The organism is Streptomyces sp. S063 (genome assembly GCF_002832675.1).
Lineage (GTDB): Bacteria > Actinomycetota > Actinomycetes > Streptomycetales > Streptomycetaceae > Streptomyces > Streptomyces sindenensis.
On the sequence record NZ_CP021707.1, the window covers coordinates 6377629 to 6492971 of the forward strand.

General features: G+C 72.6%; 95 protein-coding genes and 4 pseudogenes (1 of these 99 running past the window's edge). 54 read left to right on the forward strand and 45 right to left on the reverse strand.

What is annotated here, in order from left to right:
* Nucleotides 1–2 precede the first annotated feature (2 nt).
* Entirely contained in the window at nt 3–1448 is a 1446-nt protein-coding gene (locus CCZ36_RS29000; RefSeq protein ID WP_128818907.1) for a DEAD/DEAH box helicase, read from the forward strand.
* A gap of 49 nt (nt 1449–1497) precedes the next feature.
* Nucleotides 1498–1839 (forward strand): SCO5918 family protein, encoded by a 342-nt coding sequence (locus tag CCZ36_RS29005; RefSeq protein WP_069739921.1) that lies wholly within the window; start codon nt 1498–1500, stop codon nt 1837–1839.
* Between the two features lie 98 nt (nt 1840–1937).
* Here the strand turns inward: CCZ36_RS29005 and CCZ36_RS29010 are convergent, their stop codons facing one another.
* Together CCZ36_RS29010 and CCZ36_RS29015 are read right to left on the reverse strand one after the other, a co-directional pair.
* Nucleotides 1938–2297, reverse strand: a complete 360-nt coding sequence (locus tag CCZ36_RS29010; protein ID WP_030083736.1) for a hypothetical protein — start codon at nt 2295–2297, stop codon at nt 1938–1940.
* Nucleotides 2298–2332: 35 nt separating this feature from the next.
* Nucleotides 2333–4849, reverse strand: coding sequence for a GTPase-associated protein 1-related protein (locus CCZ36_RS29015; protein WP_128818908.1), 2517 nt, complete (start codon nt 4847–4849; stop codon nt 2333–2335).
* 330 nt (nt 4850–5179) lie between these two features.
* Here CCZ36_RS29015 and CCZ36_RS29020 point away from each other — a divergent pair, with 330 nt between their 5' ends.
* The 6 genes from CCZ36_RS29020 (at nt 5180) to CCZ36_RS29045 (ending at nt 13833) form a co-directional block, all read left to right on the forward strand.
* Nucleotides 5180–6007, forward strand: coding sequence for a hypothetical protein (locus CCZ36_RS29020; protein ID WP_128818909.1), 828 nt, complete (start codon nt 5180–5182; stop codon nt 6005–6007).
* Nucleotides 6008–6015: 8 nt separating this feature from the next.
* Entirely contained in the window at nt 6016–8199 is a 2184-nt protein-coding gene (locus tag CCZ36_RS29025; protein WP_128818910.1) for a bifunctional serine/threonine-protein kinase/ABC transporter substrate-binding protein, read from the forward strand.
* Between the two features lies 1 nt (nt 8200).
* A complete protein-coding gene (locus CCZ36_RS29030; RefSeq protein WP_128818911.1) occupies nt 8201–10279 on the forward strand; it encodes a bifunctional serine/threonine-protein kinase/ABC transporter substrate-binding protein in 2079 nt (692 codons plus the stop codon).
* A gap of 294 nt (nt 10280–10573) precedes the next feature.
* Nucleotides 10574–11602, forward strand: a complete 1029-nt coding sequence (gene tdh, locus CCZ36_RS29035) for an L-threonine 3-dehydrogenase (RefSeq protein WP_069739916.1) — start codon at nt 10574–10576, stop codon at nt 11600–11602.
* A gap of 49 nt (nt 11603–11651) precedes the next feature.
* The gene (locus tag CCZ36_RS29040; protein ID WP_128818912.1) at nt 11652–12857 is read left to right on the forward strand and encodes a glycine C-acetyltransferase; all 1206 of its coding nucleotides are present in this window, start codon (nt 11652–11654) and stop codon (nt 12855–12857) included.
* Between the two features lie 49 nt (nt 12858–12906).
* Entirely contained in the window at nt 12907–13833 is a 927-nt protein-coding gene (locus tag CCZ36_RS29045) for a LysR family transcriptional regulator (RefSeq protein WP_128818913.1), read from the forward strand.
* Nucleotides 13834–13878: 45 nt separating this feature from the next.
* On the opposite strand, the gene CCZ36_RS29050 is transcribed toward CCZ36_RS29045, so the two are convergent.
* Nucleotides 13879–14271 carry a VOC family protein gene (locus CCZ36_RS29050; RefSeq protein WP_069739913.1) on the reverse strand — a complete coding sequence of 131 codons (393 nt, stop codon included), beginning with the start codon at nt 14269–14271 and terminating at the stop codon, nt 13879–13881.
* 104 nt (nt 14272–14375) lie between these two features.
* Between CCZ36_RS29050 and CCZ36_RS29055 the strand changes: the two genes are divergently transcribed.
* Nucleotides 14376–15047, forward strand: a complete 672-nt coding sequence (locus CCZ36_RS29055) for a nucleoside/nucleotide kinase family protein (protein WP_176734535.1) — start codon at nt 14376–14378, stop codon at nt 15045–15047.
* Between the two features lie 149 nt (nt 15048–15196).
* The gene (locus CCZ36_RS29060) at nt 15197–16339 is read left to right on the forward strand and encodes an aminopeptidase P family protein (protein ID WP_128819786.1); all 1143 of its coding nucleotides are present in this window, start codon (nt 15197–15199) and stop codon (nt 16337–16339) included.
* 37 nt (nt 16340–16376) lie between these two features.
* Here CCZ36_RS29060 and treZ read toward each other — a convergent pair whose 3' ends face one another.
* Nucleotides 16377–18137, reverse strand: a complete 1761-nt coding sequence (gene treZ / locus CCZ36_RS29065; RefSeq protein WP_069739912.1) for a malto-oligosyltrehalose trehalohydrolase — start codon at nt 18135–18137, stop codon at nt 16377–16379.
* A 171-nt stretch (nt 18138–18308) separates the two neighbouring features.
* Here treZ and CCZ36_RS29070 point away from each other — a divergent pair.
* Together CCZ36_RS29070 and CCZ36_RS29075 are read left to right on the forward strand one after the other, a co-directional pair.
* Nucleotides 18309–19694: pseudogene (locus CCZ36_RS29070) on the forward strand (GH1 family beta-glucosidase); the annotation flags it as partial.
* A 22-nt stretch (nt 19695–19716) separates the two neighbouring features.
* On the forward strand, nt 19717–20850 hold the full coding sequence (locus CCZ36_RS29075) for an alpha-L-fucosidase (RefSeq protein WP_128818914.1): 1134 nt from the start codon (nt 19717–19719) through the stop codon (nt 20848–20850).
* On the opposite strand, the gene CCZ36_RS29080 is transcribed toward CCZ36_RS29075, so the two are convergent.
* Together CCZ36_RS29080 and CCZ36_RS29090 are read right to left on the reverse strand one after the other, a co-directional pair.
* A complete protein-coding gene (locus CCZ36_RS29080) occupies nt 20822–21733 on the reverse strand; it encodes a GNAT family N-acetyltransferase (RefSeq protein ID WP_069739909.1) in 912 nt (303 codons plus the stop codon). The genes CCZ36_RS29075 and CCZ36_RS29080 overlap by 29 nt on opposite strands.
* Before the next feature lie 490 nt (nt 21734–22223).
* A pseudogene (locus CCZ36_RS29090) lies at nt 22224–22912 on the reverse strand (hypothetical protein).
* A gap of 141 nt (nt 22913–23053) precedes the next feature.
* On the opposite strand from CCZ36_RS29090, the gene CCZ36_RS29095 reads away from it, so the two are divergent.
* Nucleotides 23054–23794 carry a DUF1707 and FHA domain-containing protein gene (locus CCZ36_RS29095; RefSeq protein ID WP_079134001.1) on the forward strand — a complete coding sequence of 247 codons (741 nt, stop codon included), beginning with the start codon at nt 23054–23056 and terminating at the stop codon, nt 23792–23794.
* A gap of 57 nt (nt 23795–23851) precedes the next feature.
* On the opposite strand, the gene lpdA is transcribed toward CCZ36_RS29095, so the two are convergent.
* The gene (lpdA, locus tag CCZ36_RS29100; RefSeq protein WP_206515776.1) at nt 23852–25312 is read right to left on the reverse strand and encodes a dihydrolipoyl dehydrogenase; all 1461 of its coding nucleotides are present in this window, start codon (nt 25310–25312) and stop codon (nt 23852–23854) included.
* Between the two features lie 124 nt (nt 25313–25436).
* On the opposite strand from lpdA, the gene CCZ36_RS29105 reads away from it, so the two are divergent.
* Both CCZ36_RS29105 and CCZ36_RS29110 read left to right on the forward strand, forming a co-directional pair.
* Nucleotides 25437–26399 carry a LysR family transcriptional regulator gene (locus tag CCZ36_RS29105; protein ID WP_237302759.1) on the forward strand — a complete coding sequence of 321 codons (963 nt, stop codon included), beginning with the start codon at nt 25437–25439 and terminating at the stop codon, nt 26397–26399.
* A 46-nt stretch (nt 26400–26445) separates the two neighbouring features.
* Nucleotides 26446–27492 carry a cytochrome P450 gene (locus CCZ36_RS29110; protein WP_128818915.1) on the forward strand — a complete coding sequence of 349 codons (1047 nt, stop codon included), beginning with the start codon at nt 26446–26448 and terminating at the stop codon, nt 27490–27492.
* A gap of 45 nt (nt 27493–27537) precedes the next feature.
* On the opposite strand, the gene treY is transcribed toward CCZ36_RS29110, so the two are convergent.
* Together treY and glgX are read right to left on the reverse strand one after the other, a co-directional pair.
* Nucleotides 27538–29910, reverse strand: a complete 2373-nt coding sequence (gene treY / locus CCZ36_RS29115) for a malto-oligosyltrehalose synthase (RefSeq protein WP_128818916.1) — start codon at nt 29908–29910, stop codon at nt 27538–27540.
* A gap of 72 nt (nt 29911–29982) precedes the next feature.
* Entirely contained in the window at nt 29983–32112 is a 2130-nt protein-coding gene (gene glgX / locus CCZ36_RS29120) for a glycogen debranching protein GlgX (RefSeq protein WP_069736658.1), read from the reverse strand.
* A gap of 416 nt (nt 32113–32528) precedes the next feature.
* Here glgX and CCZ36_RS29125 point away from each other — a divergent pair, with 416 nt between their 5' ends.
* Both CCZ36_RS29125 and CCZ36_RS29130 read left to right on the forward strand, forming a co-directional pair.
* Nucleotides 32529–33764 carry an SAV2148 family HEPN domain-containing protein gene (locus CCZ36_RS29125; protein WP_069736801.1) on the forward strand — a complete coding sequence of 412 codons (1236 nt, stop codon included), beginning with the start codon at nt 32529–32531 and terminating at the stop codon, nt 33762–33764.
* 97 nt (nt 33765–33861) lie between these two features.
* Entirely contained in the window at nt 33862–34575 is a 714-nt protein-coding gene (locus CCZ36_RS29130) for a 3'-5' exonuclease (protein WP_128818917.1), read from the forward strand.
* A gap of 51 nt (nt 34576–34626) precedes the next feature.
* On the opposite strand, the gene CCZ36_RS29135 is transcribed toward CCZ36_RS29130, so the two are convergent.
* Together CCZ36_RS29135 and CCZ36_RS29140 are read right to left on the reverse strand one after the other, a co-directional pair.
* Nucleotides 34627–35139: a hypothetical protein gene (locus CCZ36_RS29135; RefSeq protein ID WP_128818918.1), complete on the reverse strand. Its 513-nt coding sequence runs from the start codon at nt 35137–35139 to the stop codon at nt 34627–34629.
* Between the two features lie 50 nt (nt 35140–35189).
* A complete protein-coding gene (locus tag CCZ36_RS29140) occupies nt 35190–36056 on the reverse strand; it encodes a phosphotransferase enzyme family protein (protein WP_128818919.1) in 867 nt (288 codons plus the stop codon).
* Between the two features lie 318 nt (nt 36057–36374).
* On the opposite strand from CCZ36_RS29140, the gene CCZ36_RS29145 reads away from it, so the two are divergent.
* The 7 genes and pseudogenes from CCZ36_RS29145 to CCZ36_RS36080 all read left to right on the forward strand — a co-directional run.
* Nucleotides 36375–37217, forward strand: coding sequence for a carbohydrate ABC transporter permease (locus tag CCZ36_RS29145; RefSeq protein ID WP_128819791.1), 843 nt, complete (start codon nt 36375–36377; stop codon nt 37215–37217).
* Nucleotides 37214–38083 (forward strand): carbohydrate ABC transporter permease, encoded by an 870-nt coding sequence (locus tag CCZ36_RS29150; RefSeq protein WP_128818920.1) that lies wholly within the window; start codon nt 37214–37216, stop codon nt 38081–38083. Before CCZ36_RS29145 ends, CCZ36_RS29150 begins: the two co-directional genes overlap by 4 nt.
* Entirely contained in the window at nt 38083–39384 is a 1302-nt protein-coding gene (locus CCZ36_RS29155) for an ABC transporter substrate-binding protein (protein WP_128818921.1), read from the forward strand. The genes CCZ36_RS29150 and CCZ36_RS29155 overlap by 1 nt, the downstream gene beginning before the upstream one ends.
* 23 nt (nt 39385–39407) lie before the next feature.
* Nucleotides 39408–40650: pseudogene (gene mgt, locus CCZ36_RS29160) on the forward strand (macrolide-inactivating glycosyltransferase).
* 566 nt (nt 40651–41216) lie between these two features.
* Nucleotides 41217–42419, forward strand: coding sequence for a S8 family peptidase (locus CCZ36_RS29165; protein WP_069736667.1), 1203 nt, complete (start codon nt 41217–41219; stop codon nt 42417–42419).
* A 165-nt stretch (nt 42420–42584) separates the two neighbouring features.
* Nucleotides 42585–43130: a DUF1697 domain-containing protein gene (locus CCZ36_RS29170; RefSeq protein WP_069736668.1), complete on the forward strand. Its 546-nt coding sequence runs from the start codon at nt 42585–42587 to the stop codon at nt 43128–43130.
* A gap of 8 nt (nt 43131–43138) precedes the next feature.
* A pseudogene (locus CCZ36_RS36080) lies at nt 43139–43253 on the forward strand (ABC transporter ATP-binding protein); the annotation flags it as partial.
* 97 nt (nt 43254–43350) lie between these two features.
* On the opposite strand, the gene CCZ36_RS29175 reads toward CCZ36_RS36080, so the two are convergent.
* Nucleotides 43351–43827, reverse strand: coding sequence for a hypothetical protein (locus CCZ36_RS29175; protein ID WP_069741463.1), 477 nt, complete (start codon nt 43825–43827; stop codon nt 43351–43353).
* 204 nt (nt 43828–44031) lie between these two features.
* Here CCZ36_RS29175 and CCZ36_RS29180 point away from each other — a divergent pair, with 204 nt between their 5' ends.
* Entirely contained in the window at nt 44032–44670 is a 639-nt protein-coding gene (locus CCZ36_RS29180; protein WP_128818923.1) for a mycothiol-dependent nitroreductase Rv2466c family protein, read from the forward strand.
* Between the two features lie 12 nt (nt 44671–44682).
* Here CCZ36_RS29180 and CCZ36_RS29185 read toward each other — a convergent pair whose 3' ends face one another.
* From CCZ36_RS29185 to CCZ36_RS29245, 14 genes are all read right to left on the reverse strand, one after another.
* A complete protein-coding gene (locus CCZ36_RS29185) occupies nt 44683–45435 on the reverse strand; it encodes a sirohydrochlorin chelatase (RefSeq protein WP_069736671.1) in 753 nt (250 codons plus the stop codon).
* Between the two features lie 8 nt (nt 45436–45443).
* Nucleotides 45444–46373: an ABC transporter permease gene (locus tag CCZ36_RS29190; protein WP_069741466.1), complete on the reverse strand. Its 930-nt coding sequence runs from the start codon at nt 46371–46373 to the stop codon at nt 45444–45446.
* Nucleotides 46360–47151 carry an ABC transporter ATP-binding protein gene (locus CCZ36_RS29195; protein WP_069736673.1) on the reverse strand — a complete coding sequence of 264 codons (792 nt, stop codon included), beginning with the start codon at nt 47149–47151 and terminating at the stop codon, nt 46360–46362. The genes CCZ36_RS29190 and CCZ36_RS29195 overlap by 14 nt, the downstream gene beginning before the upstream one ends.
* 48 nt (nt 47152–47199) lie before the next feature.
* Nucleotides 47200–48312, reverse strand: a complete 1113-nt coding sequence (locus CCZ36_RS29200; protein WP_128818924.1) for an aliphatic sulfonate ABC transporter substrate-binding protein — start codon at nt 48310–48312, stop codon at nt 47200–47202.
* A gap of 225 nt (nt 48313–48537) precedes the next feature.
* Nucleotides 48538–49884 (reverse strand): sulfate adenylyltransferase subunit 1, encoded by a 1347-nt coding sequence (locus CCZ36_RS29205; protein WP_128818925.1) that lies wholly within the window; start codon nt 49882–49884, stop codon nt 48538–48540.
* Nucleotide 49885: 1 nt separating this feature from the next.
* Entirely contained in the window at nt 49886–50824 is a 939-nt protein-coding gene (cysD, locus tag CCZ36_RS29210) for a sulfate adenylyltransferase subunit CysD (protein ID WP_069736675.1), read from the reverse strand.
* Nucleotides 50821–51366 carry an adenylyl-sulfate kinase gene (gene cysC / locus CCZ36_RS29215; protein ID WP_010059288.1) on the reverse strand — a complete coding sequence of 182 codons (546 nt, stop codon included), beginning with the start codon at nt 51364–51366 and terminating at the stop codon, nt 50821–50823. Before cysC ends, cysD begins: the two co-directional genes overlap by 4 nt.
* Nucleotides 51367–51389: 23 nt before the next feature.
* Nucleotides 51390–52103: a phosphoadenylyl-sulfate reductase gene (locus tag CCZ36_RS29220; RefSeq protein WP_069741469.1), complete on the reverse strand. Its 714-nt coding sequence runs from the start codon at nt 52101–52103 to the stop codon at nt 51390–51392.
* Nucleotides 52100–52279, reverse strand: coding sequence for a hypothetical protein (locus tag CCZ36_RS29225; protein WP_010059284.1), 180 nt, complete (start codon nt 52277–52279; stop codon nt 52100–52102). The genes CCZ36_RS29220 and CCZ36_RS29225 overlap by 4 nt, the downstream gene beginning before the upstream one ends.
* Nucleotides 52276–53973: a nitrite/sulfite reductase gene (locus tag CCZ36_RS29230; RefSeq protein ID WP_069741471.1), complete on the reverse strand. Its 1698-nt coding sequence runs from the start codon at nt 53971–53973 to the stop codon at nt 52276–52278. The genes CCZ36_RS29225 and CCZ36_RS29230 overlap by 4 nt, the downstream gene beginning before the upstream one ends.
* 114 nt (nt 53974–54087) lie before the next feature.
* Nucleotides 54088–54171, reverse strand: a complete 84-nt coding sequence (locus CCZ36_RS36710; protein ID WP_309474722.1) for a putative leader peptide — start codon at nt 54169–54171, stop codon at nt 54088–54090.
* A gap of 199 nt (nt 54172–54370) precedes the next feature.
* Nucleotides 54371–54967, reverse strand: coding sequence for a GNAT family N-acetyltransferase (locus CCZ36_RS29235; protein ID WP_069736678.1), 597 nt, complete (start codon nt 54965–54967; stop codon nt 54371–54373).
* A gap of 46 nt (nt 54968–55013) precedes the next feature.
* A complete protein-coding gene (locus CCZ36_RS29240; RefSeq protein ID WP_069736679.1) occupies nt 55014–56312 on the reverse strand; it encodes a GAF domain-containing protein in 1299 nt (432 codons plus the stop codon).
* Between the two features lie 243 nt (nt 56313–56555).
* Nucleotides 56556–58193 (reverse strand): acyl-CoA dehydrogenase family protein, encoded by a 1638-nt coding sequence (locus CCZ36_RS29245; protein ID WP_128818926.1) that lies wholly within the window; start codon nt 58191–58193, stop codon nt 56556–56558.
* Between the two features lie 17 nt (nt 58194–58210).
* Between CCZ36_RS29245 and CCZ36_RS29250 the strand changes: the two genes are divergently transcribed.
* Together CCZ36_RS29250 and CCZ36_RS29255 are read left to right on the forward strand one after the other, a co-directional pair.
* Nucleotides 58211–59464, forward strand: coding sequence for a YihY/virulence factor BrkB family protein (locus CCZ36_RS29250; RefSeq protein WP_443069824.1), 1254 nt, complete (start codon nt 58211–58213; stop codon nt 59462–59464).
* An 18-nt stretch (nt 59465–59482) separates the two neighbouring features.
* Nucleotides 59483–60253 carry a DUF6597 domain-containing transcriptional factor gene (locus CCZ36_RS29255; RefSeq protein ID WP_128818927.1) on the forward strand — a complete coding sequence of 257 codons (771 nt, stop codon included), beginning with the start codon at nt 59483–59485 and terminating at the stop codon, nt 60251–60253.
* On the opposite strand, the gene CCZ36_RS29260 is transcribed toward CCZ36_RS29255, so the two are convergent.
* The 4 genes from CCZ36_RS29260 to CCZ36_RS29275 form a co-directional block, all read right to left on the reverse strand.
* Entirely contained in the window at nt 60181–60588 is a 408-nt protein-coding gene (locus CCZ36_RS29260; protein ID WP_069741572.1) for a VOC family protein, read from the reverse strand. The genes CCZ36_RS29255 and CCZ36_RS29260 overlap by 73 nt on opposite strands.
* 65 nt (nt 60589–60653) lie before the next feature.
* Nucleotides 60654–62204 (reverse strand): 3-hydroxyacyl-CoA dehydrogenase NAD-binding domain-containing protein, encoded by a 1551-nt coding sequence (locus tag CCZ36_RS29265; protein WP_128818928.1) that lies wholly within the window; start codon nt 62202–62204, stop codon nt 60654–60656.
* Between the two features lie 16 nt (nt 62205–62220).
* Entirely contained in the window at nt 62221–63006 is a 786-nt protein-coding gene (locus tag CCZ36_RS29270; RefSeq protein ID WP_069736684.1) for a CoA-transferase subunit beta, read from the reverse strand.
* Complete coding sequence (locus CCZ36_RS29275; protein WP_206515818.1) at nt 63003–63920, reverse strand: CoA transferase subunit A; 918 nt, start codon at nt 63918–63920, stop codon at nt 63003–63005. Before CCZ36_RS29275 ends, CCZ36_RS29270 begins: the two co-directional genes overlap by 4 nt.
* Before the next feature lie 144 nt (nt 63921–64064).
* Between CCZ36_RS29275 and CCZ36_RS29280 the strand changes: the two genes are divergently transcribed.
* Nucleotides 64065–64970: a LysR family transcriptional regulator gene (locus tag CCZ36_RS29280; protein WP_128818930.1), complete on the forward strand. Its 906-nt coding sequence runs from the start codon at nt 64065–64067 to the stop codon at nt 64968–64970.
* A gap of 137 nt (nt 64971–65107) precedes the next feature.
* Nucleotides 65108–66328 carry an acetyl-CoA C-acetyltransferase gene (locus CCZ36_RS29285; protein ID WP_069736687.1) on the forward strand — a complete coding sequence of 407 codons (1221 nt, stop codon included), beginning with the start codon at nt 65108–65110 and terminating at the stop codon, nt 66326–66328.
* An 878-nt stretch (nt 66329–67206) separates the two neighbouring features.
* Here CCZ36_RS29285 and CCZ36_RS36560 read toward each other — a convergent pair.
* A complete protein-coding gene (locus tag CCZ36_RS36560; RefSeq protein ID WP_128818931.1) occupies nt 67207–67887 on the reverse strand; it encodes a chaplin in 681 nt (226 codons plus the stop codon).
* Nucleotides 67888–68445: 558 nt separating this feature from the next.
* On the opposite strand from CCZ36_RS36560, the gene CCZ36_RS29300 reads away from it, so the two are divergent.
* The 6 genes from CCZ36_RS29300 (at nt 68446) to CCZ36_RS29325 (ending at nt 71316) form a co-directional block, all read left to right on the forward strand.
* On the forward strand, nt 68446–68847 hold the full coding sequence (locus CCZ36_RS29300; RefSeq protein WP_069736690.1) for a rodlin: 402 nt from the start codon (nt 68446–68448) through the stop codon (nt 68845–68847).
* A gap of 250 nt (nt 68848–69097) precedes the next feature.
* The gene (locus CCZ36_RS29305) at nt 69098–69331 is read left to right on the forward strand and encodes a chaplin (RefSeq protein WP_069736691.1); all 234 of its coding nucleotides are present in this window, start codon (nt 69098–69100) and stop codon (nt 69329–69331) included.
* A 229-nt stretch (nt 69332–69560) separates the two neighbouring features.
* Nucleotides 69561–69851: a hypothetical protein gene (locus CCZ36_RS29310; RefSeq protein ID WP_069736692.1), complete on the forward strand. Its 291-nt coding sequence runs from the start codon at nt 69561–69563 to the stop codon at nt 69849–69851.
* A gap of 68 nt (nt 69852–69919) precedes the next feature.
* The gene (locus CCZ36_RS29315) at nt 69920–70330 is read left to right on the forward strand and encodes a rodlin (RefSeq protein ID WP_069736693.1); all 411 of its coding nucleotides are present in this window, start codon (nt 69920–69922) and stop codon (nt 70328–70330) included.
* Nucleotides 70331–70568: 238 nt separating this feature from the next.
* Nucleotides 70569–70784 carry a hypothetical protein gene (locus tag CCZ36_RS29320; protein WP_069736694.1) on the forward strand — a complete coding sequence of 72 codons (216 nt, stop codon included), beginning with the start codon at nt 70569–70571 and terminating at the stop codon, nt 70782–70784.
* A gap of 124 nt (nt 70785–70908) precedes the next feature.
* Nucleotides 70909–71316, forward strand: coding sequence for a rodlin (locus tag CCZ36_RS29325; protein ID WP_069736695.1), 408 nt, complete (start codon nt 70909–70911; stop codon nt 71314–71316).
* Between the two features lie 149 nt (nt 71317–71465).
* Here CCZ36_RS29325 and CCZ36_RS29330 read toward each other — a convergent pair whose 3' ends face one another.
* Nucleotides 71466–71966, reverse strand: a complete 501-nt coding sequence (locus CCZ36_RS29330) for a DUF5949 family protein (protein ID WP_069736696.1) — start codon at nt 71964–71966, stop codon at nt 71466–71468.
* A gap of 355 nt (nt 71967–72321) precedes the next feature.
* Here CCZ36_RS29330 and rsgA point away from each other — a divergent pair, with 355 nt between their 5' ends.
* Together rsgA and CCZ36_RS29340 are read left to right on the forward strand one after the other, a co-directional pair.
* Complete coding sequence (rsgA, locus tag CCZ36_RS29335; RefSeq protein ID WP_128818932.1) at nt 72322–73494, forward strand: ribosome small subunit-dependent GTPase A; 1173 nt, start codon at nt 72322–72324, stop codon at nt 73492–73494.
* A 71-nt stretch (nt 73495–73565) separates the two neighbouring features.
* The gene (locus tag CCZ36_RS29340) at nt 73566–74939 is read left to right on the forward strand and encodes a DNA-3-methyladenine glycosylase 2 family protein (protein WP_128819795.1); all 1374 of its coding nucleotides are present in this window, start codon (nt 73566–73568) and stop codon (nt 74937–74939) included.
* A gap of 25 nt (nt 74940–74964) precedes the next feature.
* Here CCZ36_RS29340 and CCZ36_RS29345 read toward each other — a convergent pair whose 3' ends face one another.
* A complete protein-coding gene (locus CCZ36_RS29345; RefSeq protein ID WP_069741483.1) occupies nt 74965–75447 on the reverse strand; it encodes a DUF456 domain-containing protein in 483 nt (160 codons plus the stop codon).
* A 90-nt stretch (nt 75448–75537) separates the two neighbouring features.
* Nucleotides 75538–76530: a helix-turn-helix transcriptional regulator gene (locus CCZ36_RS29350; protein WP_069736700.1), complete on the reverse strand. Its 993-nt coding sequence runs from the start codon at nt 76528–76530 to the stop codon at nt 75538–75540.
* Between the two features lie 208 nt (nt 76531–76738).
* Between CCZ36_RS29350 and CCZ36_RS29355 the strand changes: the two genes are divergently transcribed.
* The 4 genes from CCZ36_RS29355 (at nt 76739) to CCZ36_RS29370 (ending at nt 84982) form a co-directional block, all read left to right on the forward strand.
* Entirely contained in the window at nt 76739–80509 is a 3771-nt protein-coding gene (locus tag CCZ36_RS29355; RefSeq protein ID WP_128818933.1) for a S8 family peptidase, read from the forward strand.
* A 205-nt stretch (nt 80510–80714) separates the two neighbouring features.
* On the forward strand, nt 80715–82448 hold the full coding sequence (locus tag CCZ36_RS29360) for a protein phosphatase 2C domain-containing protein (protein WP_128818934.1): 1734 nt from the start codon (nt 80715–80717) through the stop codon (nt 82446–82448).
* A 112-nt stretch (nt 82449–82560) separates the two neighbouring features.
* Nucleotides 82561–84303, forward strand: coding sequence for a pyruvate dehydrogenase (locus CCZ36_RS29365; RefSeq protein WP_128818935.1), 1743 nt, complete (start codon nt 82561–82563; stop codon nt 84301–84303).
* 313 nt (nt 84304–84616) lie between these two features.
* The gene (locus CCZ36_RS29370) at nt 84617–84982 is read left to right on the forward strand and encodes an ATP-binding protein (protein ID WP_069736704.1); all 366 of its coding nucleotides are present in this window, start codon (nt 84617–84619) and stop codon (nt 84980–84982) included.
* Between the two features lie 27 nt (nt 84983–85009).
* On the opposite strand, the gene CCZ36_RS29375 is transcribed toward CCZ36_RS29370, so the two are convergent.
* On the reverse strand, nt 85010–86104 hold the full coding sequence (locus tag CCZ36_RS29375; RefSeq protein ID WP_069736705.1) for a DUF2637 domain-containing protein: 1095 nt from the start codon (nt 86102–86104) through the stop codon (nt 85010–85012).
* Nucleotides 86105–86296: 192 nt separating this feature from the next.
* Complete coding sequence (locus CCZ36_RS29380; protein ID WP_128818936.1) at nt 86297–87145, reverse strand: (2Fe-2S)-binding protein; 849 nt, start codon at nt 87143–87145, stop codon at nt 86297–86299.
* Between the two features lie 146 nt (nt 87146–87291).
* Here CCZ36_RS29380 and CCZ36_RS29385 point away from each other — a divergent pair, with 146 nt between their 5' ends.
* Nucleotides 87292–88080: a GntR family transcriptional regulator gene (locus CCZ36_RS29385; RefSeq protein WP_128818937.1), complete on the forward strand. Its 789-nt coding sequence runs from the start codon at nt 87292–87294 to the stop codon at nt 88078–88080.
* Nucleotides 88081–88123: 43 nt separating this feature from the next.
* Here CCZ36_RS29385 and CCZ36_RS29390 read toward each other — a convergent pair whose 3' ends face one another.
* Both CCZ36_RS29390 and CCZ36_RS29395 read right to left on the reverse strand, forming a co-directional pair.
* Nucleotides 88124–88906, reverse strand: a complete 783-nt coding sequence (locus CCZ36_RS29390) for a hypothetical protein (protein ID WP_069736708.1) — start codon at nt 88904–88906, stop codon at nt 88124–88126.
* Nucleotides 88907–89088: 182 nt separating this feature from the next.
* A complete protein-coding gene (locus CCZ36_RS29395; protein ID WP_128818938.1) occupies nt 89089–90837 on the reverse strand; it encodes a PucR family transcriptional regulator ligand-binding domain-containing protein in 1749 nt (582 codons plus the stop codon).
* A 333-nt stretch (nt 90838–91170) separates the two neighbouring features.
* Between CCZ36_RS29395 and CCZ36_RS29400 the strand changes: the two genes are divergently transcribed.
* From CCZ36_RS29400 to CCZ36_RS29435, 7 genes are all read left to right on the forward strand, one after another.
* On the forward strand, nt 91171–92061 hold the full coding sequence (locus tag CCZ36_RS29400; RefSeq protein WP_069736710.1) for an FAD binding domain-containing protein: 891 nt from the start codon (nt 91171–91173) through the stop codon (nt 92059–92061).
* Between the two features lie 2 nt (nt 92062–92063).
* A complete protein-coding gene (locus CCZ36_RS29405; protein ID WP_006128538.1) occupies nt 92064–92663 on the forward strand; it encodes a (2Fe-2S)-binding protein in 600 nt (199 codons plus the stop codon).
* The gene (locus tag CCZ36_RS29410; protein WP_128818939.1) at nt 92660–95110 is read left to right on the forward strand and encodes a xanthine dehydrogenase family protein molybdopterin-binding subunit; all 2451 of its coding nucleotides are present in this window, start codon (nt 92660–92662) and stop codon (nt 95108–95110) included. The genes CCZ36_RS29405 and CCZ36_RS29410 overlap by 4 nt, the downstream gene beginning before the upstream one ends.
* Before the next feature lie 332 nt (nt 95111–95442).
* Entirely contained in the window at nt 95443–96900 is a 1458-nt protein-coding gene (locus tag CCZ36_RS29415) for an NCS2 family permease (RefSeq protein ID WP_069736712.1), read from the forward strand.
* Nucleotides 96901–96936: 36 nt separating this feature from the next.
* The gene (locus tag CCZ36_RS29420; RefSeq protein ID WP_128818940.1) at nt 96937–98079 is read left to right on the forward strand and encodes an XdhC family protein; all 1143 of its coding nucleotides are present in this window, start codon (nt 96937–96939) and stop codon (nt 98077–98079) included.
* Nucleotides 98080–98283: 204 nt separating this feature from the next.
* Complete coding sequence (locus tag CCZ36_RS29430; protein ID WP_128818942.1) at nt 98284–101949, forward strand: S8 family peptidase; 3666 nt, start codon at nt 98284–98286, stop codon at nt 101947–101949.
* Nucleotides 101950–102033: 84 nt separating this feature from the next.
* The gene (locus tag CCZ36_RS29435; RefSeq protein ID WP_128818943.1) at nt 102034–102705 is read left to right on the forward strand and encodes a hypothetical protein; all 672 of its coding nucleotides are present in this window, start codon (nt 102034–102036) and stop codon (nt 102703–102705) included.
* 42 nt (nt 102706–102747) lie between these two features.
* On the opposite strand, the gene CCZ36_RS29440 is transcribed toward CCZ36_RS29435, so the two are convergent.
* The 4 genes from CCZ36_RS29440 to CCZ36_RS29455 all read right to left on the reverse strand — a co-directional run bounded on the left by CCZ36_RS29440 (nt 102748) and on the right by CCZ36_RS29455 (nt 106339).
* Nucleotides 102748–103122 (reverse strand): hypothetical protein, encoded by a 375-nt coding sequence (locus CCZ36_RS29440; RefSeq protein WP_128818944.1) that lies wholly within the window; start codon nt 103120–103122, stop codon nt 102748–102750.
* Nucleotides 103123–103251: 129 nt separating this feature from the next.
* Nucleotides 103252–104805 carry a peptidoglycan-binding protein gene (locus CCZ36_RS29445; protein ID WP_128818945.1) on the reverse strand — a complete coding sequence of 518 codons (1554 nt, stop codon included), beginning with the start codon at nt 104803–104805 and terminating at the stop codon, nt 103252–103254.
* A gap of 244 nt (nt 104806–105049) precedes the next feature.
* Nucleotides 105050–105781, reverse strand: a complete 732-nt coding sequence (locus CCZ36_RS29450) for a nitroreductase family protein (RefSeq protein WP_069736717.1) — start codon at nt 105779–105781, stop codon at nt 105050–105052.
* Between the two features lie 111 nt (nt 105782–105892).
* A complete protein-coding gene (locus CCZ36_RS29455) occupies nt 105893–106339 on the reverse strand; it encodes a nitroreductase family deazaflavin-dependent oxidoreductase (RefSeq protein ID WP_128818946.1) in 447 nt (148 codons plus the stop codon).
* Between the two features lie 281 nt (nt 106340–106620).
* On the opposite strand from CCZ36_RS29455, the gene CCZ36_RS29460 reads away from it, so the two are divergent.
* From CCZ36_RS29460 to CCZ36_RS29470, 3 genes are read left to right on the forward strand one after another with little or no spacing between them, the layout of a single operon-like run.
* Entirely contained in the window at nt 106621–106854 is a 234-nt protein-coding gene (locus CCZ36_RS29460; RefSeq protein ID WP_006128548.1) for an acyl carrier protein, read from the forward strand.
* Nucleotides 106851–108116 carry a beta-ketoacyl-[acyl-carrier-protein] synthase family protein gene (locus tag CCZ36_RS29465; protein WP_128818947.1) on the forward strand — a complete coding sequence of 422 codons (1266 nt, stop codon included), beginning with the start codon at nt 106851–106853 and terminating at the stop codon, nt 108114–108116. The genes CCZ36_RS29460 and CCZ36_RS29465 overlap by 4 nt, the downstream gene beginning before the upstream one ends.
* A gap of 21 nt (nt 108117–108137) precedes the next feature.
* Nucleotides 108138–109058 (forward strand): alpha/beta fold hydrolase, encoded by a 921-nt coding sequence (locus CCZ36_RS29470; protein WP_128818948.1) that lies wholly within the window; start codon nt 108138–108140, stop codon nt 109056–109058.
* Nucleotides 109059–109102: 44 nt separating this feature from the next.
* Here CCZ36_RS29470 and CCZ36_RS29475 read toward each other — a convergent pair whose 3' ends face one another.
* The 3 genes from CCZ36_RS29475 to CCZ36_RS29485 form a co-directional block, all read right to left on the reverse strand.
* Nucleotides 109103–111514 (reverse strand): endonuclease/exonuclease/phosphatase family protein, encoded by a 2412-nt coding sequence (locus CCZ36_RS29475; protein WP_128818949.1) that lies wholly within the window; start codon nt 111512–111514, stop codon nt 109103–109105.
* A gap of 222 nt (nt 111515–111736) precedes the next feature.
* A complete protein-coding gene (locus CCZ36_RS29480) occupies nt 111737–112816 on the reverse strand; it encodes a glycoside hydrolase family 5 protein (RefSeq protein WP_069741502.1) in 1080 nt (359 codons plus the stop codon).
* A 210-nt stretch (nt 112817–113026) separates the two neighbouring features.
* Nucleotides 113027–113422, reverse strand: coding sequence for a VOC family protein (locus tag CCZ36_RS29485; protein ID WP_069736723.1), 396 nt, complete (start codon nt 113420–113422; stop codon nt 113027–113029).
* Between the two features lie 84 nt (nt 113423–113506).
* Here CCZ36_RS29485 and CCZ36_RS29490 point away from each other — a divergent pair, with 84 nt between their 5' ends.
* Both CCZ36_RS29490 and CCZ36_RS29495 read left to right on the forward strand, forming a co-directional pair.
* On the forward strand, nt 113507–115006 hold the full coding sequence (locus tag CCZ36_RS29490; RefSeq protein ID WP_128818950.1) for an MFS transporter: 1500 nt from the start codon (nt 113507–113509) through the stop codon (nt 115004–115006).
* A protein-coding gene (locus CCZ36_RS29495; protein ID WP_069736725.1) for a glutathione S-transferase family protein crosses the window boundary here: on the forward strand, nt 115003–115343 show its 5' end (the start). 700 nt of this gene lie beyond the right edge of the window; 341 of the gene's 1041 nt are visible here — the first part of the coding sequence; the start codon lies at nt 115003–115005; the stop codon falls past the right edge of the window. Before CCZ36_RS29490 ends, CCZ36_RS29495 begins: the two co-directional genes overlap by 4 nt.

The window sequence follows — 115343 nt, forward strand, 5'->3', positions numbered from 1 at the left end:
CTGTGAACTCCACCCGTACGAACGACCGCACCTCCCGCACCCGCAGCCGTACCGGCGGGCCGAGCCGTCCCCGTCCGGCCGGGCACGGTCGGCGGCCCGTCGCGGTCCAGGGCGAGTTCGCCCCGCCGAGGACGACCACTCCCGCGCTGCCCGCCGTCGAGACGTTCGCCGATCTCTCCCTGGCCGCACCGCTGTTGGCCGAGCTCACCGCGCAGGGCGTGAGCGTCCCGTTCCCGATCCAGGGCGCGACCCTGCCGAACACCCTCGCGGGCCGTGACGTCCTCGGACGGGGGCGCACCGGCTCCGGCAAGACCCTCGCCTTCGGCCTGGCCCTGCTGGCTCGTACCGTCGGCCGGCGCGCCGAGCCCCGTCAACCGCTGGCTCTGGTCCTCGTACCGACGCGTGAACTGGCCCAGCAGGTCACCGACGCGCTCGCCCCGTACGCCCGCTCGGTGAGGCTGCGCATGGCCACGGTGGTGGGCGGCATGTCCATCGGCCGGCAGGCCAACGCGCTGCGTGGCGGCGTGGAAGTCGTCGTCGCCACCCCGGGGCGGCTCAAGGACCTCATCGAGCGCGGCGACTGCGCCCTGGACCAGGTCGCGATCACCGTGCTGGACGAGGCCGACCAGATGGCCGACATGGGCTTCATGCCGCAGGTCACCGCGCTGCTGGACCAGGTCCGCCCCGAGGGCCAGCGCATGCTGTTCTCCGCGACACTCGACCGTAACGTCGACCTCCTGGTCCGCCGCTACCTCACCGACCCGGTCGTCCACTCCGTCGACCCGTCCGCGGGGGCCGTCACGACGATGGAGCACCACGTCCTGCACGTCCACGGCGGCGACAAGCACCGGGCGACGACGGAGATCGCGGCGCGGGAGGGCCGGGTGATCATGTTCCTGGACACCAAGCACGCGGTGGACAAGCTCACCGATCACCTGCTGCACAGCGGGGTCCGGGCCGCCGCCCTGCACGGCGGCAAGTCCCAGCCGCAACGCACGCGCACCCTCGCGCAGTTCAAGACCGGGCATGTCACCGTCCTCGTCGCCACGAACGTCGCGGCACGCGGCATCCACGTCGACCACCTCGACCTCGTCGTCAACGTCGACCCGCCGGCGGACCACAAGGACTACCTCCATCGCGGCGGGCGTACCGCACGCGCCGGGGAGTCCGGCAGCGTCGTCACCCTGGTCACACCCGGCCAGCGTCGCGACATGGCCCGCCTCATGACCACCGCCGGGATCGTGCCCCTGACGACACAGGTCCGCTCCGGCGAGGAGGCGCTCCGTCGGATCACCGGATCCCAGGCCCCGTCCGGCATCCCCGTGACGATCACCGCGCCGGTGGCCGAGCGGCGTCGGCGCACCGCGGCCCCCCGCGGACGGCGAGGCGCCGGCTCCGCCACCCGGCGTGCGACGGAGCGTCAGCCGTCCTTCGGCGCGGCAGCCTAGCCTCCGCGACTGCTTCGTTTCTCCTTCGCCCTTCTCCCTGTGAGGCAACATGCGCTGTGTCATCGCCCGCTTCCCCTTCGACCTCACCAAGAGCGGTGTCCTGGAGTCGATGAAGGGCATCAAGCCCGAGCCGGTCAGCGGTGAGTCCGTGATCATCGGCCGCCGCACCTACCCGGTCAAGCAGGTCGGACAGGTCATCACCCGCCAGGACCGGCGCGACTTCAGCGCGGGGGAGGTCCTCCGGGCGATGAGCCGGCTCGGCTTCACCTGCCCAGGCTTCGCCGAAACCGCAGTGACCGCCATGTCCGGGCGCGCACTCGTCACGCCTCGGCGTGTACCCAGCCCGTTCGAGCAGGCCTCCGCACTGCTCGGCAGCCCCGCGACCGCCTGACGGGCGGGCGCGGGGCCGGTTCGAGCGGCGGCGCCGGGGCTGGTTCCGGCCGGCGAGGGGCCGTGGGCTGTGGGGTGGGGCTGTCGGGACGGGGCGGGTCAGTGGTCCGAGTAGCTGAAGTCGCCCATGGTCCAGGCGCTGACGTCCTCGATGGCCACCCGGTACATCCCACCGGTCTCCGGGATTCCCACCGAACCCTGGAGGATCCGCGCCACATGGAAATGCAGATGCGTGGGCGGCCCCTCCTTGCGCGCGGTGGAGGTGAAGACGGCGGCGAACTCGCTCAGCCGGTCCGAGTCCGCCAGGACCTCGGAGACCCGCTGCCTCCAGACGGACTCGGGGGCCAGGCGGCCGGTGATGACGGCACCCCCGGCGACGACGGTCAGGGACATCTGGTTGCTGTGCCCGGACTCCACCAGGGCTGCGACAGCGGAGAGCAACTCGTCAGGCTTCGACATGAAAGAACATTCTAGTCGGCGGCTCCCGCCCCCTCTCACCCCCGCCGCACCCGCCCCGCGATCCGGCGGCCGAGGCGGCCGAGGGTGCTGACCCGGTTCCAGGCGCGGAAGGCGTCGGCCCGGCCGCTGCTGCCCGTGCGGCCCACCGTCGCCTCGACCTCCGCGACGTCCTCGGCCGCCATCGCGCGGACGGCGGGGCGCAGGACCTCCTCCAGGAGGGCGGCGGCCACCGGGGGCCAGGCGCGGCCCGCGTGCGGGTGGGCGGTCCAGACGGAGAAGCAGTCCGCCGCGTAGGCAGGCTGGGTGCGCAGCCGGGTCCGTACGGCTTCCGTTCGGGCGGTGCGGTCGTACGCGGCGATCAGGTCGGGGTCGTCGCCGTGGACGAAGTCGTACAGCTCGGCACCCGGGCGGTCCGGGGCCAGCAGGCGTTCCACCAGGGCCGTGTACGCCCGCTCCCGGAGCGCCGGTTCGACCGGCTCCGCCTGGGCGCACAGCGTGCGGACCCGCTCCGCCCAGCCGGGGTCCGGTGCGCCCGTGCGCAGTTCGCGGACCAGGTCCAGCAGGAGGAGACCGGCCCGTTCGCGGCCGCCGATCTCGGTCGGGTAGCCGCGCAGCAGGTCATGGGCGAGGCCGGCCGCCTCGTCGGTGCCGGCGGCGGACGCGCTGAGCGCCGCGTCGACCAGGCGGGCCCACGTACCGGCCGCGCGGTGCGAGTCGGAGGTGGCCGCCTCCAGCAGCAGGCGGGCCTCCTCCACCGTCGGGGCGCGGTCCTCCCAGACCAGGCCCACCGCCGTGCGCAGCACCAGCGGCTCGGCGAAGGGGGAGAGACCCGCCGCCCGCAGCACCCGGTGCCACACCGCCGCCCGGTCACCGCCCAGCGTCGCCATCGCGCCCGGCACCTCGGCGCACATCCGCAGATGCGGCAGTGCCTGCGTACCCGTGAACGGCAGCGTGACCCGTCCCAGGAACCGGGCCACCGCCCCGGGGTCCTGCGGCGCGATCCGGTCCAGTGCGCCGAGCAGCGCCGTCCGCACCTCGAACTGCTCGTCCAGCAGTTCCAGCAGGGCCGGTGCGAAGTCCAAAAGACCCTCGGCTCCCGCCCCCGACTCCTCCTCTGCCGCCGCCTCCGCCAGCACCGCCGGTGCCAGTCGGTCCACGATCCCCGGCAGCGAATCCGTGCCGTCCACGCCCAGCAGTCGTGCCACCCGCAGCAGTTGTACGGTTCGCCCGACCGATCGGGGCCCGGCCTTGTCGCCGAGCTCGGTCAGGATCTCCGGGGCGAGCCGCTCCGCGACCGCCGCGCCCTCCGGCCCCGTGAACGCGTCCCGGCGCGGCAGTTCCAGTGAGCCGTTGCCGCCCCGTACCGCCTCGGTGACCAGCATCGCCGCGAGCGGCGCGGTGACCGAGGCCGGGCTGCGGCCCTCCAGTGCGCCGAACAGCCGCCCGGCGGCGTCGAATTCGGGTCCGGTACGGTCGTCGATGCCGGGAGAGGCGAGGGCCTCGATCAACTGACCGGTGCGCTTCGCGTCCAGGGCGTACGGGCGGTCCGCCGCCCAACCGGCCGCCGCCGTACGTCCGTCCGGGCCGAGCGCGATCCCCGCGCAGAGCGCCGTCACCGCCAACGGGCCTGCCGCGAACGGCTCGCCGGGAAGCTCGCGCGCCTCCCCGAACAGCTCCGGGGAGCGGCTCCGCCAGATCCGGGCCGCCGTCGTCGCCCACACATCGTCCGTGCCGCCGCCCGACGGGGGCTGGTCCGCGCACGCGTGCACCCGCAGTCCCGCCGCCCGCGCCGCCGCCGCGTCCTCGGGCAGCACGCCCACCACCCGCGCCGCCGAACTCCCCGGCCGGCGCGTGTACGTGGTGAACGTCAGCCGCTCCGCGCTCTCCCTCGGCAGGGTCACGGACGCGAGCCCCAGCCACCGGGCCACGTCCGCGCACTGCCGCTCCACCAGCACCACGGGCCGCCCGCCGGGCTCCGTCGGCCCGCTCGCCCGGCGCAGATCCGCCAGTACGGCCGCGAGCCAGGGGCCGCGCGAGACGGCGAAGTCGTCCAGGCCCTCCGAGACGGCCGTCGGGCCCGGCGGCAGCGTCAGCGGGTCCGGTATCGCCCCGGCGGGCGTCGTCGACACCCAGAGCGGCGAGCGCCACGCCTCGACCGGCAGCCGGTCGCCCGGCAGCGGCACCCCCGGCGGCAGATGCACCGCGTGCGCATGGAACCGGATGCCCTGCCTCGGCCCCGACCCCGGTCCTGACCCCCACGCGGCGTCGCTGCCGCTGCCGCCACCCGTGTCCCGTACCGGCGCCGACCGGGACACCAGACGGCTGCCGTCGGAGAGGACGGCGTACGTGAACGACTGCGGCAGTGAGCGCAGTTCACCGTCCGACGGGCGGTCCGCGACGCCCTCGGGAAGCTCGTAGCGCACCAAGGGCTCGATCTCCGCCAGCAGAGCACCCGACACCCCGGGCCCGACCGCCGTGAACCGGCCCGCCGCCCCTTCGGACCCCTCGGCCCCCGGCGCGGCGGAGGTGTAGTGCACCTGTGCAAGGCTCATCTGTCGGCCCTCTTCGTCCTGCCGCGCCCGGTCCCCGTGCCTGCCCCCGTACGGCTGGGTCGGGGGAGAAGTCCGCAGCCGCGGGGGCGACGCTATCAAGGACGGGGAGGTATTCCCTACGCTGTGTCAGGCCCCGGCCCGAGGTCGCCCGGACGCCGTCGTCGAGCACATCGCCGCCTTCCTCGCCGAGACTGCCTGACCACCTCGTCCGGGTGGCCCCGGGGCGGCGCCGTCCGGGTCCCAGCGCTGTAACAGTCCCCCAACAGCCCTGCCGGCCGCGCCGGTCGAATTTATGATCGACACGGCGTCGAGGAGGAACGGGGAATCTCTGTGACCTGTCATGTGCCTTTAAGAGGGGGCGAGTTCGCTCTGGCTCTGGCTCTGACGACCGTGCTGCTCGCCGGCTGTTCCGGCACGGCGGACGATCCGGGGAAAGCCGGAGAGCGGGACGCCTCGGCCGGCGCTAGCCCGGACCCCGGCGACGGCGGCACCGCTGCCGGGCCGTCGCCCGAGGACTCGCTCGTGCCCGACCCCGCCCGGCTCCCCCGCACCGGGGCCGAGGCGCGCGACCTCATCGACCGCGTCATCGCCGGGCCCGACAGCTTCGGCGCCGGGGTGGTGAAGCGGAGCCCGTACGAGAGCGACCCGGCCACCTGGCCCGTGCTCGGCGAGGACTGCGTCTGGCAGCAGCAGAAGCCCGCCCGCAGCGTCCTGGCCACTCTCACACGGTCGTTCGAGGCGCCGGCCGAGGCGGGCAAGGGGCCGGTGCGCCTCGCCGCGGTCGTCACCGTGCACCGCACCCGTGAGGACGCCGCCTGGGAGATGGCGGAGTCGATCGAGGAGACCATGCGCTGCCCCACCCAGCGACTGCGCAAAGGCGAGACGATCGGATCCATGGTCGCGGCGGCGCTCCTCGGCGGCGAGAGCGCCCAGGGCAGCTCCGAGGACTTCCTCAGCGAGGTGGGGAAATACCAGAGCTCCGAATTGGGCGGGCCGCACCACTACTCCTGGCAGCAGGCGCAGACCCTCCAGTTCACCGTCGCCGTGACCGGCAAGGGAGCCGAGGGCCGCACCGAGGACGAGATCGACAGGTTCGTCAACGAGGCGCAGGGAGTCATGCTGTCCCGGCTCGAGAGCGCCGTCGAGAAGCAGAGTTGAGGCCGGGCATGGACGATCTGCGACCCACTGATCCCGCCCGCGTCGGCGGTCACCGGCTCCTGGGCCGCCTCGGAGCGGGCGGCATGGGCGTCGTCTACCTCGGGCGGACCGACGCCGGTGCGCTCGCCGTCGTCAAGGTGATCCTGCCCGAACTCGCGGAGGACGAGGATTTCCGGACCCGCTTCCGCCGCGAGGCCGAGGCCGCCCGCCGGGTCGACAGCCCCTGGGCCGTGCGTGTGACCGATGCTGACACCGAGTCCGAACGCCCCTGGCTCGCCACGGAGTTCGTTCCCGGACCGACCCTTTCCGACGTCGTCGCGCGGCGCGGACCGCTGCCCGTGCGCAGTGTCGCGGTCCTGGGCCGGCTGCTCTCCCGCGCCCTGGCCGCCGTGCACGACGCCGGGCTCGTCCACCGCGACGTCAAACCGGGCAATGTGCTGCTGACGGCCGACGGCCCCCGGCTGATCGACTTCGGGATCGCTCGCGCGGCCGACGCCACCGCCCTGACCGCCACCGGACTCGTCGTCGGCACCCCCGGCTTCCTGCCGCCCGAGCAGGCGTCCGGTGACACCGCGGGCTCGGCCGGGGACGTCTTCTCACTCGGCTGCCTCCTCGCGTACGCGGCCACCGGCCGGCCGCCGTTCGGCAGCGGAGCGGTCGACGCCCTGCTCTACCGAACCCTCCACGACGAGCCCGACCTCGACGGCATCGAGGAGCCGTGGCTCCGGGCACTGCTGCAACGTTGCCTGGCCAAGGAACCCTCCGACCGCCCGGAAGCCGCCGCTCTCGACGGGCTGATCACCGAGGACGTGCCGGCCGGGGAGCGAGCGGACTGGCTGCCCGAGGACATCGTCCGGATCATCGCGGACCGGTCCGCCGCCCTGCTGGCCCTGCCCGGCATCGACGCCACCGTCGCCGAGGAGCCCGGCCCGCCGGAACCCGCCCCCGGCCGACGGCGCTTCCTGCTGCTCACGGCGGGCGGCGCGGTGGCCCTCGGCGCGGGTGCGTTCGCCGCCCTGCGGATCGGCGCCGACGGGGCCGACGGCGGCGGCTCCGACGGCGCACCGGGCGGACGCCGCTGGATCATCGGTGTACACGCCGACCTGACGGGGCCGCAGAGTGCCGCCGGGCGAGCCCAGGAACGTGGCGTCCGGCTTGCCGTGGACCGCTTCAACGCCCTCGACGGCCGGCCCTTCCGGCTCGCGGTGAAGGTCCTCGACGACGCGGGGGACCCCACCCGCTCCGCGCAGGTCGCGGAGCAGTTCGCCGGCGACCCGGAGGTCGCCGCGGTCATCGGTCCCACGAGTGACGTCACGGTCGCGGCGGCGCTGTCCACATACGACGAAGCGACCCTGCCGGTGCTGACGGTGTCCGCGCTCCAGATCACCTTTCCGCGCCGGGCCAACGCCTCCTTCTTCCAGGCCGGCCCCTCCTACGCGTCCCTCTCGATCCCCATCGTCAACCGCCTCCTGCTGCGCCCCGAGGTCGAGCGGCTGGGCATCCTGATCGACCGAGCCGGCGGGCAGGCCGCGTACCAGGCGGGCTACGCGACGAACCTGATGACGCCCAACCTCACCACCGGTACCACCCACCCCCGGGTGGTGCCCGCCGGGACGAGCGTCTTCGACCCGGTCGTCGCCGACCTGCTCTCCCACCGCAGCGACGCCGTCTTCTACGCCGGTGACGCGACCGGCGCCTCCCGGGTCGCCCGCATCCTGGCCGACCTCTCCTACACCGGACCGCGCATGGCCCAGCACACCGTCATGGGGCCGGATTTCTTGAAGCAGGCGGGGGCAGCGGCCGACGGCTGGGAGTTCATCGCCCCGTTCACCGACGCGAGCGCCCCGGCCGCCGCGATGTTCGCCACCGCCCACCACAAGCGCTTCGGCGCCGCCCCCGCCGCCTGGTCGGCCGAGGCGTACGACGTGGCGGGGCTCGTCGCCCGCGAGCTGGCCGCCCTGGCCGAGGGCGCGGCGAAGAGCGCGAAGCCGAGCGCCGGTCCCTCCGGGGCGGCCCGCCCCACCCGCCCCCAGCTCACCGCCGCGATAGCCGCCTCCCGGTACGAGGGGGTCTCGCGCACCTACGCGTTCGACGAGGAGCGGCAGCAGCTCGTCGGCCAGGACGCGCACCTGTACCGGGTGAAGGACGGACGCCTGGACTACCTCGGCCCGGCCCCGAAGCCCAAGAGCTGACGTGCGGCCCCTCACCTCCGAGGACCCCCGCACCGTCGGTCCGTACCGCACCCTCGTCCGGCTCGGCGCGGGCGGCATGGGGGTGGTCTACCTGGCGCGCTCGGCGGGCGGGACGCTCGTCGCCGTCAAGGTGATCCGCGCCGAGCACGCCGCCGACCCGGCGTTCCGGGCCCGCTTCCGGCGCGAGGCGGAGGCCGCCACCCGCATCACCGGCCCGTGGGTGGTTCCGGTGCTCGGCGCGGACACCGAGGCCCGCGAGCCGTGGCTGGCGACCGCGTTCGTCCCCGGGCCCTCGCTGGCCGCGGTGGTCGGCGCGAGGGGCGCGCTTCCCACGGCCACCGTCCGGGCGCTCGGCAGCCGGCTGGCCGCGGCTCTCGTCGCGGTCCACCGGGCCGGGCTCATCCACCGCGACGTCAAACCGGACAACGTGCTCCTCGCCCTCGACGGCCCCCGCCTCATCGACTTCGGGATCGCCCGCCACGAGGGCGCCACCGCGCTCACCGCCACCGGCGCGGTGATCGGCACGCCCGGCTACCTCGCCCCCGAACAGGCGTCGGCCGGGTCGGTGGGTCCGGCGTGCGACGTGTTCTCGCTCGGCTGCGTCCTGGTGTACGCGGCGACGGGCCGACGACCGTTCGGCGAGGGCGGAGCTGCCGGAGTGCTGTTCCGCACGGTCCACGAGGAGCCGGACCTGACGGGCGTGCCGCCCGAACTGTTGCCGCTGCTCGTCGGCTGCCTCAGCAAGGACCCGGCTGCCCGGCCGTCGGCGGGGCGGGTCGGCGACGAGCTGGAGGCGGCCGGGGGAGCGGACAGCGATCGGACGAGGAAGAGCCCGCCGGATCCGAGAGTGGCCTGGGCTCCCGGCGGGGCTGCGGGGACGGCCCGGGGCGGGGGCGGTGGAGCCTTCGGGACGGCTCCCGACGGAGCTGCCGAGACCGCCCCGGACAGGGCCCCGCCCGGGGAGCCGGACACCGCACCGCGTGCGGGGGACTGGTTCGCGCCGCCCGGCCTCGCCGCGCTGATCGCGGAACGTTCGGCGCAGGCCCTCGCGCTGCCGGACCCCGAGCCGCCGCCCGCCCCCCTCGCCCCGGGCGAGGACGCAGCGGCACCCGCGGCGGGCCTGACGCGGCGGCGGCTCCTGATCGCCGGCGCCGCCGGGGGTGTCGTGGTCACCGGCGGCTCCACCGCGGCATGGCTCGCCCGGCGACGGTCCGCCGGGGCCGCGTCGGGCTCCGGCACACCGCCCACGTACACGATCGGGCTCCACGCGACCTCAGCGGCCCCGGCCGCGCCGCCGGGCTGGCGCCCAGCGTGGCGTACAGGCTCCACGACCGCGTCCGAAACGGCCGCCCACCTCTGCGTGACCCGCCCGTACGACCGCATGCTCGCTCCGGGACTCATCAGCTACGTCGTCCACACCCGTCCCGCCGAGCGCGTGCTCCTCGTCCAGGACGACACCGGCCTCGGCGGAGAGCTGGCCGCCGGCTTCCGCGAGGCCATGCCCGCGGACGCCACCGTCATCACCCACGCACTGCCAGGGGGCGACACGGGCTCCGGTGCGGCCGCCCGGAAAGCCGTGACCAGCAGGGCGGACGCCGTGGTGCTCGCGAGCGGCGATGCGGCCCGGGCCGCCCGCCTCGCCACCGCACTGGCGGACGAGGGCTACTCCGGTACCCGGATCGCCGCCGGACCCGCCCTCGGGCCCGCCTTCCTCACCGGCGCGGGCGCCGCCGCCGACGGCTGGGTCTTCGCCGAGGCGTACGCCGACCCCGCGGCCCTCCCGTCGGCCAGGACGTTCACCGCCGACCACCGCAGGCGCTTCGGCGCGCCCCCGGCCATGTGGGCCGCCGAGGCGTACGACGCGGTCGGTCTGATCGCCCGCGCCGCCGGGGCCGCCGCGGCCCCGGGGTCGGTGCGCGGGGGCATGGCCCGGCTGATCCGCAGTACCGAGCACCGGGGGATCGTGCGTCCGCTCGCCTTCCGTCCGTCGATCCGCCAGGTGCGGTACGAGAACGGGATCTTCCTCTACCGGATCGAGCAGGGCCGCCCCCGCTTCCTCGGCCCGTTCGGCGAGCTGTAGCCGAGGAATCGAAGACCGGAGAGCGGCAGCGGTCGGTGAAGCCACGGCCAGGTGTGAAGATCTCCTGCGGCGGTGCTTAAGAAATCCTCGATGGACCCGGGGCCCCGCCGTACGGCAGCCTTTCCGGTGACGGCCGGGGACGGCGCGTGGAGCTTTTCGAGATGCTCCGTCCCGTCCCGCCGAACCCCCACCATGGGGAGTGACACCCAAGACCACCCCGGGCCGCAGGGTTCCTCCGACATGCCCCGCGGCCCGGGGTATTCACTCGCGTACCGACGTCAGGGAGCCACAGCCGTGAAGGCACTCGTCAAGCAGAAGGCCGAGCCCGGACTGTGGCTGATGGACGTGCCGGAACCGGAGTACGGCCCCACCGACGTCCTGATCAAGGTTCTGCGCACCGGTATCTGCGGCACCGACCTGCACATCCGCGCCTATGACGGCTGGGCCCAGCAGGCGGTCACCACCCCGCTGATCCTCGGCCACGAGTTCGTCGGCGAGGTCGCCGCGACCGGCTCCGACGTCGCCGACATCGCCACCGGCGACCTGGTCAGCGGTGAGGGCCACCTCGTCTGCGGCAAGTGCCGCAACTGTCTCGCCGGCCGCCGCCACCTCTGCCGCTCCACCGTCGGCCTCGGGGTCGGCCGGGACGGGGCGTTCGCGGAGTACGTGGTCCTGCCCGCCTCGAACGTGTGGGTGCACCGGGTCCCCGTCGACCTCGACATCGCGGCGATCTTCGACCCGTTCGGCAACGCCGTGCACACCGCGCTCTCCTTCCCGCTGGTCGGCGAGGACGTCCTGATCACCGGCGCCGGCCCGATCGGCATCATGGCCGCCGCCGTCGCCCAGCACGCCGGCGCCCGCAACGTCGTCATCACCGACGTCAGCGAGGCCCGCCTCGCCCTCGCCCGCAAGGTCGGCGTCAGCCTCGCGCTGAACGTCGCGGACCGCACCATCGCGGACGGGCAGCGCGAACTCGGCCTGCGCGAGGGCTTCGACATCGGCCTGGAGATGTCCGGCCGCCCCGAGGCGATGCGCGAGATGGTCGCGAACATGACGCACGGCGGCCGGATCGCCATGCTCGGCCTGCCCGCCGAGGAGTTCGCCGTCGACTGGGCGCGCGTCGTCACCTCGATGATCACCATCAAGGGCATCTACGGCCGCGAGATGTACGAGACCTGGTACGCCATGTCCGTCCTGCTGGAGGGCGGCCTCGACCTCAGCCCCGTGATCACCGGCCGGTACGGCTTCCGCGACTTCGAGGCGGCCTTCGACGACGCGGCGAGCGGCCTCGGCGGCAAGGTCATCCTCGACTGGACCGCCTGACCCTCCCCTCCCGTCCCTCGGCTCTTACCTGATCTCCTAAGGAATCCGCATGTTCGACTCCGTACGCGACGATCTGCGCACCACCCTCGACGAGATCCGCGCCGCCGGGCTCCACAAGCCCGAGCGCGTGATCGGCACCCCGCAGTCCGCGACCGTCGAGGTCACCTCCGGCGGCCGCCCGGGCGAGGTCCTCAACTTCTGCGCCAACAACTACCTCGGCCTCGCCGACCACCCCGACGTCGTCGCCGCCGCCCACGAGGCGCTGGACCGCTGGGGTTACGGGATGGCCTCGGTCCGCTTCATCTGCGGCACCCAGGAGGTCCACAAGGAGCTGGAGCAGCGGCTCTCGGCCTTCCTCGGCCAGGAGGACACGATCCTCTACTCCTCCTGCTTCGACGCCAACGGCGGTGTCTTCGAGACGCTGCTCGGCCCCGAGGACGCGGTCATCTCCGACGCCCTCAACCACGCCTCCATCATCGACGGCATCCGGCTCTCCAAGGCCAAGCGCCACCGTTACGCCAACCGCGACATGGCCGAGCTGGAGACGCAGCTCAAGGAGGCGTCCGGGGCCCGCCGCCGCCTCATCGTGACCGACGGCGTCTTCTCCATGGACGGTTACGTCGCCCCGCTCCAGGAGATCTGCGACCTGGCCGACCGCTACGACGCCATGGTCATGGTCGACGACTCGCACGCCGTCGGCTTCGTCGGCGCCGGCGGCCGCGGCACCCCCGAGCTGCACCGCGTGATGGACCGGGTCGACATCATCACCGGCACCCTCGGCAAGGCGCTCGGCGGAGCCTCCGGCGGCTACGTCGCGGCCCGCGCCGAGATCGTCGCCCTGCTGCGCCAGCGCTCGCGCCCCTACCTCTTCTCCAACACCCTCGCCCCGGTCATCGCCGCCGCCTCCCTCAAGGTCATCGACCTGCTGGAGTCCGCCGGGGACCTGCGCGAGCAGCTCGCCGCCAACACCGAGCTGTTCCGCACCCGGATGACCGCGGAGGGCTTCGACATCCTCCCCGGCGACCACGCCATCGCCCCCGTCATGATCGGCGACGCGGGCAAGGCGGGCCGGATGGCGGAACTGCTCCTGGAGCGCGGTGTGTACGTGATCGGCTTCTCGTACCCCGTCGTCCCGCAGGGCGCGGCCCGCATCCGCGTCCAGCTCTCGGCCGCCCACTCCACCGCCGACGTGAACCGCGCCGTGGACGCGTTCGTCGACGCCCGGGCCGCGCTGGAGGCGGAGGCCGCCGCCTGACCCGTCCGACCCGGTCGGTGGTTCCGCCGCCACCTGGGACAATGGGCACATGATCGATGCGCGGCGGCTGCGAATCCTCCGTGCGGTGGCCGACCACCGCACGGTGACCGCGGCCGCCGCCGCGTTGTATCTGACCCCCTCCGCCGTCTCCCAGCAGCTCGCCGCCCTGGAGCAGGAGACCGGCCACCGCCTCGTCGAACGCGGGGCGCGCGGGGCCCGGCTCACCGCCGCCGGGGAGATCCTGCTCAGCCACACCAACCTGGTCCTCGCCCAGCTGGAGCGGGCCGAGGCGGAGCTGGCCGACTACAGCGCGGGCATCGCCGGGACGGTCACGGTCGCCGCGTTCGCCACCGGCATCGGCCTCGTCCTCGCCCCCGCCCTCACCGAGCTGGCCCGCACCGCGCCCGGCATCCGGGTCAAGGTCCAGGACGCGGAGGGCGACGCGAGCGTCCCCATGGTGCTGGACCGGCAGGTGGACGTGGCGGTGGCCGTCGAATACCGGGGCGCGCCCGCCGAGGACGACCGCCGGCTCACCCGCGTCCCGCTCTACTCGGAGCCGTTCGACGCGGTGCTTCCCGTGGGCCACCGCCTCGCCGGCCAGGCCCAGGTGGCGGTCGCCGATCTGGCGAAGGACCCGTGGATCGGGCCGTACCCGGGCAACCCCTGCCATGACGTGGTGGTTCTGGCCTGCGAGTACGCCGGTTTCGCCCCGCGCCTCGATCACTCGTCCGACGACTTCCACGCCGTGGTCGCCCTGGCCGGGGCGGATGCCGGGGTGGCGCTGGTGCCCCGCTCCGCGCTGCGCGGGATGGAGCTGACGGGGGCCGTGGTCCGCCCGGTCGAGGGCAGCGCCCCCACCCGCCGGGTCTTCGCCGCCGTACGCCAGGGGGCCGAGGGCCATCCGCTGATCCGGCCGGTGCTGGAGGCGATGGAGGCGGTGGCCGTACGCGAGGCGGGGCTCGCCGCCCGGTCCTGACCCCGGGGTTCCAGGACGCCGCAGCTACGGGGTCCCGCGCCCTGCTCAGCCGGCGGGTTGGAGCAGGTCCCACCGGTTGCCGTACAGGTCCTCGAAGACCGCGACCGAGCCGTACGTCTCGTGGCGGGGCTCCTCCAGGAAGCGCACCCCGGCCGCGCGCATCCGCTCATGGTCGGCCGCGAAGTCCTCGGTGTGCAGGAAGAAGCCGACCCGGCCGCCCGTCTGCGCCCCGACGGCCCCGGCCTGCGCCCCGTCCTTCGCCCGGGCCAGCAGCAGCCCCGTGCCGTCCGCCGCCCCGCGCGGGCGCACCACCACCCAGCGGGTGCCGTCGCCCCGGTCGGTGTCCTCCACCAGCTCGAAGCCGAGCGCGTCGCGGTAGAAGGCGAGCGCCTCGTCGTAGTCGCGGACGACCAGGGTGACCAGGGCGATGTGGGACATGGGGGTTGCCTTCCGGAGGTTCGGCCGGCGGTGGGGCTCCGCGGCGGTGACGTTATACGTAACACTATCGCTTCGGTACCCGGCCACCGGGCAGAATGCGCCGCATGGACTTCGTGGACGCTACGAGCACCGGCGGCCGGGCCGCGCTGAACGACCGGGCCCGCGCGCTCGCGGACACCGGACAGCGGCGCATCCTCGGGATCGCGGGCCCGCCCGGAGCCGGGAAGTCCACTCTGGCGGACCGACTGGTCGCGGCCCTGGGCGGACGCGCCGCCCTCGTCCCGATGGACGGCTTCCATCTGGCCGCCGCCGAGCTGGACCGCCTCGGCCGCGCCGACCGGAAGGGCGCGCCGGACACCTTCGACGCGGCCGGGTACGCGGCCCTGCTGCGGCGGCTGCGGACGCCGGACCCGGTGCACGCGGTCTACGCCCCGGCCTTCGACCGGTACCTGGAGGAGCCGGTCGCGGGGTCGCTGCCCGTCCCGCCGGACATCCCCCTCATCGTCACCGAGGGCAACTACCTGCTGCTCGACGACGGCCCCTGGGCCCCGGTGCGCGGGCTGCTGGACGAGGTGTGGTTCCTGGACCTCGCCCCGGAAGTGCGGGTACGTCGACTTGTCGACCGCCATGTGCATCACGGCAGGCCCCGGCCCGACGCGGAGGAGTGGGTCGCCCGGTCCGACGAGGCGAACGCCCGGCTGGTGGAGCGGGGCCGCGAACGGGCGGACCTGATCGTACGGCTGCCCGAAGGTCGACGACCGGCGGCCGGCGCCTGAAGGCTGACGGCCCGACAAACACACGGATCCGGTAGCCGGAAGCCGGTCACGAACACGGCGACGCCTGACACGCGCCCGGAAGCCGGTCGCGTACGCCCCGCCGGGCGGGCAGGATGCTGTGTGCCGTGTCGCACCGCCAGGAGGTCCTGATGCCGAGCCCGTTCGCCCAGCAGTCCGCCGCGCCCCCGCCCTTCACCGCCGACGACTACCGGGCCCGGATGGCGCGGGCCGCCGAGTCCGCCGCCGAGGCCGGGCTCGCCGGGGTGATCGTCGCGCCGGGCCCCGACCTCGTCCACCTCACCGGCTACCGCCCCGTGAGCACCGAGCGCCTCACGCTCCTCGTGCTGCGGGCCGGCCACGATCCCGTGCTGGTGGTCCCGACCCTGGAGGCGCCCGACGCGGCCGCCGCCACCGGGGCGCCCGCGCTGACCCTGCGCGACTGGACCGACGGCAAGGACCCGTACGCGGTGACCGCTCCGCTGCTGGCGGCCGAGGGCCGCTTCGGTGTCAGCGACAACGCCTGGGCCATGCATCTGCTCGGCCTCCAGCGGGAGTTGCCCGGCACCTCCTACACCGCGCTCACCGAGGCCCTCCCGATGCTCCGCGCGGTGAAGGACGCCGCCGAGCTGGAACGGCTCGCCGCCGCCGGAGCCGCCGCCGACGCCACGTACGAGGAAATCCTCAAGGTGCGCTTCTCCGGCCGCCGCGAGGTCGACGTGGCCATGGATCTCGCCGCGCTGCTGCGGGAGTTCGGGCACTCCCAGGTGGACTTCACCGTGGTCGGCTCCGGCCCCAACGGAGCCAACCCGCACCACGAGGCGGGCGAACGCGCCATCGAGCGCGGCGACATGGTCGTCCTCGACTTCGGCGGTCTGAAGCACGGTTACGGCTCCGACACCTCCCGTACGGTCCATGTCGGCGAGCCCACAGCCGAGGAGCAGCGGGTCCACGACATCGTCCGCGAGGCCCAGCATGCGGGCTGTGCCGCCGTCCGGCCCGGCGTCGCCTGCCAGGAGATCGATCGTGCCGCCCGCGCGGTGATCACCGAGTTCGGCTACGGCGACCGGTTCATCCACCGCACCGGGCACGGCATCGGCGTCACCACCCACGAGCCGCCGTACATGATCGAGGGTGAGGAGCAGCAGCTGGTCCCCGGTATGTGCTTCTCCGTGGAGCCGGGGATCTATCTCCCCGGCCGCTTCGGCGTCCGGATCGAGGACATCGTGGCCGTGACCGAGGACGGCGGGCGGCGCCTCAACACCACCGCCCGCGAACTCGCCGTCGTGGCGTAGCCCCGCCCGCGGGGGGCTCAGAGGCGTTCCAGGGAGTTCAGTCGTCCGCGAGCACCACGCACGACTCCGGCGGCAGGTGGAGAACCCCGTCCGGCCCCGGCGCCTCGACCGGTTCCCAGGCCGCCAGCACCCGCCCCCCGGAACGGCGGTGGCGGCCGAGGCCGAGCGGGATCGCGGCCGGCTTGTCGGCCAGGTTCACCACGACCCGCAGGTCTCCCCGGCGGTAGGCGAACCAGCGTGCGTCCTCGTCGAACGCGGTCTTCACCGACGCCAGATCGGGGTCGTGCAGATCGGGCAACGTCCGCCGCAGCGCGATCAGTTCGCGATACCAGGCGAGCAGCCGCGCATGCGGTTCGCGGTCCGGTTCGGACCAGTCGAGGCAGGACCGGTCCCGGGTCGCCGGGTCCTGCGGGTCGGGGATCTCCTCCTCCGCCCAGCCGTGCGCCCCGAACTCCCGCCGTCTGCCGTTGCGCACGGCCTCGGCCAGCTCCGGGTCCGTGTGGTCGGTGAAGAACTGCCAGGGGGTGCGCGCCCCCCACTCCTCGCCCATGAACAGCATCGGGGTGAAGGGGCCGGTCAGCACGAGCGCGGCGGCGCACGCCTGGAGACCGGGGGAGAGGGCTGAGGCCAGGCGGTCGCCCAGCGCCCGGTTGCCGATCTGGTCGTGCGTCTGCGCGTAACCGACGAAGCGGTGCGCCGGGGTACGGGACACGTCGACCGGGCGGCCGTGGCTCCGGCCCCGGAAGCTGGACCACGTCCCGTTGTGGAAGAACGCCGATGTCACCGTCTTGGCGAGGGCGGCCAGCGGGGCCCGGGCGAAGTCGGCGTAGTAGCCCTGGGACTCGCCGGTGAGCGCGGTGTGCAGGGCGTGGTGGAAGTCGTCGTTCCACTGGGCGTGCAGCCCGAGTCCGCCCGCCGGGCGCGGGGTCGTGGTGCGAGGGTCGCAGAGGTCGGACTCGGCGATCAGCCCGAGCGGCCGCCCCAGCTCCATCGCCAGCGCGTCCACCGCCGCCGACAGTTCCTCCAGGAAGGTCAGCGCCCGGGTGTCGGCCAGCGCGTGCACCGCGTCGAGCCGCAGCCCGTCCAGCCGGTAGTCGCGCAGCCAGGCCACGGCGCTGCCCAGCAGGAACGCCCGCACCTCGTCCGAGCCCGGCGCGTCCAGGTTGACCGCCGCGCCCCACGGGGTGTGGTGGGTGTCGGTGAAGTACGGGCCGAAGGCGGGGAGGTGGTTGCCGGAGGGGCCCAGATGGTTGTGGACGACGTCCAGGACCACCCCGAGCCCCAGCCCGTGCGCCGCGTCGACAAAGCGTTTCAGCCCCTCGGGCCCGCCGTACGGTTCGTGCACGGCCCACAGGGAGACGCCCTCGTACCCCCAGCCGTTGACCCCCGGGAACGGGCACACGGGCATCAGCGACACATGGGTGACCCCCAGCTCCGCCAGATGGCCCAGCCGGGCCGCCGCCGCGTCGAACGTGCCCTCCGGGGTGTACGTCCCCACATGCAGCTCGTACAGCACGGCCCGGTTCAGCCGCCGCCCCGCCCACCCGTTGCGCCAGGCGTACGCCTCCTGGTCCACGACCGCGCTCGGCCCGTCGGGCCCGTCCGGCTGCCGCCGCGAACGGGGGTCCGGCAGCAGGGGCCCGTCGTCCACCCGGAACCCGTACCGGTCCCCGTCCGACGCCGCCGCCTCGGCCGTCCACCACCCCTCGCGCCCCGCGTCACGCCCCATCGGGGACCGGACGTCCGCCGCCTCCAGCACGACCGAGTCCGCGTCGGGGGCCCACACCTCGAACTGCATCCACCACTCCTCGTCCCTGGGCGGGGCGCGCGGACGCCCGGGGGCGGGCTCCACGATCCTCGCGACAGGCTCTGTTGCCGCCCGCCACCGGCGATTAAGGTCTGGTCCTGATCATTGCCCGGCGAGGCGCCCGCTCATACGGATTCCCACGTACGGCTGCTGGAGGCCGCGATGACCCTGCCGATCTTCCCGCCCGGTTTCCTCTGGGGGGCCTCGTCCTCCGCGTTCCAGACCGAGGGGGCCGTGGACGCGGACGGCAAGGGCCCCTCCGGCTGGGACGCCTTCGCCGCGCTGCCCGGCCGGATCAAGGACGGCACCGACACCACCCGGGGCACCGGCTTCCACGCCCGCTACCGCGAGGACGTCGCCCTGCTGGCCGGGCTCGGCGCCGACGCCTTCCGGTTCTCCGTCAGCTGGCCCCGCGTGGTGCCCGGCGGCAGCGGAGCCGTCAACGCCGACGGGCTCGACTTCTACGACCGGCTCGTCGACGAGCTGTGCGCCCACGGCATCACCCCCGCCCCGACCCTCTACCACTGGGACACCCCGCTCCCGCTGGAGGAGGCCGGCGGCTGGCTCGACCGGGACACCGCCCACCGCTTCGCCGAGTACGCGGGCATCGTCGCCGAACGCCTCGCCGACCGGGTCCCCATGTGGATCACGATCAACGAACCCGCCGAGGTCACCCTCCTCGGCTACGCCCTGGGCGAGCACGCCCCCGGCCGCACCCTCCTCTTCGACGCCCTGCCCGCCGCCCACCACCAGCTCCTCGCCCACGGGCTCGCCGTCCGCGCCCTGCGCGCGGCGGGCGCCGACAACATCGGGGCCGCCTTCTCGCACGCCCCGGTCTGGACGGCCGGGGACAGCGACGAGGACCGCTTCGGCGCGGAGCTGTACGACACGCTCACCAACTGGCTCTTCGCCGACCCCGTGCTCACCGGCCGCTACCCGGACGAGAACCTCGCTGCCCTGATGCCGGGCCCGGTCGCCGACGACCTGAAGGTCATCTCCACCCCGCTCGACTGGTACGGAATCAACTACTACAACCCGACCCTCGTCGGCGCACCCCGCCCGGAAGCCCTCGAGACCTTCTCCGGCTTCACCATGCCCCCCGAACTCCCCTTCGGCATACGGGAGATCGAGGGGTACGAGAAGACCGGCTTCGGCTGGCCCGTCGTCCCCGAGGGCCTCACCGAGATCGTCACCGCCCTGCACGCCCGCTACGGCGACCGCCTCCCGCCGCTCTACGTCACGGAGAACGGCTGCGCCCTGGAGGAACCCCACGCCGACGACCGTCGCATCGCCTATCTGGAGAGCCACCTCACCGCCCTGCGCGCGGCGATGGACGCCGGAGTGGACGTGCGCGGCTACTTCACCTGGTCGCTGACCGACAACGTGGAGTGGACGGAAGGGGCCTCGCAGCGGTTCGGCCTGGTCCACATCGACTACGAGACCCTGACCCGTACGCCCAAGCGGTCCTACACCTGGTACCGCGACCTGATCCGCGCCCAGAAGACACAGAAGCGGAATCCGGCGGTCGAAAAGGCTTACGTGATGCCCCCGAGTGATCAATACTCCCGCCATGGTCGTTGCTTCATGGTGGTCCCGGGCCCAGCTGGGGATCTTCGTTCACTGGACACCCGCATCCGTCCCCGGCTGGGCCCCGCCCCACGTCCCCGCCGCCGAACTCCCGGCGGCGGGGAGGCGCGCGCCGCTGGGCTGGACCCCGTACGCGGAGTGGTACGAGAACGCGCTCCGCTTCCCCGGCTCCCCGGCCGCCGCCCACCACCGCGCCACCTACGGGAACCGCCCCTACACGGACTTCGGCCGCGACTTCGAGGACGGGCTCGCCGGCTGGGACCCGGCCGGCTGGGCCCGCTCCTTCCGCGAGGCGGGGGCCGGATACGCGGTCCTGGTCACGAAGCACCACGACGGGTTCTGCCTCTGGCCCTCGGAGACGGAGAACCCGCACCGCACCGGCTGGCACACCACCCGGGACGTGGTCGGCGAGTTCGCCGAAGCCGTACGGGCCGAGGGCCTGCGCTTCGGTGTCTACTACTCCGGCGGACTCGACTGGACCTTCGACGACCGGCCGATCGGCACGGCGGCCGACATGTTCTCCGCCGTCCCGCGCGGACGCTACCCCGCCTACGCCGATGCCCAGATGCGGGAGCTGATCCGCCGCTACCGGCCCGACGTCCTCTGGAACGACATCGCCTGGCCCGCCTCCGCCGACGAGATCCGTTCGCTGGTCGACTTCTACCGCTTCACCGTCCCGCACGGCGTCGTCAACGACCGGCTGCTGCCCTACTCACCGCACTGGCGGGGCCTGCGCCTGCCGGGCGCGAAGGCGCTGTACAACTGGTGGGACCGCCGGACGGTGGCGCAGGGCGAGGGCTTCGTCCCGCGCACACCGCCCGTCTTCGACTTCCGGACCCCGGAGTACGCCCGCTACGAGGGCTCCGACCCGTACGAGATCACCCGGGGCGTCGACCACAGCTTCGGCTACAACCGCAACTCCGGTCCCAACGCCTTCATCGGCCGTGAGGCGCTCACCTCACTGGTCCGCGACACGGCGGCCGACGGCGGGAACGTGCTGCTCAACGTGGGGCCGCGCGGCGAGGACGCGACGATCCCCGCCGAGCAGCGAATCCGCCTGGAGTGGCTGGCCGAGGAGGCCGGGGCCCTCACGCCAGATGGACCCATTCCTGGGTGATCGGGTAGCCGGCGCGGGCGAACGCGGCGGCCATCGGCGCGTTCCCCTGGTCCGTCGCCCCCGCGACGAACTCGGCGCCCTGTTCGACGAGGAAGTTCGTGCACTCCACGAGCAGGTCGTAGCCGTAGCCGTGCCCGCGCGCCTCGGGGACGACCCCGATGAAGCCGACGCAGGGCCCCGACGGGTTGTGCGCCGGCACGTGAAGGCCCGCCACCTCGCCGTCCGGCGTGTACGCGAGCTGCCACCACTCCCTCGGCGAGGGGCACCAGTGGAAGAACTCCAACTCCTCCCGCGCCGCCGCCTCCAGACCGCCGGGGCCCTCGATGGCCTTGCGGGCATGGGCGTCCAGCGTCGACGCATGCACCCGGCGCAGCACATCGAGGATGACCTCGTCGTCCGGCTCCGGGCGGTAGGTCAGCCGACCCGTCCGCCCGGGCAGCGGGCAGCCGGGGGTCCAGCGGTAGCGGTAGCGCTCGACCAGCGGCTTCATCCCGGCCGCCGTCGCGGCGGCGACCCGCTCCTCGACGGCGGCCCGCGCCGCCGGGTCGTCCCGCCACCCGGCGGGCGCGATCAGCTCGTACTCCTTGTCGAACGGGGCGCGGCGCAGGAGTTCGGCGCCCGCCTCCGCCTCCCCGTCCGCGAAGTCGAACCAGTTGAGCACGACGGGCTCGGTGTCCCCGGGCCCGCCCCACCAGGCGGCCCTGGCGATCACGGTGTCCCCGCGCAGGGCGACCCACGACCAGTCGGGGCGGTACTCGCCGCCGTCGGCGGTCGAGGTGTAGGCCTGGCCGAAGGCGGCCCGGCCCACGAAGGGGCTGTCCTGGAACGTGGTGAAGAGTGCGGCGTCGCTCGACGTGAGCGCGCGGATGACCAGATCGGTCATGAAGAGTGTCCTCCGGGACGGAATGCCGCGCTCCCGGTCAGACGAGGTCCGACACCGCCCGGCGGACGGGACGGGAGCGCGAGAGTGACGTACTGCGGTCGGTGGTGAGGTTGTTCCCTCGCATGTCTCTCGCCTCCTTCCGCGACGGGCACCGGATGTCGAAACAGACCGTAGCCAACGCCGACGCCCGCCGTCCACCGGATATCCGACGAGTTCCCGGGACCCGCTTCCGGGCGTGCCCGAGCCCCTTGCTCCCGGTCACGGCTCCGGCGCTGCAACGCCTCGCGGCGCGTGCGGAGCGCGGCCTGCCGACGGTGGGCGGTCCTGCGCTCGCGGGCCCGCCGCCGGCCCTCCGGCGTACGGTGCCCGCGCGGGCTGACGAAGACGACCCATGCCGGCCCTCCGAAGACCAGAAGCACCAGGAGCGCGACGACCACGCCCAGGACCGTGACGACCACCGGTTCGTCCGCCGCCGACGCCGACCACACGTTCATCCGCGCGCCTTGCTCTTCTCCGCGTCCCGGACCATGGTGAACGCCCGCTCGAAGTTGATGTACCCGAGCCGCTCGAAGGACTTCGCCATCGGTACGTTGCCGAGGTCGGTCGCCGCGCGGATCCGGTCCACGCCCTCGGCGGCCGGCACCCGGGTGCCCTCGGCGAGGAGGTCGTCGATGTACCCGTGGCGGCCGGAGTCCTCGGGAACCGGCGTGCCGGCCCGCCACTCCAGCCGCAGCCGCTCCACCGGCATCCGCGCCCCGGTCTCCTCCATCACCCGGATCCGCGCCTCGACGGCGTCCCGGACGACGGGTCCTCGTGCCAGTCCGGCGGCACGAACCGCCCGTACTCGGGCCGCTCCGCACCGGCGGGCAGCACGGCCGTCGTCGCCGTCTCCAGCAGCCGGACGCCGATCGCGACGCGCTCCGGGACCGGCAGTGTGTCGTCCAGGTCGAAGAAGTCCAGCACCAGCGGCTCACCGCCCGGCGCGTTCGTCCACCAGGCCGCCCTGGCGACGACCCGGTCCCCGTCCAGGGCGACCCACATCCACTCCGTAACGCGGCGCCCGGTGGCGAGGTCGTCGGCCGGCTCATGGTCGAGAACGTACGAAAGGCGGCGGAACAGGTCGAGTTCGCCGGGGCCGGACAGCGAACGGATCGTCAGGCGGGATGGGGCAGGGGGCACACGGTCTCCTCGTGATGGGTGAGCGGCAGACCCTGGCAAGGGGCCCGGCGGCCGTCGCGGGAGAAAGCGGCGCAGGTCAGCGCGGGAGGAAACACGGCCTCGTCTGGACACTCCGGGCCCTTCGGCCCGACAATCGTCGACGTGACATCCTCCTTCGAGTTCCACACGAGTGCCGCGCGGCTGTCGGACGCCCAGCGCGACCGTGTCGTCGGCGTGCTCAGAGAAGGTGCCGCACAGGGCAAGCTGTCGCACGACACCTTCATGCGGCGCATGGAACTCGCCCTGGTCGCCCGTCGCCCGGAGGAGCTGGCCGCCCTCACCGCCGATCTGGAGAGCGACGGCCGCTGGTCCAAGGGACTGGTCCGCGCGGTGGGCGGGATCTCCGCCTTCCCCGGGCGACTGCGCCGCGCCTGGCAGACCGAGCGGCTCCCCAAGCTGCTGCTGCCCGCGCCCGGCCCGTATCCGCTGCTGATCGGCCGCGACCCGGCGAACGGACTGCGCCTCAACCACGAGACGGTCTCGCGGCTGCACGCCGAACTCTCCGCGCAGAACGGCCGCTGGGTGCTGCGCGACCTGGGCTCCACCAACGGCACCTGCGTCAACGGCCAGCGGCTCGTCGGCTCCATCCCGGTACGCGACGGCGACCAGGTGAGCTTCGGCCGGATGAGCTTCCGCCTCACCGCCCCGGACCGCCTCCCGGCGCAGACGCCCCGGCCGCAGGACCGCCTCCCCGAACTGCCGCCGCACGCACCCCGGCCGTCCGACGCCGCGCGGCCCCAGCTTCCGCCGCAGGCTGCTCCTGAGCTTCCGTCGAACGGGCCCGGCCTTCCGCAGCCCGGCTCCGACCGTCCGCCACAGGCGCCCGGCCTGCCGTCTGCCTGATCCCGGATCCCGGCGCCCGGCGTCCGTCTGCCGTCGGGGCCCGTCCGGCTCCGGGCGTCAGTGCTGCTGGTGCAGTCCGCGCCCGGCCAGCGTCAGGAACGCCTCGCCGACCGCCTCTACGAGCGTCGGATGCGGATGGATGTGGTGGGCCACATCGGAGGGCTCCGCGTCCCAGCCGACCACGAGCTGGCTCTCCGCGATCATCTCCGAGACGTGCGGGCCGACCAGATGCACGCCGAGGACCCGGCCCGCCCGCTCCGCCACCACCTTCACCAGACCACCCCTGCCGTGCACCATGCCCTTCGCGACCGCCGTCAGCGGCAGGCTGTTCACCACCACATCGTGCCCCGCGTCCCGGGCCTGCGCCTCGGTCAGCCCCACCGCGGCCGTCTGCGGTGAGGAGTACGTGACACGGGGAACGGTGGCGTAGTCGACCGGGGAGGTACGCAGCCCGGCCAGCGTCTCCGCGACCAACAGCCCCTCGGCGAACGAGGCGTGGGCCAGTCCGAGGGACGGCGGCGGCAGCAGGTCGCCCACCACATGGATGCCCGGCACCGCCGTCTCCAGCCGCGACCAGTCGGCGGGCACCACATGGCCCCGCCCGTCCGTGACCAGCCCCGCCGCCGCCAGCCCCAGCCCGTCCGTCACCGGCTCCCGGCCGACCGCCACCAACAGCCGCTCCGCCGCCACCGCGACCGACTCGCCCCGGGCGGTCCGCACCACGGCCCGCACCCCCTCGCCCACCACCTCCCACTCCAGCAGCCGCGCGCCCGCCTCCACCCGGATGCCCCGCTTCCGCAGCCCCCGGGCGAGATGCCGTGACACCTCCGCGTCCTCCAGCGGCACCAGTCGGTCGGCGGCCTCCACGAGCGTCACATCGGCCCCCATCGACCGGTGGAACGAGGCGTACTCGACGCCGATCGCCCCGCCGCCGACCACCAGCACGGACCCGGGCAGCCCCGGGGCGTACAGCGCGTCGTCACTCGTCACCACCCGCCGCCCGTCCGCCGCCCCGCCCGGCAGCATCCGGGGCCGCGAACCGGTCGCCAGCACCACGCCCCGCCGGGCGGCGACCTCCCCGTACCCGCCGATCCGGGCGGAGCGCGGGCCCGTCAGCTCGGCGCTGCCGCGTACCACCGTCACCCCGGCCCGCGCGAGTTGCCCCTCGACCCCGCGGTGGTTGCGGGCCACGATGTCGTCCCGGGTCGCGACCAGAGAAGACCAGTCCACCGCGTCGAACGTCGCCATCACTCCCCACCGCTCCCGGGCCTCGGCGATGCCGTCGACGAGTTCGGCGGCGTGCAGCATCGCCTTGCTCGGGATGCAGCCGCGGTGCAGGCAGGTGCCCCCCACCGCGTCCCGCTCGGCGAGCACGACGCGCAGCCCCAGGGCCGCCGCACGCAACGCCGTCGAGTAGCCGCCGGTCCCGCCGCCGATGACCAGTACGTCCGTGGTGGTGCCCCCGGGGCTCGCCGCCTGCTCGGTCTGCTCGGTCTGTTCCGTGCTCGTCCGTGTCATGCGTTCCACCCTCGCCCCGGCCCCGGCCATGCGTCCAAGGCAGAATGCGTGTGGAGCCGATGCACAACGTTCATGGGCCGGCGTTGGCGAGCGTGGTGCGGAAGTCGACCGGGGGGTGCCGTACATGAGTCTGCGTCAGATGGAGTACTTCGTCGCGGTCGTCGAGGAGGCCTCCTTCACCCGCGCCGCCGAACGGCTCCATGTCACCCAGCCCGCCCTCTCCCACCAGATCAAGGCGCTGGAGCGGACAGTCGGCGGCGACCTGCTGGAACGGCTGCCGCGCGGCGTCCTGCTCACTCCGATGGGCCGGGCCTTCCTCCCGCACGCCGAACGCTCCGTCCGCAGCGCCGCCCAGGCACGCCGTGCGGCCCGCGCCGCCGCCGGTGCGGAAGGCGGTGAACTGCACATCGCCACTGTGCACTCGGTGGCCGTCGGCGTCCTCCCCGAGGCATTCGCCCACTGGCGGCGCACGCACCCCGGCGTGGGCCTCGTCCTCCACGAGTACGCCAGCGTCGACGCCCTGGAGGACCAGGTGGAGCGCGGCACCGCCGACCTGGCCGTGGGGCCGCTGCCGGTGGGCTGGGCCGGGCCCGTCGTCCCGGTGGGGGAGGAGGAGATCGTCCTCGTCGTCCCGTTCGACGACCCGCTGGCCGGGCGCTCCTCGGTCGGCCTCCACGAGCTGGCCGACCGGCCCTGGGTGCGGTGCGCCATGGAGCCGGTCGTCGGGGGCCGCCCCTTTCTGGACGGCGTCTGCGAGGCGGCGGGCTTCACACCCCGTACGGCGGTGTGGACCGAGCACACCTCGACCGCCGTGCGCATGGCGGCGGCCGGCGTCGGCGTGTCCATGGCCCCCACCCACCTCGCCCGGGGGGCGGTCGGCGAGGACTGCGCGGTGCTCGGCGTCGACCCGCCCTGGCTGCGCTCGCTGGGCGTGTTCTCGCGGGTGCCCCTGACCGGGGCCGCGGCGGCCTTCACGCAGCTGCTCGGCACCCTGCCCACCGCCGGAATCCGCCGCCCGCGCCCCGGCGAGCCCTCACCCGAACGGCCGTACGCCGACTGCGGCGCGCCCCCGTCGGTGGTCCGCTGAGAGGGCGCGCGCCGACCGTCGGCGCACCGACTCCAGGGGGTGCGGGATGCCGGTCGAACGCCCCGACGCCCTGCCTGCCGCCCGTCGCCCGCACCGGCTCTCGGGCGGCCTGCCGGGGCTCCTGGCGCCGGGGGCCACGACGGATCCGTACCGGCTGCGCCTCTACCGTCTGCTGCGCACCGACCACCCCCTCGGCTACGACCCGGCCCTCGGCGCCTGGCTGCTGAGCCGGTACACGGATGTGGCCCTGGCCCTCACGGACCCCCGGTTCACCGGCTACCCGCACGACGGGGCCCCGCGCGGCCGGGCCCCCGTCCCGCTCGGCCTCTGCCGGGGCAGCCTGGTCTGCGGCCCGCTCACCGTGCCGTGGAGCACCGCCGCCCCCGCCGTCGAGCGCACCGCGTACGTCCTGGCCCGCCGGATCGCCGGGCGCGACCGGGCGGACCTGGTCGCCGACTTCTGCCGGTGGCTGCCCGCCGGGGCCGCCGCCGCCGCGGCCGGGCTCGCCCACCCGGACCTCAGCACCCTGCCCCGGGGCGCCCGCCACCGGCGTACCGGCGGGGGAGCCGGGGGCTGCACCGGGACCACCGCGCTCCGCGAGCACGCCCTCGCCTCGTTCCTCGCGAACATGCTCGACGATCCCGACCTGCTGGCCGCCGCGACCGCCGGCGAAGCGGGCGGGGGCGCGGGCGGGGCAGGCTCCGGGGCGCTGCTCGGGCGGGCCTGGGCCGAGACGCTGCGCCGCGATCCGCCCGTCCAGATCGTGCTGCGCCGCACCCGCACCGAGGTCGCCGTCAGCGGTGGCACCCTCCCCGCCGATGCACCCGTCGCCTGCCTCATCGGCGCGGCGGGCCGCGACCCGGCCCGGTTCGCCGCACCCGACCGTTTCGACCCGCTGCGCGCCGACGCCGACCCGCTGCTCATCGGCCCGGCCGGCTGCCCCGCCGCCCTCCTCGGCCGGCTGGAGGCCGAACACGGGCTGCGCGCCCTGCTGGCTGCGATGCCCGGCATCCGCTGGGCCGACGGCTTCCGCCCGGTGGCGGGCGGCTTCCTCACCCGCGGCCCGCGCGCCCTGCTCGTGAGCCCGTCCTGACGTCGGCAGCACGGGCCCCGACGCCACCCGCCCGGTGCGGTCCCGTCAGTCGCCCACCCGCCGCAGCAGCGCCACCGGCCGTTCCGCGAACAGTTCGCCCGCCGCCACCGTGCCCCCCGTGAACTCCCGGCCGGGCGTCGGCGACAGCACGTCCCGCCACAGGCCCCCGTCCGGCAGCTCCAGCACCGTGTCCCGCCAGCCCCCGCCCTCGGCCAGCCGCAGCGAAAGCCGGGTCACTGCAGTGACCACCTCGCCCGAGCGGCAGAAGGCCAGCAGATGCGGGGCGGCGGGGCCGCTCGCCGTGAGGGGTGCGTACGTCCCCGACTCGCCGAAAACGTCCGGGAGTTCGCGGCGCAGCGCGAGCGCGGTCCCCGTCAGCGTCTGCTTCTCGTCCGGCACGTCCGGCCGTCGGAACGGCCGTCGGTTGTCCGGGTCGACCAGGGCCAGGTACTCGCTCTCCGTGCCCTGGTAGAGATCCGGCACTCCCGGCATCGTCAGGTGCACCAGCGCCGCCCCCAGCACCTGCGCCCGGACATGCGGGGCGAGCGCGTCCGCGAACTCGGCGATCAGTCTCCGGGCCACACCCTCCCCGCGTCCCGGCCCGGCCGCGACGAAGTCCGACACAGCGCGTTCGTAGGCCGGGTCCGACTCCGTCCAGCTGGTGAACAGGCCCGCCTCGCGCACCGCTTTCAGCAGCGCCGGCTCCAACCGCTCGCCCAGTTCGTCGGGCGGCAGCTCCGCGCAGCCGTACGCCGACTGCCAGGCGGTCCAGGCAAGTTGGGGGTCAGGGGCGGGCTCCGGGGTCGCCGCCGTCAGCTCCGTCACCAGCGCCGCCCACCGCTCCGGGCACTGCGACAGCACCGCGATCCGGGCCCGGACGTCCGCGCTGCGCTTGGTGTCGTGCGTGGTCAGGACCGTGCCCGTGGCGGGCCAGTCGCGGGCGATCCGGGCGGCGAAAGCGTGGAACTCCTCCGGCGATACGGCGGGTTTCCCCGGATCGCCGCCCACCTCGGTGGCGGAGATCAGCGGAACGTACCGGTAGAACGCCGTGTCCTCCGCCGACTTGGCGTGCAGAGCGGACGCGGTCTGCGCGAACCGGGCGCAGAACGCCGCCTGTTCCTCCCCGCCGCCGATCCGCCCGAGCGCCAGGTCCCGTACGACGTCGACGGCCGCCGCCTCCTCCGGGACGGAGAACACCGTCTTCGCGTCCCGTACCGCCTCGTCGGTCAGCGTCTCCTCGGCGATCCGGGTCGGCGGCTCGCCCGCCGTGACGTACGGCCGGTAGACCGGTACACGGACCAGCAGCTCCCGGATCGCCGTCCGCAGCGCCCACGGGGCATGGTCCCGCAGCGCGGCGTCCCGGCCACAGATCGCGGCCGCCAACCGGGCCAGCCACGCGGTCTCGGCGGCCAGCTCGTGCGTCGCCACCCGGTACGCGGCCCGCCGCACCGTCGCGCTCCAGTCGCCGCCCCGGTCGCCGGGCGGTCCCGCGAACTCGCGGTAGCGGCCGAGCAGCTCCGCCGCGCCGGACGGGTCGGTGAACACCCCGTCGATCCGGCGCAGGGCGTCGTACCCGGTGGTGCCCGCGACCGCCCACTCCGCCGGGAGGTGCTCGTCGCCGGTGAGGATCTTCTCCACCACCGTCCAGCGTCCGCCGGTGGCTTCGTTCAGCCGCTCCAGATAGGCGGCGGGGGCGGCGAGGCCGTCGGGGTGGTCGATGCGCAGCCCGTCCAGCACGCCGTCCCGGAGCAGTTCGAGGACCTTGGCGTGGGTGTCCTCGAAGACCTCCGGGTGTTCCACGCGGACCCCGATCAGCTCCGGGACGGTGAAGAACCGCCGGTAGTTCAGCTCCGTGCGGGCCAGCCGCCACCAGCCGAGCCGGTAGTGCTGCTCCTCCAGCAGCCGGGGCAGCGGCAGGTCCGCCGTACCGGCCCGGAGCGGGAACTCCAGATCGTGGTAGCGCAGCACCTCCCCGTCCACGGTCAGATGCTCCAGCTCCTGGCCGAGCGGCCCCGCGAGCACCGGCAGCAGCACCTGGCCGCCGCCCGCCGCCCAGTCGATGTCGAACCAGCGGGCGTACGGGGAGGCCGCACCCTCGCGCAGCACCTCCCACAGCCGGCGGTTGTGCCGGGGCGAGGCGGCCATGTGATTGGGCACGATGTCCAGGACCAGCCCGAGCCCGTGCTCCCGGGCGGCCGAGGCGAGCGACCGCAGCCCCTCCTCGCCGCCCAGCTCGGCCCGGATCCGGCTGTGGTCGACCACGTCGTAACCGTGGGTGGAGCCGGGGACCGCCTCCAGGACGGGGGAGAGGTGGAGATGCGAGACGCCGAGCGCGGCGAGATACGGCACGGCCTTCTCGGCGGCGGCGAACGGGAAGTCGGGCTGGAGCTGAAGCCGGTACGTGGCGGAGGGCGTCATGGACTTCTACGTACCCCGCCCGGGGCGAACCGTGTCACCCCGGGCGGGAACCTCACCCCTGCCGCCCCGGCCTCAGGCGGGCCTCTTCAGCACCGCCAGGCTGCGGCCGATCAGCGTGACCCGCTCGCCCTCGGCCACCTTCGGACCCGTCCCCGGCTCCACCCCGTCCGGGCGGGCGGTGTCCACGACGACCTGCCACTGTTCCCCGTGGTCGACGGGAACGGCGAATTCCAGGGTCTCGGCGCTCGCGTTGAACATCAGCAGGAACGAGTCGTCGGAGATCCGCTCACCGCGCGGCCCCGGTTCCGAGATCGCGTGCCCGTTGAGGAACACGGTCATCGCCTTGGCGTGCGCCGCCTGCCAGTCCTGCTGCGTCATCTCCTCGCCCTCGGGGGTGAACCAGGCGATGTCGGAGAGTTCGTCGTGGGTGCCCTCCACCGGCCGCCCGTGGAAGAAGCGGCGGCGCCGGAAGACCGGGTGGTCGCGGCGCAGCCACACCATCGCCCGGGTGAACTCCAGCAGCGCGGAGGCGGCGGCGTCGGCCGGTTCGTCCGGGTCGGGCCAGTGCACCCAGGCCAGCTCGTTGTCCTGGCAGTAGGCGTTGTTGTTGCCCTTCTGCGTACGGGCGAACTCGTCGCCGTGGCTCAGCATCGGCACGCCCTGCGACAACATCAGCGTGGCGATGAAGTTCCGCATCTGGCGGGCCCTCAGCTCCAGGACCTCCGGGTCGTCGGTCTCGCCCTCCGCCCCGCAGTTCCAGGACCGGTTGTGGCTCTCGCCGTCCCGGTTGTCCTCCCCGTTGGCGTCGTTGCGCTTCTCGTTGTACGAGACGAGGTCGTGGAGGGTGAAGCCGTCGTGGCAGGTGGTGAAGTTGATCGAGGCGAGGGGGCGGCGGCCGTCGTCCTGGTAGAGGTCGGAGGAGCCGGTGAGCCGTCCGGCGAACTCCGCGAGTGTGCGTGGCTCGCCCCGCCACAGGTCGCGGACCGTGTCGCGGTACTTGCCGTTCCACTCGGTCCACAGCGGTGGGAAGTTGCCCACCTGATAGCCGCCCTCGCCGACGTCCCACGGCTCCGCGATCAGCTTCACCTGGCTGACCACCGGATCCTGCTGCACCAGGTCGAAGAACGAGGACAGCCGGTCCACCTCGTGGAACTGGCGGGCGAGCGTGGCCGCCAGGTCGAAGCGGAATCCGTCCACATGCATCTCGGTCACCCAGTACCGCAACGAGTCCATGATCATCTGGAGGACGTGCGGGGACCGCATGAGCAGGGAGTTCCCCGTGCCCGTGGTGTCCATGTAGTAGCGCTGGTCGTCGGTCAGCCGGTAGTAGGAGGCGTTGTCGAGACCGCGGAAGGAGAGGGTGGGCCCGAGGTGGTTGCCCTCGGCGGTGTGGTTGTAGACCACGTCGAGGATGACCTCGATGCCCGCCTGGTGGAGCGCCTTCACCGCCTGCTTGAACTCCAGCACCTGTTCGCCGCGGTCGCCCCAGGAGGCGTAGGTGTTGTGCGGGGCGAAGAAGCCGATGGTGTTGTAACCCCAGTAGTTGGCCAGCCCCATGTCCGCGAGGCGATGGTCCTGGACGAACTGGTGAACGGGCATCAGTTCGATCGCGGTGACGCCCAGTTCGGTGAGATGGGCGATCACCTCCGGATGCGCGAGTCCCGCGTACGTACCGCGCAGCTCGGGCGGAAGCCCCGGGTGCAGCATGGTCAGGCCCTTCACATGGGCCTCGTAGATCACGGTCCGGTGGTAGTCCGTACGGGGGCGGCGGTCGTCGCCCCAGTCGAAGTACGGATTGACCACCACCGAGCTCATGGTGTGCGGGGCGGAGTCGAGGTCGTTGCGGGCGTCCGGCCTCCCGAAGGGGTAGCCGTACACCGCCTCGCCCCAGTCGATCTTCCCGGCGACCGCACGGGCGTACGGGTCCAGCAGCAGTTTGGCGGAGTTGCACCGCGCCCCGCGCTGCGGTTCGTAGGGCCCGTGCACCCGGAAGCCGTACCGCTGCCCCGGCATCACCCCGGGCAGATAGGCGTGACGCACGAAGGCGTCGGTCTCGCGGAGCTCCACCGCCGTTTCTGAACCGTCGTCGTGCAACAGGCACAACTCGATCCGGTGGGCGGCCTCGGAGAAGACCGCGAAGTTGGTGCCGGCGCCGTCGTACGTGGCGCCGAGGGGGTAAGCGTGTCCCGGCCAGACCTGCATGATGAAGACTCTTCCACTTCTGATCCCGGGTGCGGTGGCTTTCCTCGGCCCGATGCTCCTCGAAGACTTCCCGAATTCGTCCCGAATCTTCCCCGAAAACGGGGCGCTCACCTAGGACGTCGCGCGGTGCGGTCGCATCCCGTCGCCGGGCCCCGTCCGCACCGGTCAACTTCGGACACGCCCGTGCCGCCCCGGACGTGCTTGCGGACCACGCTGTCGTCAGTGCGTCCGATTCCCGCCCCGGGGTGGGGCCCCAATCACTATGAATCCGCTCACTCCACCCGATCTCGCCGCAAGGAACAAGCCTGACGATCAGGGGAGTTGAGAAAGTCGCCTGCGCATCGGGCTGCGTCGGATCACGCTCCCGGAGTACCCTTCCTTGATCGTTGGGTGGGGGAGTGGAAGGCGGTACGCGGGTGAGCTCGGGAGGGTTCGAGCTACCCCCAGGTGACGCAGGTCACGAGGGGGAATCGACCGATGCCCCGCCCGGGGCGGTGTCCCTCGCGCAGCCCATGGAGATAGGCGCCGAGCTGGACTGGGGATCCGAGGCCTGGGGCGAGGTGCGCACGCGCGCCCAGCGGGCCGGGCGGGCCTATATCTGGCTGAATCTGGTCGAACAGCGCCTACGGGCCGTCGTCGCCGCGGTGCTCCGGCCGATCTACGAGCCGGTGCACGGCGAGGAGTGGGTGGTGGCCGCGGCCGGACCGGCCGGGCAGGAGTGGGTGCAGCGCGCCGTCGCCGTACGCGAGGTCTCGCGCCGCAAGGGCTATCTGCTCGACCCGGCCGACGACAACGTCCTCAGCTTCCTGACGCTGCCGCAGCTGCGCGAGCTGATGGTCCAGCACTGGCCGTGCTTCGAGCCCTACTTCGACGACCGGCGCGATGTCGAGCTGGCCCTGGACGAGCTGGAGGTCGCGCGCAACGTGGTCTCCCGCAACCGGGCGCTGAACGAGGCGGTCCTGGCGCAGGCGGAGCGCGCCTCCGCGCGTCTCCTGGACATCCTCGGCAGCGGGGCCGGGGCGCCCTCGGCCGACCGTCTTCCGGTGGACGCGGTGGAGGAGCTGGTCGGCGACCGGTACGCGGACGTGGTCTCCGTCCACCCCGACCGGGTCCGGCTCCAGCGCCAGCTGCCCGCCGAGGACCTCTTCGGCGGGGCGCGCCGGCTCGACGCCATCGGGATAGGCCTCAACCTGCTCGTGCAGAACTTCTCCGGCCGCCGGCTCGTCCGGCTCGCGGAGTCGGGCTGCCGCATCCGGCTGCTGTTCATCAACCCGGCCAGCAGCGCGGTGCGCCGCCGTGAGCGGGAACTCGGCCTCAAGAAGGGCGAACTGAGCCGCTCGGTGGAGATGAACATCCTCCACATGCGCCGCGTCCGCTCCAAGCTCCGCGACCCCGGCGCGTTCCAGATCCAGGTCTTCGACGAGACCCCGCGTTTCACCGCCTACCTGGTGGACGGCGACGGCCCGGACGCGGTGGGCGTCGTCCAGCCCTATCTGCGGCGGGCCCGGGGCATGGAGGCCCCTGTGCTCGTGCTGCGCGGCGGGGGCAGACGCACGGTGGTGCGGGAGGGGCAGGACAACGAACACGGGCTCTTCGAGACCTACCGCGAGGAGTTCGAATCGGTCTGGACGGACTCGAGGCCGGTCTCCTGACCCTCCTGACCCTCCACCGGCGTTGTCAGTGGCCCGTGCGAAGGTGGTCATCACTCGGGGGAGCACCACGGGGGAGCACCACGAAGGAGGTATCGGGATGAGCTGGCACCGGGGCACACTGGTCGGCTTCGACCTGGAGACGACGGGGACCGACGTCGAGAGCGACCGGATCGTCACCGCCGCACTCGTCCGGCTGGACCCGGACGGCACGGTCGCCGAGCAGCGGACCTGGCTGCTCGATCCGGGCGTGGCGATACCGGAGCAGGCGTCCGCGATCCACGGCATCGGCACGGACCACGCCCGCAAGCACGGCACCCGGGCCGCCTCGGCCGTCGAGGAGATCGCCCACGCGGTCGCCGAAGTACTGCGCTCAGAGGTCCCGCTGGTGGTGATGAACGCGCGCTACGACCTCTCGCTGCTGGACCGCGAGTGCCGCAGGTACGGACTGCCGTCGGTCGAGGAGCGGGTCGGCGGCGCGCCGTCACCCGTCATCGACCCCCTGGTCATCGACAAGCACGTCGACAAATACCGCAAGGGCAAGCGAGCCCTCCAGGCGCTGTGCGATCACTACGGGGTAACGCTCGACGGAGCGCACGACGCGACCGCCGACGCGGTGGCGGCGGTGCGCGTGGTACGCCGGATGGGGGAGCGCCACCGGCCCGTCGCCACGCTGCCGCCCGACGAACTGCACGCCCTTCAGATACGGGCGGCGGCCGAACAGTCGGCCTCGCTCCAGGCCTATCTGCGGCGCACGAGCGACCCGGCGGCAGTGGTCGAGTCGGCCTGGCCGCTGATCCCGCGCAGCGGCTGAGCCGGACGACCGCCGAGCCGGCGGCCGTCCACGGTGGCCGACGGGCCCCGCTCAGAGTTTGCCGAAGACCACGCCGCGCCAGGTCCACCCCGCGTCCAGGGTGGTGTTCCGGAGCGGATCCGTCAGGTGTGCGCTGTCGAAGCTGAAGGACTCGGTCGCCTCCAGGCGGCCGCTCTCCCCTCGTCCCAGCGTGTACCGGCGCGAGATGGTCCTGCCCCCGCCGCGCCCGTACGTCGCCGAGGCCTGGAGCCTCGGAGGGTTGCCGACGCGGGTGACTTCCCAGCTCTCCTCGACAGCACGCACCTCGGGGACGTCCTCGGCCAGCCGCATCCGGATCCGGATGGCGTGCGTCAGCCGGGACTGGACGAAGACGTGCTGCCAGGCGGGCTCGGCGATCCGCCACTCGGCCACCAGATCGGCGCCGTGCGCCGAGCCGTCGCTGATGAGGTAGGGAGCATCCGGCCCGTTCAGGGAGAGCAGGGCCCTCCGCAGCTCCTCGGTCGGGCGTGGCGCGACCCCGGCCTCGGGGCGCTTGGTCCCGGTCAGCCTGTCGAAGAATCCCATGGGGGCAACCTAGGCGACCGGGAAGCGTGGAACCGCACCGCCCGGCCCGTTCAGAACGGGTACCAGCGGACCTCGGGGTCGTTCTCGCGCAGTGACGTCACCCGGCGGCGGAATTCGGCGAGGGCCTTCGGGTTGGCCGGGGCGTGCTGGGAGACCCAGGCGCAGCTCGCCGTCTCGCGGGCGCCGCGCAGCACCGCGCATCCCTCCCACTCCCGGACGTCCCAGCCGTACGCGGTGGTGAAGGCGTCATAGGCCGCCGGGTCGAGGCCGTACCGGTCGCGGGAGAGGGCGAGGACGACCAGGTCGTGCTCCCGCAGGTCCGCGGAGAACGTCTCCAGGTCGACCAGGACCGGGCCGTCCGGGCCGACATGGACGTTGCGCGGGAGCGCGTCGCCGTGGATCGGGCCCGGCGGGAGGTGGGGGACCAGGGCGGCGGCCGCGGCCGCGAAGCCGTCGCGGCGCTCGCGGAGGTAGTCGGCGTCCGCCGGGTCGATCGCGTCGCCCGCCAGGGTCAGCCAGCGCTCGACCCCGCCGAGCAGCTCGCGGCGCGGCAGTGTGAAGTCCGTCGGGGCGGGCAGCGCGTGCACCAGGGTCAGCAGCGGGGCGAGGTCGAGCGGTTCGGCGGGGCGTACGGCGTCCGGGAGCCGGTGCCACAGCGTCACCGGGTGGCCTTCGACCAGGCGGGGTTCGCGCTCGGCCGCGCGGACGGCCGGGACACCGGACGCGGTGAGCCAGTCGGCGAGCGCCACCTCCCGCTCCGCCCGGGCACGCAGCTCGGGGTGGCCGGTGGCGTCCCGGCCGACCTTGATCACCAGGTCGCCGGCGGCGAACACCGCGTTCTCGCCCAGCGCGAGCAGCTCCGCCGCACCGGAGAACCCGGCGGCCGTCAGCACCTCGCGCGCACGCATCTCGTCCATGGGTGCGATTTTCGCATCCTTGCAGGCCACCTTGACGAACCGACGGCCCGTCAGCACGATGACGGAGGCCTCCCGGGCAGCCGGAACGGGATGAAGTCCACCTCGGATGCACATCAGGCAGATACGGGACAGAGGGGTCTTCTCGTGACATCGGTGACCGCGACGAAGCGGTCCGGACCGGACGACCCGCACGGCGGGTGCAGCGGACGGGACGGACAGGGCGGACAGGGAGGGCGACCGCCGAGGTTCTGGCGGCCGGAGCCCCCGGGGCCGCCGCCCCGGGGCAAGGCGTTCGGGGACCGGGCCGCCTGGTTCCTGGTGCTGCCCGCGCTCATCCCGATCCTGATCCTCAGCGTCGGACCGCTCCTCTACGGCATCGCGCTCGCCTTCACCGACGCCCAGTCCGGCCGGACCCGCTCAACCCAGTGGATCGGCACGCTGAACTTCCAGGACCTGCTGCACGACACCCTGTTCTGGGACTCGTTCCGGATCGGCCTGGTCTGGGCCGTCGGCGTCACCGTCCCGCAGTTCCTCCTGGCTCTCGGCCTCGCCCTGCTGCTCAACCAGAACCTGCGGCTGCGCTGGCCGGCCCGGGCGCTGGCGATCGTCCCCTGGGCGATGCCCGAGGTCGTCGTCGGCATCATGTGGCGGCTCGTCTACAACCCGGACGCCGGCATCCTCAACGAGACCATCCGCGACCTCGGACTCGGCGACGGGCGGGACTGGCTGACCGGCCTCGCCACCGCGCTGCCCGCCGTGATCCTGGTCGGCATCTGGGCGGGCATGCCGCAGACCACCGTGGCCCTGCTCGCCGGACTCCAGAACACCGCGCGCGAACTCCACGAGGCGGCCGCCCTGGACGGAGCGGGCGCCTGGCGCCGGTTCCGTACGGTCACCTGGCCCGCGATCAAGCCCATCGCGCTCGCGATCTCCGCGCTCAACCTGATCTGGAACTTCAACTCCTTCGCCCTGGTCTACGTCCTGACCAGCGGCGGACCCGGCGGCCGGACCCGGCTGCCGATGCTCTTCGCCTACGAGGAGGCCTTCCGCTACGGCCAGTTCGGCTACGCCGCGGCGATGGGCTGTGTGATGGTCGCGGTGATCTCCGTGCTCCTCGCCCTCTTCCTCGTCGGCCGGCTCAGGGGAGGTGAGGACCGATGAGGCGCGGAGCCGTCGCCCGTGAGTCCACCGGGCTGCGTACCGGCCGGGCCGCGCGCACCGGGCAGTATCTGGCCCTCCTTGCGTATCTGGTCTTCCTCGCGTTCCCGTTCGTGTGGCTGATCTCGACGGCCTTCAAACCCGCCCGCGAACTGGGCTCCCTGCACCCCACCTGGATCCCCGAGAACCCCACTCTGGGCAACTTCCGGCAGGCCTTCGACGAGCAGCCGCTGCTCCAGGCCGCGGGCAACTCGCTGGTCGCCGCCGTCTCCGCCGCCCTGTTCGCCGTCGTGATCGCCACCCCGATGGCCTATGTGATGGCCCGCCACCGCGGCCGCCTCGCCACCGCGGCGACCGGCTGGGTCGTGGTCAGCCAGGCGTTCCCGTTCGTCCTGGTGATCATCCCGCTCTTCCTGATCCTGAAGAACCTGCATCTGATCAACACCCTGTGGGGGCTGATCCTCGTCTACGTCGTCTGGTCGCTGCCCTTCGCGCTGTGGATGCTCGCCGGGTACGTGCGCGCCGTGCCCGCCGAACTGGAGGAGGCCGCCGCCGTGGACGGCGCGGGCCGCGTCCGTACCCTCGTCTCGGTCGTCGCCCCGCTGCTCGCCCCCGGCATCGTCGCCACCGCGCTGTTCGCGTTCATCACCGCATGGAACGAGTTCTTCTTCGCGCTCGTCCTGCTCAAGACCCCGGAGAAGCAGACCTTGCCGGTCGTCCTCACCCACTTCCTCGGCGCGGAGGGCGTGGCCGACCTCGGGCCGCTCGCCGCCGCCGCGTTCCTCGCCACCCTCCCCTCCCTCGTGCTCTTCGCCTTCATCCAGCGGCGGATCACCGGCGGGATGACGGCCGGGGCGGTGAAGCACTGATGCGCGCCGCGGTCCGGCGGGCGGCCGCCGCCGTCGCCGTCCTGGCCCTGCTGCTCACCGGCTGCTCCGGCGGCGGCGGCGACGACGGGCGGGACGCGGACGGCACGATCCGGCTCCGGTTCCAGTCGCTGGCCTGGCAGAAGGAGTCCGTCGACGCCAACAAGCACCTGGTGAGGGAGTGGAACGCCGCCCACCCCGACGTCCAGGTGGAGTACGTCCAGGGCAGCTGGGACAGCGTCCACGACCAGCTCCTCACCTCCTTCGAGGGCGGCGAGGCCCCCGACATCATCCACGACGCCTCCGACGACCTGGCCGACTTCGCCTACGGGGGCTACCTCGCCGACCTGCGCCCCCTCCTGCCCGCCCGGCTCAAGGCCGACATCCCCGAACAGTCGTGGCGCACCACCATGTTTGGGGAGGGCGTCCACGGGGTGCCCTTCCTCCAGGAGCCCCGGGTCCTCATCGCCAACACCAAGCTCCTGAAGGCATCGGGTGCGCGCATGCCGACCCCGGAGCGCCCCTGGAGCTGGGAGGAGTTCCGGCAGGTGACGAAGGAGCTGACGGGCCAGGGGCGGTACGGGATCGCCTGGCCGCTCAGGGAGCCCGTCTCCGTCACCCTCAACCTGGGCCTGTCCGGCGGCGGGCGGCTCTTCCACCGCGACGGGGACGGCAAGGCGGTCCTGCGCTTCGAACCGGGCGACGGCGTGGTCACCGGCACCATCCACGATCAGGTCAACACCGACCGCAGCGCGGCCCGCAGCGCGCTGGGCATGGGTGGCTCGGACGCGCTGCCCGGGTTCTTCGGGGGCAGGTACGCGATGCTCCCGCTCGGGTTCTCCTACCGCCAGCAGATCATCCAGCAGGCCCCCGAAGGGTTCGAGTGGACCGTGCTGCCGATGCCGGCCGGCGCCGGAGGCGCGGTCCAGGGCGTGAGCCCACAGACGCTGTCGGTCGCCGAGGAGAGCCCGCACAAGAAGGAGGCCGTCGCGTTCATCGACTTCCTGCTGCGCCCCGCGAACATGGTGCGCCTCGCCCGGGGCGACTGGATGCTGCCCACCGGGACCGAGGCGCTGGCCGATCCGTCGCTGCGTGGGGCCGAGCACGGGTGGGCCGTCGGCGCCGCGCTCGCCGGAGGGCTTCGGCCGGCGCCCGCCCAGTCGGTGCGCGGCTATCCCGAGTGGAAGGACAAGGTGGCGACCCCCGCGTACCAGGAGTTCTACAGCGGCGCGATCGACACCGGCGAGCTGAGCAACAGGCTGGTGGAGGACGGGAATCGGGTGCTGGCCCGCTATCAACGCTGATCGCGGGAGGGCCTGTACACGGAATGAGGTTGCACGAGACGTCTCGTCTCGTTTATGGTCACCGGCATGACGGAATCCCCGCGTGCCCACATCGCCATGTTCTCCATCGCCGCCCACGGACATGTGAACCCGAGCCTGGACGTCATCCGCGAGCTCGTCGACCGTGGACACCGTGTCAGCTACGCCATCCCCGCCTCCTTCGCGGAGAAGGTCGCCGCCACCGGCGCCGAGCCGGTGATCTGGACCTCGACCCTGCCGACCGACGAGGACCCCGACGCCTGGGGCACGGAGCTGATCGACAACATCGAACCCTTCCTCACCGATGCCATCCAGGCCCTCCCGCAGCTCGCGGACGCCTTCGCCGGCGACGAGCCCGACCTCGTCCTGCACGACATCACCTCCTATCCCGCCCGCGTCCTCGCCCACCGCTGGGGCGTCCCCGCCGTCTCCCTCTGGCCCAACCTGGTCCCCTGGGACGGGTACGAGAAGGAGGTGGCCGAGCCGATGACCGCCGAGCTGAAGCAGACCGAGCGCGGCCGGGCGTACTACGCGCGCTTCGAGGGCTGGCTCGCGGAGAACGGCCTCGGTCACCTCCCCGCCGACGACTTCGTCTCCCGCCCGCGCCGCGGCCTCGTCCTGATCCCCGAGGCGCTCCAGCCGAACGCGGACCGGGTCAACCGCGAGATGTACACCTTCGTCGGCGCCTGCCAGGGCGACCGCGCCGACCAGGGGGAGTGGCAGCGGCCCGCCGACGCGGAGAAGGTGCTGCTGGTCTCGCTCGGCTCCTCGTTCACCAAGCAGCCCGCCTTCTACCGCGAGTGCGTCGCGGCCTTCGGCGATCTGCCCGGCTGGCATGTGGTGCTCCAGATCGGCGCGCACGTCGACCCCGCCGAACTCGGGGACGTACCGGGCCACGTGGACGTTCGCACCTGGGTGCCGCAGCTGGCCGTCCTCAAGCAGGCCGACGCCTTCATCACCCACGCCGGGGCGGGCGGCAGCCAGGAGGGGCTCGCCACGGGCACCCCGATGGTCGCCGTACCGCAGGCCGTCGACCAGTTCGGCAACGCGGACATGCTCCAGTCCCTGGGTGTGGCCCGGCATCTGCCGATGGAGGAGGCGAACGCGGCAAGCATGCGTGAGGCCGTGCTCGCCCTCGTGGACGACCCCGAAGTCGCCGCCCGGTGCGCACGCCTGAAGGAGCAGATGGCGCGAGAGGGCGGCACGCCGAGGGCCGCCGACCTCATCGAGGCGGAGCTGTCGCGCTGAGCGGATCCGCCTGACTGTTATCCGGACGTTCTCCGTCCCGCTCCGACCGCCGCGACCTGCGGTTACCCGGGGCGGGGCGCTTCTGTTACGGCTCCGTGAACCCCGTGTGGCGGCGAAGGCGGTCGGCGCATCTGCACGCACGCCCTCGCGATTTCACACCCGGGACGGGGCGTTCACCCCCCTTGCGCACACCTTCACGGACCTTCACGTGTCTTCACGCATGGTCACTCCTGCCCCAGAGGGCTCGGGGGAGGTGCCGACGCCGGCTCGGCGATCGGCGCCCCGCGCTTCAAGTGCCGCCCTGAGCAGGAGATATGAGGGAGGGGGCGGGGGCCGGGGTGGCTGCGGTGTGGTCGATCCGGGCGAGGTAACCGTTCGGCGGGCCTCCACGGCCCTTGTGACCAGCCATGGCCGATTTCTTATTAAGAAACCTTGTTGAGCAAGTCGCCCTCTCATGAAGGTCTTGATCTGCGCTCGTCAATCGGTCAGGGTTTCGAGCCAGCCCCCGGAGATCTTCCGGCCGAGGGCCAATCCCCCCACAAAGAATGACGAGGAGAACCCTCTTCATGGCCAAGCACCAGCGCACCCGTCGCATCAAGCTCACCGCCGCGATCACCGCCGTGGCGGCCGCCGCCGGAGTCACCCTTCTCGGTACCTCGTTCGCGGGAGCCGCACCGGCCCCCATGGGAACGGTGTACGGCACGGATGCCGCGACCGCGGTCTCCGGCAGCTACATCGTCATGCTGGACGAGAAGAAGGCCGACAAGGCGGAGCTCGCCAAGGAGTACGGCGGCAAGCTCAAGCGCGACTACTCCTCCAGCATCAACGGCTTCTCGGCCAGCGGCCTCTCGGAGACCGAGGCCAAGCGCCTCGCCGCCGACCCGGCCGTCGCGAAGGTGGTGCAGAACAAGAAGTTCAGCATCAACGCCACCCAGGAGAACCCGCCGTCGTGGGGTCTGGACCGGCTCGACCAGACCGAGACCGCGGGCGACAACGCCTACACCTACCCGGACTCCGGCGGTGAGGGCGTCACCGCGTACGTCATCGACACCGGTGTCCGCGTCACCCACGAGGACTTCGAGGGCCGCGCCACCTCCGGCTTCGACGCCGTCGACAACGACGACGACGCCGACGACGGCAACGGGCACGGCACCCACGTGGCGGGCACCATAGCCGGGGCCGCACACGGCGTCGCCAAGAAGGCGAACATCGTGGCCGTCCGCGTCCTCGACGACAACGGTTCGGGCACCACCGAGCAGGTCATTGCCGGGATCGACTGGGTCGCCGCCAACGCCAAGGGCCCGTCCGTCGCCAACATGAGCCTCGGCGGCGGGGCCGACCCCGCCCTCGACGAGGCGGTCCAGAAGGCCATCGCCGCGGGCATCACCTTCGGCGTGGCCGCCGGCAACGAGTCCAGCGACGCCGGCCAGGGCTCGCCCGCCCGTGTCCCCGAGGCGATCACCGTCGCCTCCTCCACGGACGCCGACGAGCAGTCCTCGTTCTCCAACTACGGCTCCATCGTGGACATCTACGCCCCGGGCTCGGACATCACGTCCACCTGGAACGACAGCGACAGCGGCACCAACACCATCTCGGGTACGTCCATGGCCACCCCGCACGTCGTCGGCGCGGCCGCCGTCTACCTGGCGGGCCACCAGGACGCCACCCCGGAGGCCGTCGCCACGGCGCTCACCGAGGGAGCCACCCCGGACGCCATCGGCAACGCCACCGAGGGCACGCCGAACCTGCTCCTCAAGGTCGTCGAGTAGTACCCGGGCAGTAGCTCGGTCAGTACCCCGGCTCCGACCGGACGCCGGGCGGCGGCGGACACGCACCCCGCCGCCCGGCCACCGTCCGCACAGCAGCCGCCGCGCTCGCCCCCACGGGGCGCGGCGGCTGCGGCGTGTACGGGACAGCCCTTAGGGTGGGTGGCCATGACGACGTACGCGGCGCTGCTGCGCGGGATCAACGTGGGCGGCGGCAAGAAGGTTCCGATGGCCGAACTGCGCGATGTGCTCGCCGGACTGGGCCACACCGGCATCGCCACCCACCTGCAGAGCGGCAACGCCGTCTTCCGCAGCGAGAGCGAGGACGCCGACGCCCTCGCCGCGGGCCTGGAGCGGGCCCTGCGGATGCGGTTCGGGTTCGCCGTCGACTGCCTCGTCCGGGACGCCGCGTATCTCGCCGCCGTCGCCGACGCCTGCCCCTTCCCCGCCGCCGAACTGGAGGGCAAGCAGCTCCACGTCACCTACTTCGATCGGCCCGTGGACGCGAGCCGCTTCGCGGACCTGGACGCGGAAGCGTTCCTGCCGGAGGAGTTCCGGCTCGGCGACCGCTGCATGTACCTGTACGCCCCCGACGGCCTCGGCCGCTCCAAGCTGGCCGTCGCGCTGAGCCGTCCCCGCCATGTCAAAGGCCTCGTCGCCACCTCCCGCAACTGGAACACCGTGGCCAGACTGGTGGAGCTCACCCGCGACTGACCGTCGCCCGCCGGCGCGCCTGGATCGCCAGGGCCCATCGCGCAGGGCACCCCGGTCCTCCTGCTCGACGAGCCGACGGCGTACATCGACCTCGTCCACCAGATCGACGTCCTGGACCTCGTCGGCCGCCACCACACCCCGGAGCCGGAGGAGCCCGCCAAGTCGCTCGCCTGACGGGCCGCCGTAGGTACGTCCACACGGCGGCCCGCCCGGCACGGGCTCAGATGCCCGCCGACGCCATCTCGATGGCGGAGCGGTAGTTGGCGGCCGTCACGACCACGCAGGCGCGGTAGGTGCGGTTGTCCTTCACCACGAGGAAGTAGTCGCGCAGATTCTTCCAGTACTGGACGAGATAGCCGAGGCCCGGCACGAAGCCCGGCGGCCGAGGCACCAGCGCGAACGCCTCGGAGCATCGCAGGATCTGGTCGGTGGCCTGCGAGAGTACGTCGGCGACCTCGGCGTTCATGGTCCAGCCGGCGGCCAGCTGAGGCGTCCAGATGGCGCCCGCGATCTCCCTCAGACGCTCCTGCTCCTCGGGCGTCGGATCGGCCTGGAGCCGGAACGCCTCGGCGGCCGGCGGTGTGCCGGCGTGCCCGCTGCCGGCGGCCAGGGCCGGTGCGGCCGCCCCGGCGGTGAGCATCGCCCCGGACAGCGCCAAAGCCAACGCCGGAATCGTCGTGGACCTGCGTCTTCTCATGGTGTCTCCCCTCCCGGTCGCCCGCCCTGCCGACGGGACCGCGCACGGTCGTTCCGCGCGAACCGACGCTGACATGCGGCCCGGTGCCCGTCAACGGCGCGTGTTCGGCCGTTCCCCGGCCCGGAAGGCGTACGGAAATGGCCCACCGCAGCAGTGGCGGATTGGCCCAGGAGCGCGCGCCACTCGCCGCCTAGGGTGAGGCACATGAGCACCCAGCGCCCCGCCACCGGGCCCGCCGCCCGCACCACCGTCGACTTCTTCTTCGACCCCGCCTGCCCGTTCGCCTGGATCGCCTCCCGCTGGATGCTGGAGGTGGAGCGCCACCGGGACATCGAGCTGCGCTTCCGCCCGATGAGCCTCTACCTGCACAACGAGGGCAACGAACTGCCCGCCCGCTACCGCGAGCTCGTCGACAGGTCGATCGGCCCGGTCCGGGTGGCCGTGGCCGCGGCCGCCGCCCACGGTGACGGAGTCCTGCGGGACCTCTACACCGCGCTCGGCACCCGCATCCACCAGCACAAGGAAGAGGACTTCGACGCGGTGGTCGCCGCCTCCCTGGCCGAAGCCGGTCTGCCCGCCGCCCTGGCGGAAGCGGCCCACTCCCCGGCGCACGACGACGAGGTCGCCCGCCACCACGACGCGGGCAAGGACCCGGAACAGGGCGCGTACGTGGGCACGCCGACGATTCACGTCGACGGCACGGTCTGGTTCGGCCCGGTCCTGAACGCGATCCCGCGCGGCCAGGAGGCGGCCGAACTCTTCGACAGCTTCCGGGTCCTCGCCAACCACCCGGGCTTCTTCGAACTCAAGCGGGCACGGTCCGGCGGGCTGTCCTACGACTGAGCCGCCGGGCCCTCACGCCGACAGCGACGCCCCCACCGGCACCCGCGCCTCGTCGAACCGGTTCAGCAGCAGCCGCGCCAGCTCCGGTGCGGGGCCCAGCACATCGGCCAGGACGTCCGCACCGGCCGCCTCGGCGCCCGCCGCGATACGGTCCGGGAGCCGGCCGGGGGCGATGACGTACGGGGCCACCGCCACCCGGTCCACGCCCTCGGCGCGCAGGGCCCGTACCGCGTCCTCGGTACGGGGAAGGAGTGCGGAGGCGAACGCAGGCCGCACGGCGCACCAACCGGTGTGCCGCAGCTCCCGCGCGATTTCAGCGATCACTGCGATCGCCTCCGGGTCTGAGGATCCCGCCGAGGCCAGGACGAGCCCGGTCCGGGGGAGGTCGCCGGGACGGATCCCGGCCTCCCGCAACCGTCGCCCCAGAGTGGCGTTGAGCAGCGGGGACGGGCCGAGCACGTCGGCCTGCCGGACGCGCAGCCCGGGCAGACGGGCGCGGGACTCGCGCAGGACCGAGGGGATGTCGGTCTTGGCGTGGAACGCCCGGGTCAGCAGGAGCGGGAGGGCGACGACCTCGCCCGCCCCCTGCGCCGCGAGGCGCTCCAGCACCCGGGGCACGGACGGGGCGTTGAACTCCAGGAACGCCGTCTCCACCCGCAGTCCCGGCCGCTCGGCGCGGACCCGCTCGGTGAGCGCGTGCACGGTCGCGGCGTGCCGCGGGTCGCGGCTGCCGTGGGCGATGACGAGGAGAGTGGGATGCGTCACGGGGAGGCTCAGTTCTTGACGAGGAGACCGCGGCTGCGCAGCACCCACCGCTCCAGCGGACTGAAGATGAGCAGGTCGATGGCGATGCCGACGAACAGGATGAGCAGGATCGACAGGAAGATCCCGGGCATGTCGAAGTTGCTGCGGCCGTTCTCCAGCAACTGACCCAGGCCAAGACCCAGTTCGGGGGACGAGGCGATGATCTCGGCGGCCATCAGCGAGCGCCAGGAGAACGCCCAGCCCTGCTTGAGGCCCGCCAGATAGCCGGGCAGCGCCGCAGGGAGCACGATGTGCCAGGTGCCGCGCAGTCCGGTCGCGCCCAGCGTGCGGCCGGCCCGGAGGAACAGCGGCGGCACCTGGTCGACGCCGGAGACCAGACCGTTGGCGATCGAGGGCACCGCGCCCAGCAGGATCACGGCGAACATCATCTGGTCGTTCAGGCCGAGCCAGATCACCGCCGGGGCCACCCACGCCACCGAGGGCAGTGACTGGAGCCCGGACAGGATCGGACCGATCGCGGCCCGGACCAGCTTCACCCGGGCGACCAGCAGCCCCAGGGGCGTACCGATGGCGACGGCGAGCAGGAAGCCGAGCAGACCGCGCGAGACGCTGGTCCAGACGACGTCCAGCAGCGTGCCCGCCAGCCACATCTCCCGCGCACTGTCCCACACCGCGGACGGCGGCGGCAGCTTGTAGACCTCGGTGACCTGGGCGCGGACCAGCAGCTCCCAGGCCACCAGGACCAGCGCCACCGCGACGAACGGCGGCAGCACCTTGCGCAGCAGCACCTCGCGCACCGGGGTGCGGCGGATCTGCACGGCGTCGAGCGCGTCGAGGCCGGCCTCCAGGCCCGCCAGATCGTCGGGCTTCCTGTCGACCGGTCCGGCGGGCGTCCCGTCCGGCCGCTTCCGGTCGGACGTGATGTCAGTGCTGGCCATGTCGGCGGATCTCCCCACGCAGTTCTTCGGTGATCTCGACGGACAGCTCCGCCACGGCGGTGTCCTCGATGCGGCGCGGCTGCTCGATGTCGACCGTCCACTCCCGGGCGATCCGGCCAGGCCGGGACGACAGCAGCACCACGCGCTGGGCGAGCCGTACGGCCTCCCGCACGTTGTGGGTGACGAAGAGGACCGAGGCGTTCGTCTCCGCCCAGATCCGGGTCAGCTCGTCGTGCAACACATCGCGGGTGATGGCGTCCAGCGCCGCGAACGGCTCGTCCATCAGCAGCAGTTGGCTGTCCTGCGCGAGCGCCCGGGCCATCGCGACGCGCTGACGCATTCCGCCGGACAGCTCGTGCACCCGCTTGCCGTACGCCCCGCCGAGCCGGACCAGTTCGAGCAGCCGCTCCGCCTCGGTGCGGCGCTCCGACTTCGGCACCCCGCGCAGTCGCAGGGCCAGCTCGATGTTCTTGCCCGCCGTCAGCCACGGAAAGAGGGCGTGCTCCTGGAACATCAGGGCCGGCCGCCCGCCGGGGGTCGCGATGGTCCCCTTCGACGGGCGGTCGAGCCCGGCCACCAGATTGAGCAGCGTCGACTTTCCGCAGCCGGACGCGCCCAGGAGGGTGACGAACTCACCCGGAGCGACATCGAGGGTGATGTCGTCCAGCACGAGCTGCTGCCCCGTGGGTCCGGCGAAGGACTTCGAGACATGCGCGAGACGGGCTGCGTGCTCGACCGTCGTACGGTCCTCGGCCTTGGTGAGGGTAGGGGTCGCCATGGTCGTCACCTCCTGGGAATCCTTAGGTCCTGCTGCGGATGGGGCGGGCTACTTGACGCCGAGACCGGCGTCGGCGACCTCGGGCAGGCCCTCGGCCTTCAGGATCTTGTTCAGCGGGCCCAGGTCGTAGATGCCCTGGAGGTTCGGGTCCTTGAGCAGACCGGACTTGACCGAGTGCCCGGCCTGCGTCTTGAGCGTCCGGGCCAACGGGTCATCGGTGATCTCGATGGACTCCCACGCCGGGTCGAGGATCTCCTGGGGCAGCGGCTTGCCGTTCAGCTTCTCCAGCGCCTTGTTGGCGGACGCCTTGGCCTCGTCCGGGTTGGCGTTGATCCACTTGTTGGTGGCGACCGAACCCTTCAGCACCGCCTCGACCACGTCCGGGTGCTCGTTCAGGAACTTCTGCGACACGATGATGTTCGTGATCACGAACTTCTTGTCCGGCCACAGGTCCGTCTCGTCCAGCAGCACCTTCGCGCCCTCGGAGACCAGTTTGGAGGCGGTCGGCTCGGGCGCCCACGCGCCGTCCAGGTCACCGGCCTTGTAGGCGTCCGGGGTCACCTTGTTGTCCGAGCGGACCACGGAGACATCGCCCTTGCCGCTCTGGGCGTCGACCTTCCAGCCCTTCTCGGAGATCCAGTTGAGGAAGGCCACGTCCTGGGTGTTGCCGAGCTGCGGGGTGGCGATCTTCTTGCCCTTGAGGTCGTCCAGGGTCTTGATCCTGTCCGGGTTGACGACCAGCTTCACCCCGCCCGAGGCCGAACCGGCGATGATCCGCAGCCCCTTGCCCTGGGACTTGCTGTACCCGTTGATGGAGGGGGAGGGGCCGATGAAGCCGATGTCGATGGAACCGGCGTTCAGCGCCTCGATCTCGGACGGGCCCGCGTTGAAGGTCGTCGACTCGACCTTGGTGCCGCCCAGTTCCTTCTGGATGGTGCCTTCCTGGATACCGACCAGGGCGGTGGCGTGGGTGAGGTTCGGGAAGTACCCGATCTTCACCGTGTCGGAGGAGAGCTTCTTCCCTCCGGCGTAGACGTTCACCTGCGCGTCGTCGTTCTTCGCCTGGGAGCCGTAGCCGCAGGCGGTGGCCGCCAGAGCGAGCAGCGGCAGGGCGACGACGGCGGCGAGACCGCGACGAACGGTGGAACGGGGGGCAGGCACGGGAGGGTTTCCTCTCGTTGGCCCGGTCTCACCCCGCTGTCTGGTCAGGGGGGTGAGACCGGAAGGTCGGCAGGTCTTCGGCGGTACGGGGACGAGTACGGGGCGCGCGAGCGGTGCGCGTACGTCACCACGCACATCGGCCGACCCCGCCCTGGCCGCTGCCCCGGGTGCCGCTGCCCACCCGGCCGCCCTCCTTCGCGAAGGAGGAGAAGAAGTCGGTGGCCATCAGAAGTCCCACTCGGCGTCGTCGTCGGCCGCCACGACGGCTTCGGCGGCGGCCCCGGCGAACGCTGCGCCCGCCATGCCGGCGCTCAGCGTCGTCCCGTCCGCCGGGTCGATCAGGAGGAACGAGCCGGTGCGCCGGGAGTCCTCGTACGGGTCGAGCGCGAGCGGCTCGGCGGTGCGCACGACGACCCGCCCGATGTCGTTGGCGACGAGCTGCCCGGGGGCCGGGTGCTGGGAGAGGTCGTCCAGGGTGAGCCGGGACGGGATGTCCTTGACGATCGCCTTGACGGTGCGGGTGGTGTGCTTGAGCAGCACCCGTTGGCCCACCGAGAGCGGCTGGTCGGCCACGTGGCAGACGGTCGCCTCGACGTCCTGGGTGACCGGCGGGGCGTCGTCGGCGGGGGCGATCAGGTCACCGCGCGAGATGTCGATGTCGTCCGCCAGCCGGAGCGTCACCGACTGAGGTGCCCAGGCGATGTCGACGCTCTCGCCGAGCGCGTCGATGCCGGTGATCGTCGTCGTACGCCCCGAGGGGAGTACGGAGACGGACTCGCCGACGCGGAACACCCCGGCGGCGATCTGACCGGCGTACCCCCGGTAGTCGGGGTGCTCGGCGGACTGCGGGCGGATCACGTACTGCACCGGGAAACGCGCGTGGCAGGCGGTGAGGTCATGGCTGACCGGAACCGTCTCCAGGTGCTCCAGGACGGTCGGCCCGCCGTACCAGTCCATGTGCGCGGACGGCTCCACCACGTTGTCCCCGGCCAGCGCCGAGATCGGGATCGCGGTGATCTCCGGGACGCCGAGGGACGCGGCGTACGCGGTGAACTCCTCGGCTATCGCGGCGAACACGGGCTCCGCGTAGTCGACCAGGTCCATCTTGTTGACCGCCAGCACCACGTGCGGGACGCGCAGCAGCGCGGCGACGGCCGCGTGCCGACGGGTCTGCTCGACGACTCCGTTGCGGGCGTCGACCAGCACCACCGCCAGCTCGGCCGTGGACGCCCCGGTCACCATGTTCCGGGTGTACTGCACATGCCCGGGGGTGTCGGCGAGGATGAACCGCCGCCGGGCGGTCGCGAAGTAGCGGTAGGCGACATCGATGGTGATGCCCTGCTCCCGCTCGGCGCGCAGCCCGTCGGTCAGCAGCGCCAGGTCCGGCGCCTCCTGCCCGCGGTTGAGCGAGGCCTGCTCGACGGCCTCCAGCTGGTCGGTGAGGACCGACTTGGAGTCGTGCAGCAGCCGTCCCACAAGAGTGGACTTGCCGTCGTCGACGGACCCGGCGGTGGCGAAGCGCAGCAGGGTGGTGGCGCTCACCTGCGCACCCGATTCGAGGTGTGTGGTCATCTTAGAAGTACCCCTCGCGCTTGCGGTCTTCCATCGCGGCCTCGGACATCTTGTCGTCGGCGCGGGTCGCGCCCCGCTCGGTGAGCCGGGAGGCGGCGATCTCGGTGATCACGGCGTCCAGCGTGGTGGCGTCGGAGTCGACGGCCCCGGTGCAGGACATGTCGCCGACCGTGCGGTAGCGCACGAGCCGGGTCTCGGTGGCCTCGTGCTCCTTGGGCCCGCCCCAGTGACCCGCCGTCAGCCACATGCCGTTGCGGTTGAACACCTCGCGCTCGTGGGCGAAGTAGATCTCCGGCAGCTCGATGGACTCGCGCTCGATGTACTGCCAGACGTCCAGCTCGGTCCAGTTGGAGATCGGGAAGACCCGGACGTGCTCACCGGGGGCGTGCCGGCCGTTGTACAGCTGCCACAGCTCGGGCCGCTGCCGGCGCGGGTCCCACTGGGAGAACTCGTCGCGCAGCGAGAACACCCGCTCCTTGGCGCGCGCCTTCTCCTCGTCCCGCCGCCCGCCGCCGAACACCGCGTCGAAGCGGTGCTGCTGGATCGCCTCGGTCAGCGGCACGGTCTGGAGCGGGTTGCGGGTGCCGTCGGGGCGCTCGCGGAGCTTCCCGGCGTCGATGTACTCCTGCACGGAGGCGACGTGCAGCCGCAGCCCGTGCTTCTCGACCGTACGGTCGCGGTACTCCAGGACCTCGGGGAAGTTGTGCCCGGTGTCCACGTGCAGCAGCGTGAACGGCACCGGCGCCGGCGCGAACGCCTTGAGCGCCAGGTGCAGCATCACGATGGAGTCCTTGCCGCCGGAGAACAGGATCACCGGCCGCTCGAACTCGCCCGCCACCTCCCGGAAGATGTGCACCGCCTCGGACTCCAGGGAGTCCAGGTGGCTGAGCGCGTACGGGTTCGCGGTGTCCTCGGACACGGTGGTGGTGACGGCACTCACGCCAGGCCCCTCTCGGTGAGCAGCGCGTGGAGCGCCGCCGCTGACTCCTGCACGGTCTGCTGGTGCGACTCGATCCGCAGGTCGGGCGATTCGGGGGCCTCGTAGGGGTCGTCGACCCCGGTGAGCCCGCTGATCTCGCCGGCCGCCTGCTTGGCGTACAGCCCCTTCACATCGCGTACGGAGCACACCTCGACGGGGGTCGCGACGTGCACCTCCAGGTAGGTGGTGGACTCGGCGGCGTGCCGCTTGCGGACGGCCTCGCGGCTGTCGGCGAAGGGGGCGATGACGGGGACGAGCACCTTCACACCGTTGGCGGCGAGGAGCTCGGCGACGAAGCCGATCCGGGCCACGTTGGTGTGCCGGTCCTCGCGGGAGAAGCCGAGTCCCGCGGAGAGGAACTCCCGGATCTCGTCGCCGTCGAGCACCTCCACCTTGTGGCCCTCGGTACGCAGCCGGCCGGCCAGCTCGTACGCGATGGTGGTCTTGCCCGCGCTCGGCAGACCGGTGAGCCAGATCGTGGCCCCCGTCTCCGTCACGCTCATCGAAGTCTCCTGATCAGTCGTCATCAGCCGTGCAGCCCGCATTCGGTCTTGCCGCGCCCGGCCCAGCGGCCGGCCCGTGCGTCCTCGCCCTCCAGCACCCGGCGGGTGCAGGGCGCGCAGCCGACGGAGGCGTAACCGTCCATCAGCAGCGGGTTGGTGAGCACCCCGTGCTCGGCGACGTAGGCGTCCACGTCGTCCTGGGTCCAGCGGGCGATGGGGGAGACCTTCACCTTGCGGCGCTTGGCGTCCCAGCCGACGACCGGGGTGTTCGCCCGGGTCGGCGACTCGTCGCGGCGCAGCCCCGTCGCCCACGCGGCGTACGCGGTCAGGCCGTCCTCCAACGGCTTGACCTTGCGCAGCGCGCAGCACAGGTCGGGGTCCCGGTCGTGGAGCTTCTCGCCGTACTCCGCGTCCTGCTCGGCGACCGTCTGCCGGGGGGTGATCGTGATGACGTTGACGTCCATCACCGCGTCCACCGCGTCCCGGGTCCCGATGGTCTCCGGAAAGTGGTAGCCGGTGTCCAGGAAGACCACGTCCACGCCCGGCAGCACCCGCGACGCCAGGTGCGCGACCACGGCGTCCTCCATCGAGGAGGTGACGCAGAAGCGCGACCCGAAGGTGTCGGTCGCCCACTTCAGGATCTCGGTCGCGGAGGCGTCCTCCAGCTCCCGCCCGGCCCGCTCGGCCAGCTCACGGAGTTCCTCGTCGGTCAGCTCCGCGCTCAGAGTGCCCGTCATATCGCGTCCCCTTCGCCGTCGTTGCGCTGAACGCCCCGGGTCAGCAGGCCCAGGAACTTCAGCTGGAACGCACGGTTGCAGGAGGCGCATTCCCAGGCGCCGTGACCGGTCTCGTTGGGGCGCAGGTCCTCGTCGCCGCAGTACGGGCAGTAGAACGGGGCGGCTCGTTCGCTCATGACAGCGACTCCGCACTGGCGCGCGCCGCCCAGGTCGCGAAGCGCTCGCCGTCCTCGCGCTCCTCCTGGAACCGGCCGAGCACCCGCTCGACGTAGTCCGGCAGTTCGGCCGATGTGACCTTCAGGCCACGGACCTTGCGGCCGAACCCGGCCTCCAGGCCCAGCGCCCCGCCGAGGTGCACCTGGTAGCCCTCGACCTGCTCGCCGTTCTCGTCCAGCATCAACTGGCCCTTGAGGCCGATGTCGGCGACCTGGATCCGGGCGCAGGCGTTCGGGCAGCCGTTGATGTTGATCGTGATCGGGTGGTCGAACTCCGGGATGCGGCGCTCCAGCTCGTCGATGAGGGAGGCGCCGCGCGCCTTCGTCTCGACGATCGCCAGCTTGCAGAACTCGATGCCGGTGCAGGCCATGGTGCCGCGCCGGAACGGGGACGGGGTGACCCTGAGGTCGAGCGCCTCCAGGCCGGCGACCAGGGAGTCGACCTGCTCCTCGGCCACGTCCAGCACGATCATCTTCTGCTCGGCGGTGGTCCGCACCCGCCCGGAGCCGTGCGCGTCGGCCAGGTCGGCGATCTTGGTGAGCGTGGAGCCGTCGACCCGGCCCACCCGCGCGGCGAAGCCGACGTAGAAGCGGCCGTCCTTCTGGCGGTGCACGCCGAGGTGGTCGCGCCAGGTCTGGGCGGGCTGCTCGGGCGCGGGCCCGTCGACCAGCTTCCGCTCCAGGTACTCGTCCTCCAGGATCTGGCGGAACTTCTCCGGCCCCCAGTCCGCGACCAGGAACTTCAGCCGGGCGCGGGTGCGCAGCCGCCGGTAGCCGTAGTCACGGAAGATCCCGATGACACCGCCGTACACGTCCGGCACCTCGTCCAGCGGCACCCAGGCGCCGAGCCGCACCCCGAGCTTGGGGTTGGTGGAGAGGCCGCCGCCGACCCAGAGGTCGAAGCCCGGGCCGTGCTCGGGGTGGTTCACACCGACGAACGCGACGTCGTTGATCTCGTGCGCCACGTCCAGGTGCGGGGAGCCGGAGACCGCGGACTTGAACTTGCGGGGCAGGTTGGAGAAGTCGGGGTTGCCGATGAACCGGCGCTGGATCTCGTCGATCGCCGGGGTGCCGTCGATGATCTCGTTCTCGGCGATGCCCGCGACGGGGGAGCCGAGGATCACGCGGGGCGTGTCACCGCAGGCCTCGGTGGTGGACAGGCCCACCGCCTCGAGCCGCCGCCAGATCTCCGGCACGTCCTCGATCCGGATCCAGTGGTACTGCACGTTCTGCCGGTCGGTGAGGTCGGCGGTCCCGCGCGCGAACTCCTGCGAGATCTCCCCGACCACCCGCAGCTGCTGCGTGGTCAGCCGGCCGCCGTCGATCCGGACCCGCAGCATGAAGTACTCGTCGTCCAGCTCCTCCGGCTCCAGCACGGCCGTCTTGCCGCCGTCGATGCCGGGCTTGCGCTGGGTGTACAGCCCCCACCAGCGCATCCGCCCGCGCAGGTCGTTCGGGTCGATGGAGTCGAAGCCGCGCTTGGAGTAGATCGTCTCAATACGTGTCCGTACATTGAGACCGTCGTCGTCCTTCTTGAACTGCTCGTTCCCGTTGAGGGGGGTGTGGTGGCCCACGGCCCACTGACCCTCGCCACGGTGGCGTCCGGCCTTGCGGCGGGGCGTGGCGGTCGCAGGCTGTTCCGGGGTGGCGGCCATGACAATACGTCCTTCGGGACTGCGGAGGGCGGCTCTGAGCGGCACACTCGCGCTGAGGCGCGGCGGTGCGCAGGTCGGTTCAGAGGTAAGAGAGGAGCGGCGGTGCTGGGGCGGTCAGCTCACCGGACAGATGGCGCTGGACATGCGGCCGAGGTCGACGTGGCGTCGACTCACCAAGGCAATTCCAGTTCCAGACATGACGGAAGCGTGTCACGGGCATCTCGGGGCAGTCCACCAGTATCCGCTATGTGGACGGCTGGGTCCCGAAGAGTGGGACGGTGTGGCGTCCGTCACGGCGTGCGGCCTCGGCATTGCGGACAAATCGCTTGCGCAGGACCCGAAGAGGGGATGCGAGGAGGGGGCGGTCGCTCCACCACCCCCTCGGGAACACTGACGATCAGGAGGCGTACGCCCCGGGCCACGGACCGGGCGTCGCCACCTCCGGCTCCACCTCGGTCTTCGTGTCGAAGAGCCGGAAGCCGCGCCGCAGATAGTTGTCCATGGCGTGCGGCCCGTCCTTCGAGCAGGTGTGCAGCCACACCCGCTTCGTCGTCGGCCGCTCCGGCCAGCGCTCCGCCAGGTCCCAGGCGCGCGCCACGCCGTACGACAGGAGGTGGCCGCCGATCCGCCGCCCCCGGAAGGCCGGGATCAGCCCGAAGTACATGATCTCGACCACGCCGTCGTCCTGCGGGTCCAGCTCGACGTACCCCGCCGGCGTCCCGTTCTCGTACGCCACCCAGGTCTCCGCGCCGGGCCGCCGCAGGGCCTCCTCCCACTGGGCGTACGTCATACCCAGGCGGTCGGTCCACCGGATGTCGCCGCCCACCGCCGTGTAGAGGAACCGGCTGAACTCCGGCAGCACCACCTCGGACCGCACGACGCGGACATCACCCTCCGGCGCGCGCGCCGGGCGGAGATCGGCGGGCGAGGTCTGCTCCAGGGACCAGACGGTCACCTCGGTGGTCGGCGCTGCGGGCTGCGGGATGTCGCTCATGACGGCCAGAAAACCATGGAGCCGCACACCGGCGCACAGCGCCCCCTCAGGTGGTCCGAGCCGCCGTGCGGGCTTCCGCAACCACCGGCGCCCGGGAGTGCGGCAGCAGATCCGCACCGTGCTCCGGACGGATCACCTCCACCTCCACTCCGTCCCCGAAGCGGTACGGGCGGTGGGCCAGGACCTCCGCGAGATGGCGCCGCAGCCGGGAGATCTCGGCCCGGACCGTCACCGTCCGGGTCGCGTCCCCGAAGATGTCCCGCGCCAGCTCCGAGGCCGTCCGCCCCTGCCGGTGCACCGCCAGTGCGTACAGCAGCTCCGCGTGGCGCGGCGAGAGCCGCTGCTTCACGCTCCCCAGCGGCCCCGTCACATGCACGGCGAGCGCCCGGGGCCGGCTCAGGTCCAGCACCACCCGGCGCGGTGCCCCGGGCGTCGTCCCGGCATCGTCCACCTGCACCAGCCAGCCGCCCGGCAGCGGCTCGACCCGGCACATGCCGAGCGAGGGCAGCCACACCGGACCCGGCCGCAGCGACTTCGGCAGCGGCAGCCGGTCCACCGGAGGCATACCGGTCACCGCCGCCAGCCGCCCGTGCACGTCCACCGCCAGCGCCCGCCCGCCGATCCGGCAGAGGATCGGCGCGGCCACCGCGCGCAGCCGCTCGATCTCCGCCAGGTGCCGGGTACGGATCTCACCCTCGGCGAGCCGCGCCACCGAGTCGACCAGGGCCAGCGTCGCCGGATGGAACGTGGACGCGGGCCCGCTGATGTCGACGATCCCGATCAGCTGCCCGTCGCGCGGATCCCGCACCGGGGCCGCCGCACAGGTCCAGCCGTGCAGCGCCCGGATGAAGTGCTCGGCGGAGTGCACCTGGATGGGGACCCGGGCGGCCAGCGCCGTCCCGATCGCGTTCGTCCCGGTCGCCGCCTCGGCCCAGGCCGCCCCTTCCTCCAGGCAGATGTCGTGGGCCCGGCGCAGCACCCCCGTGTTGCCCTGCCGCCACAGCACCCGGCCCTCGGTGTCGGTCACCACCATGATCTGCTGCGCGGCGTCCGCGATCGAGGCCAGCCCCGCCCGCAGCAACGGCATCAGCTCGCCGAGCGCCGTGCTGCGCCGCCGGTGCTCGATCTCGTCCGCCTCCAGCAGTTCGCTCTCCGGCGACTGGTCGGGGTCGATGCCCCTGCGCACCACCCGGTCCCAGGAGGCGTCGATCTCCGCCCGGGGCGCGACGTGGGACGGCTCGCCCGTCAACCGGGCCTCCCGCGCCCGATGGAGCAACCGGGTGGCCTGGCGGTCCGCCCCCTGGCCCGTCACCCGCAGCACCCCCGCTGAACCTGTCTCCGTCATGGTCCCCGTTCCCCCCGAACGCTTCCCGGCCCCGGCCCGGCCCATCCTGCCGGTCACCCCCGCCGGGCCACCGAGCAGTCCACACAATGGTTGCAACCCTTTGCAACTCTGGCGATGCCCTGCGGGTCCGTACAAGAGTGGCAGAGACACTGGGCGCCGGGGTTTCCCGGTCGCGTGGTGTCGCATGAGCATGGAGGGTGGTGCCGTGTCGGCGCAGCACCACCCTCCGTCGCTTCCCCGCCGCTACGCCACCGAAGGCCGGGCCCGGGCCACCACCGACGCCAGATCCAGACTGTGCGGCAGCGTCCCGAACACCGCGCCCCCGTCCCCGCCGAGCCGCGCGGCACAGAACGCGTCGGCCACCACCGGCGGAGCCCAGCGCACCAGCAGCGCCCCCTGGAGCACCAGCGCGAACCGCTCCACCAGCCGCCGCGCCCGCCCCTCGATACCGTCCAGATCGGCCAGCTCCGTCAGCAGCCCCTTGATCGCCGCGTCCAGCCGGTGATCCGCCCCCCGCGCCTGCCCGACCTCCCGCAGGAACGCGTCCAGCGCCTGCGGCTCCCGCTGGAGCACCCGCAGCACATCCAGCGCCTGGACGTTTCCCGAGCCCTCCCAGATGGAGTTGAGCGGGGCCTCCCGCAGCAGTCGGGGCATCCCCGACTCCTCGACGTACCCGTTGCCGCCCAGGCACTCCAACGCCTCGCCCACCACAGCGGTGCAGCGCTTGGTGACCCAGAACTTCGCGGCGGGCAGGGCGAGCCGCAGGAAGGCCCGCTCCGCCTCGGTGTCCGCGTCGTACGCCGCCGCCAGCCGCATCGCCAGCACGGTCGCCGCCTCCGACTCCAGCGCCAGATCCGCCAGGACGTTGCGCATCAGCGGCTTGTCGATCAGCTGCCCGCCGAACGCGCTCCGGTACGTGCAGTGGTGGACCGCCCGGGCCACCGCCTGCCGCATCAGCGCCGCCGAACCCACCACGCAGTCCAGCCGGGTGGCCGCCACCATCTCGATGATGGTGCGCACCCCGCGCCCCTCCTCGCCGACGAGGCGGGCCCACGTTCCGTCGAACTCGACCTCGGCGGACGCGTTGGACCGGTTGCCCAGCTTGTCCTTCAGCCGCTGGATCAGGAACACGTTGCGCGCCCCGTCCGGGAGCACCCGCGGCAGCAGGAAACAGCTCAGTCCGCCCGGCGCCTGCGCCAGCACCAGGAAGCCGTCCGACATCGGCGCCGAACAGAACCACTTGTGCCCGGTGAGCAGATACGCGCCCTCGCCGGACAGCGGCTCGGCCCGGGTCGTGTTGGACCGCACGTCGCTGCCGCCCTGCTTCTCCGTCATGCCCATCCCCAGGAGCACCCCGGCCTTCTCGCTCGGGTTCCGCAGCCCCTCCACGTACGTGTGCGAGGTGAGCAGCGGCTCCCACGCGGCGGCCAGCGCCGGATCGGTGCGCAGCGCGGGCACCGCGGCATGCGTCATCGACAGCGGGCAGCCGTGCCCCGCCTCGGCCTGCGACCACACCAGGAACCCGGCCGCACGCCGGACATGACCGGCCGGCCGCCCCCAGGCGTCGGTCAGCCCGGCGGAGACGGCATGCCCCAGCAACCGGTGCCAGGCCGGATGGAACTCCACCTCGTCGACACGATGCCCATAACGGTCGTGGGTCAGCAGAACGGGCGGATGGGCGTTCGCCTGCACACCCCACTCCTGGGCCTGGGCGGAGCCCGCGGCCCGGCCGAGCTCGCCGAGCTCCTCCAGTGCCACGGGCAGGACTCCGGGCTCGACGTGCCGCTCGACGGCCTCCGACAGAACCCGGTCGGTGGCGAAGACGTCGTGGCCGACCAGCGGCGGAACCTGATTGGTCACGGTGTGGGTGGTGGCTGCCATGCCGATACGGTAAGGAGGTGCAGGCAGCAAAGGAAACACCCGAACGGCCACCGGGCCGGCTCCACCGGGCGCGAGTGCTCTACCGCAACGTCTCCAAACGACGGATGGCGTGGCACTTGCTCAAGGACACCGTCAACTCGTGCATCGAATACCGCATTCTGGGCCTCGCGGCCGAGGCGGCGTTCTTCACCCTGCTCTCGCTGCCCCCGCTGCTGCTCGGCATGATCGGACTGCTCGGTTACGTGGACGAGTGGACGGCCACCACCACGGTCGCCTCCATCGAGCGCAACATCCTCTCCGCCGCCGAGACGGTGCTGTCCGAGCGCGGGGTCAACGACTTCGCCAAACCGCTGCTCGCCGACGTCACGACCGGGGCCCGCCCCGACGTCATCTCCATCGGTTTCGCCATCGCCCTGTGGTCCGGCTCCCGCGCGGTGAACGTCTTCATCGACACCATCACCGTCATGTACGGCCTCGACGGCCACCGCGGCATCGTCAAGACCCGGCTGCTCGCCTTCCTGCTGTACGTCGTCGCCCTGCTGCTCGGCGCGGTGGTGCTGCCGCTGCTGGTCGTCGGCCCGGACCGGGTGGTCGAGTTCGTGCCCTGGGGCACCGAGGTCATAGCCGTCCTGTACTGGCCGCTCGTGATAGTGCTGACCATCGCGTTCCTCACGACGCTCTACCACGTGTCCGTGCCGGTCCGTTCGCCCTGGATCGAGGACGTTCCCGGGGCGCTGGTGGCGCTCGGCATGTGGGTCCTCGGCAGCTTCCTGCTCCGGATCTATCTGACCAACACGGTCGAGGGCCCGACCATCTACGGCTCCCTGGCGGCGCCGATCGCCGTCCTGCTGTGGATCGGCATCTCCGCCTTCGCGGTTCTGGTCGGCGCCGCGGTCAACGCGGCCATCGACCGGGTGTGGCCCTCGCTCGCCACGGCGGCCGCCCGCGAGGCCACGGAACGCGTCCGGGCCGCGCAGGCCGCCGAGTTCGTCGCCCGCACCCGCTCGGCCGCCTACGACGGCACGGACGACGATGACGACGAGGACGACGGTCCGGCGTACATGCCCTCCGAGTTCCCCGAGCGCTGGTCCCGCTTCCTGCCGCCCGACGACGTGAAGTCGCGGCTGCACGCGACCTGGGAGAAGGAGCCCAAGGACGCGAAGGAACCCAGGGAGACCAGAGAAGCCAGAGAGACGGGAGAGACCAGAGAACCCAGGGAGACGAGGGGGGCGAGGGGGCCCACCGACTTCAGGGAACCGCCCGCCCGCTGACCGCGCTAGCGTGGAGGCATGCCCCGGCGACACCAGCGCTACCAGGAGCGGCCCTCCCGGCTGGACGGGGCCGTCGTCTGGACCCTGGACGTCCCGCAGGGCCCCGGGCAGCCCGCCCGGTCCGTGCTCCCCGACGGCTGCATGGACCTGATCTGGACCGCCGGCCGCCTGGTCGTCGCCGGTCCCGACACCCACGCGTTCGAGGTCGACCCGCGCGACCGGGGCTCCTGCGCCGCGATCCGGTTCGGGCCCGGCACCGCCCCCGTACTCCTCGGCGTACCGGCGCACGAACTGCGCGACCACCGGGTCGACCTGGCCGAACTCTGGCCCCGCGGAGCCGTCGCGGCGCTCACCGAACGGATCGCCGGGTGCGCCGACCCCGCCGCCGCCCTGGAGGAGTTCGCGCTCGCCAGGTCCGCCGACACCGGACCGCCGGACCCGCTCACGTCGGCCGTCGCGGACGGGCTGCGGCGCGGCAGGAGCGTGGCGTCGACGGCCGCCGAGGTCGGCCTCGGCGCCCGCCAACTGCACCGCCGCTCCCTGGCCGCCTTCGGCTACGGCCCGAAGACCCTGGCCCGGATCCTCCGCCTGCAACGCGCCCTGGCCCTCGTCCGGGCCGGTCTGCCCTACGCCGATGCGGCCTGCGCGGCGGGCTGCACCGACCAGGCACACCTGGCCCGGGAGATGCGCGACCTGGCCGGCACGACCCTCGGGGCCTACTTCTCGGCGGGCGACCCGGAGGCGAACAGCGACACCCCGCACCCGTCCGGGTCCAGCACCACCGCGTAACGCTGTCCCCACACCGCGTCCCACGGCTTCAGATGCCCGGTGTACCCGGCGTCGACCAGCTCCGTGTACAACGAGTCCACCTCCTCCGGACTGTCGCAGACGAACGCCAGGGCGACCCGCTCACCCCCGCCCGCCGGGCGCTGCCACTCCGGGTCGAACGACGCGATGACCTCCTCCGTGTCCCACAGCAGTCGCTGCCCGCCCGGCAGGGTCACTTCGACATGGGGCGCGGACTCCGCACCTTCGGGGATGTCGAGGCCGAGCCGCCGGTAGAAGGCGAGCGAGGCCGCGAGGTCGGAGGTGATGATGCTGATGGCGTCGAGTCGAGGAGTCATGCCCCGACCGTAGGCACGCGGCACCGCCGCCGTCTTGTACGAATCGGTCACCCGAACCGCCGGGTTCACCCCAGGCAGTCCGCCGGAGACGTCCCCGGATCGGTCAGTGCGAGACCCAGGGCGGCCCGCTCCGTGACCCACCGCGTCGGCCGGTGGCGCTGGTCGCCGGTCGACGCGTGCAGCGCCCGCTGGAGCGCCAGCATCCGTACGGCCCCGATCCGCTCGCCCCACGCCAGCGGCCCGGCCGGATAGCCGAGGCCCGTGGTCACCGCGAGATCGATGTCGGCGGGCGCGGCCGGCGAGCGTTCCGCGATCGAGCAGCCGACCCCGACGACGGAGGACAGCAGCCGCTGCGCGACCGAGCCCGCGGTGTCCCGCACCACCGACACCCCGTACGGTTCCTCGCCCCCGGCCGCCCGTGCCAGCACCGCCCGCGTGTCCCGGGCGGCCGCCGGATCGCCGGCCGCCGTCACGGCCAGGACCCGCCGCCGCCCCGCGGCAGGCAGCACCTCCACGCCGAACGTACGCTCCCCGGGCAGTCCGCCCTCCGCGACCGCCGCCGACACCGGCGTCCCCCAGACGGGCACCAGCACCACGGCCTCCGCCGACGGCCCCGCACCCCGCTCGACGCGGACCCCCGCCGCCTCCAGGGACGCCGCCAGCTCCTCCTCGTACGCCACCGTCTCCGGCCGCCCGGCCGAAGCCAGGAACACCGGGCGATCCGCGTCCCCGGTGACCGGGCTCTCCGGGGCGGGGCCATACGCCCCGTCGCCGTACGCGTACCAGCCCCGGCCCGTCTTGCGGCCGTGCAGCCCCGCCACCACCCGGTTCGGGGTCAGGAAGGACGGGCGCAGCCGGTCCTCGTACCGGAAGCCCTGCCAGATCGAGTCGATCACCGCGGCCGTCACGTCGAGACCGGTCAGGTCCATCAGCTCGAAGGGGCCCATGCGCAGCCCCAGTACGTCCCGGGCGATCCGGTCGGTCTCCGCCGGGTCCGCCACCGACTCCTCCAGCAGCGCCAGCGCCTCGGTCACCAGCCCGCGACCGGCGTGGTTGACCAGGAAACCGGGGGTGTCGGCGACGGTCACCGCCCGGTGCCCGCAGCCCTCCACCAGCTCGGTGAGCAGGACCGGGATCTCCGGGCGGGTGGCCGCGCCCGGCACCACCTCGACGATCCGCATCAGCGGCACCGGGTTGAAGAAGTGCAGCCCGGCCAGGCGCGACGGGTCCTGGAGCGTCGCCGCGATCCGGGTCACCGACAGCGACGAGGTGTTCGTCGCGAAGACGGCGGAGGCGGGCAGCGCCCGCTCCAGCCTCCCGAACACCTCGGCCTTGGTCTCCAGGTCCTCCCGGACCGCCTCGATCACCAGTTCCACGTCCGGGCCCGCCGCCCACGGCTCGGCGAGCGGCACCAGCCGGGCCACCGCCGCGTCCCGGTCGGCGGCGGTCGTCCGGCCCTTCGCGACCGCCCGGTCCAGCATCGACGCGACGAAGTCCAGGGCCTCCGTCACCGCCTCCGGCCGTACGTCACCCAGCTCCACGGTGTGTCCCGCGCTCGCCGCCCACTGGGCGATGCCCCGGCCCATGGCCCCGGCTCCGACGATCCTGATACGCATGGCAGTTACGGCCCCTTCAGCGGAGGTAGACACGGTTCGGGTCGACATCGTCGCGCAGGAGCCCCAGCTCCGCGGAGGTCGGCGGGGCCGTCGTCGCGAGCCGGTCCGCGATCTCCAGCTCCCAGCCGGTCGCGGCCCGCACCCGCTCGACGCTCACCCCGGGATGCACGGCGACCAGCCGCAGCTCGTCCCCGACGCCGGCCCGGGCGAGGACGCCCAGCTCGGTGATGACCCGGGTGACCCCGGCGCCCAGCGGACGGATGCCGTCCGCGAGCGCCCGGTCGGGCCCCGGCGTCGTACAGAAGTCCAGCACGTCCGCGAAGGAGCGCGGGGTGTGGCGGCGCATCACGACGAACACCTCCCGGGCGTTGGCCATCACCTCCACCGCACCACCGGAACCCGGCAGCCGGACCGACGGGCTCGTCCACTCCCCGATCACCGAGGTGTTGAGGTTGCCCCACCGGTCGATCTGCGCGGCCCCCAGGAAGCCCACGTCGATGTGCCCGCCCTGGAGCACCGAGCCGAACAGCGTGGCCATGGACACCACCGCCTCGGCCCCCGTGATGAGGACGGCGTCCGCGATGGTCTCCGGCAGATGGGAGGGGTGCGCCCCGCAGACCCCGGACTCGTACACCACCTCGATGCCCGGAGCGACGGTCAGCCGCGCCAGCTCGGTCGCGAGCGTCGGCAGCCCGATCCCCGCGAACACGGTCCGCCGCCCGGCCAGTTCGCGCGCGGCGACGACGGAGAGCAGCTCGGAGGAGGTGACGGGCCGCGCGGCGCCCGCGAGGTGGTCGCTCACAGCCGCCTCCCGTAGTCCACCGAGCCGCTCGGCGCCTCGCCGACCGCCAGCCCCGCCCAGAGCTCCTCGCCCAGCTTCGCCACGTACGCGGCATGGTCGGCGGTCCCGTACACCCACTCCTCCAGCCAGCTCCGCAACCGCGCCGGGTCCCTGCTGATCGCGGACCACGCCCGGTAGAAGGCGTTGTCCCGGTCGTAGTAGCCCTGCGCGAACGAGGGGTGCGCCCCGCGCGGGCAGAGGACCACCGCGTCCACCGCGTGGGCGGGGACGAGGGTGCGGTTCGGATCCGCGCGGACCACCTCGTCCGTCACCAGTTCCTCCACCACCACGACCGCCTTCCTCGCCGCGTACACCGCCTCGGCCTGGACCCCGGTCAGACCCCAGATCTGGGTGTTGCCCCGGCGGTCGGCACGCTGGGCGTGGATGAACGTCACGTCCGGGTGGACGGGCGGTACGACGTAGATCTCCTCGGTCGAGCCGTCGGCGGCCGGGTAGGGCGAAGTGACCTTGCGAATACCGGGGTTGACCGAAGGCAGGTCGCTGCCCGCGTAACTGCGCAGGGGATGGAAGGGCAGCCGCTGCGCACCGGCGAGATACCGGCACACCATCCCGTAGTGGCTGTACTCCTCGAAGGCCAGCGGCTCCGGATCGGCGTGCTCGACGCGCCGCCGCAGCCCACCGAGCGAACCGGCGGAGGAGTTGCCCACGAACGAGGAGACCAGCCGCGTCACGCAGCCGGCGGCCAGCATCTGGTCCACCACGATGTCCGCCGTCATCCGGACGACCGTGAGATCCCGGCGGCCCTGCCGGATGATCTCGTGCCCGGCGGCGGTCGGGATGAGGTGGGTGAACCCCTCCAGGCTCACGGTGTCCCCGTCCCGGACGAAGGCGGCGACGGCCTCCCGCATCGACATGACCTTGCCGGCCACTCCGCCCGCCCCGGCCGTCCGCTCCACCGTGCCCCTCACCCTCCGTATGCGCCACCCCCACGGTGTCAGCACCATTGATGGCTGTCCAATACCGAATTAGGGTCGGATCGAGACGCCAGGAGTATCACTATGGAACTACGCCACCTCAACGCCTTCCTCGCCGTCGCCGAGGAGCTGCACTTCGGCCGCGCCGCCAAGCGGCTCCAGATGGCCCAGCCTCCGCTGAGCCAGCAGATCCGACAGCTGGAGAAGGAGCTCGGCGTCCAGCTCTTCCACCGCAACACCCGCTCGGTCCGGCTCACCAGCGCGGGGGAGTCCTTCCTCGAACCCGTACGGACCGTTCTGGACGATCTGGACACCGCCGTCCGGGCGGCCAGATCGGCGGGGATCGGCGAGTACGGCCGGGTCACCATCGGCTTCGCCGGGGCCTCCAGCCACGAGACGCTGCCCCGGCTCACCCGGGCCGTGCGCGCCGCCCACCCCGGTCTCGAACTCGTCATGACCGGCCAGACGTACGCCAACACCGCCGTGTCGCGGGTCGCCGACGGCTCGCTCGACCTCGGCTTCGTCCGGCTCCCGGTGACCCGCCCAGGCGTCGCCCACCGGGTGATCGACGAGGAGGAGCTGGTCTGCGCCCTGCCCTCCGACCACCCGCTCGCCCGACGGGAGGCCGTGCCGCTCGCCGTGCTCGCCGGCGAACCGTTCGTCTCCTTCCCCGCCAACTCCGGCTCCACCGTCCGCGACGCCATGACCGAGGCCTGCGAGGGCGCCGGATTCACCCCGCGCATCGTCCAGGAGGCCCCCGACTCGTACACGATCCTCGCCCTGGTCGCCGCCGGGGTCGGCGTCACCCTCACGGTCACCTCCGTCCAGCACATCCAGCAGAACGGCCTGGTCTACCGCCCCCTCGCCGGTCCGACCGTCCGCCTCCGCGCCGCGCTGGCCTGGCGCGCCGACAACCCCTCCGCCGCCCTGCGCGCGGTGCTCGCCGTGGCGGAGGAAGCGCTGCCGACACCCGTGCGTACGCTCGATTGAGACGTGCGGCCTCTCAGTCCGGTGGGGATTCGATATTGGACCGACTCAGTGCCGGATGCGAAGGTCGTCCCACCGCACCACTCGCCCGCCGCAACACGCCCCGGTTTCCCCGCCCCGACCCCCAGGAAAGGCCCCCCGTGCCGCTCGACGTCGTCATCTGCGAACCCCTGCGCACCCCCATCGGCCGGTTCGGCGGGGCGTTCGCCCAGCAGACCCCGGCCGCGCTGGCCGCACGCGTCATCGCGGAGATCGTCACCCGCACCGGTATCGATCCCGACCGGATCGACGAGGTGATCCTCGGGCACGCCTACCCGACCAGCGAGGCCCCCGCCATCGGCCGGGTCGCCGCCCTGGACGCCGGACTGCCCACCACGGTCACCGGCTCCCAGATCGACCGCCGTTGCGGCTCCGGGCTCCAGGCGGTGCTGGACGCGGCGATGCAGGTCCGGGCCGGGTTCAGCGACGTCGTGATCGCGGGCGGCGTCGACGTGATGAGCGCCGCCCCCTACTACACCCACGACGGACGCTGGGGAATCAAGGGCCCCGGCCTCCAGCTCCACGACGCCCTCGCCCGGGGCCGCGTGACCGCCGGAGGCGTCAACCATCCGGTCCCCGGCGGCATGATCGAGACGGCGGAGAACCTGCGCCGCGAGTACGGCATCGGCCGCGCCGACCAGGACGCCCTGGCGCTGCGTTCGCAAGCGCGGGCCGCCCGCGCCGCCGCCGAGGGCCGCTACGACGCGGAGACCGTTCCCGTCACCGTGCGCACCCGCAAGGGCGAGACGATCGTCACCGCCGACGAACACCCCCGCCCCGACACGACGGCCGAGCAACTCGCCGCCCTTCGGCCCGTGATGGCGAAGTCCGACCCGGAAGCCACCGTCACCGCGGGCAACGCCAGCGGCCAGAACGACGCGGCCGCCGCCTGCCTGGTGACCAGCGCCGAGACCGCCGAACGCCTCGGCCTCACCCCGCTCGTCCGCCTCGTCTCCTTCGCCCGCGCCGGGGTGCCCGCCGCCACTATGGGCATCGCCCCCGTCGCCGCCACCCGCACCGCCCTCGACCGGGCGGGCCTCGCCCTCGCCGACCTGGACCTGATCGAGCTGAACGAGGCGTTCGCCGCCCAGGTGCTCGCCTGCACACGGGAGTTGGGCCTCGGCGAGAAGGACCACGAGCAGCGGATCAACGTCAACGGTTCGGGCATCTCGCTGGGCCACCCGGTCGGCGCCACCGGAGCCCGCATCCTCGCCACCCTCACCCGCGAACTCCACCGCCGCGACGCCCGGTACGGCCTGGAGACGATGTGCATCGGCGGCGGCCAGGGCCTGGCCGCGGTCTTCGAACGCATCGCGCGCTGAGGGCGGTTCGCGCGGATCCGCCTGAGCGGCCGACGGCCGCCTCCGGGCTTGGAGGCGTGGCCTCGGCGGCCTGCCCGGGCTCCTCGTAGAGGTAGTGCCACGTCCCGGCCGGCACCGCGCGGAACCAGACGTCCACTTCGTCCTGCCCCATGGCCGGCCAGCCGGGGACCTCCTCGACCGGAGCGCGTCCCATCCGGCGGCCCAGCTCCACCGACTGGGCTCCCGACGCCGAGCGTTCGTCTGCGTACCGCTCCCGAGCCGTCGACAGATCCGGCCCCGCCCGCAGAACCCGCTCCAGGCAGAGGGCGTCCTGCAACGCCTTGACCGCGCCGGTCGCGGTGTGCGGCCTGGTCACCCCGGCCGCGTCCCCGGCCAGCAGCAGGGGCGGGCGGGCGACCCGGGGAGCCTGCACACCGGCGACCGGGTGGCAGGCCGTCGCCCGACGGCCGCCCGCGCGACGATGTCCGCCCAGGCCGCCGGAGAGTGCTCCCGCGCCAGCTCCTGAACGTATGGTCCGGGCTCGGCGCCCACGACCATGTCGTACGGCTCATCGCCTCGCGCGGAGGTGATCACCGCCTGCCCGGCCGCGTCCGCCCGGACGGAGGTCACCGGCTCGCCGCGGAGACAACGCGCGGCTTCGGCGCTCGCGCGCAACGACCGCCACAGCAGACCCCAGGTGCACGGGGTCGAGCCCGCGACGGCCGCCCCGCACCCCGCGATGCTGCCGCCGATCACCCCGATGCGTAACGCTGCTGCCACGTCCCCGGCTTGTCGTTCCCGCCCCCGCCTTCCCGGTGAACGGGCCGCCGCACACGCGGAAGGTCCGGCCGGACAGTCCCCGCTGTCCGGCCGGACCTTGTTCTCCCGCAGGAGCTCTATCAGTCCCGCGCGTCGCGGGTGCGGCGCATCAGCACCGCACCGCCGAGCAGGAGCGCGGCACTCGCGCCGGCGGCCAGGCCCAGGTCGGCGGCGCCGGTGTCGGCCAGGTGCGCGTCCGGGGTGTTGGACCCGGGCGTGTCGGACCCGGGCATGTCCGAGCCGGGAGTGTCGGTTCCGGGCGTGTCGGTCGGCGGCTCGTCGACGGGCGGCTGGTCCACCGGGGGCTCGTCCACGGGCGGTTCGTTGACCGGCGGCTCGTCGACGGGCGGCTCGTCCACGGGCGGTTCGTCGACCGGGGGCTCGTCCACGGGCGGCTCGTCCACCGGCGGCTCGTCCACCGGCGGCTCGTCCACGGGCGGTTCGTCGACCGGGGGCTCGTCCACGGGCGGCTCGTCGACCGGGGGCTCGTCCACCGGCGGGTGTTCGTGCTTCGGGCCATCGGCGTTCACGCACTTGTTGCCGAAGGCCGGGTTCAGCAGAGCGATCACATTGACGGTGTTGCCGCACACATTGACCGGGACGTGCACCGGCACCTGTACGGCGTTGCCCGAACCGACCCCCGGCGAACCGACGGCCGCGCCCTCGGCCGACGCGTCGGCGTGCGCGGTGCCGCCCACGGCTGCCAGGAGGCCCGATGCGGCCGCCATGACGATCATGCTTCTGTTCAAAACCTGTCGCATTACTTGCCCTTTCTGAGGACATTCGCGAGGACATCGCGTGGGTGCTTCGCGCGCGGACCAACGGGCAGCCATCGGGCGGAGCCGCTGCACAGCCGGGTCCGGCGGGAAGCCATGGTGAAAGTGGTGAAGACGTGCGCGCTGGACGACTGCCATAACGACACAGACGTCACGCGGGAAACTTGGAGTTGCGTGGAAAATGTGTAATCACCCGAACGGGTGGCATCGCTGTATCCCGCCGATCCCGGGTCACGGAACAAGAAAAACGATTCGCCCTCAACTGCGCTATTCTTCGGCGGTGTTGACGGCACTCGGGTATCCGCCGCGGCGGCCGCGCGGCGTCACGGGCGCCGCCGCTCGCCCACTCGTTCGGGCGAAATGTGTCGGAGGGGGCCTGTGCAATTCCTTCACGAACGGGCTGCCCTACGAAAACGACCGTACGGAGGGCGGCGGGGAGCCCTCTCGTGTCCGGCATTCGGGTGAAGGGGCGGAACCTCATGGCGTGTGGCGAGTTGACCAGGGGGCTCCGCCACGGGGCAACCAGTACGAGAAGGGCTAATCGTGATCAAGAAGGTTCTGGCTACGGGCGCTGTCGCCGCCTCCATCCTCGGTCTCGGCGCGACGCAGGCCATGGCCATCGCCAACGACGGCGGCACCACCACGGTCAACGGCAACGGCGCCTCGCAGGCGTACGGCAACTCCGAGACCCACGGTGACTGGAGCCCGCAGTTCGCGCTCGTCCAGGGCTCGCTGAACAAGCCCTGCATCGCCCTCCCGGCCAAGGCGAACGTCGGTTCCCTCATCGGCCTCGTGCCGGTCGCGGTCCAGGACATCAACGTCCTGTCCTCCCCGCAGAACCAGCAGTGCACCGAGAACTCCACCCAGGCCAAGGGTGACGAGGCGCTGTCGCACATCCTGGAGGACATCCCGATCCTCTCCGGCAACGGCGTCGGCAACAACTGACCCGCAGCCGCCCTACTCGGGCCCGGGCCCTCGGCGTTCCTCCACCGAGCGGCCCGGGCCCGTTGCTCTGCCGGGACGCGACTGCGGCATTCGGGGGGATATCCAGAAATCCGTCCGACGAACAGTTCCGATTCCGGGTGTTCATCGTTACGTAGGACAGTGCGGGAGTCGTGAGCGATTCAGTATCCGGCTCGGGCGGGGCACGACAGTCGTGACCGCACCCGGACTCCGCCGAGGAAAGGGAAGAAAAGTGAAGTTCACCAAGGTTGCCGCTGTCGCCGCCGGTACGTTCATGGCGATGGGCGTCGCCGCGCCGGCCATGGCCGACTCGGGCGCCGAAGCCATTGCCGCCCACTCCCCGGGCGTGCTGTCGGGCAATATCCTCCAGGCCCCGATCCACATTCCGGTCAACGTCTGCGGCAACACCGTCAACGTGATCGGTGTACTGAACCCGGCGTTCGGCAACACCTGTATCAACCAGTAACTCCCCGGCCGGCCGGGCTTCCCGGTCCGCAGTCGGTGGGCCCCGGACGGCACATGCCGTCCGGGGTCTTTTCGTGGACGGCGTCGGAGAAATTCCGCGCCCCACAGTTTCCCGGAAGCGGGCTGATCGTTGATCAGTGGGAAAGCGGCAGAAGTCACAGGTAAAGAAAGCTTGTGTGCGGCACGGAGACGTGACCGAAGCAGACGCCGCGCAGAAGGGAACCAGAAAAGTGAAGTACGCGAAGACCGCCGCCCTCGTTGTCGGTTCCATGGCTGCCCTCGGAACGGCCGCTCCCGCCTTCGCGGCTCCCACGCCCACGGCCCCCAACTTCAGCCTCGACAGCGGCCTCAACCAGGTGATGGCCAGCGCCCCGCAGGTCGTGGACCCGCTGGTGGACACGGCCGCCGAGACCACCGAGACGCTCTCGGAGGACGGCACGGTCGGCAAGCTGGCGGGCCAGGCAACCGGTGCGGTCGAGGGCGCGGCCCCGCTGCTCGGCGGTGTTCCCCTCGGCGGCTGACCGCCGCACCACGACCATCTCCCCAGGCTTCTCCGCCTGATACGCATCACTTCGAGAAGGGCTCTTCCATGTTCAAGAAGATCATGTCCTCGGCGGCCGTCGCCGTCTCCATCGTCGGCGTCTCGGCCGCGGCCGCCCCGTCCGCCATGGCCATCGCCAACGACGGCGGCACCACCACGGTCAACGGCAACGGCGCCTCGCAGGCCTACGGCAACTCCGAGACCCACGGCGACTGGAGCCCGCAGTTCGCCCTCATCCAGGGCTCGCTGAACAAGCCCTGCATCGCCCTCCCGGCCAAGGCGAACGTCGGCTCGCTGCTGGGCGTCGTGCCGATCTCCGTCCAGGACATCAACGTCCTGTCCTCCCCGCAGAACCAGCAGTGCACCGAGAACTCCACCCAGGCCAAGGGTGACGAGGCTCTGTCGCACCTGCTGAACGACATCCCGATCCTCTCGGGCAACGGCGCCGGCAACAGCTGAGACCGCGTGACCCCGGTCCGCTCCCGGTGACCATCTGGGGCCGGCCCATCCGTACGGCGACCGTTCCTCGCCGCACCGGAAGGGCCGGCCCCTCCGGCGTGTCCGGCGGATCATGGCCGGGCCCTGAGCCGGCGGACACGCTTTCGTCTCGTGCCGATGTCCCGGGTCGGGTCAACCGGTTGGGCCGGATGCCGTAACCCCGGCTGACGGACCCTGCCGGGCCGGGTAGGGCATCAGCATGGATCCGTACGACAGTCAGACCCCGCAGAGCGCCGAACGGCGGCCCGCGCCGGGCGGCGGCACACCGATCTACGACCGGCTCGTCGCCGAATGGCGGGCGGCCGGCGGCGGCCACCCCCTGGCGGAACCGCACCAGGACCCGGCCCCCCGCCGCGGTGGATTCGTACCGGCGGCGCGCACCGCGGACCAGGCCCCCGGGCCTGAGACGCCCTGAAAGCAACCAGAAGCGTCGACCTTGCGCCGGAACGAACCCATATGAGTGGTACTGCGCAACCGATCAGGGGCAGCGGCAGTTGATCAGTACGTTCCACAACGGGACGCTCCGAAAGGTGAAGTTGATGAAGAAGATGATGGCCGGCGCTGCAGTGGCCGTGTCCCTGCTCGGTCTGTCCGCAGTCGCGGCTCCCACGGCCATGGCGATCGGCAACGACGGCGGCACCACCACCCTCAACGGGAACGGTGCCGAGTCGGAGATCGGCAACGCGGAGACGGAGGGCGACTGGAGCCCGCAGAACCAGCTCGTTCAGGGCACCCTGAACAAGCTCTGCGTCGGCCTGCCCCTCAAGGCGAACGTCGGCTCGCTCGTCGGCGTCGTGCCGATCGCGGTCCAGGACATCAACGTCCTGTCCAACCCGCAGAACCAGCAGTGCGCCGACAACTCCACCCAGGCCAAGGGCGACGAGCCGCTGTCGCACATCCTGGACGACATCCCGGTCCTCTCGGGCAACGGCGTCGGCAACAACTGACGCACCACGGCCTGACGCAGTCGGCGCGGGCGGCCCGAGGATCCTCCTCGGGCCGCCCGTTCTCGTTCGGCACGGCATCGCGTACACGACGAGGCCCACCACTCCACGGGGGGTGGTGGGCCTCGTCGTACGCGGGGCGGTGAGGTTCCTCAGCCCAGGGAGCGGACCGGGAGCAGACAGTGGGCGGCGGTGCGGACGACTTCCTCGTCGGCGGCGAAGGCGCGCAACCGGTCCTCGCTGACCGGCTGCCCGGGAACCGCCTCCGGCCACGGGGCCGTGGCGAACATCCCGTACACCTGGCCCTGCGCCTGGGCGGCGGCCAGCCACTCCGCGGGGGCCGGGTACTGCGCGCTCAGGTGAGGCAGGGTCAGCACGGCCTGGCCCGCCTGGACGAGGAGCTTCGCCTGGATGCCCGGGCTCTCGGCGGCGTCCTGGATCGAACCGCCGACGTGGAGGCCCGCACGCTCCAGCGCGGCGCGCATGGCCTCGCGGCCGACCACCGGACCGTCCTGCCCGTCGCCCAGCGAATAGGCGAGGAGGAAGGCGGTGTCCTGGTCCGCGTCGGGCTGCCGGCCGCTCCAGCCGATCAGGATCTGGGTGCCCAACTGGGCCGGGGTGAACGTCAGGGAGGAGGCCTGGGGTGTGGTCATGCTCGGCACCCTAACGGCCCCGGACCGGGGCCAATGCATGCGTATCACCCGATCGAGGGAGATCACGGCTATCTGTCGCGAATGTTCCCGCTCGAACGTCCCCCGACCGTGGTTCCGGATAAATCGGTTGACGGTGCTCCCGGAGGCCGGGCTAGGGTGATCCCGTTCCGGAAGCCCGTTCCGGGGACCGAGAACCAGAGGAATCAGGAGGTGAGGACATTGATGACCGTCGTTGCGATGGGCACTGCCCACAACCGGAAGAGCATCATCCTCATCTCCGTGGCCACCGGCTGACCACTTCTCTTCTCATCCGCGCCGAGCGCGCGTGCCGGGGCCACCCTGTGAAGGGTTTCCCTTGTCTTTCCCGCTTTCCTCCCTCTCTTCTTCCGCTGACTCCACTGTCTCCTCCTCGCACCCGCTGACTCCGTACGGCTGGGACGAGGACTGGGCGGCGGCCTTCTCCCCGTACGCCGAGCAAGGGCTCGTGCCCGGCCGGGTCGTGCGCGTGGACCGCGGGCAGTGCGACGTGATCACCGCCGACGGCACGGTCCGTGCCGACACCGCGTTCGTGGTGCCGCGTGACCCGATGCGGATCATCTGCACCGGCGACTGGGCGGCGCTCGACGCGGACGGCGACCCGCGCTTCGTGCGTACGCTGCTGCCGCGCCGTACCGCCTTCGTCCGCTCGACCTCCTCGCAGCGGTCCGAGGGCCAGGTGCTCGCCACCAACATCGACCACATCGCCATCTGCGTCTCGCTCGCCGTCGAGCTGGACCTCGGGCGGGTCGAGCGGTTCCTCGCGCTCGCCCTGTCCAGCTCCGAGGGCGCCGCGCTGCTGGGCGACGGCTCCGCCGGGGAGCACCGGCCCCAGCCGATCGTGGTCCTGACCAAGGCCGACCTGGTGCCCGACGCGGTCACCCTCTCCCACCTCGTCCAGGACATCGAGGCCATCGCCCCCGGCATCCAGGTCCTGCCCGTCAGCTCCACCACCGGCGAAGGGGTCGACGTCTTCGGCGCCATCGTCTCCGGCGGTACGAGCGTGCTGCTGGGCATCTCCGGCGCGGGCAAGTCCACCCTGGCCAACACCCTGCTCGGCCAGGACGTGATGGACGTGCGGGCGGCCCGTGACGTCGACGGCAAGGGCCGGCACACCACCACGACCCGCAACCTCCTGCTCATGCCGCAGGGAGGCGTCCTCATCGACACCCCCGGGCTGCGCGGCGTCGGTCTCTTCGACGCCGAAACCGGGGTCGGGGAGGTGTTCTCCGAGATCGAGGAGCTGGCCGCGGAGTGCCGGTTCCACGACTGCGCCCACGAGGCCGAGCCGGGGTGTGCCGTCCTCGGCGCCCTGGAGGACGGCATCCTGCCCGAACGGCGGCTGGAGAGCTACCGCAAGCTGATCCGCGAGAATCAGCGAATCGTCGCCAAGACCGATGCCCGAGTACGCGCCGAGATCCTGCGGGACTGGAAGCGCAAGGGCGCGGAGGGGCGCGCTGCCATGCAGGCCAAGCGCGGCCGGGTGCGGTAGCGGGGCGTACGGGTTCGACGTCCGAATTCCGCGAGTGCGGCAGCCCCGGCTGCCGCACACTGGACGGTGTGATGGACGAACGGACCAGGTACGAGGCGGTGAGCAGCCGCGACGCACGGTTCGACGGCGCGTTCTTCTTCGCCGTCGTGACCACCGGCATCTACTGCCGGCCCAGCTGCCCCGCCGTCACCCCCAAACGCGCCAACGTGCGCTTCTACCCGACCGCGGCGGCGGCCCAGGCCGACGGTTTCCGGGCCTGCCGCCGCTGCCGCCCGGACGCCGTGCCCGGCTCCGCCGAGTGGAACGTCCGCGCGGACGTCGTCGGCCGGGCGATGCGCCTCATCGGCGACGGCGTCGTCGACCGCGAAGGCGTCCCCGGACTCGCCGGGCGGCTCGGCTACAGCGCCCGGCAGGTCCAGCGCCAGCTCACCGCCGAGCTGGGCGCGGGACCCGTCGCGCTCGCCCGCGCCCAGCGCTCCCACACCGCCCGGGTGCTCCTCCAGACCACCCTGCTGCCGGTCACCGAGATCGCCTTCGCCGCCGGGTTCGCCAGCGTGCGGCAGTTCAACGACACCATCCGGCAGATCTACGCCCGCACCCCCAGCGCTCTGCGCGCCGAAGCGGGCACAGGACTCGCGGGCGGACGCCGCGAGGGACTGCGGGCCGGGATCCCGCTGCGGCTCGCCCACCGGGGCCCGTACGCCACCGCCGCCCTGTTCGACCTGCTGGCCGCCGAGGTGGTCGCCCGGGTCGAGGAGGTGGCGGGGACTCCCGGCTCCCGCACTTACCGGCGCACCCTCCGGCTGCCGTACGGCTCCGGGCTCGCCGAGGTCGACGAGGCCTCGCCCGGCGGGCCCTGGCTGGAGGCCCGGATCCAGCTCACCGACCTGCGCGACCTGACCACGGCCGTCCAGCGGGTGCGCCGCCTGTTCGACCTGGACGCCGACCCTTACGCCGTGGACGAGGCGCTGGCCGCCGATCCCCGGCTCGCCCCGCTGGTCGCCGCCCGTCCCGGGCTGCGCTCGCCGGGCGCGGCGGACCCGGAGGAGGCCGCGGTGCGGACCCTGGTGGGGCGCGCGGAGGCCGGGGAGCTGGTCGAGCGGTACGGGAAGGCGCTGGACGTGCCCTGCGGCGGGCTCACCCACCTGTTCCCGGAGCCGGACGTGCTCGCCGGTTCCGCCGAGGACCCGGCCCTGCGGGCCCTGGCCACCGCGCTCGCCGACGGCCGGCTGCGGCTGGACGCCGGGGCCGACCGGGACGCGGCGGAGGAGACGCTGCTGGCGCTGCCCGGGATGGGCCGCTCCACCGCCGCCCTGATCCGGACACGGGCGCTCGGCGACCCGGACGTGGACCCGTACGGGACGCCGGGCGCGGAGCGGTGGCGGCCCTGGCGCTCGTACGCCGTACGCCATCTGGAGACGGCGGGTGCGGTGGCGCTGAGCTGACCCGGGGCGCCGAGCCCCCGCCGGGTCAGCCCCAGAGCACCGCGCCCAGCCAGGCGCCCGCCACCAGCAGGCAGCAGAACAGCTCCACCAGCACCGCGTAGCCCGTCGCCCGCATCACCGAGCGCACCGACGTCCAGGCCGCGCCCCGGCTGCCCAGGCGCAACCGCTCCGCCCCGAAGATGGCTCCCACGTACCCGAGGACCCCGCCCATCACGGGCACCACGAAGAACCCGACGATCCCGGCGGCCCCGCCGATCATCAACGTCCGGCGGGGCGCCCCCGACTCGCCCGGGCGGCGCGGTGGCAGCAGCGGTTTGAGGGCCTGGTTCAGCAGCATCAGACCCGTCGCGCCGATCAGGATGCCCCAGGCCGCCGGGGTCATATCGGTGAGCGCCCACCACAGCACCGCCGCCCAGACGATCGCCTGCCCCGGCACGCCCGGCAGCAGTACGCCGACCAGACCCAGCAGCATGACCAGGCCGACGGCGACGAGCTGCCACACACTCATCTGACCAGCGTGCCGGAGAGTGGCCGGCTCCGCCCGCCAGCGCACCCCGGCCACCTGCGGTGACGATGCGGCGGGGGCGGCCCCCGGGCTTCAGGCCTGCGAGCCGGTACGGGCCACCCAGCCACGCTCGTACGCATGCCAGCCCAGCTGGAGCCGGGTCGAGACACCGGTCAGCTCCATCAGGCCCTTGACCCGGCGCTGCACGGTCCGCAGCCCCAGGTCCAGCTGCTTGGCCACACTGGCGTCGGTCAGCCCCGCCAGCAGCAGGGACAGGATCTCCAGATCCGTCGGATCCGGGCCGACGCCGTCCTCGCGGACCCCGCCGCCCTCGCCGAGACGCAACGGCATGGCATCGCGCCACACCGCCTCGAACAGGCCCATCAGGGACTCCAGCAGACCGCTGGCGTGCACCACCAGGGCCGCGGGCTCCGCGCCCCGCCCGGTCAGCGGGACCATCGCGAGGCTCCCGTCGGCCACCACCAGCTTCGTCGGCACCCGGTCCACCACCCGGCACCGCTCGTCCCGGCTCAGCGCCGCCGACAGCTCCAGGATCCCGTACGGCGTCGACAGCACCTCGCGCTCGACCACCACCCGGTAGCTCACCCCACGCGAGGCGGCCCGCTCCTCGGACTCGTTCTCCATCCCGGTCACCGCGATCGGCTTCCCCGTCACCAGGGCGCACACCTCGGACACCGCACCCAGCTGCAACTGGTGGAAACGCTGGGTGACGGCGCTCGCCCCCGTCACCACCTCCACCAGATCGTGCACCGCCGGTTCGCTCGCCTCGGCCCGGTACTCCTCGGCGAGCAGCGCGGACGCCAGCTCCGCCTGCTCCAGCTCGTGCCGCTGCTGGATCAGCAGCGCGCCGAGCGCCACCCCGGGCGGCGCCGCCACCCAGCGGCCGGGCCGGGCCGAGGACTGGGCGGCGAGACCCTGCTGCTCCAGCCGCCGCAGCACGCGTTCGGCGTCCGCCTCCGGAAGCGCCAGCCGGTGCGCGAGATCGGTGAGCTCCGCGGCTCCCGCCGCGACGAGCGCGCGGTACGCGGTCTCCTGTCTCTCGTCGAGACCAATGGCCCCCAGCATTCTCCGACCTCCCGGACGTGGCTGATCGCGCATCGCGGCGCCCCTGCGGCGGGTCCGCGTGGCGGGAAAGGGCCACGGCGTAAACCCGCCGCCCACATCATCCCCCGTACCCCTGGCCCCTCTGCCACTGTGGCGCCACCGCAGCACCAACAACCTCCGGGATGCGGCCTCTTGGGCTGCTTCGTTCCGGAATGACCTGGGGAGAGCGATGCGCCCGATATCGCGTACGGCACTCGGAACGGCGACCGCCGCCGTCCTCGCCGTCACCGTGATCGCGCCGTCGGTGGCCGCGCCACCGGACGGGCGAGACGCGAACAGACCGATCACCGGGAGCGCGGCCACCGCCGCCACGGACCCGAAGCCCGTCACGCTGACCCTCGTCACCGGTGACAAGGTCCTGGTGACCACGGACGCGGCGGGCGCGCCCGCCGCCACCGCGCTGCCCCGCGGGGACGGCAGCGTGCCCCTCGTCCAGACCCGGCAGTCCGGCCCGGACCTGTACGTCTACCCCGAGTCCGCCGTGTCCGCGCTCGCCGCCGGCACCGTGGACGAGGAGCTGTTCAACGTCACCGGGCTGATTCGCCAGGGGTACGACGACCGCCGCGCCGACTCCGTCCCGCTGATCGCCACCTACACCGGCGACACCGCCCGCCGCACCCTCGTCACCCCGCGCGGGGCCGAGCGCGGAGCGGCCCTCGACATCATCGGCGGACTGGCGCTCACGGCGGACAAGAAGCGCGCCACCGATTTCTGGGCCGACCTCACCGCACCTCGCTCCCGTGCGGGCTCCGGTCTCAAGAAGCTCTGGCTGGACCGCAAGGTTCAGGCCAGTCTCGACAAGTCGACGAAACAGGTCGGCGCGGACCGCGCCTGGGCAGCCGGCTACGACGGCACCGGCACCAAGGTCGCCGTCCTGGACACCGGGGCCGACGCCGAACACCCGGACCTCCAGGGCCGGATCACCGCGTCGGAGAACTTCACCGACTCACCCGACACCGACGACGTCCAGGGCCACGGCACCCATGTCGCCTCCACCGTCGGCGGGTCCGGCGCGGCGAGCGACGGGAAGAACAAGGGCGTCGCGCCCGGCGCCGATCTGATGGTCGGCAAGGTCCTCAACGACAGCGGCTCCGGTGCCGCCTCCTGGATCATCGCGGGCATGCAGTGGGCCGTCGACAACAAGGCCGACGTCGTCTCCATGAGCCTCGGCAGTGCCGAACCCACCGACTGCACCGACCCGATGAGCCTGGCCGCCACCGAACTCGGCAAGAACAAGGACACGTTGTTCGTGGTCGCCGCCGGGAACCTCGGCCCGTCCCTCAACACCGTGTCCTCGCCCGGCTGCGCCCCCGGCGTCCTGACCGTGGGCGCGGTCGACCGCGACGACTCCACCGCGAACTTCTCCAGCCGCGGCCCCGCGATCGTCTCGCACACCCTCAAGCCCGAGATCGCCGCGCCCGGCGTCGCGATCTCCGCCGCCGCCGCGGGCGGCCGGGGCTCACAGGCGTACCGCTCCATGTCCGGTACGTCGATGGCGACCCCGCATGTCGCGGGCGCGGCGGCCGTGGTGAAGCAGCGTCACCCCGACTGGACCGCCCAGCAGATCAAGGCGGCCCTCGTCTCCTCGGCGAGCAGCGCCGTCCCCGGTGACGTACGCGAGACCGGTGGCGGCCGTCTCGACGTCGACCGCGCCGTGCGTACGCCTGTGACCGGAGCCCCGGCCGTACCGGGCGGCGTCTTCAACTGGCCGCAGAACAAGAGCGACCGCACCACCGTCGCCGTGCCCTACACCAACACCGGCGGCAAGCCGGTGAAACTGTCGCTGAAGGTCGCCGGGGTCACCGGCAACGACGGCTCGTCCGTCCGCTCCAGGATCGCCTCGCTCGGCCGCACCTCCGTCACCGTGCCCGCCGGGGAGACCGTCGAGGTGCCGCTCGCCCTCGACCCCGCGGCCCGGCTGGCCGCCGCCCAGTACGGCGATGTCACGGGCCGTGTCCTCGCCACGGCCACCGGGGGAGTGAAGGTCTCCACCCCGTTCTCCCTGTACGTGGCGCCGGAGACCGTCACTCTGCGCGTCAAGCTCGTCGACCGCACCGGGAAGCCCGCCGACGGCGTGTCCTCCCTCGACCTCATCGGCACCGACACCGCCTCCGGCGAACGCCGTTTCAACGAGGGCGCCACCGACCAGACCTTCCAGGTGCGGCCCGGCGCCTACTTCGTCTCCAGCTTCATCGCGACGCCCGACACCGCCGACCCGACCGGTCGGCTCGTCGGGTCCGTCGGCTACCTGGCCCGCCCCCAGCTGAACGTCACCGAGGACACCACCCTCGTCCTCGACGCCCGCAAGGCCCACCGCCTGAAGGTGCGGACCGAGGACCGGCCCGCCGAGACGCGCGGCGCGACCCTCGCGTTCGGGCGCTCCTGGGACGACACCTGGCTGCACTCCGGATCCATCTCCGGCACCGGGATCATCAAGGACTACCTGGTCGACGTCCAGGGCAAGGCCCGTGACGGGGACTTCGAGTTCACCTCCTTCTGGCGCGCCTACGCCCCGCAGATCCAGAAGTTCTCCCTGGTCGGCGGAGCCGCTCTGCACCCCAGGCCCGCAACCACGGGCTCGGTCAACCTGGACGGCACCGGCCGGGCCGAGGTCGTCGACGCCGGTGCGGGCAGCGCCGCCGAGCTGGAGGCCGCCGGAGCCAGGGACCGGATCGCCCTGGTGAAGGTCGGCGACGACGCCTCGGGCGTCCTGGCCCAGGCACGGGCCGCCGAGGCCGCCGGGGCGAAGGCACTCCTGGTCCACCGCCCCTCGGCCGGCGACTGGCAGCCGGGCCTCGGCTACGGGGCCGCGCCCCTGCCGGTCCTCGGCCTGCGCGCCGACGAGGCCGCCGTGCTGAAGACGGCCATCGGCAAGGGGAAGACGGAGGTCTCCTGGACCGCCACGGCCGTCAGCCCGTTCGTCTACAACCTGTCGTTCCCGGAGAAGGGGCAGCTCACCTCGGACCGCACCTACAAGGTCCGCGACAAGAAGCTCGGCTCGGTCGCCTCCACTCATGAATCCATGGGCGTGGCAGCCGACTTCGTCGACACGCTCCTCGTCTCCCGCCCCTACGGCGCGACCTACAGCGCCTCCTCCCTCGCCCTGGTCGCCGCCCCCGGAAAGCGCACCGAGTACTACACGGCGGGGGACACGGTCTGGCAGAAGATGCTCTCCTCCAGCTTCCCGTGGGGCGAGCTGATGACCGGCAACGCCCGTATGTACCAGGCGGGTCGGGCGACGGCGGAGCAGTGGTACCGGGGCCTGCTGGTCCCCGGCGCGCCGCGCGACGCCGAGGGAAAGGAGGCGCTCGCCGGTGAACGGCAGGACCATCTCATCGGTGTCGCCCCCGCCTTCATGACCGACTCCGAACACGTCGGCCAGCAGGGCTCGTTCGGTGACATCGGCAACATGCGACTCAAGCGCGAGGGTGACGTCGTCGGCGAGAGCGGCTATCCGTTCGGCGTCTTCACCGTGCCCGCCGAGGACGCCGCCTATGAACTCACCCTGATGACCACGAAGATCGGCTCGCCCGCGGCGGTCTGGAAGCGGTCCACGCGGACGGAGACCACCTGGAGCTTCCGTTCCGGGCGGAAGCCGGACGTGGCCTCGCAGGGGCTCCCGCTGCTCTTTCCGCGCTACGACGTGGCCACCGACGGGATGAAGACGGTGCCCGCGAAGAACGGTCAGCGGATCGGGCTCGCCGCGACCGGGCACGCCGGATACACCCCCGCTGAACTCACCGCCGCGAAGGTCTCGTTCAGCTACGACGGCGGCGAGACCTGGCACGCGGCCACTACCACGCACCAGGGTGGCCGCTGGACCGCGACCGTCGACCACGCGGACGCGGCCGGCAAGTCCGTCAGCCTGCGGACAGAACTGACCGACGCGAACGGCAACTCCGTCGTCCAGACCGTCAACGACGCGTACGCCGTGCGCTGAAGAGCGGGCACGGCGAGCCACTGAGCCGCTGAGCCGAAGATCGGCTGAGCATACGACCGGCTGAAACGCCGGGACGCCGATCGTTCCGACCGGTCCGCCGGGCGTCCTTCCCGTGGGGGGTGGGGCCGCCCGGCGGACCCTGCTTATGGACCACTTTTTCCCGATGCCCCGTTTTCGGGCCGCCTTCCCGGTGGACAATAGGGGCATGAGTCAGCAGGGGGAGAAGCCCGCCGCCCACGAGGACGACTGGTGGCGCAAGCTGTACGACGAGTCCGCGCCGGACACCGGTCCCAGCCGCGCGGCCGACAGCCTCGACGACCGCTTCGACTCCGTGTCGGACACGGTGAGCGGCCCGGCGGACACCCGCCGGACCTCCGCACGCGAAACGGTCCGCGACCCGTACGCGGACGCCTACGAGGACCCGTTCGCGGACCGCTACGAGGCCCCGGACGCCGACGGCCACGAGGACCTGTCCGCGGACCGCTACGACGATCCGGCCCCGGATGCGTACCGGCCGCCGCCGGAACGGGAGGTGACTCCCGGCCCGTCAGCCGCCTCGGACCCGGCCGCGACCTCGGATCCGCCGGCCCCGGCCCCGGCGGTGATCCCGGACCCGTCCGTGCCGGCGGGGCCGGTCCAGAACCCGGGGCCGGTTGAGGGCCAGGGGCCGGTCCAGCGCCCGAGGTCGTTTGAGGACCCGGGGTCGGCGGAGCACCCCGTCCCGCCGCCCGGCCTCGTGCCGGACCCGCGCGTGTCGCCGCCGGTCCCGCCGCCACCCACCGCGCCCCGGACCATCGCCTTCCCCGCGCCCTGGGAAGCGCCCGGCGGGCAGGCCGGGCCCCGGACCTTCGCCGCGCCGCGTGTGACGGCCGCGCCCGAGCCCGGGCCCGAGGCAGACCGGCCCGAGGCCGGCCTCGCCCCCGACCCCAGCGCGCTGCACGAACTGCCGCCTGATCCCACGTCCGCCGCCGACGTACGCCCTGTCGTCGGACATCTGGGGGACCGGCCACCCACCTACGACGCCGAACCCGCCGCCCTGCCCTCCGCCACCTCGGAGAACCTCGAAGGTCTCGTCCCCGACACCGTGTCGGATGGCGCGCGCTACGGGACGTACACCCTGCGCGCCGTCTCCGTGCGCGGCGACTCCGCCCGCTTCCGCGGCGAACCCCGGCGCGACGGGCTGCTCACCGCCCGGTTCGGCGCCGGCGAGAGCGCCCTCGTCCTCGTCGCCGTGGCGGGCGGCAGGCGGGACGGCGAGGCGGCCCACCTCGCCGCGGCCGACGCCTGCCGCTGGATCGGCGGGGCCGTCGCCCGCAGCCACGTCCGGCTGTCCGAGGACATAAGAGCGGGCCGCCGGGGCGACCTCAAATCCGGGCTGCACCGGCTCACCGACCGTACGTACGGCAAGCTGCGCGCCCGCGCCGCCGAACTGGGCCTCGAACCCGAGGCGTACACCGCGAGCCTCCGTTGCCTCCTGCTGCCCGCCGACCCCGACTGCCGCATCCGGGTCTTCTTCGGCGTCGGCAGCGGCGGTCTCTTCCGGCTCCGCGACGGGCTCTGGCAGGACCTGGACCCCTTCATCCCGGAGAGCCGGGCCGGCCAGTCCGGGGGCGAGCGGGAGGCGGGGCCGGACGGGGACCGGCTGACCATGGATCTCCAGATCACCGGGCCGGCGTCGCCGGACGTCGAGGGCCTCCCGCAGCCGCCCGCCGAGCCCTTCCGGTTCCGGGCCTCCGTGGCCCGTCCCGGGGACACGCTGATGCTGTGCAGCAACGGACTCGCCGAGCCCATGCGCGGCGAGCCGGCGCTCCCCGGCGAGCTCGCCGCCCGCTGGGGGACCGAAGGGCCGCCAGGCCTGCCCGCCTTCCTCGCCGACGCCCAGCTCCGGATCAAGGGGTACGCCGACGACCGCACCTGCGCCGCCGTCTGGGAGGCGTAACCGCGCGCCTCGTGGGTTGATGGATTCCGGAGCCCGGCGGAACGGTGTTTCGCCGCTCCGGTCCCCGGACAACCGAAGTGCACGGAGCACGGGCAAGGAAGGGCGCGCACCCATGGCCAAGCAGAACGTGGCGGAGCAGTTCGTCGACATCCTCGCCAGGGCAGGCGTCAAACGTCTGTACGGTGTCGTCGGCGACAGCCTGAACCCCGTCGTGGACGCCATCCGGCGTAATGGGGCCATCGACTGGATCCACGTCCGGCACGAGGAGACCGCCGCCTTCGCGGCCGGAGCCGAAGCGCAGGTCACCGGCTCCCTCGCGGCCTGCGCGGGCTCCTGCGGGCCGGGCAATCTCCACCTGATCAACGGCCTGTACGACGCGCACCGCTCCATGGCCCCGGTGCTGGCCCTCGCCTCGCACATCCCCTCCAGCGAGATCGGTCTCGGCTACTTCCAGGAGACGCATCCCGAACTGTTGTTCCAGGAGTGCAGCCACTACAACGAGATGATCTCCCACCCGGAGCAGATGCCGAGGCTGCTCCAGACGGCGATCCAGCACGCCATCGGGCGTGGCGGCGTCAGCGTCGTCACGATGCCGGGCGACGTCGCCTCCAAGCCCGCCCCCGAGAAGTCGATCGAGCACGCTCTTGTCACCACGCGGCCGACCGTGCGGCCCGGCGACGACGAGATCGACAAACTCTGCCGGATGGTGGACGAGGCCAAACGGGTGACGCTGTTCTGCGGCAGCGGCACGGCCGGGGCGCACACCGAGGTCATGGAGTTCGCAGAGAAGATCAAGTCCCCGGTCGGGCACGCGCTGCGCGGCAAGGAATGGATCCAGTACGACAATCCGTACGACGTCGGAATGAGCGGACTGCTCGGCTACGGCGCCGCGTACGAGGCGACCCACGAGTGCGATCTGCTGATCCTGCTCGGCACCGATTTCCCCTACAACGCCTTCCTCCCGGACGACGTGAAGATCGTGCAGGTCGATGTGCGGCCCGAACACCTCGGCCGCCGTTCCAAGCTCGACCTCGCGGTCTGGGGCGATGTGCGCGAGACCCTGCGCTGTCTCACCCCCCGGGTGAAGCCCAAGTCCGACCGCAAGTTCCTCGACCGGATGCTGAAGAAGCACGCCAACGCCCTGGAGGGCGTGGTCAAGGCCTACACCCGCAAGGTCGAGAAGCACGTCCCGATCCACCCCGAGTACGTCGCCTCCGTGCTGGACGACATGGCCGACGAGGACGCGGTGTTCACCGTCGACACCGGCATGAACAATGTGTGGGCCGCCCGCTATCTGACGCCCAACGGCAAGCGCAGGGTGATCGGTTCGTTCAGCCACGGCTCGATGGCCAACGCTCTGCCGCAGGCGATCGGCGCCCAGTTCACCGACCTGAACCGGCAGGTCGTCGCGATGTCCGGCGACGGCGGATTCTCCATGCTGATGGGCGACTTCCTCACCCTGGTCCAGTACGACCTGCCGGTGAAGGTCGTCCTGTTCAACAACTCCTCGCTCGGCATGGTCGAGTTGGAGATGCTGGTGGCCGGGCTGCCGTCGTACGGGACCACCAACAAGAACCCCGACTTCGCCGCCATCGCCCGCGCGGCCGGTGCCTACGGCGTACGCGTGGAGAAACCCAAGCAGTTGCCGTCCGCGCTCAAGGACGCGTTCAAGCACAAGGGGCCCGCGCTCGTCGACGTCGTCACCGACCCGAACGCCCTCTCCATCCCGCCGAAGATCAGCGCCGAGATGGTCAGCGGCTTCGCGCTCTCCGCCGGCAAGATCGTGCTCGACGGCGGAGTGGGCCGGATGCTCCAGATGGCCCGCTCCAACCTCCGAAACGTGCCGCGTCCCTGAGACGTCGCTTCTACTCGCCGGACGTTGACCGCGGCTGCGCCTAGGTGGTGATGGCGTGCGCGGGTGGGATGTTGCGTGCGCCCCTCGCCGCTCCCGGCCGTTCACTTATTGATGGGTCCTGGGGCGTGACCGTGTGCGTACAGGGGCATGCATCCCGTGAGGCTGTTCGACGGGCAGCCGGATCGAAGGAGGTCGGTTCACTGTGCGGGCGGGGGAGATGGCGAAGCGGAAGAGGACCACGGTCGTCGAGGGGCGCGGCCCACGGGGCCGGAGACCGGGTGAGGCGCCACAGCCGGCCCGGATGCGCCGAAGAGTGGGGCATGCCGAGCGGTCCGCGGTGGGGGAGGTCCGCCGGGAGCTGCGGGAGTTCCTCCGGTATCGCTCCGGCCAGGAACAGACCGACGCCGCGGAGCTGCTGGTGAGCGAGCTGGTGACCAACGCGCTCATCCACACCCGCCACGGGGCCGTGGTCACCGCCACGGCGACAGCCGCCCGACTGCGGGTCGAGGTGCAGGACTTCGCGTCCGAGGATCTGCCCGCGCCGTACGTACCGAACGCCGACGACGGTACGCACGGCAGGGGCCTGATCCTGGTCCGGAGCCTGGCCGACGCCTGGGGCGTGGAGGCACAGGCCCTGGGCAAGACCGTCTGGTTCGAACTGCACGGCGGAGGGTTCTGAGGAGCCCCCCCCGCCGCGCGACGAGGATCAGCCGAACTGCTGCTCCAGATCCTTCAGTTTCTGTTCCAGCGAGTCGAGCCGGGGGAGTGTCTGGGTGTCGTCCTCGGCGGTGAGGTCGACGGTCCTCGGATCACTTCCCTGCTTCGGGGCGTCCAGACTCTTCGGGCTCGAACCATCGGCCGTCTGCTTCGGGCCGACGGCTTGCAGGGATGGCCGGGGTCGCAGAGGCAGCTGACCCGGCTCTGCTATGGCGGGCTCCGCGACGGCCGGCGCCGCGCCGCCCGAAGCCGGGGCAAGGGCGGGCACGTCCATCTGCTGCCCGCCCCGGCCGCGTCCCCAGACCCGGTTCTGCCGGTTCAGGGCCTTGATACGGGCCCGGTCCAGCTTGGCCTGGTCCCGGCGGCGCAGCCGGTTCTGCTCCTGCTCCTTGCGGTCCTCCCGCACCTCGTCCACCGCCTCGTCCAGGGTGCGGACGCCCTCCAGGAGCATCAGCGACCAGGCGCCGAAGGTCTCCCGGGGGGCCCGCAGCCAGCGGACGATCCGGATCTGCGGCAACGGACGGGGCACCAGGCCCTGTTCGCGCAGCGCAGCACGGCGGGTCTGCTTCAGCGCGCGGTCGAAGAGCACCGCGGCCGAGAGAGACATCCCCGCGAAGAAGTGCGGAGCGCCCGCGTGGTCCATGCCCCGGGGGGCGTGCACCCAGTTGAACCAGGCGGCGGCCCCGGCGAACGTCCACACCAGCAGCCGGGAGCCGAGCGCCGCGTCTCCGTGGCTCGCCTCCCGTACGGCCAGCACGGAACAGAACATCGCGGCCCCGTCCAGTCCGAACGGGACCAGATACTCCCAGCCGCCGCTGAGGTTCAGGTTCTGCCGGCCGAAGCCGACGAGCCCGTGGAAGGAGAGCGCGGCGGCGACCGCCGCGCAGCAGAACAGCAGGACGTAACTGGCGGTGGCGTACAGCGCTTCCTTGCGTCTGCGGCGTTCCTCGCTGCGTTCCCAGGAGTCGTCGGCCGCGGCCTTGGCACGCTTACCGCGTGCGACCACCGTCACCGCCGCCATGACCCCCACGAGCAATACGGCGCCCGGAAGCAGCCAGTCAAGCGATATGTCGGTCAGTCTCATGCGCGGTCCCTTGCGTCACGTAGGGCGTTTCGTGCGCCATCGTGACGGAATTCCCGTCCCGCTCCGGTGGTTTCGGGACAAGAGCACGCCATGGGGGAAGGAGAGGCTATCGATGGGTGGAATCTTCCCGAACGTTCGGCCGGTCACGCCGAGTTGTGTTCGATTTTGCGTCCCCCGGACGGGCGGTGTGGATCAGGAAGCTGCCGCGAGCTTTCGCACCCGGTCCGCGTCACAGGTACGCGGGCAGGTCACACAGGTGTCCTCGGGGCGCAGGGTGTAGAAGAGGCAGCAGCTCGCCCGGTCCCGGGTAGGCAGCGACCGCCCGTCGGGCCCGGCCAGCTCGCGGAAGCCCGCAGTGCCGACGTACGGCTTCGTCGTGCCGGGGAGCAGCAGCTCCAGCTCGGCCATCGCGCGGCGCTCCTCGCCCATCAGATGCGCCACGTACCAGAGGCCCTCGACGATCTCGTCCGTCGCCATCCCCCACAGGGCCCGCTTTCCGCGCCGCATGCGTGGACCGAAGCCCTCCAGCACCGGCCCGAGGTGCTCGGTCAGCGAGGCCAGGACCTCGGCCCGCAGCGCCGTCTCGTCGGCGACCACCCGGGCGCCGGGCAGCGAAGCCGCCGGGTCGTCCGGCAGGCAGGCGAATTCCCCCACGCGCACGGTCAGGTGCCCCAGTGCCCGCTGGAAGGCGACATGCTCGACCGGGATCCGGGGCACCCGGCGCTGGAGGAACCACGGCACGGTCACGAGCAGGCAGGCGGGCCAGGCGTACCGGTGCAGACCGAAGGTCGCCACCACGTCCGGGCGGGCCTGTTGGCCGTAGTCGCGCAGCACCTGGGCGTTGTCCCAGGCCAGGAAGGTGTCCACGGCGGCTCCACCGGCCGCCAGCTCCGCCGCGCCGACCCAGCCCGCGCCGGACGGGGCGACGGCGTCGCCGTCGAGCACATCGGCCCGCAGACCGGGGAACACCTCGGTCAGGCGGGTGTACGCGGCGGTCACGGGGGACGTCGCGGCACCGGTGAACGGCGGGGAGAGGGTCATGCAGGGGACCACCGAATCGGGATCGTTTGCAGGTAAGGCTAACCTTACCCGACGTCATCGATGTTTGAACTGCAGCCTCGGTCTTCTATCGTGCACAGGGGGTCCGGCACACGCGAGTCGGCCCGCGGCAGACGGAGGAGGTCCGGGTGGAGCAGGGCAGCGCGCGCGAGGGCGCACGTCCGGCGTACGCCCCCGGAGCGTTCCCGCCCGCCCCGGGGAGCCCCCGTGCGCCACGGGAGCGGGCGGAGCGGAACCGGGTGCCGGAACAGGCCCGGGGCGAGCACACCCACAGTGAGCCCCCCGCGCCGCGTGCCGTGCGGCGCCATTCCGTCCGCGGGCAGATCCTGGACGCCCTGCGCGCCGCCCTCGTCGACGGGGAGCTGGTGCCCGGCCAGGTGTACTCCGCCCCCGCGCTCGGCGCCCGCTTCGGGGTCTCCGCCACACCGGTGCGCGAGGCCATGCAGCGGCTGGCCGTCGAGGGCGCCGTCGAGGTCGTGCCGAACCGCGGTTTCCGGGTCACCGAGCGCGGCCCTCGCGAGCTGGCCGAGCTGGCCGAGGTGCGGGCGCTGATCGAGGTCCCGGTGATGCTGAGCCTGGCCCGTACGGTCCCGGCGCACCGCTGGAGCGTCCTGCGCCCGCTGGTGGAGGCCACGGTCGCGGCGGCGGCCGTGGGGGACCGGGCCGCCTACGCCGAGTCGGACCGGGCCTTCCACCGGGCGGTCCTCACCCTGTCGGGCAACGAGCAGCTCGTGACCGTCGCCGACGAACTGCACCGGCGCTCCCAGTGGCCCCTGGTCACGGGGCCCGCCACCCGCCGGGCCGAGCTGCTGGCCGACGCCGCCGAGCACACCGCCCTGCTCGACGCCCTCATCGCCCAGGACCTCCCCGTCGTCCAGGCCCTGGTCCGCGAACACTTCAACGGCGCCGACCGCTGACCGGCGGGGCCAGGGGCCCCGCCGGTCAGCGGTCGGCCCGCGCTCAGCTCGCCTCGGCGGTGCGCTGGGCCGGGGGACCCAGATACGGGGCCAGCCAGGTGGGCACGCCGCCCAGGAGCCGGAACAGCCGGCCGGCCTCGGCCCGCAGCCGGGCCGCCTGCGGTTCGTCCTCCGCCTCCGCGAGCGAGATCAGCGCCGGAGCCGTACCGACCAGGAACCCCAGCTCCTCCCGGATCCGCAGCGACTCCGCGAAGCCGTGCCGGGCCTCGGCCAGCTCCCCTTCGCGCAGCGCGAGCGCGGCCAGATGGCGCCAGGTGGAGGACAGCAGCAGCTCGTCGCCGAGGTTCGCCGCACCGGCGTGCGCCCGGCGGAAGGCGGCGCGCGCGGCCTGCGGTGACTCCGCGATGTTCTGCGCGATCAGCCCGCGCCGGAAGTCCAGCAGCGGCCGGGCGGGGGACGCGGGAGCCAGGAGGGCCGCCGACCGGCTCAGCGCCACGCTCGCCTCGTCGGCCCGGTCCCGTACCGCGAGGAGGGTGGAGGCGTACGCCAGATGGCCCCGCTCGGAGGCGGCGGCGCCCCGCTCGTCGTCGCTGCGGGCGACGGCCTCCGCCGTGCGCAGGGCGTCCTCGGCCTCGGTCCAGCCCTGCCCGGTGTAGAGGCACCGCTCGGTCAGCAGCGCGGTGCGCTGGAGCGCCGCGGCCGGCACGGTGCCCGCGTCGTGCTCCAGCAAGGCGGCCGCGTCCGTCCAGCAGGCGCGTGACCGCAGCCGCCATACCGCGGTCTGGAGCGGCGGATCGTCATCTGCTGTCGTTCCGGAACCAGACATGGCGGTATGCGCCACATTGCCCTCCCCGAGCGCGCCATTGTGCTGTTGAGTGCTTGAGTGATGCCGCATCTCAGCATGGATCGGCACTCCGGGCCAAGAGGTCCGGGCAATGTCAGGTGAAAGATTTCACAATCGCTCGGAGGGCGACGGGGTCCCGGCGGACCCCGTGCGCGGCCGGAAGATCAGCTCATACGCAGGGCGAGGAAGAAATCGAGCTTGTCCTCCAGCCGCGAAAGGTCACGCCCCGTCAACTGCTCGATACGGCCGACGCGGTAGCGCAGTGTGTTGACGTGGAGGTGCAGCCGGGCCGCGCAGCGGGTCCAGGACCCGTCGCAGTCCAGGAAGGCCTCCAGCGTCTCGATCAGCTCCGCCCGGTGGCGCCGGTCGTAGTCGCGCAGCGGGTCCAGCAGCCGGGCGGTGAAGGCGCGCCGGACGTCGTCGGGGACGAACGGCAGGAGCAGCACGTGTGAGGCCAGCTCGTGGTGACCGGCGGCGCAGACCCGCCCTGGACGGGCCGCGGCCACCCGGCGGGCGTGCCGGGCCTCCTCCAGCGCGCCGCGCAGTCCCTCGGCGGAATGCACGGCCGCGCTGACACCCAGTGTCAGCCGGCCGTCGTCGGCGAGTCCCGCCGTGAGGGGTTCGCGTACGGAGGCGAGCAGCGCGTCGGCGTGGAGTCCGGGCTCATCGGCGAGGGCGTCGGCGTCGTCGCCGTCCGAACCCGCCGCGGCGCCTTGCTCGTCGTCGCCGTCCGCGGGTGCGGTGATGACCGCGGGCAGCGGTACCAGGGCGATGGCCTCCTCGCCCGTGTGGGCGACGGCGATCCGGTCGGCGGAGTCGGGGCCGCTGACCGCCGGGTCGACGAGGATCTCCTCCAGCAGCGCCTGGGCCACCGGGCCGCTCGCGATCTCACCCGCGGCGGCGGTCTGGCCCGAGGCGCTCCAGTCGACCCGGGCCACCACGACCTGCCACTGGGGGGCCACGCCGAGGCCGGGCAGCAGGACGGGTGCGGCGACCCGCAGCCGGGCCGCGATCTCCGCGGGGGCGGCGCCCGCCTGGACCAGCTCCAGCACTTCCTGGGCGAGCCGGCGGCGTACCGTGCGGGCCGCGTCGCGGCGGTCGCGTTCGACCGCGATCAGCTGCGTGACGCCCTGGAGCAGGTCGAGCCGGGCGGCGGGCCAGTCCGACGCGTCCGCCTCGACCGCCAGCAGCCAGTCGGAGAGCACCGATTCCCGGACGTCACGGGCGGCCGGCACCGCGCCCCGGCCGGTGTTCCGGATCGGGAAGAGCGCATACGTCGTACCGGCGACCGCCGCCCGGTGCGGCGCCCGGCGACCGGTGCGGGTCGCGGCCAGGTGGTGCCCGGCCAGCGCGGCGCCCAGCGGGCCGGGCAGCGGGGCGCCGGCCCCGGCGATCTGGCGGCCGGTAGGGGACAGGACCCAGGCCCGAAGGTCCAGGTCGGAGGTGAGGAGGTCCAGGACCACCTCGGGGCCGCCGCCCGCCGGACCGGAGGTCATCAGCCGCCGGTGCCGGTCCACCACGGCCGCCAGGTCACCCGCCCGCTCGCCGGAGACCTGACGTACGACGTACTCCGTAATCGTTGCGAACGCAACGGTCTCGTTCACGGCAAAGAGGGGTAGACGGTGGTGCAGGCACGCCTCGACGAGATCGGCGGGGATGTCGCCGAGCTCCGCCTCGCCGGCCGCGAGACCGGCGACCCCGGCGCCCGCCAGGATCCGCACGAACGGCTCGGAGTCCGCCGCGTCGCGGCGCCAGGCGAGGCCCGTGAGGACCAGTTCGCCGCCGGAGAGGTAGCGGCTGGGGTCGCGCAGGTCGGTCGTCATGACGCCCCGGACCGTGCGGTCCAGCTCGTCCTCGCCGCCGAGCAGCCGCAGGCCCAGCGCGTCGGTCTCCAGCAGTGCGCGCAGCCGCATCTCGTCGCCGCCGATCTTTCGTAGAGGGAACAGGTGAGGTTCGCCGAGGGGACAGGTGAGGGGGAAGCGGGTGAAGGGGGTCGTGGGGTGGGGGAGCGGTGGGGCGGACGGGGTATCTGTGAATTGCGGTGAGGTTACCGATCCCCGTCATTCGTTCGAATCTACAAGACGAGGACGGAGACCAGCCAACTCCTTCAGTGTTTCGGTGACTGCACCGCCCGGGGCCGGGCTTGTGTACTGGGCCACACACCACGTGAACACCACATGAACGAGCCAGTCGAGGCAGGCCGTCCCCGGCCCCGGCGAACGACCCGATTGAGAAGAGAGCCACTCATGGACTTCCTTCGCCCCGCCAGCTGGGAGGAGGCGCTCGCCGCCAAGGCCGAGCACCCCACGGCTGTGCCCATCGCGGGCGGCACCGATGTGATGGTCGAGATCAACTTCGACCACCGGCGGCCCGAGTACCTCCTGGACCTGAACCGCATCGGTGAGCTGTCCGAGTGGGAGGTGGGCCAGGAGAGCGTGCGGCTCGGCGCCTCCGTGCCGTACAGCAGCATCATGGAGCACCTGCGGGCCGAGCTGCCGGGTCTGGCGCTCGCCTCGCACACCGTCGCCTCCCCGCAGATCCGCAACCGCGGCGGCGTCGGCGGCAACCTCGGCACCGCCTCGCCGGCCGGTGACGCGCACCCGGCCCTCCTCGCCGCCGACTGCGAGGTCGAGGCCGAATCCGTACGCGGCACGCGGCTGATTCCTATCGACGCTTTCTACACAGGGGTCAAGCGCAACGCACTGGAGCCGGACGAGCTGATCCGCGCCGTGCACATCAGGAAGGCCGACGGACCGCAGCAGTACTCCAAGGTCGGCACCCGCAACGCCATGGTCATCGCGGTCTGCGCGTTCGGTATCGCCCTGCACCCCGAGACCCGCACCGTGCGCACCGGCATCGGCTCCGCCGCCCCGACGCCGATCCGGGCCAGGGAGGCGGAGGACTTCCTGAACGCCGCGCTGGAAGAGGGCGGGTTCTGGGACAACGGAAAGATCATCACCCCCGCGATCGCCAAGCAGTTCGCCGCCCTCGCGTCCGGCGCCTGCAACCCGATCGACGACGTGCGCGGCACGGCGAAGTACCGCAGGCACGCGGTCGGCATCATGGCCCGCCGCACGCTCGGCTGGACCTGGGAGCAGTACCGCGGCGCGGGCCGCACGCTGGAAGGAGCTGCGTAACCATGCGAGTCAATTTCACGGTCAACGGCCGTCAGCAGGAAGCCGACGACGTCTGGGAGGGCGAGTCCCTCCTCTACGTCCTGCGTGAGCGCATGGGCCTGCCCGGCTCCAAGAACGCCTGCGAACAGGGCGAGTGCGGCTCCTGCACCGTCCGGCTGGACGGCGTCCCGGTCTGCGCGTGCCTGGTGGCCGCCGGACAGGTCGAGGGCCGCGAGGTCGTCACCGTCGAGGGGCTCGCCGACTACGCCAAGCACCGCGAGGACGCCCACCCCGGCGGCGGCTGCGCCTCCGGCGCCTGCGGCACCACCCTGGACTCCGCCAAGCGCTGGCAGGCCCGGCCCACCGACGGCCAGACCGGCGAGGCCGTCGAGCTGGCCCCGATCCAGCAGGCGTTCATCGACGCCGGAGCCGTCCAGTGCGGCTTCTGCACCCCCGGCCTGCTGGTCGCCGCCGACGAACTGCTGGAGAACACCCCCTCGCCGTCCGACCAGGACATCCGCGAGGCGCTCTCCGGCAACCTCTGCCGCTGTACCGGTTACGAGAAGATCCTCGACGCGGTCCGCCTCGCGGCCGCCCGCCAGGGAGAGGCGGCCCAGTCATGACGACGCGCCCCGAAGCCACCACGCGCCCCGCGGCCACGATGCCGAAGGCCCAGAACGCACCGTCCGGCACACCCACCAAGATCACCCAGGGTTCGCCCACGAAGGGCGGCATCGGCGAGTCCACGCTCCGCCCCGACGGCACCCTCAAGGTCACCGGCGAGTTCGCGTACTCCTCCGACATGTGGCACGAGGACATGCTGTGGGGCCAGACGCTGCGCTCCACCGTCGCGCACGCGGAGATCGTCTCCATCGACACCTCCGAGGCGCTGGCCACCTCCGGCGTCTACGCGGTGATGACCTACGACGACCTGCCCGCCGAGATGAAGAACTACGGCCTGGAGATCCAGGACACCCCGGTTCTCGCGAACGGCAAGGTCCGCCACCACGGTGAGCCGGTCGCCATCGTGGCCGCCGACCACCCGGAGACGGCCCGCCGTGCCGCCGCCAAGATCAAGATCGAGTACCGCGAGCTGCCGATCGTCACCGACGAGGCCTCGGCGACCGCCCCCGACGCCGTGCTCGTCCACGAGGGCCGGGACGACCACCACATCGGTCACGTCCCGCACCCCAACATCGTGCACCGCCAGCCGATCATCCGCGGCGACGCCGACGAGGCCGCCAAGCGCGCCGACGTCATCGTCACGGGCGAGTACGTCTTCGGCATGCAGGACCAGGCCTTCCTCGGCCCCGAGTCCGGGCTCGCCGTGCCCTCCGAGGACGGCGGCGTCGAGCTGTACGTCGCCACCCAGTGGCTGCACTCGGACCTCGGCCAGATCGCCCCCGTCCTCGGCCTGCCCGAGGACAAGGTCCGCATGACGCTCTCCGGCGTCGGCGGGGCCTTCGGCGGCCGCGAGGACATCTCGATGCAGATCCACGCCTGCCTGCTGGCGCTCCGCACCGGCAAGCCGGTCAAGATCGTCTACAACCGGTTCGAGTCCTTCTTCGGCCACGTCCACCGGCACCCGGCGAAGCTCCACTACGAGCACGGCGCCACCAAGGACGGCAAGCTCACGCACATGAAGTGCCGCATCGTCCTGGACGGCGGGGCCTACGCCTCCGCCTCCCCGGCCGTCGTCGGCAACGCCTCCTCGCTCTCGGTCGGCCCGTACAAGATCGAGGACGTCGACATCGAGGCGATCGCCCTCTACACCAACAACCCGCCCTGCGGCGCGATGCGCGGCTTCGGCGCGGTCCAGGCGTGCTTCGCCTACGAGGCGCAGATGGACAAGCTCGCCGCGAAGCTGGACATGGACCCGGTGGAGTTCCGGCAGCTCAACGCCATGGAGCAGGGCACCCTGCTGCCCACCGGACAGCCCTGCGACTCGCCGGCCCCGGTCGCCGAGCTGCTGCGCCGGGTCAAGGCCCGCCCGCTGCCGCCCGAGCAGGAGTGGCTGACGGCGGGCGCCGACGGCGCCTCCGTCGACGTGCGCGCCCTGCCCGGCGGGCTCTCCAACACCACCCACGGCGAAGGCGTCGTCCGCGGTGTCGGCTACGCGGTCGGCCTGAAGAACGTCGGCTTCTCCGAGGGCTTCGACGACTACTCCACCGCCCGGGTGCGGATGGAGGTCATCAACGGCGAGCCGGTCGCGACCGTGCACACCGCGATGGCCGAGGTCGGCCAGGGCGGCGTCACCGTCCACGCCCAGATCGCCCGTACCGAACTCGGCGTCAACCAGGTCACCATCCACCCCGCCGACACCCGCGTCGGCTCCGCCGGATCGACCTCCGCCTCCCGTCAGACGTACGTCACCGGCGGCGCGGTCAAGAACTCCTGCGAAGCCGTGCGGGAGAAGGTCCTGGAGCTGGGCCGCACCAAGTTCGGCACCTACCACCCGGCCTGGGCCACCGCCGAGCTCCTCCTGGAGGGCGGCAAGGTCGTCACCGACGGCGGCGAGGTCCTCGCGGACCTGGCCGACGTGCTGGAGGACGAGGCCATCGACATCGAGCTGGAATGGCGCCACCGGCCCACCGAGGCGTTCGACCTCCGTACCGGACAGGGCAACGGCCACGTCCAGTACTCCTTCGCCGCGCACCGCGCCGTCGTCGAGGTCGACACCGAGCTCGGCCTGGTCAAGGTCATCGAACTGGCCTGCGCCCAGGACGTCGGCAAGGCGCTCAACCCGCTCTCCGTCCTCGGCCAGATCCAGGGCGGCACCCTCCAGGGCATGGGCGTGGCGGTGATGGAGGAGATCATCGTCGACCCGCAGACCGCGAAGGTGCGCAACCCCTCCTTCACGGACTACCTGCTCCCCACGATCCTCGACACGCCGACGATCCCGGTCGACGTGCTCGAACTCGCCGACGAGCACGCCCCCTACGGGCTGCGCGGCATCGGCGAGGCCCCCACCCTGTCGTCCACCCCGGCCGTCCTCGCGGCGATCCGGAACGCGACGGGCCTTGAGCTCAACAGGACACCGGTGCGGCCCGAACACCTCACCACCACCTGAAAGCCTGCCGGGTGACCTCCCACCGGTCGTCACCCGGCACGCTCCGAGCGGTCCCCCGAACTCTCCGGGCGGTGCGCAGAGCCGAGAACGTCACACCTTTCCGCACCCCGCACCGCCCGGAGGCCCAAGTACCGCACCGCTCGCGGTTCTTCTCCGCCGTGCCCGAGAGCACGGCGAGCGCCTCACGGATCATCCGTGCCGCCGGCACATCCGTTCTGCTTCACCAGTTCGTCCCGGCCGTCCCCGGGTCGTGCGGCCGACGCAGTCATCCCAAATCCCGCATTCAGGAATCTCCAAGCGGGTGCCCCTGTGAACCTTGGGAGTCAGGCATCATGACCCAGCAGTCAGTGGAACCGAAGACCAGTCCGGAAAGCGCGGGCCCCGGCTCGCGCGTCCCCGCCGGAAGATCATGGCTCGACCGGTACTTCCACATATCCGAACGAGGGTCCACGGTCGCGCGCGAGTTGCGCGGCGGCGTCACGACCTTCATGGCCATGGCGTACATCCTCTTGCTCAACCCGCTGATCCTGGGCGGGGAGGACGTCAACGGCAACCTCCTCGGCCAGCCCGGCCTGATCACCGCCACCGCCTTCGCGGCAGCCGCGACGACCCTGCTCATGGGCTTCGTCGGCAAGGTGCCCCTGGCGCTCGCCGCCGGGCTCAGCGTCTCCGGTGTGCTCGCCTCACAGGTCGCGCCCAACATGACCTGGCCGCAGGCCATGGGCATGTGCGTGATCTACGGTGTGGTGATCTGTCTCCTGGTGGTCACCGGCCTCCGCGAGATGATCATGAACGCGATCCCGCTCGCGCTCAAGCACGGCATCACCATGGGCATCGGGCTCTTCATCGCCCTCATCGGCCTCTACAAGGCCGGATTCGTCCACAAGGGCCAGGCGACCCCCGTCTCCCTCGGCCCGGCCGGTGAACTGGCCGGCTGGCCCGTGCTGATCTTCTGCGTGACCCTGCTGCTCATCTTCATGCTCCAGGCGCGCAACATCCCCGGCGCGATCCTGATCGGCATCGTCGTCGGCACGCTGGCCGCGGTCGTCATCAACGCGATCGTCGACATCGACCCCAAGAAGTGGAGCAGCGGCCCGCCGGAGCTGGAGGGCGGCGCGGTCTCCACCCCGGACTTCTCGCTCTTCGGGAACGTCGAGTTCGGCGGCTGGGGCGACGTCGGCGTGATGACCGTCGGCATGATCGTCTTCACCCTGGTGCTGGCCGGCTTCTTCGACGCGATGGCCACCATCATCGGCGTCGGCACCGAGGCCAAGCTCGCCGACGACAAGGGCCGTATGCCGGGCCTGTCCAAGGCGCTGTTCATCGACGGCGCCGGCGGTGTCATCGGCGGTGTCGCCTCCGGCTCCGGCCAGACGGTCTTCGTCGAATCGGCCACCGGCGTCGGCGAAGGGGCCCGCACCGGGCTCGCCTCCGCCGTCACCGGCCTGTTCTTCGCCGCCTGCCTCTTCTTCACCCCGCTCACCGCGATCGTGCCGACCGAGGTGGCCTCCGCCGCCCTCGTCGTCATCGGCGCGATGATGATGCAGAACGCCCGGCACGTGGACTGGGGCGACCGTTCCGTCGCCATCCCGGTCTTCCTGACCGTGGTCCTGATGCCCTTCACGTACACCATCACCACCGGTGTCGCCGCGGGTGTCATCGCGTACAGCGCCATCAAGCTCGCCCAGGGCCGGGCCCGTGAGGTCGGGGCCTTCATGTGGGGGCTGACGGTGATCTTCATCGTCTTCTTCGCCCTCAACCCGATCGAGAGCTGGCTGGGCGTCCACTGACGCCCGGTCCCCCTTCCCGCTCAAGGAGAGAACGCCATGCTGGACATCGCCGAAGAGCTGCACCGGTGGGTCTCGCAGGGACGCGAGTTCGCCGTCGCCACCGTGGTGGCGGTCGGCGGCAGCGCGCCCCGGCAGCCCGGCGCGGCCCTCGCCGTCGACCGCGACGGCACGGCCGTCGGGTCGGTCTCCGGCGGCTGCGTGGAGGGGGCCGTGTACGAACTGTGCCAACAGGCCCTGGAGGACGGCCGGCCCGTCCGTGAGAGCTTCGGCTACAGCGACGAGGACGCCTTCGCGGTCGGCCTGACCTGCGGCGGCATCATCGACATCCTGGTGACCCCGGTCCGGGCGGACTACCCCGCCCGGCCGGTGTTCGCCGCCGCGCTCGCGGCCGCCGCGGAGGGGACGGCGGCCGCACTGGCCCGGGTCACGGACGGGCCCGAGGACATGCTCGGCCTGCCGCTCCTGGTCCGCCCCGACGGAAGCCACGAGGGCGGGCTCGGCGGCCACCCGGCACTCGACCGGACCGCTGCCGCCGAGACCCGGGCCCTGCTCGACGCGGGCCGGACCGGGCCGCTCGCCATCGGCGCGGAGGGCTCCCGCTGCGGCCGGCCCATCGAGCTGCTGGTCGAGTCCAGCGTGCCGCCGCCCCGCATGATCGTGTTCGGCGCCATCGACTTCGCGGCGGCCCTGGTGCGGGCCGGGAAGTTCCTCGGCTACCGGGTCACCGTCTGCGACGCCCGCCCGGTCTTCGCCACCGCGGCCCGCTTCCCCGAGGCCGACGAGATCGTCGTCGAATGGCCTCACCGCTACCTCGCCGGAACCGAGACCGACGCCCGTACCGTGCTCTGCGTCCTCACCCACGACGCCAAGTTCGACGTACCGCTCCTGGAGGCGGCCCTGCGCCTGCCGGTGGCCTACGTCGGCGCGATGGGCTCGCGCCGCACCCACCTGGAGCGCAACGACCGGCTGCGCGAGTTCGGGCTGACCGAACGCGAACTGGCCCGGCTGCACTCGCCGATCGGTCTCGACCTCGGCGCCCGTACGCCGGAGGAGACGGCCCTGTCCATCGCGGCCGAGATCGTCGCGGTCCGGCGCGGCGGCAGCGGCGTACCGCTCACCGGGGCCCACACCCCCATCCACCACGACAGCAGCGGACAGCCGCTCGCCTCGGTGGCCTGAAACGCCCGTCACCACCCCGTCCATCCCGGGCGGGTTACCGCCACGGCGGTTTCCCGCCCGCCCTGAACGCAGCGGTCACCCCGGATCAACCGGTAGATCAGCTGCATGACTTCTTCCCCCTCTTCCGTTCCCGGCCGGGCGAGATCCGCTCGCCCGGGACGCAGAGCCCTGCTCCTCGCGACCTCGGCGGCCCTGATGGGCGGCATGCTGGTCCCCTTCGCCGGCGCGGGAACCGCCGGCGCGGCCCCCGCGCCGCGCCCCGGGGCCCCGCGCTCCGAGGCCGGCGCCGAGAGCCACACGATCACCCTGGTCACCGGCGACGTGGTGCGGTACGCGGACGGCCCCGGCGACCGGGACACCGTCACCGTGGACCGCCCCGACGGCGCGAGCGGCGGCGTCCGCATCCAGCAGGCGGGCGATGACGTGTACGTCCTGCCCGACGAGGCCACCACGCTGATCGCGGCGGGCACGCTGGACCGGCGGCTGTTCAACGTCTCGGCCCTGGTCCGCATGGGGTACGACGACGAGGGCACCGGTGCCATCCCGGTCATCGCCACCTACCCGCCCGCCCGTGCCAAGGCCCTGCCCGCCACCCCGCGCGGCGCGAAGAAGGTCCGCACCCTCGCCTCCATCCACGGGGCCGCGCTCAGCGCCGACAAGGACGGGGCGCGCACCTTCTGGGACGCCATCACCCGTACCCCGAGTGCCCGTTCGCTCGACAGCGGCATCGCGAAGCTCTGGCTGGACGGCCGCTCCGAGGCGCTCCTCGCCGACTCCGTGCCGCAGGTGAGGGCCCCCGAGGCGTGGGCCGCGGGCTTCGACGGCAAGGGCACCAAGGTCGCCGTCCTGGACACCGGCATCGACGCCGACCACCCGGACGTCAAGGACCGCCTCGTCGGCGCCCGCAGTTTCGTTCCCGGCGAGGAGGTCGACGACAAGCACGGCCACGGCACGCACGTCGCCTCCACCATCGCCGGATCCGGCGCGGGGTCCGACGGTGCGAACAAGGGCGTCGCCCCGGCGGCCGGCCTGCTCGTCGGCAAGGTCCTCAGCGACGAGGGCTCCGGCGCGGACTCCGGGATCATCGAGGCCATGGAGTGGGCGAAGGCGGAGGGGGCCGACATCGTCTCCATGAGCCTCGGCTCCCCGGTGCCCGACGACGGCACCGATCCGATGTCCCAGGCCGTCAACTCCCTCTCCGCGGACGGCGGTCCGCTCTTCGTGATCGCGGCGGGCAACGCGTACGGGGCGGGCACGATCGGCTCGCCCGGCTCGGCGGAGCAGGCGCTCACCGTCGCCGCCGTCGACAAGCGGGACGGCCGCGCCGACTTCTCCTCCATGGGCCCGCTGGTCCGCTCGCACGGACTGAAGCCCGACCTGTCGGCACCCGGGGTCGACATCAACGCCGCGGCCTCGCAGTCCGTGCCCGGCGCCGAGGGCCTGTACCGGTCGATGTCCGGTACGTCGATGGCCACGCCCCATGTCGCGGGCGCGGCCGCCATCCTGAAGCAGCGTCACCCGGACTGGACGGGGCAGCGCATCAAGGACGCGCTGATGACCTCGTCGAAGAAGCTCGACGCGTACACCCCGTACCAGCAGGGCACCGGCAGGCTCGACGTGAAGGCGGCGATCGACAGCACGATCGAGGCCACCGGCTCGGTCGAGGTCGCCTCCTACGCCTGGCCGCACAGCCCGTCCGACGAGGTCGCCGAGCGCACGATCACCTACCGCAACACGGGTGACGCGGACGTGACGCTGAACCTGGCCACCGACACGGAGGAGGCGGCCTACACGCTCTCCACCGACACGCTGACCGTCCCGGCGGGCGGCACCGCCGAGGCGGTCCTGTCCCTGGACCCGGCAGAGGTCCCTGTCGACACCACCTTCTCCGGCCAGGTCGTCGCCGCCGACGCGGCGGGCACGACGGTCGCGCACACCGGCTTCGCGCTCACCAAGGAGAAGGAGCTGCACGATCTGACGCTGAAGCTCCGCGACCGGTCGGGCAAGCCGATGGACGGCCTGGTCGTCCTCGCTGAACTGGGCGACCCGCAGCTCGGCCTCGTCCAGGTCGGCGGCGGCGAGACCACGCTGCGCCTGCCGCCCGGCAACTACACCGCCTGGGCCGCCGTCGACGTCGACGGCGACCGCCCCGACTCCAAGGCCGTCGCGTTCCTCGCGGCCCCCGAGACGATGCTCACCGGCTCGACCACGGTCACCCTCGACGCGTCCAAGTCCCGCAAGGTCAGCGTGCGCACCCCGAAGGAGACCGAGACCCGCCAGTTCCGCTACGACATGGCGCGCACCGCCCCGGACGGCACCGTCCAGCGTGACGCGTACCAGATACCGCTCACCTACGACCAGTTGTGGGCGAGCCCTACGAAGAAGGTGAAGGAGGGCGACTTCAGCTTCCTGACCCGCTGGCGGCAGGGCGAGGAGCTGCTGGACGTCGAGGCCGACGGGCATGACGTACCGGTGCACGTCCAGGGCGGCGCGGCGATCGCCGAGGACAGCCGGCAGAAGCTGACGGCGGTGTACGCGGGCAAGGGCGCACCGGCCGACTACCAGCGCCTCGACGCGCGCGGCAAGGCCGTCGTGATCAACCGCAGCGCCGATGTCACCCCCGCCGAGCGTCTCGCGGCCGCGCTGGCCGCAGGGGCGAAGGCGCTGTTCGTCGTCAACGACGAGCGCGGCGTGGCGATGGAGAGCTACACCCCCTGGGGAGAGGAGACCACGATCCCGGTCGCCTCGGTCCACAAGTCCGCCGGCGAGACGCTGATCAGCGCGGCGAAGCGCGGCAAGAAGATCCAGCTCGACCAGAAGAGGTTCGCGGACTACCTGTACGACCTGGTGGACCGCCACGACGGCACGATCCCGGACCGCTCGCTGGCCTTCGCGCCCTCGACCCGCCGGCTGGCGAAGGTGGAGAACACCTTCTACGGCCACAAGAAGACGCTCGGCGCCGGCTACCGCTACGACATCCCGGACTACGGTCCCGGCCTCGGCTTCGAGGAGTACGAGCAGTTCCCGGACGTCCGCACCGAGTGGGTCAACCCGCTGCCGGGTGACTCCTTCTGGTACGAGAACCACTCGGTCCTCGACGCGGAGGAGTCCGATCGGGCCCACGAGATGCGCAGCGCGGAGCTGGACTACCGGGCGGGCAAGGGCTACCGCGCCGAGTGGTTCGCCCCGGTGACCCGCCCCCGCCTGGGCACCGGCTACTGGGGTCCGTTCCGCACGGTCGACAACGACCTCCAGTTCAACATCACCCCGTGGACGGACGCGGGCGCGGGCCACTCCGGCTCGATGCCCGAGAACGAGTACGACACCACCTCGTACGCCTTCTACCAGGGCGACACACAGCTGAAGAAGGGCGCGGGCAGAGCGGGCTACATCGGTGACCTCTCCGCCGAGAAGCGCCCCTACCGCCTGGTCATCGACTCGGCACGCGACGCGAAGACCTGGAAGACGTCGACCCGTACGCGCTCCGAGTGGGGCTTCGTCTCCGGCGCTCTGGACGAGGCCGGCCCCTACCGGGCCGACATCCCGCTGCTCCAGCTGGACTACGCCGTCGACACCGACCTGGCGGGCGACGTCCGCGCCGGCCGTACGACGGAGATCGGCCTCACCTCCGGCACCCAGGAATGGCTGCCGGGCGCGGTGAAGGCGAACAAGGCCGCGCTGTCGGTCAGTTACGACGACGGCAAGCACTGGACGAAGGTGGACCTCCGGAAGAAGAAGACCGGCGAGTGGACCGCCACGTTCCGCACCCCGTCGAAGGGCGCGACCTCGGTCTCGCTCAAGGCCCACGCGCAGGGCCCGGGCGGGCTCGTCGTCGACCAGGAGATCATCCGGGCCTTCGGCCTGAAGTGACCCCCTGACCTGGTCCCGCGCCCCCTTAGGAGGGAGTGCGGGACCAGGTGGGTCGGCTTCGGGCCGGTGCGGTTGGATGGGCCCATGAGCGTTCACGACGTGGCCCGCGGGCTGCCGGGCATATCCGCCCTCACCGATCTCTGCCGTTCCCTGGCGATGCTCGACGCGATCCTGTGTCCGGAGTGGGACCACCGCTGGCACGGTTTCGACGCGCAGTGGTCGCCGACCGAGGCGATGGCCTCGATGCGGGACGGGGCGGGCGGGGAGTACTCCGTCGTCTTCTCCGCCGCCGGCGCGTACGCCCGGGGCTTCGACCACGAGTCGCCGATGAGCCCCTACGTGGACGACGCTCCCTGGCCCGGAGTGCTCGACGAGGTGCCCGAGGTGTTCCGGCGCTACGTGGACGAGCCGTCGTTCTGCGACGAGTTCGGGCTGCCCGTCGTCACCGCCTGCCTCTGGCGGGAGAGCGGCGACGACCGCTGGCGGGCGGGGGACGTGGAGTTCCCGGAGGACGGCGAGGACTCCGACGGGGCCGACTGGCTCTTCCAACTGCTCGTCTCCGGGACCCCCGAGTCGTACCGGGAGTGGGCCGAGGACCACTTCGAGGTGACCGTCGACCTCGAAGCCGTACGTCACGTCTACGCGCTGCGACCGCTGACGGACGAGATCGTCGCCGCGCTCAACCCGGAGCGGGTTCCCGCCGAACTGGCCGAGGACATCGAGGAGATCGGATACCCGGTCGGCGCGGGCGAGTGATCCGGTGAGCCCTTCGGGGGCGGTCCGTCGGCGGCCCCGGGGTCACTCGTCGTCCTCCGGGACCGTCGGATCGCGCCGGGCCAGCGCCTCGGCCACGGGTACCCCGGTGCGGGCCGCCACGGCCAGGCGGGCCCGGACCTCCGCGCCGGTGCGGGGGCGGAAGCGCGGCTGTTTGCCGCAGCCGCACGGCTCCAGGCCCTCGTAGCGCAGGCCCGCCCCCAGCACCGCGGCCACCGCGCCCCAGGCGTCGGTGTCGCGGCGCGGCGGGGGCGCGAAGTCGTGACCGGCGCAGACGAGCGCCCGTCCGCAGTTCGGGCACGGCGGGTCGCCGCCGTCCCGGGGGAGCCGCTTGAAGCTGACGCGGCAGGCGACGCAGGCGTAGTGCAGCTTGTAGTGGACCGTCGCGTAGAAGCACACACGACGACGCTACCGGGCCGCTCCGACAGCGGGCCCACCCCGGGCGGAAACCACCTGGGGTGGGCCGGCTGCTCGTGTGCGGGCCCGGGCGGGTCCTCCGTGCTCGTCAGGGCCCACCCGGGTCCGTGCTCACTTGCCGTTCTGCAGGGCCGTCCACGTGGCCGGGCCCACCTGACCGTCGACGCCCAGCTTGCGGGCTTCCTGATAGCTCCGCACCGCCGTGTCCGTGGCCGGGCCGAAGCTGCCGTCCACGCCCACGGTCCTGCCGAGCGCCGCCGTCAGGGCGCGCTGGAGCCGCTTCACCGCATCGCCCGAACTGCCCTGCTTCAGCGGCGGGGTCGAGCCGGCCGACAGCAGGGCCGTCCAGGTCTTCGGGCCGACCATTCCGTCCGCTTCCAGGGAGCGGGCCCGCTGGAACGCCTCCACCGCGCTCTTCGTGGTGGGGCCGAACTGGCCGTCCACCGCGCCCGGCCGGTAGTTCTGCGCGGTCAGCAGCGTCTGGACGGCGGTCACCTGCGGGCCCGACGAACCGGACTGCTGGGTGGCGTACAGGGGGAACGTCAGACCGTCGCCTCCGTTGCCCGGGTCACCGCCGATCAGCTCCATGTAGTAGTCCCAGTCCCAGTGGGGGCCGGGGTCGGTGTGGTCGTTGCCGGGCACCTCGACGTGGCCGACGATGTGCGCCCGGTCCTTCGGGATGTTGAACTTGGCGCTGAGGTGCGAGGTCAGCGCCGCCGACGAGCGGTACATGGCGTCGGTGAACCAGGCCGGCTCGTCCACCCACCCCTCGTGCTCGATCCCGACGGACGAGGCGTTGGCGCTGCGCGCGTGCCACGCCGTGTCCTTGTCGCGGACCGTCTGGGTGACCTCGCCGTCCGACGACCGGATCACATAGTGGGCACTGACCTGGGACGCCGGGTTCTGGAACCAGCTGATGGAGCCCGCGTACGAGCCCTGGGTGACATGGACGACCACCTTGTCGACGCTCGCTGTGCGGCCTACGGCGAAGTTCTGGGCGTGGGCCGGTACCCAGCGTGCGGAGGGGTAGTCCTCGCTCTGCGCGTAGACGTCGGACGCCGACACCTCGTCCTTGTCCGGGTCGACCGGCCGCGAGGGTACGAGCACCTCCTCGCCGCCGGCCACCGTCGCGGCCACGCCCTCGGCCAGGAAGGTGAAGACCGCGTCCGCGTAGAGCGCGGCGGCCGGCCCGTCGGCGGCGCTGTAGCGGGCCACCGCCGGATACCAGGCGTTCACGTCCCGCCGCTCGGCGGCGTCCAGGCCCAGTGCGTCGGCGTGGTCGCGCAGGACGGCCGCGCCGCCGAGGATGTTGGCCGTCGTGTCCCGGCGCAGCCGGGCCGCGCTCTCGCCGGTCAGCTCGGCGGCCTTCTCCAGGGAACGGTTGGCGGGGTTGCTCGCCAGGTGCATCACGCCGTAGCCGTTCGCCTGGCTGGGCTTGCCCGCGTGTCCGTTCAGCCGGGACTCGCCGTACCCCACGGCGGCCAGCAGATCGCGCGGTACGCCGTACTCCTGGGACGCCTGGGCGAAGGCGCGGTTCATCGGATCGGGCGTGTCGGCCCGGGGCGCGGCGTTCGCCGGCTGCCCGGCGGCGAGAAGGGCCGCGGCGGTGAGGGCCGCCACGGCACAGGCGCGGGCCCGGGTTCGGGCGGCGGTGCGTAGGGGCATTAGGGCTCCTGCTCTGGGGGAGGAAGTAAAAAGCCCTCGGGCCCGGGCGGGCCAGAGGGATACCGAACCCGGCCAGGCTATCCATCTGAGTGGAGCATGACAAAGAGGCTCGCCGCCGATTCCTCTGGCAACTTCCTGCAAAGTCAAGGGAGTTGCTTGAACCGCTGCGCCTGTCGGGTGACATCGAGGGTCACCCGACAGGGGTGCCGATACCGGTTGACGCGGGCCGAGGAGGGGCTTGCCGCTACCAGCGGTCGCGGTGGACGACGTCCGCCACCGGGCGCCGCCGGACGGGCCCGAAGTTGCCCGCGGGCCAGCCCACCGGAACGGCGGCGAACGTCGCCATGTCGTCCGGGATGCCCAGCTCCTTCTTCCACTCCTGTTCCAGCATCAGATGCCAGATGGTGATGTTCGCCGCCAGCCCCAGCCCCCGGGCCGCCAGCAGCAGGTTCTGCACCCCCGGATAGACGCAGGAGCCCTCCGCCAGCGCCTGGAACCGGGTCTGCGTGTTCATCATGTGCTCCGTGCCCGCCGGGCCGAGCGCCCGCGCCGACGCCGCGAGGCCCTCCTCGTCCAGGCGCGGCTCGGGGAACCGGTAGCACGGCACGATCAGCACCGGGGTGTCGGCGAAGTGGTCGCGCTGATACTCGATCGCCGCGACCATCCGGCCGTACGCCGCCTCGTCCATGCCCTCGGGGGCGTACTTCCCGGTCGTCGCCAGATACGCGTCCACGCACCGCTTCCACAGCGGGGCGAGCCGCGCCATCACCTGGCGGTCGGTCACCACCACGTACTCGTAACACTGCATGTTGCCGCCGCTGGGCCCCCAGACGGCGGCCTGTATCAGCTGCTCGACCAGCTCCTCCGGGACCGGCTCCGGCTTGAGGCGGCGCATGGCGCGCATCGTGGACATGGTGGCGAAGAGGGCGGGGCCGCCGAGGGCGGACGGGTCGGCCTGAACCGTTTCCATAGTCATGATCGCGGAGTTTACGGTTCCGACCGGCGCGCCAGAAGGGGTCGCGGCAAGGGCTCTCGGCACATGCCCCCGGCGGACGGACCGCGCGGCCTCCGCACCCGCCGTTTCGGCTCAGGTCCGTGTCAGCCGCACCACGGGGATGTCCCGCTCGGTGCCCGCCTGGTACTCCCCGTAGCGCGGGAACAGCTCCACCAGCCCCGGCCACACCCGCGCTTTCTCCTCGGGGGGCAGCGTCGCCGCGACCGCCCCGAACCGCTCGGTCTCCACCCGCAGTCGGACCTCCGGGTTCGCCTGGAGGTTCAGATACCACAGCGGCGGCCGGTCCGATCCGCCGTTGGACGCCACGATCAGATAGTCCTCGCCGTCCCGCCCGTACATCAGCACCGTGCGCCGCACCGCCCCGCTGCGCCGGCCGACGTAGTCCATCAGCAGACAGGGGACACCGAGCTGGGTCGTGCCCTTCGTGCCGCCGGAGGACTCGTACAGCTCGGCCTGCCGGGCGACCCAGTCGGCGGGGCTCAGCGCGACCTCCGCGTTGCCGTTTTGCTCGGCCGTCATGGGCTTCTCCTCTGCTCGTGGTCTCTTGGTCTCGTGGCGTCCGGTTCGGACCGCCCCCCATCCTGGCATTCCCGTCGTCTCTCCTCCCTCGTCGCCCCACCTCGGATTCGTACACCTGGACAGCCCTCCCATCGCACGGGGGAACGCGGACCGGGGGTCCGCCCGCGAAGGCGTATAAAGGGTCCTTCCGGAGCAGCCGGCGTCCCCCGATGGCCCCTCCCCCCCCACCTCCCCTCACCACGCGGCCGGCGTCACCGCGTCACCGAGCCCAGGAGAGCCGCATGAGCACGTCGGAAGAGATCAGCACGCTGCTGGTGACGAAGTTCGGAACCGACCCCGAGGCCATCCGCCCCGATGTTCCGCTGCACCGGCTGCGGCTGGACTCCCTCGCCCTGGAGGAGCTGCGGCTGCACATCGAGGACCGGCTGGATGTGGACCTGGAGGACGTCGCGCTCACCTCGCGCGACACCGTCGGCCGCCTCGTCGAGGCCGTGCAGGGGAAGGTCACCGCGTGAGCGCGGCCGCCACGGGCCCCTACCGCCGGGCCCCGCTCGCCCCGTTCGCCGCCGCCGTCACCGGCGTCGGCCTGGTCACCTCGGCCGGCACGGGCGTGGCAGCCGCCTGGCACGGTGTCACCGAGAGCCTCGCGCCGTCCGCCGCGCCCCGGCCCGAACTCGACGGTCTGCCCTGCGACTTCTTCTACTCCGTCACCGACTGCGACCCGGGGGCCGTGCTCGGCGTCGCCACGCAGCGGCTGATGGACCGCTTCTCCCAGCTCGCCGTCATCGCCGCCCGTGAGGCCGTCGCCGACGCCGGACTCGACCCGGCCGTCTGGGACAGCGCCCGGGTCGGCGTCGTCATCGGCTCCGCACACGGCGGACTGCCCTTCTACGACGAACAGGCCGCCGCGCTCGCCGCGCGCGGCCCCCGCCGCGTCTCCCCGAAGCTCGCCCCGCTCAGCGTCGTCAACGGCGCGGCCAGCAGCGTCAGCCTGGACCTCGGCGTCCACGGACCCAGCCAGGCCGTCTCCACCGCCTGCTCCTCCGGCACCGTCGCCATCGGCACCGCCCACCAGATGCTCCGCTCCGGAGCCTGCGACATCGTCATCACGGGCGGCGCGGAGTCCACCTGCACCCGGCTCCTGATCGCCAGCGCGTGCAGCCTCAAGGCCGTCTCCACCCGCCGCGAGGACCCGGCGGCGGCCTGCCGCCCCTTCGACACCCACCGCGACGGCTTCGTCGTCGGCGAGGGCGCGGGCCTGCTCGTCCTGGAACACCCGGACCACGCCCGCGCCCGCGGCGCCACCGTCCGCGCCCAGGTGAACGGTTACGGCGCCTCCAGCGACGCCCACTCCGCCGTCGCCCCGGACCCGGACGGCCTCGGCATCGAGCGCGCCCTGCGCGCCGCACTCGCCGACGCGGACCTCTCCCCGGCCGACGTCGGGCACGTCAACGCCCACGGCACCTCGACGCTCTCCAACGACCTGATCGAGGCGACGATGCTGTGCCGCGTCCTCGGCGACGCCCCCCTGGTGACCTCCACCAAGGCGATGACCGGCCACACCCTCGGCGCGGCGGGCGGCATCGAGACCGCGCTCACCGTGCTCGCCCTCCAGCACCAACTGGTCCCGCCGACGGTCAATCTGGACGCGCCCGACCCGCGGATCACCATCGACGTGGTCGCCAAGGAAGCCCGCGCCGCCGCCTTCGACTGCGCCGTCAAGACCTCGCTGGGCTTCGGCGGGCACAACGCGGCACTCGTCCTCACCAGGCCCTGAGCGGAAGGGAACGCAGCACCCATGCCCGAGGAGATCATCCGGTCCCTGTCGGCCGACGGAGTGCGCTACGGCTACCGCGTCCTGCCGTACGACCGGAGCGGCGGGGCCGTCCCCCGTACCGAACCGACGCTCATTCTCGGCGGCGCGCTCCAGGGCATGTTCGGCTGGCCCCAGATGGACGACCACCTGGGCCCCGCCGCCGACGTCGTCACCGCCGACCTGCCCGGGATGGGGGGCGCGGACCCGCTCCCGCCGGGACCCAGCGCCGATCTGCTGCGCCGCGCCGTCCTCGGCATCGCCGACGACCTCGGCGCCCCCCGGCTCAACGTCTTCGGCTTCTCCTACGGCACCGCCATCGCCTTCGGCTTCGCCCAGCGCCATCCGGAGCGGGTGGCCCGGCTCGCCCTCGGCGGGGTGCCGGTCCATATCGACGCCGCCCAGGTCGACTGCTGGGAGAGGGCCCGGCGGCAACTGGCCGCCGGGGACCGCGAGGGGTTCGCCGCCACGGCGGCCGACGCGCTGATGTGCCTCGACCCCGAACGCCCGGTACACCGGCGGGAGCTGGCCCGTCGCTATGTGCGGCGCTCCTTCCTGCACGCGCTCACCCACTCGCCCCACGCGGCGGACTCCCTCTACCGGGCGCTGGCCGACCGGCCCGACTTCACCGGCGGACTCACCGGCGTACCGGCGCTGGTCTTCGCGGGGGAGCACGACACGGTCACCTCGCCCGCGCGGCAGCGGGAGTTCGCCGAGACGGTCGAGGGCAGCCGGTTCCTGACGATCGGGGAATCCGACCACTGGGTGGTCCTGGAGCGGGCCGAGGAGGTGGCCTCGCTGGTCACCGGCTTCTTCACCGGGCAGGAGCCGGTGACCGGCGCGCAGGGCGGGGACGGCGCGGTCGTGCTGCCGCGTCAGGCCACGGCCCCGGCCGGGCGGACCTGAGCTTCGGTCCGCCGCAACCGGGGCAGTGCCTCACCGCCTACGCCCTACCAGGGCCGGAAGCCGCCGACCTTGAACCGCACCACCTGGGGGTCGTGGTCGCTCGCCTGGTCGGCGAACTCGGCGTTGATGTGCACCACGTCGTAGTCGGGGCGGCGGACGCCGGGGCTCGTCAGGATGTGGTCCAGCGTCTGCGAGTTGCCGTCGAAGACATAGCTGTACCGCTCGCCGACGGGCAGCGTGCCGATCAGCGGATTCAGCACCTTCCCCTTGGTCAGGGCCTGCATCGTCGGGGAGAACTCGAAGTCGTTGAAGTCCCCGAGCGCGACGACCCGCGCCGACCGGTCCGCCTTCAGCAGCGAGGTCACGAAGGTGTTGACCTCGGCGGCCTGCTGGACCCGCTGCGTCTCCGAGGACCGCGTCGGCTCCTGGTAGCGGCCGTGCAGCGGCTGGTCGCCGCCCTTGGACGCGAAGTGGTTGCCGATGACGAAGACCGGCTTGCCCCGGAAGACGAACTCGCCCACCAGCGGCTTGCGGCTGTTCTCCCACGCCGGGCTCTCCGGGTTGATCCGGCCCGGGGACGCCGACAGCTTGACGCCGAGCCAGGTGTCGACGGCCCGCACCGGCGTCGTGGCGTCGCCGCCCGGCCGGTCGGTGAACGAGACCCGCTTCGGGTTGTAGAGGAAGACGTTGCGGATGTTGCCGCCCGGCTGGCCGCCGTCCTCGTTGTTCTCGGGCGCGATGTACCGCCAGGCGTACCGCGGTCCGCCCTTCGCGACGACCGCGTCCGTGAACCGCTTCAGCGTCTCCTCGGAGCCCGTCGTGCCGTCGTTCACCGCACCGTTGTCGTCCTGGATCTCCTCCAGCGAGACGATGTCGGGGGAGGACAGGTTGACCGCGACTCCCTCGGCCAGGGTGTCGAACTTGGCCTGGTCGTCGCGCGCGTCGAGGTTCTCCACGTTGTACGTGGCGACCGCCAGCTCGTTCTTCTTCTGCTTGCGGGTCACCTCGCGCCGCAGCTTGTTGTCGACGACCGTGCCCAGCTCGGTGGCCTGCACGTTGTAGCCGCCGTAGCTCGCGTAGTCGAGTACGCCGGTGGTGCGGCCCTGCAGCACGTCTCCCACGTTCGCCGTGGGAATCGGCTGCGCCGGATCCAGGGACATCACCTTGAGCCGACCGGTGTTCTGGTCCTCGTACGAGGCGTAGAGCGTGCCGCCGCGCCGGGTCGGGTTCTCCTTCGGCTTGACCGTCACCCAGATCTCGTCGTACGCGGTCGTCGCCCCGGTCACCCGGGTGTCGGCGATCCGGATCCGGGAGCCCTCCAGCGCCTCGTACAGGTCCAGGGCGTAGCGGTCCGGGTCCAGCGGGAGCGCGTCGATCGCCCCGCCGTCTGCGGAGGGCACGTAACGGCCGGGCACCGAGCGGGCGTCGAGGACGACCGGGGCGGGCAGCGCGTTGCCGGAGGAGACCACGGTGACGCGGGGGCCCGTGATCTGGGTGAGCGACTGGGTGGCGGTGCCCGGGTAGTACTCCGCGACCTTGCCGCTGACCAGGACGGAGTCCCCGGCCTTCACGGTCGGTGCGGCGGAGCCGGTGTAGACGAACAGGCCCTCGCTCGTGCGCGGGTCGTTGTCGGGCGCGGTGTCCTGGATCCAGAAGCCGCGCGAGCCGCTGGTGCGCACGCCCGTGACGATGCCCGGAACGCCGGTCACCGCCGTGCCCTCCAGCGGGGAGAGGCGGGTGGTGCCCTGGATGTCGTGGATCCGTATGTCGCCGGGCTCGGTCGGACCGGGTTCCTCCGGCTCCTGGCCGCCGCCGGACGTCTCGCCCTTCGCGTTGACCGGGGTGGGCGCGCCCGCGGAGAGGTCGGCGGCGTTGTCGTCGGTGTCGGCGAGCGAGGCGGCCCGGGCGACGGACGCGGTGGCCGAGGCGCCGGGGACCGGGCCGCTGCCCTCCCGGACGACCGCGGAACCGTAACCGACCAGATCGACGATCCGGGTGTCCGCGGCGCAGTCCGCCGCCGACTTGCAGGTGAGCGGGGCCGTCCCGGAGACCAGGGCGACGGTGCCGCTGCCCGCCGCCATGGCGATCGTGCCGGTGGCGTCCGCGGTGGGCAGCGCGACCGTTCCGCCGGTGCCCGCGGCCTGCGCGACCAGATAGCGGCCGCTGGGCGCGATCGAGCCGGACAGCTCGGAGACCTGCCACCGCGATCCGGCCGACGGGCTGCCCGGCAGGTACTGGACGCTGAGGCCGCCGACCTCGAAGGGCGCGGAGCCGGCGTTGGCCAGCTCGACGAAGTCCCGGGTCAGCGTCGCGCCCGAGTTGCCCCCACCGCCGTACACCTCGGAGATGACGGCGGTGGCCGACGGCGCCGCCTGAGCGGCGGGCAGGGCGGTCACCGCGAGAGCCGCGGCGACGGCGCCGGTCAGCAGGACGGAACCGGATCTGTATATCTGCACGGGAGGAGCCCCCAACTGAACTGAGTGGTAGGGGCAAAAGCTATGCGCGTAGAACAGGGGATGACAAGGCACCATCGGTAAATTCCCGGCATCGACCGGATGGAGGGCAGGTCTGTCGCCCCGGCCGGGGCCGTCGGCGCGGGCAAGCCCACCCTCGTCGAACCGTCCGCCGACGCCCCCCGCGCCGCCGTACGGCCTGACGGCGCGGGGAGCGTACCGGGGTCACTGACGGATACGGTCGCGGATCCAGACCCCGGCCTCCTTGAGGACCCCGGTCCCCGTCCAGTTGGTCCCGTTGCAGGTGCCGGTCTTGAAGACGGCGCCGGACCGGTGGTCGTCGGAGTAGTTCCAGTTGGTCCAGGAGATCTTCTTGCGCTTCATCAGATCGAGGTAGCGCTGCGACATGGCGAAGTCGTTGGCACCCTCGCCCGCGTAGTTCTGCGTCCCGAACTCCGTGACGAAGACGGGCAGTCGGTCGGAGGCCCGGTCGAGCGTGTTGAGGTACGCCTCGCGGTGCGAGGCCGCGTAGAAGTGGAAGGTGTACATGATGTTCGAGGCTCTGACAGGGTTGTTCACGACCTCGGACTCGTTCGATCCCTCGGACACGCCGAAGGACGACCAGGCGCGCGTGCCGACCAGCACCACCGCGTCGGGGTCCTCCGCCCGGATCACCGGGATGATCTGTTCGGCGTACGACTTGATGGCCGACCAGCTCACCCCCGAGGGTTCGTTGGCGATCTCGTAGAGCACACCCGGGTGGTTCCGGTACTTCTTCGCCATCGCCCTGAAGAAGGTCTTGGCCCGGTCCAGGTTCGCGTTCGGGTCGCCCGGGGTCAGCATGTGCCAGTCGATCACCGCGTACATGCCGCGCGCGTGCGCCGCGTCGACGAACTTCTGCGCGCGGGCGGTGAATCCGGCCGGGTCCGTCTCGTACCCGCCCTCCTGTACGTAGGTGGAGACGCGCAGCACGTCGGAGCGCCAGTCCTGGGCGAGCGCGTCCAGCGAGCCGTCGGTGACGCACTGGGCGTACCACTGGGTGCCGTGCGTGCTCATCCCGTTGAGCGCGACCGCCTGGCCGGAGGCGTTGCAGAGCCGGAGGCCGCAGACCGAGAGCTGACCGTTGGCGGCGAGCGGGGTGGCGGCGGTGGGGGAGGCGGGGGCCGGTGCGGCTCCGGCGCGGACGGGAGCCATCAGCGCGGCGACGACACCGAGCGCGGACGCGGCGAGCAGCGCCTTGCGGGCCGTCTCGCTGCGGCCGGTGGTGACCGTGGGGGTGGTGGGGGGAGTGGTGCGCTGGTGCATGGTGGTGCTCCCTTCGGAGGGGGGTGGGAGGCGCCATGTCGGCAGAACTGAAAGTAAAGGTTCCTACCAATTGGCGTCAACGGTGATGGGCAACTTTCCTTCCCGTTGAACGCGCTCGGCGGAAGGGCCGGTTGAAGACCCTTCCGCCGGGCGTCCGTCCGTCCCGGCGCGCCGCGGCACCGCTGAGCCCTCCGGCAGAGAGGTGCCGCCTCAGTCCTCCGGCAGCGGATAGACGGCCAGCGAGAACGAGTGGCCCGCCGGATCCCCGTACACCCGCACGTCCCGGGGTCCGCTGTTGCTGTCGCCGGTGTCGACGGGACGGGCGCCCAGGGATATCGCCTCCCGCTCGGCCTCGTCGATGTCCTCCCGCGCCACCAGGATCCGCAGATGCGCCTGCTGCGAATCCTCCGGGCGCGGCCAACTCGGCGGGGCGTAGCCGTGGTCGCGGCGGATCGCCAGCCGGACGCCGTCGTGGCCGACGATCTCGATGAAGTCGGGGTCGCTGCCGATCCGGGTCTCGGCGCCGAAGAGACCGGCGTAGAACTCCGCCAGCTCCACGGGCTCGGCGCAGTCAAGGACGAGGACGCTCGTTTTCTCCACAGTCATGCGGGAACGGGTACCCCCGACGGGCCCGGCCACGCCGCCCGCCGATCCACGCGGAACGGACGGACACCACCTAAGGTGCGAACCATGGCACGGAGCGCGGCGCAGCCCGGGCCGACCGGGGACGACGCCGCCCCGGACGGCCCCGACCCCCGGCGTTGGCAGGCACTCGCCGTCTGCCTGGTCGCGGGCTTCATGACCCTGCTGGACGTCTCCATCGTCAACGTCGCCCTCCCCTCGATCCGGGAGGGCCTGAACACTCCCGAGTCCGATCTCCAATGGGTGCTCTCCGGTTACGCCCTCGCCTTCGGTCTCTTCCTCATCCCGGCCGGACGCCTCGGTGACGCGCGGGGCCGCCGGGCGGTCTTCATGGCCGGGCTCGCCCTCTTCACCCTCGCCTCCGCCGCCTGCGGAGCCGCCCAGTCCAGCATGTGGCTGGTGATCGCCCGTCTGGTGCAGGGCATCGCGGGCGGTCTGATCTCCCCCCAGATCTCCGCCCTGATCCAGCAGATGTTCTCCGGGCGCGAGCGCGGCCGGGCCTTCGGCATGTTCGGCACCGTCGTCGGCATCTCCACCGCCGTCGGCCCGCTGCTCGGCGGACTGCTCATCCAGGCCGCCGGACCGGACCACGGCTGGCGCTGGGTCTTCTACGTCAACCTCCCGCTCGGCGTCGTCTGCCTCCTGCTCGCCCACCGGCTGCTGCCCGACACTCCTTCCGCCACTCGGGTCCGCCCCCGCGACCTGGACCCGTTCGGCGTGCTGCTCCTGGGTGCCGGGGTACTGGCGCTGCTGCTCCCGTTCGTCCAGGCCCAGCAGTGGCCCGGCAACACGAAATGGCTGCTGCTCGTCCTGGCCGCCGCCCTGCTCACCGCGTTCGTGGCCTGGGAGTCGCGGTGCACGGGCGGACGCGTCCAGCCGGTCCTGGACCTGTCGCTGTTCCGGCTGCGCTCCTACTGGCTGGGCTGCCTGCTGATCCTGCTCTACTTCGCCGGGTTCACCTCGATCTTCTTCGTCACGACCCTCTACCTCCAGTCCGGCCTCGGCTACTCCGCCCTGCTGGCCGGACTCGCCATCACCCCCTTCGCCCTCGGCTCCGGATTCGCCGCGGCCGTCGGCGGCCGGCTCGTCGGCCGCTTCGGCCGCCCGCTGGTGGTGGTGGGCCTGGCCATGGTCGCGCTCGGCCTCGCGGGCACGGCCCTCGCCGTTCACCTGGTTCCCGGCCACGGAGCGGGCTGGGCGATGGCCGCCCCGTTGCTCCTCGCCGGCCTCGGCAGCGGACTGGTCATCGCCCCGAACCAGACCCTCACCCTGGCGGAGGTCCCCGTCCACCGGGCGGGCAGCGCGGGGGGCACCCTCCAGACCGGCCAGCGGGTCGGCTCCGCGATCGGCATCGCCGCCGTCGGCGCGGTGTTCTTCGCCCAGGTCGGCCCGGACGGCTGGGCCGACGCGTACGACCACGGGCTCATCGTCTCCGTCGCCTTCGTGCTGGCCGCCCTGATCGTGGCGGTGGCCGATGTCGGGGCCGGCCGACGGGGCAGACGACATGACGAGCGACAGGACGCCGACACATCGAGGAGCACGGCATGAACGACACGACCCCGGACACCACCGGCGACGACAGCGCCGGGAGCGAGGGCAACGACTCCTACGGCCACAAACCGTTCAAGCGGTCCAAGAGCCACTTCCCCGACCGGATCACCGCGGACGGCCGCGACGGCTGGCCCGTCGAACCCGGCCGCTACCGGCTCGTCGTCAGCCGGGCCTGCCCCTGGGCGAGCCGCGCCCTGGTCTCCCGGCGGCTCCTCGGCCTGGAGGAAGCCCTCTCCCTCGCCGTCGCCGACCCGATCCAGGACGACCGCAGCTGGCGCTTCACCCTCGACCCCGACGGCAAGGACCCCGTCCTCGGCATCCACCACCTCAGCGA

Coding starts and splice junctions, on each gene's coding strand:
- CCZ36_RS29005 (WP_069739921.1), top strand. CDS start 1,498: ATGCGCTGTGTCATCGCCCGCTTCCCCTTCGACCTCACCAAGAGCGGT.
- CCZ36_RS29330 (WP_069736696.1), bottom strand. CDS start 71,966: ATGACCACACCCCAGGCCTCCTCCCTGACGTTCACCCCGGCCCAGTTG.
- CCZ36_RS29390 (WP_069736708.1), bottom strand. CDS start 88,906: ATGTCTGGTTCCGGAACGACAGCAGATGACGATCCGCCGCTCCAGACC.
- CCZ36_RS29190 (WP_069741466.1), bottom strand. CDS start 46,373: ATGGCCAGCACTGACATCACGTCCGACCGGAAGCGGCCGGACGGGACG.
- CCZ36_RS29260 (WP_069741572.1), bottom strand. CDS start 60,588: ATGACTCCTCGACTCGACGCCATCAGCATCATCACCTCCGACCTCGCG.
- CCZ36_RS29195 (WP_069736673.1), bottom strand. CDS start 47,151: ATGGCGACCCCTACCCTCACCAAGGCCGAGGACCGTACGACGGTCGAG.
- CCZ36_RS29430 (WP_128818942.1), top strand. CDS start 98,284: ATGCTGGTCCCCTTCGCCGGCGCGGGAACCGCCGGCGCGGCCCCCGCG.
- treZ (WP_069739912.1), bottom strand. CDS start 18,137: ATGCAGTTCGAGGTGTGGGCCCCCGACGCGGACTCGGTCGTGCTGGAG.
- CCZ36_RS29455 (WP_128818946.1), bottom strand. CDS start 106,339: ATGACGGCCGAGCAAAACGGCAACGCGGAGGTCGCGCTGAGCCCCGCC.
- CCZ36_RS29420 (WP_128818940.1), top strand. CDS start 96,937: ATGCTGGACATCGCCGAAGAGCTGCACCGGTGGGTCTCGCAGGGACGC.
- CCZ36_RS29010 (WP_030083736.1), bottom strand. CDS start 2,297: ATGTCGAAGCCTGACGAGTTGCTCTCCGCTGTCGCAGCCCTGGTGGAG.
- CCZ36_RS29395 (WP_128818938.1), bottom strand. CDS start 90,837: ATGCGGCTGCGCGCACTGCTGGAGACCGACGCGCTGGGCCTGCGGCTG.
- CCZ36_RS29075 (WP_128818914.1), top strand. CDS start 19,717: ATGGTCGTTGCTTCATGGTGGTCCCGGGCCCAGCTGGGGATCTTCGTT.
- CCZ36_RS29245 (WP_128818926.1), bottom strand. CDS start 58,193: ATGGCAGCCACCACCCACACCGTGACCAATCAGGTTCCGCCGCTGGTC.
- CCZ36_RS29230 (WP_069741471.1), bottom strand. CDS start 53,973: ATGGCCGCCACCCCGGAACAGCCTGCGACCGCCACGCCCCGCCGCAAG.
- CCZ36_RS29130 (WP_128818917.1), top strand. CDS start 33,862: ATGAGCTGGCACCGGGGCACACTGGTCGGCTTCGACCTGGAGACGACG.
- CCZ36_RS29460 (WP_006128548.1), top strand. CDS start 106,621: ATGAGCACGTCGGAAGAGATCAGCACGCTGCTGGTGACGAAGTTCGGA.
- CCZ36_RS29205 (WP_128818925.1), bottom strand. CDS start 49,884: ATGACCACACACCTCGAATCGGGTGCGCAGGTGAGCGCCACCACCCTG.
- CCZ36_RS29280 (WP_128818930.1), top strand. CDS start 64,065: ATGGAACTACGCCACCTCAACGCCTTCCTCGCCGTCGCCGAGGAGCTG.
- CCZ36_RS29040 (WP_128818912.1), top strand. CDS start 11,652: ATGTTCGACTCCGTACGCGACGATCTGCGCACCACCCTCGACGAGATC.
- lpdA (WP_206515776.1), bottom strand. CDS start 25,312: ATGACACGGACGAGCACGGAACAGACCGAGCAGACCGAGCAGGCGGCG.
- CCZ36_RS29485 (WP_069736723.1), bottom strand. CDS start 113,422: ATGACTGTGGAGAAAACGAGCGTCCTCGTCCTTGACTGCGCCGAGCCC.
- CCZ36_RS29150 (WP_128818920.1), top strand. CDS start 37,214: ATGAGGCGCGGAGCCGTCGCCCGTGAGTCCACCGGGCTGCGTACCGGC.
- CCZ36_RS29055 (WP_176734535.1), top strand. CDS start 14,376: ATGGACTTCGTGGACGCTACGAGCACCGGCGGCCGGGCCGCGCTGAAC.
- CCZ36_RS36710 (WP_309474722.1), bottom strand. CDS start 54,171: ATGTCTGGAACTGGAATTGCCTTGGTGAGTCGACGCCACGTCGACCTC.
- glgX (WP_069736658.1), bottom strand. CDS start 32,112: ATGCAGGTCTGGCCGGGACACGCTTACCCCCTCGGCGCCACGTACGAC.
- CCZ36_RS29180 (WP_128818923.1), top strand. CDS start 44,032: ATGAGCACCCAGCGCCCCGCCACCGGGCCCGCCGCCCGCACCACCGTC.
- CCZ36_RS29415 (WP_069736712.1), top strand. CDS start 95,443: ATGACCCAGCAGTCAGTGGAACCGAAGACCAGTCCGGAAAGCGCGGGC.
- CCZ36_RS29490 (WP_128818950.1), top strand. CDS start 113,507: ATGGCACGGAGCGCGGCGCAGCCCGGGCCGACCGGGGACGACGCCGCC.
- CCZ36_RS29140 (WP_128818919.1), bottom strand. CDS start 36,056: ATGGACGAGATGCGTGCGCGCGAGGTGCTGACGGCCGCCGGGTTCTCC.
- CCZ36_RS29235 (WP_069736678.1), bottom strand. CDS start 54,967: ATGAGCGACATCCCGCAGCCCGCAGCGCCGACCACCGAGGTGACCGTC.
- CCZ36_RS29060 (WP_128819786.1), top strand. CDS start 15,197: ATGCCGAGCCCGTTCGCCCAGCAGTCCGCCGCGCCCCCGCCCTTCACC.
- CCZ36_RS29050 (WP_069739913.1), bottom strand. CDS start 14,271: ATGTCCCACATCGCCCTGGTCACCCTGGTCGTCCGCGACTACGACGAG.
- CCZ36_RS29315 (WP_069736693.1), top strand. CDS start 69,920: ATGTTCAAGAAGATCATGTCCTCGGCGGCCGTCGCCGTCTCCATCGTC.
- CCZ36_RS29255 (WP_128818927.1), top strand. CDS start 59,483: ATGCCCCGGCGACACCAGCGCTACCAGGAGCGGCCCTCCCGGCTGGAC.
- CCZ36_RS36560 (WP_128818931.1), bottom strand. CDS start 67,887: ATGCGACAGGTTTTGAACAGAAGCATGATCGTCATGGCGGCCGCATCG.
- CCZ36_RS29445 (WP_128818945.1), bottom strand. CDS start 104,805: ATGCCCCTACGCACCGCCGCCCGAACCCGGGCCCGCGCCTGTGCCGTG.
- CCZ36_RS29225 (WP_010059284.1), bottom strand. CDS start 52,279: ATGAGCGAACGAGCCGCCCCGTTCTACTGCCCGTACTGCGGCGACGAG.
- CCZ36_RS29015 (WP_128818908.1), bottom strand. CDS start 4,849: ATGAGCCTTGCACAGGTGCACTACACCTCCGCCGCGCCGGGGGCCGAG.
- CCZ36_RS29380 (WP_128818936.1), bottom strand. CDS start 87,145: ATGACCCTCTCCCCGCCGTTCACCGGTGCCGCGACGTCCCCCGTGACC.
- CCZ36_RS29405 (WP_006128538.1), top strand. CDS start 92,064: ATGCGAGTCAATTTCACGGTCAACGGCCGTCAGCAGGAAGCCGACGAC.
- CCZ36_RS29155 (WP_128818921.1), top strand. CDS start 38,083: ATGCGCGCCGCGGTCCGGCGGGCGGCCGCCGCCGTCGCCGTCCTGGCC.
- CCZ36_RS29355 (WP_128818933.1), top strand. CDS start 76,739: ATGCGCCCGATATCGCGTACGGCACTCGGAACGGCGACCGCCGCCGTC.
- CCZ36_RS29220 (WP_069741469.1), bottom strand. CDS start 52,103: ATGACGGGCACTCTGAGCGCGGAGCTGACCGACGAGGAACTCCGTGAG.
- CCZ36_RS29320 (WP_069736694.1), top strand. CDS start 70,569: ATGGATCCGTACGACAGTCAGACCCCGCAGAGCGCCGAACGGCGGCCC.
- CCZ36_RS29365 (WP_128818935.1), top strand. CDS start 82,561: ATGGCCAAGCAGAACGTGGCGGAGCAGTTCGTCGACATCCTCGCCAGG.
- CCZ36_RS29165 (WP_069736667.1), top strand. CDS start 41,217: ATGGCCAAGCACCAGCGCACCCGTCGCATCAAGCTCACCGCCGCGATC.
- CCZ36_RS29360 (WP_128818934.1), top strand. CDS start 80,715: ATGAGTCAGCAGGGGGAGAAGCCCGCCGCCCACGAGGACGACTGGTGG.
- CCZ36_RS29435 (WP_128818943.1), top strand. CDS start 102,034: ATGAGCGTTCACGACGTGGCCCGCGGGCTGCCGGGCATATCCGCCCTC.
- CCZ36_RS29470 (WP_128818948.1), top strand. CDS start 108,138: ATGCCCGAGGAGATCATCCGGTCCCTGTCGGCCGACGGAGTGCGCTAC.
- cysC (WP_010059288.1), bottom strand. CDS start 51,366: ATGAGCGTGACGGAGACGGGGGCCACGATCTGGCTCACCGGTCTGCCG.
- CCZ36_RS29345 (WP_069741483.1), bottom strand. CDS start 75,447: ATGAGTGTGTGGCAGCTCGTCGCCGTCGGCCTGGTCATGCTGCTGGGT.
- treY (WP_128818916.1), bottom strand. CDS start 29,910: ATGACGCCCTCCGCCACGTACCGGCTTCAGCTCCAGCCCGACTTCCCG.
- CCZ36_RS29135 (WP_128818918.1), bottom strand. CDS start 35,139: ATGGGATTCTTCGACAGGCTGACCGGGACCAAGCGCCCCGAGGCCGGG.
- CCZ36_RS29350 (WP_069736700.1), bottom strand. CDS start 76,530: ATGCTGGGGGCCATTGGTCTCGACGAGAGACAGGAGACCGCGTACCGC.
- CCZ36_RS29400 (WP_069736710.1), top strand. CDS start 91,171: ATGGACTTCCTTCGCCCCGCCAGCTGGGAGGAGGCGCTCGCCGCCAAG.
- CCZ36_RS29170 (WP_069736668.1), top strand. CDS start 42,585: ATGACGACGTACGCGGCGCTGCTGCGCGGGATCAACGTGGGCGGCGGC.
- CCZ36_RS29105 (WP_237302759.1), top strand. CDS start 25,437: ATGAGTCTGCGTCAGATGGAGTACTTCGTCGCGGTCGTCGAGGAGGCC.
- CCZ36_RS29275 (WP_206515818.1), bottom strand. CDS start 63,920: ATGTCGATGCGGGAGGCCGTCGCCGCCTTCGTCCGGGACGGGGACACC.
- CCZ36_RS29325 (WP_069736695.1), top strand. CDS start 70,909: ATGAAGAAGATGATGGCCGGCGCTGCAGTGGCCGTGTCCCTGCTCGGT.
- CCZ36_RS29265 (WP_128818928.1), bottom strand. CDS start 62,204: ATGCGTATCAGGATCGTCGGAGCCGGGGCCATGGGCCGGGGCATCGCC.
- CCZ36_RS29175 (WP_069741463.1), bottom strand. CDS start 43,827: ATGAGAAGACGCAGGTCCACGACGATTCCGGCGTTGGCTTTGGCGCTG.
- CCZ36_RS29480 (WP_069741502.1), bottom strand. CDS start 112,816: ATGCACCAGCGCACCACTCCCCCCACCACCCCCACGGTCACCACCGGC.
- CCZ36_RS29410 (WP_128818939.1), top strand. CDS start 92,660: ATGACGACGCGCCCCGAAGCCACCACGCGCCCCGCGGCCACGATGCCG.
- CCZ36_RS29375 (WP_069736705.1), bottom strand. CDS start 86,104: ATGAGACTGACCGACATATCGCTTGACTGGCTGCTTCCGGGCGCCGTA.
- CCZ36_RS29025 (WP_128818910.1), top strand. CDS start 6,016: ATGGACGATCTGCGACCCACTGATCCCGCCCGCGTCGGCGGTCACCGG.
- CCZ36_RS29045 (WP_128818913.1), top strand. CDS start 12,907: ATGATCGATGCGCGGCGGCTGCGAATCCTCCGTGCGGTGGCCGACCAC.
- CCZ36_RS29080 (WP_069739909.1), bottom strand. CDS start 21,733: ATGACCGATCTGGTCATCCGCGCGCTCACGTCGAGCGACGCCGCACTC.
- CCZ36_RS29240 (WP_069736679.1), bottom strand. CDS start 56,312: ATGACGGAGACAGGTTCAGCGGGGGTGCTGCGGGTGACGGGCCAGGGG.
- CCZ36_RS29110 (WP_128818915.1), top strand. CDS start 26,446: ATGCCGGTCGAACGCCCCGACGCCCTGCCTGCCGCCCGTCGCCCGCAC.
- CCZ36_RS29450 (WP_069736717.1), bottom strand. CDS start 105,781: ATGACTATGGAAACGGTTCAGGCCGACCCGTCCGCCCTCGGCGGCCCC.
- CCZ36_RS29340 (WP_128819795.1), top strand. CDS start 73,566: ATGGACGAACGGACCAGGTACGAGGCGGTGAGCAGCCGCGACGCACGG.